This window comes from Paenibacillus sp. SER-28, assembly GCF_052906305.1.
The window spans coordinates 863682-979024 of record NZ_JBRECM010000001.1 but is presented as its reverse complement, the minus strand read 5'-3'; the positions used below and the strand labels follow the sequence as shown (position 1 = coordinate 979024).

At 44.8% G+C, this 115343-nt stretch carries 100 protein-coding genes, 1 pseudogene and 1 other annotated feature (1 of these 102 only partly in view); of the genes and pseudogenes, 38 read left to right on the top strand and 63 right to left on the bottom strand.

The window, feature by feature from the left end; genetic code table 11:
* Positions 1–1083, bottom strand: the 5' portion of a protein-coding gene (locus tag ACUYLD_RS04660; protein WP_061831344.1) for an APC family permease. Its footprint begins 735 nt before the window's first position; 1083 of the gene's 1818 nt are visible here — the first part of the coding sequence; its start codon is at positions 1081–1083; the stop codon falls past the left edge of the window.
* A gap of 199 nt (positions 1084–1282) precedes the next feature.
* On the bottom strand, positions 1283–2119 hold the full coding sequence (locus ACUYLD_RS04655) for an AraC family transcriptional regulator (protein ID WP_069291699.1): 837 nt from the start codon (positions 2117–2119) through the stop codon (positions 1283–1285).
* Between the two features lie 138 nt (positions 2120–2257).
* On the opposite strand from ACUYLD_RS04655, the gene ACUYLD_RS04650 reads away from it, so the two are divergent.
* The 3 genes from ACUYLD_RS04650 (at position 2258) to ACUYLD_RS04640 (ending at position 6426) form a co-directional block, all read left to right on the top strand.
* The gene (locus ACUYLD_RS04650) at positions 2258–4285 is read left to right on the top strand and encodes a beta-galactosidase (protein ID WP_446674519.1); all 2028 of its coding nucleotides are present in this window, start codon (positions 2258–2260) and stop codon (positions 4283–4285) included.
* A 68-nt stretch (positions 4286–4353) separates the two neighbouring features.
* The gene (locus tag ACUYLD_RS04645; RefSeq protein WP_446674518.1) at positions 4354–5580 is read left to right on the top strand and encodes an MFS transporter; all 1227 of its coding nucleotides are present in this window, start codon (positions 4354–4356) and stop codon (positions 5578–5580) included.
* Between the two features lie 210 nt (positions 5581–5790).
* On the top strand, positions 5791–6426 hold the full coding sequence (locus ACUYLD_RS04640; protein WP_446674517.1) for a BclA C-terminal domain-containing protein: 636 nt from the start codon (positions 5791–5793) through the stop codon (positions 6424–6426).
* Between the two features lie 73 nt (positions 6427–6499).
* Here the strand turns inward: ACUYLD_RS04640 and ACUYLD_RS04635 are convergent, their stop codons facing one another.
* Both ACUYLD_RS04635 and ACUYLD_RS04630 read right to left on the bottom strand, forming a co-directional pair.
* On the bottom strand, positions 6500–7330 hold the full coding sequence (locus ACUYLD_RS04635) for a DegV family protein (protein WP_025718529.1): 831 nt from the start codon (positions 7328–7330) through the stop codon (positions 6500–6502).
* Positions 7331–7351: 21 nt separating this feature from the next.
* Positions 7352–7789: a MarR family winged helix-turn-helix transcriptional regulator gene (locus tag ACUYLD_RS04630; RefSeq protein ID WP_446674516.1), complete on the bottom strand. Its 438-nt coding sequence runs from the start codon at positions 7787–7789 to the stop codon at positions 7352–7354.
* A gap of 249 nt (positions 7790–8038) precedes the next feature.
* Between ACUYLD_RS04630 and ACUYLD_RS04625 the strand changes: the two genes are divergently transcribed.
* The 3 genes from ACUYLD_RS04625 (at position 8039) to ACUYLD_RS04615 (ending at position 10000) form a co-directional block, all read left to right on the top strand.
* Entirely contained in the window at positions 8039–8353 is a 315-nt protein-coding gene (locus ACUYLD_RS04625; protein WP_322176530.1) for a helix-turn-helix domain-containing protein, read from the top strand.
* Complete coding sequence (locus ACUYLD_RS04620) at positions 8308–9192, top strand: IS3 family transposase (RefSeq protein WP_446674515.1); 885 nt, start codon at positions 8308–8310, stop codon at positions 9190–9192. Before ACUYLD_RS04625 ends, ACUYLD_RS04620 begins: the two co-directional genes overlap by 46 nt.
* 286 nt (positions 9193–9478) lie before the next feature.
* Positions 9479–10000 carry a peptidase M56 gene (locus tag ACUYLD_RS04615; RefSeq protein WP_446674514.1) on the top strand — a complete coding sequence of 174 codons (522 nt, stop codon included), beginning with the start codon at positions 9479–9481 and terminating at the stop codon, positions 9998–10000.
* An 89-nt stretch (positions 10001–10089) separates the two neighbouring features.
* Here the strand turns inward: ACUYLD_RS04615 and ACUYLD_RS04610 are convergent, their stop codons facing one another.
* From ACUYLD_RS04610 to ACUYLD_RS04600, 3 genes are all read right to left on the bottom strand, one after another.
* A complete protein-coding gene (locus ACUYLD_RS04610; protein ID WP_446674513.1) occupies positions 10090–10671 on the bottom strand; it encodes an NAD(P)H-dependent oxidoreductase in 582 nt (193 codons plus the stop codon).
* Positions 10672–10743: 72 nt separating this feature from the next.
* Positions 10744–11166 carry a MarR family winged helix-turn-helix transcriptional regulator gene (locus ACUYLD_RS04605; RefSeq protein ID WP_061831337.1) on the bottom strand — a complete coding sequence of 141 codons (423 nt, stop codon included), beginning with the start codon at positions 11164–11166 and terminating at the stop codon, positions 10744–10746.
* A gap of 262 nt (positions 11167–11428) precedes the next feature.
* The gene (locus ACUYLD_RS04600) at positions 11429–12550 is read right to left on the bottom strand and encodes an NADH:flavin oxidoreductase (RefSeq protein WP_061831336.1); all 1122 of its coding nucleotides are present in this window, start codon (positions 12548–12550) and stop codon (positions 11429–11431) included.
* A 246-nt stretch (positions 12551–12796) separates the two neighbouring features.
* Between ACUYLD_RS04600 and ACUYLD_RS04595 the strand changes: the two genes are divergently transcribed.
* The gene (locus ACUYLD_RS04595) at positions 12797–13393 is read left to right on the top strand and encodes a TetR/AcrR family transcriptional regulator C-terminal domain-containing protein (protein WP_061831335.1); all 597 of its coding nucleotides are present in this window, start codon (positions 12797–12799) and stop codon (positions 13391–13393) included.
* Positions 13394–13488: 95 nt separating this feature from the next.
* Here the strand turns inward: ACUYLD_RS04595 and ACUYLD_RS04590 are convergent, their stop codons facing one another.
* Positions 13489–14640 carry an iron-containing alcohol dehydrogenase gene (locus tag ACUYLD_RS04590; RefSeq protein ID WP_061831334.1) on the bottom strand — a complete coding sequence of 384 codons (1152 nt, stop codon included), beginning with the start codon at positions 14638–14640 and terminating at the stop codon, positions 13489–13491.
* Positions 14641–14890: 250 nt separating this feature from the next.
* Here ACUYLD_RS04590 and ACUYLD_RS04585 point away from each other — a divergent pair, with 250 nt between their 5' ends.
* From ACUYLD_RS04585 to ACUYLD_RS04555, 7 genes are all read left to right on the top strand, one after another.
* Positions 14891–15925, top strand: coding sequence for a C40 family peptidase (locus tag ACUYLD_RS04585; RefSeq protein ID WP_446674512.1), 1035 nt, complete (start codon positions 14891–14893; stop codon positions 15923–15925).
* A 234-nt stretch (positions 15926–16159) separates the two neighbouring features.
* Positions 16160–16690, top strand: coding sequence for a GNAT family N-acetyltransferase (locus ACUYLD_RS04580; RefSeq protein WP_250261739.1), 531 nt, complete (start codon positions 16160–16162; stop codon positions 16688–16690).
* A gap of 194 nt (positions 16691–16884) precedes the next feature.
* A complete protein-coding gene (locus ACUYLD_RS04575) occupies positions 16885–17256 on the top strand; it encodes an iron chaperone (protein ID WP_061831331.1) in 372 nt (123 codons plus the stop codon).
* Positions 17257–17427: 171 nt separating this feature from the next.
* Entirely contained in the window at positions 17428–18105 is a 678-nt protein-coding gene (locus tag ACUYLD_RS04570; RefSeq protein ID WP_446674511.1) for a tetratricopeptide repeat protein, read from the top strand.
* A 226-nt stretch (positions 18106–18331) separates the two neighbouring features.
* Positions 18332–19744 carry an efflux RND transporter periplasmic adaptor subunit gene (locus ACUYLD_RS04565; protein ID WP_416381842.1) on the top strand — a complete coding sequence of 471 codons (1413 nt, stop codon included), beginning with the start codon at positions 18332–18334 and terminating at the stop codon, positions 19742–19744.
* On the top strand, positions 19741–22821 hold the full coding sequence (locus ACUYLD_RS04560; protein WP_250268064.1) for an efflux RND transporter permease subunit: 3081 nt from the start codon (positions 19741–19743) through the stop codon (positions 22819–22821). The genes ACUYLD_RS04565 and ACUYLD_RS04560 overlap by 4 nt, the downstream gene beginning before the upstream one ends.
* Complete coding sequence (locus ACUYLD_RS04555) at positions 22818–23699, top strand: TetR/AcrR family transcriptional regulator (RefSeq protein ID WP_235308092.1); 882 nt, start codon at positions 22818–22820, stop codon at positions 23697–23699. The genes ACUYLD_RS04560 and ACUYLD_RS04555 overlap by 4 nt, the downstream gene beginning before the upstream one ends.
* Positions 23700–23803: 104 nt before the next feature.
* Here the strand turns inward: ACUYLD_RS04555 and ACUYLD_RS04550 are convergent, their stop codons facing one another.
* From ACUYLD_RS04550 to ACUYLD_RS04505, 10 genes are all read right to left on the bottom strand, one after another.
* Entirely contained in the window at positions 23804–24442 is a 639-nt protein-coding gene (locus tag ACUYLD_RS04550; RefSeq protein ID WP_250268063.1) for a GDSL-type esterase/lipase family protein, read from the bottom strand.
* Between the two features lie 71 nt (positions 24443–24513).
* Positions 24514–24936: a GNAT family N-acetyltransferase gene (locus tag ACUYLD_RS04545; RefSeq protein ID WP_446674510.1), complete on the bottom strand. Its 423-nt coding sequence runs from the start codon at positions 24934–24936 to the stop codon at positions 24514–24516.
* Between the two features lie 43 nt (positions 24937–24979).
* Complete coding sequence (locus tag ACUYLD_RS04540) at positions 24980–25534, bottom strand: nucleotidyltransferase family protein (RefSeq protein WP_446674509.1); 555 nt, start codon at positions 25532–25534, stop codon at positions 24980–24982.
* Between the two features lie 19 nt (positions 25535–25553).
* A complete protein-coding gene (locus tag ACUYLD_RS04535; RefSeq protein WP_446674508.1) occupies positions 25554–26804 on the bottom strand; it encodes an MDR family MFS transporter in 1251 nt (416 codons plus the stop codon).
* A 54-nt stretch (positions 26805–26858) separates the two neighbouring features.
* The gene (locus ACUYLD_RS04530) at positions 26859–28574 is read right to left on the bottom strand and encodes an ATP-binding protein (RefSeq protein WP_446674507.1); all 1716 of its coding nucleotides are present in this window, start codon (positions 28572–28574) and stop codon (positions 26859–26861) included.
* Positions 28575–28622: 48 nt separating this feature from the next.
* A complete protein-coding gene (locus tag ACUYLD_RS04525) occupies positions 28623–29687 on the bottom strand; it encodes a cobalamin B12-binding domain-containing protein (RefSeq protein WP_446674506.1) in 1065 nt (354 codons plus the stop codon).
* Between the two features lie 192 nt (positions 29688–29879).
* Complete coding sequence (locus tag ACUYLD_RS04520; protein ID WP_013309820.1) at positions 29880–30341, bottom strand: MarR family winged helix-turn-helix transcriptional regulator; 462 nt, start codon at positions 30339–30341, stop codon at positions 29880–29882.
* Positions 30342–30541: 200 nt separating this feature from the next.
* Entirely contained in the window at positions 30542–30991 is a 450-nt protein-coding gene (locus tag ACUYLD_RS04515) for a VanZ family protein (RefSeq protein WP_446674505.1), read from the bottom strand.
* Positions 30991–31659: a ribose-5-phosphate isomerase RpiA gene (gene rpiA / locus ACUYLD_RS04510; protein ID WP_061831319.1), complete on the bottom strand. Its 669-nt coding sequence runs from the start codon at positions 31657–31659 to the stop codon at positions 30991–30993. The genes ACUYLD_RS04515 and rpiA overlap by 1 nt, the downstream gene beginning before the upstream one ends.
* A gap of 60 nt (positions 31660–31719) precedes the next feature.
* Positions 31720–32190, bottom strand: coding sequence for a GNAT family N-acetyltransferase (locus ACUYLD_RS04505; protein WP_250261749.1), 471 nt, complete (start codon positions 32188–32190; stop codon positions 31720–31722).
* 467 nt (positions 32191–32657) lie between these two features.
* On the opposite strand from ACUYLD_RS04505, the gene ACUYLD_RS04500 reads away from it, so the two are divergent.
* The 3 genes from ACUYLD_RS04500 to ACUYLD_RS04490 all read left to right on the top strand — a co-directional run bounded on the left by ACUYLD_RS04500 (position 32658) and on the right by ACUYLD_RS04490 (position 39380).
* Entirely contained in the window at positions 32658–34427 is a 1770-nt protein-coding gene (locus ACUYLD_RS04500; RefSeq protein WP_061831317.1) for a methyl-accepting chemotaxis protein, read from the top strand.
* A gap of 139 nt (positions 34428–34566) precedes the next feature.
* The gene (locus tag ACUYLD_RS04495; RefSeq protein WP_446674504.1) at positions 34567–38262 is read left to right on the top strand and encodes a non-ribosomal peptide synthetase family protein; all 3696 of its coding nucleotides are present in this window, start codon (positions 34567–34569) and stop codon (positions 38260–38262) included.
* Positions 38263–38381: 119 nt separating this feature from the next.
* On the top strand, positions 38382–39380 hold the full coding sequence (locus tag ACUYLD_RS04490; protein ID WP_446674503.1) for a polysaccharide deacetylase family protein: 999 nt from the start codon (positions 38382–38384) through the stop codon (positions 39378–39380).
* A 91-nt stretch (positions 39381–39471) separates the two neighbouring features.
* On the opposite strand, the gene ACUYLD_RS04485 is transcribed toward ACUYLD_RS04490, so the two are convergent.
* Both ACUYLD_RS04485 and ACUYLD_RS04480 read right to left on the bottom strand, forming a co-directional pair.
* Positions 39472–40092, bottom strand: coding sequence for a TraX family protein (locus ACUYLD_RS04485; RefSeq protein WP_446674502.1), 621 nt, complete (start codon positions 40090–40092; stop codon positions 39472–39474).
* Between the two features lie 23 nt (positions 40093–40115).
* The gene (locus ACUYLD_RS04480) at positions 40116–40793 is read right to left on the bottom strand and encodes a CBS domain-containing protein (protein ID WP_446674584.1); all 678 of its coding nucleotides are present in this window, start codon (positions 40791–40793) and stop codon (positions 40116–40118) included.
* 218 nt (positions 40794–41011) lie between these two features.
* Between ACUYLD_RS04480 and fsa the strand changes: the two genes are divergently transcribed.
* The 3 genes from fsa (at position 41012) to ACUYLD_RS04465 (ending at position 43516) form a co-directional block, all read left to right on the top strand.
* Positions 41012–41659 carry a fructose-6-phosphate aldolase gene (gene fsa / locus ACUYLD_RS04475; protein ID WP_013309811.1) on the top strand — a complete coding sequence of 216 codons (648 nt, stop codon included), beginning with the start codon at positions 41012–41014 and terminating at the stop codon, positions 41657–41659.
* A gap of 200 nt (positions 41660–41859) precedes the next feature.
* Positions 41860–42315, top strand: a complete 456-nt coding sequence (locus tag ACUYLD_RS04470) for a MarR family winged helix-turn-helix transcriptional regulator (RefSeq protein ID WP_250268054.1) — start codon at positions 41860–41862, stop codon at positions 42313–42315.
* 1 nt (position 42316) lies between these two features.
* A complete protein-coding gene (locus tag ACUYLD_RS04465) occupies positions 42317–43516 on the top strand; it encodes an MFS transporter (RefSeq protein WP_061831311.1) in 1200 nt (399 codons plus the stop codon).
* Between the two features lie 90 nt (positions 43517–43606).
* On the opposite strand, the gene ACUYLD_RS04460 is transcribed toward ACUYLD_RS04465, so the two are convergent.
* Positions 43607–44917: an MFS transporter gene (locus ACUYLD_RS04460; RefSeq protein ID WP_446674501.1), complete on the bottom strand. Its 1311-nt coding sequence runs from the start codon at positions 44915–44917 to the stop codon at positions 43607–43609.
* Between the two features lie 90 nt (positions 44918–45007).
* Complete coding sequence (locus ACUYLD_RS04455; RefSeq protein ID WP_069291672.1) at positions 45008–46726, bottom strand: methyl-accepting chemotaxis protein; 1719 nt, start codon at positions 46724–46726, stop codon at positions 45008–45010.
* Between the two features lie 270 nt (positions 46727–46996).
* On the opposite strand from ACUYLD_RS04455, the gene ACUYLD_RS04450 reads away from it, so the two are divergent.
* Positions 46997–47950 carry a serine hydrolase domain-containing protein gene (locus ACUYLD_RS04450; protein WP_446674500.1) on the top strand — a complete coding sequence of 318 codons (954 nt, stop codon included), beginning with the start codon at positions 46997–46999 and terminating at the stop codon, positions 47948–47950.
* 159 nt (positions 47951–48109) lie between these two features.
* Here the strand turns inward: ACUYLD_RS04450 and yicI are convergent, their stop codons facing one another.
* On the bottom strand, positions 48110–50434 hold the full coding sequence (yicI, locus tag ACUYLD_RS04445; protein ID WP_446674499.1) for an alpha-xylosidase: 2325 nt from the start codon (positions 50432–50434) through the stop codon (positions 48110–48112).
* 180 nt (positions 50435–50614) lie between these two features.
* Between yicI and ACUYLD_RS04440 the strand changes: the two genes are divergently transcribed.
* Positions 50615–51535, top strand: a complete 921-nt coding sequence (locus ACUYLD_RS04440) for an AraC family transcriptional regulator (protein ID WP_446674498.1) — start codon at positions 50615–50617, stop codon at positions 51533–51535.
* Between the two features lie 16 nt (positions 51536–51551).
* On the opposite strand, the gene brnQ is transcribed toward ACUYLD_RS04440, so the two are convergent.
* Positions 51552–52910 (bottom strand): branched-chain amino acid transport system II carrier protein, encoded by a 1359-nt coding sequence (gene brnQ, locus ACUYLD_RS04435; protein WP_446674497.1) that lies wholly within the window; start codon positions 52908–52910, stop codon positions 51552–51554.
* A gap of 483 nt (positions 52911–53393) precedes the next feature.
* Between brnQ and ACUYLD_RS04430 the strand changes: the two genes are divergently transcribed.
* Entirely contained in the window at positions 53394–54668 is a 1275-nt protein-coding gene (locus ACUYLD_RS04430) for an oligosaccharide MFS transporter (protein ID WP_069291668.1), read from the top strand.
* Positions 54669–54762: 94 nt separating this feature from the next.
* On the opposite strand, the gene ACUYLD_RS04425 is transcribed toward ACUYLD_RS04430, so the two are convergent.
* On the bottom strand, positions 54763–56466 hold the full coding sequence (locus ACUYLD_RS04425) for a methyl-accepting chemotaxis protein (RefSeq protein ID WP_069291667.1): 1704 nt from the start codon (positions 56464–56466) through the stop codon (positions 54763–54765).
* Positions 56467–56499: 33 nt separating this feature from the next.
* Complete coding sequence (locus ACUYLD_RS04420; protein WP_069291666.1) at positions 56500–57774, bottom strand: ABC transporter substrate-binding protein; 1275 nt, start codon at positions 57772–57774, stop codon at positions 56500–56502.
* A gap of 244 nt (positions 57775–58018) precedes the next feature.
* Between ACUYLD_RS04420 and ACUYLD_RS04415 the strand changes: the two genes are divergently transcribed.
* A complete protein-coding gene (locus tag ACUYLD_RS04415; RefSeq protein WP_446674496.1) occupies positions 58019–58867 on the top strand; it encodes a copper amine oxidase N-terminal domain-containing protein in 849 nt (282 codons plus the stop codon).
* Between the two features lie 141 nt (positions 58868–59008).
* Here ACUYLD_RS04415 and ACUYLD_RS04410 read toward each other — a convergent pair whose 3' ends face one another.
* The 5 genes from ACUYLD_RS04410 to ACUYLD_RS04390 form a co-directional block, all read right to left on the bottom strand.
* Positions 59009–59350: a darcynin family protein gene (locus ACUYLD_RS04410; RefSeq protein ID WP_250261760.1), complete on the bottom strand. Its 342-nt coding sequence runs from the start codon at positions 59348–59350 to the stop codon at positions 59009–59011.
* 83 nt (positions 59351–59433) lie between these two features.
* Positions 59434–60015 (bottom strand): Crp/Fnr family transcriptional regulator, encoded by a 582-nt coding sequence (locus tag ACUYLD_RS04405; protein WP_446674495.1) that lies wholly within the window; start codon positions 60013–60015, stop codon positions 59434–59436.
* Between the two features lie 125 nt (positions 60016–60140).
* Positions 60141–61982, bottom strand: a complete 1842-nt coding sequence (locus ACUYLD_RS04400; RefSeq protein WP_446674494.1) for an adenine deaminase — start codon at positions 61980–61982, stop codon at positions 60141–60143.
* A gap of 153 nt (positions 61983–62135) precedes the next feature.
* A complete protein-coding gene (gene helD / locus ACUYLD_RS04395; RefSeq protein ID WP_446674493.1) occupies positions 62136–64514 on the bottom strand; it encodes an RNA polymerase recycling motor HelD in 2379 nt (792 codons plus the stop codon).
* Between the two features lie 355 nt (positions 64515–64869).
* The gene (locus ACUYLD_RS04390; protein WP_172828310.1) at positions 64870–65901 is read right to left on the bottom strand and encodes an FUSC family protein; all 1032 of its coding nucleotides are present in this window, start codon (positions 65899–65901) and stop codon (positions 64870–64872) included.
* Positions 65902–66088: 187 nt separating this feature from the next.
* Here ACUYLD_RS04390 and ACUYLD_RS04385 point away from each other — a divergent pair, with 187 nt between their 5' ends.
* Together ACUYLD_RS04385 and ACUYLD_RS04380 are read left to right on the top strand one after the other, a co-directional pair.
* Positions 66089–67411 (top strand): MFS transporter, encoded by a 1323-nt coding sequence (locus ACUYLD_RS04385; protein WP_446674492.1) that lies wholly within the window; start codon positions 66089–66091, stop codon positions 67409–67411.
* A gap of 93 nt (positions 67412–67504) precedes the next feature.
* A complete protein-coding gene (locus tag ACUYLD_RS04380) occupies positions 67505–68674 on the top strand; it encodes a glycosyltransferase family 4 protein (protein WP_446674491.1) in 1170 nt (389 codons plus the stop codon).
* A 57-nt stretch (positions 68675–68731) separates the two neighbouring features.
* Here the strand turns inward: ACUYLD_RS04380 and ACUYLD_RS04375 are convergent, their stop codons facing one another.
* The 6 genes and pseudogenes from ACUYLD_RS04375 to ACUYLD_RS04350 all read right to left on the bottom strand — a co-directional run bounded on the left by ACUYLD_RS04375 (position 68732) and on the right by ACUYLD_RS04350 (position 75035).
* Positions 68732–69364, bottom strand: a complete 633-nt coding sequence (locus ACUYLD_RS04375; protein ID WP_446674490.1) for a DUF2238 domain-containing protein — start codon at positions 69362–69364, stop codon at positions 68732–68734.
* Between the two features lie 24 nt (positions 69365–69388).
* A complete protein-coding gene (locus ACUYLD_RS04370; protein ID WP_254327879.1) occupies positions 69389–69592 on the bottom strand; it encodes a YwbE family protein in 204 nt (67 codons plus the stop codon).
* A gap of 64 nt (positions 69593–69656) precedes the next feature.
* Complete coding sequence (locus ACUYLD_RS04365) at positions 69657–70397, bottom strand: DUF1361 domain-containing protein (RefSeq protein WP_165175775.1); 741 nt, start codon at positions 70395–70397, stop codon at positions 69657–69659.
* A 312-nt stretch (positions 70398–70709) separates the two neighbouring features.
* A pseudogene (locus ACUYLD_RS04360) lies at positions 70710–71066 on the bottom strand (sugar phosphate isomerase/epimerase); the annotation flags it as partial.
* 143 nt (positions 71067–71209) lie between these two features.
* The gene (locus tag ACUYLD_RS04355) at positions 71210–73762 is read right to left on the bottom strand and encodes a beta-mannosidase (RefSeq protein ID WP_446674489.1); all 2553 of its coding nucleotides are present in this window, start codon (positions 73760–73762) and stop codon (positions 71210–71212) included.
* Positions 73763–73967: 205 nt separating this feature from the next.
* Positions 73968–75035, bottom strand: a complete 1068-nt coding sequence (locus tag ACUYLD_RS04350; RefSeq protein WP_254327877.1) for a LacI family DNA-binding transcriptional regulator — start codon at positions 75033–75035, stop codon at positions 73968–73970.
* 280 nt (positions 75036–75315) lie between these two features.
* Between ACUYLD_RS04350 and ACUYLD_RS04345 the strand changes: the two genes are divergently transcribed.
* On the top strand, positions 75316–77007 hold the full coding sequence (locus ACUYLD_RS04345) for an ABC transporter substrate-binding protein (protein ID WP_446674488.1): 1692 nt from the start codon (positions 75316–75318) through the stop codon (positions 77005–77007).
* 72 nt (positions 77008–77079) lie between these two features.
* Here the strand turns inward: ACUYLD_RS04345 and ACUYLD_RS04340 are convergent, their stop codons facing one another.
* The 3 genes from ACUYLD_RS04340 to ACUYLD_RS04330 are packed head-to-tail and all read right to left on the bottom strand — an operon-like array spanning position 77080 to position 79288.
* The gene (locus tag ACUYLD_RS04340; protein WP_069291659.1) at positions 77080–78303 is read right to left on the bottom strand and encodes an MFS transporter; all 1224 of its coding nucleotides are present in this window, start codon (positions 78301–78303) and stop codon (positions 77080–77082) included.
* Positions 78304–78305: 2 nt separating this feature from the next.
* The gene (locus tag ACUYLD_RS04335) at positions 78306–78866 is read right to left on the bottom strand and encodes a GNAT family N-acetyltransferase (protein WP_069291658.1); all 561 of its coding nucleotides are present in this window, start codon (positions 78864–78866) and stop codon (positions 78306–78308) included.
* Positions 78867–78925: 59 nt separating this feature from the next.
* Complete coding sequence (locus tag ACUYLD_RS04330; protein ID WP_446674487.1) at positions 78926–79288, bottom strand: DUF2500 domain-containing protein; 363 nt, start codon at positions 79286–79288, stop codon at positions 78926–78928.
* 405 nt (positions 79289–79693) lie between these two features.
* On the opposite strand from ACUYLD_RS04330, the gene nrdI reads away from it, so the two are divergent.
* From nrdI to nrdF, 3 genes are all read left to right on the top strand, one after another.
* Entirely contained in the window at positions 79694–80053 is a 360-nt protein-coding gene (nrdI, locus tag ACUYLD_RS04325; RefSeq protein ID WP_016819181.1) for a class Ib ribonucleoside-diphosphate reductase assembly flavoprotein NrdI, read from the top strand.
* Positions 80040–82124 (top strand): class 1b ribonucleoside-diphosphate reductase subunit alpha, encoded by a 2085-nt coding sequence (gene nrdE / locus ACUYLD_RS04320; protein WP_061828561.1) that lies wholly within the window; start codon positions 80040–80042, stop codon positions 82122–82124. Before nrdI ends, nrdE begins: the two co-directional genes overlap by 14 nt.
* A 209-nt stretch (positions 82125–82333) precedes the next feature.
* Positions 82334–83299 carry a class 1b ribonucleoside-diphosphate reductase subunit beta gene (nrdF, locus tag ACUYLD_RS04315; RefSeq protein ID WP_029516760.1) on the top strand — a complete coding sequence of 322 codons (966 nt, stop codon included), beginning with the start codon at positions 82334–82336 and terminating at the stop codon, positions 83297–83299.
* 175 nt (positions 83300–83474) lie between these two features.
* On the opposite strand, the gene ACUYLD_RS04310 is transcribed toward nrdF, so the two are convergent.
* The 10 genes from ACUYLD_RS04310 to ACUYLD_RS04265 all read right to left on the bottom strand — a co-directional run bounded on the left by ACUYLD_RS04310 (position 83475) and on the right by ACUYLD_RS04265 (position 94327).
* A complete protein-coding gene (locus ACUYLD_RS04310; RefSeq protein ID WP_446674486.1) occupies positions 83475–84710 on the bottom strand; it encodes an MFS transporter in 1236 nt (411 codons plus the stop codon).
* 154 nt (positions 84711–84864) lie between these two features.
* Positions 84865–85338, bottom strand: coding sequence for a MarR family transcriptional regulator (locus ACUYLD_RS04305; RefSeq protein WP_446674485.1), 474 nt, complete (start codon positions 85336–85338; stop codon positions 84865–84867).
* 229 nt (positions 85339–85567) lie between these two features.
* Positions 85568–85993: a VOC family protein gene (locus ACUYLD_RS04300; RefSeq protein ID WP_250268039.1), complete on the bottom strand. Its 426-nt coding sequence runs from the start codon at positions 85991–85993 to the stop codon at positions 85568–85570.
* Positions 85994–86084: 91 nt separating this feature from the next.
* Positions 86085–86738: a hypothetical protein gene (locus ACUYLD_RS04295; RefSeq protein ID WP_231109377.1), complete on the bottom strand. Its 654-nt coding sequence runs from the start codon at positions 86736–86738 to the stop codon at positions 86085–86087.
* Between the two features lie 22 nt (positions 86739–86760).
* Positions 86761–87300, bottom strand: coding sequence for a GrpB family protein (locus ACUYLD_RS04290; RefSeq protein ID WP_254325889.1), 540 nt, complete (start codon positions 87298–87300; stop codon positions 86761–86763).
* Between the two features lie 90 nt (positions 87301–87390).
* Positions 87391–89499 (bottom strand): class I SAM-dependent methyltransferase, encoded by a 2109-nt coding sequence (locus ACUYLD_RS04285; RefSeq protein ID WP_254325890.1) that lies wholly within the window; start codon positions 89497–89499, stop codon positions 87391–87393.
* A 465-nt stretch (positions 89500–89964) separates the two neighbouring features.
* Complete coding sequence (locus tag ACUYLD_RS04280) at positions 89965–90936, bottom strand: glycoside hydrolase family 43 protein (protein WP_446674484.1); 972 nt, start codon at positions 90934–90936, stop codon at positions 89965–89967.
* A gap of 228 nt (positions 90937–91164) precedes the next feature.
* Positions 91165–92034, bottom strand: coding sequence for a carbohydrate ABC transporter permease (locus ACUYLD_RS04275; RefSeq protein WP_446674583.1), 870 nt, complete (start codon positions 92032–92034; stop codon positions 91165–91167).
* 97 nt (positions 92035–92131) lie between these two features.
* A complete protein-coding gene (locus ACUYLD_RS04270) occupies positions 92132–93010 on the bottom strand; it encodes a carbohydrate ABC transporter permease (RefSeq protein ID WP_446674483.1) in 879 nt (292 codons plus the stop codon).
* Between the two features lie 75 nt (positions 93011–93085).
* Entirely contained in the window at positions 93086–94327 is a 1242-nt protein-coding gene (locus tag ACUYLD_RS04265; RefSeq protein WP_446674582.1) for an extracellular solute-binding protein, read from the bottom strand.
* Between the two features lie 613 nt (positions 94328–94940).
* Here ACUYLD_RS04265 and ACUYLD_RS04260 point away from each other — a divergent pair.
* Positions 94941–95870 (top strand): ArsR/SmtB family transcription factor, encoded by a 930-nt coding sequence (locus ACUYLD_RS04260; protein WP_446674482.1) that lies wholly within the window; start codon positions 94941–94943, stop codon positions 95868–95870.
* Between the two features lie 56 nt (positions 95871–95926).
* Here the strand turns inward: ACUYLD_RS04260 and ACUYLD_RS04255 are convergent, their stop codons facing one another.
* Together ACUYLD_RS04255 and ACUYLD_RS04250 are read right to left on the bottom strand one after the other, a co-directional pair.
* Positions 95927–96637, bottom strand: a complete 711-nt coding sequence (locus ACUYLD_RS04255) for a DUF1361 domain-containing protein (protein ID WP_446674481.1) — start codon at positions 96635–96637, stop codon at positions 95927–95929.
* 93 nt (positions 96638–96730) lie between these two features.
* The gene (locus ACUYLD_RS04250; protein WP_446674480.1) at positions 96731–97339 is read right to left on the bottom strand and encodes a DUF1349 domain-containing protein; all 609 of its coding nucleotides are present in this window, start codon (positions 97337–97339) and stop codon (positions 96731–96733) included.
* A 189-nt stretch (positions 97340–97528) separates the two neighbouring features.
* Positions 97529–97767 (top strand) — a binding site (T-box leader).
* 42 nt (positions 97768–97809) lie between these two features.
* On the opposite strand from ACUYLD_RS04250, the gene ACUYLD_RS04245 reads away from it, so the two are divergent.
* Positions 97810–98994 carry an aminotransferase class I/II-fold pyridoxal phosphate-dependent enzyme gene (locus ACUYLD_RS04245; protein WP_250261772.1) on the top strand — a complete coding sequence of 395 codons (1185 nt, stop codon included), beginning with the start codon at positions 97810–97812 and terminating at the stop codon, positions 98992–98994.
* A 175-nt stretch (positions 98995–99169) separates the two neighbouring features.
* On the opposite strand, the gene ACUYLD_RS04240 is transcribed toward ACUYLD_RS04245, so the two are convergent.
* From ACUYLD_RS04240 to ACUYLD_RS04225, 4 genes are all read right to left on the bottom strand, one after another.
* Positions 99170–99730, bottom strand: a complete 561-nt coding sequence (locus ACUYLD_RS04240; RefSeq protein WP_250261773.1) for a GrpB family protein — start codon at positions 99728–99730, stop codon at positions 99170–99172.
* A gap of 35 nt (positions 99731–99765) precedes the next feature.
* Positions 99766–100095, bottom strand: coding sequence for a macro domain-containing protein (locus tag ACUYLD_RS04235; RefSeq protein WP_446674479.1), 330 nt, complete (start codon positions 100093–100095; stop codon positions 99766–99768).
* 53 nt (positions 100096–100148) lie between these two features.
* Positions 100149–100880 (bottom strand): SDR family NAD(P)-dependent oxidoreductase, encoded by a 732-nt coding sequence (locus ACUYLD_RS04230; protein WP_069291647.1) that lies wholly within the window; start codon positions 100878–100880, stop codon positions 100149–100151.
* 80 nt (positions 100881–100960) lie between these two features.
* Complete coding sequence (locus tag ACUYLD_RS04225; RefSeq protein ID WP_069291646.1) at positions 100961–101542, bottom strand: TetR/AcrR family transcriptional regulator; 582 nt, start codon at positions 101540–101542, stop codon at positions 100961–100963.
* A 194-nt stretch (positions 101543–101736) separates the two neighbouring features.
* Here ACUYLD_RS04225 and ACUYLD_RS04220 point away from each other — a divergent pair, with 194 nt between their 5' ends.
* Positions 101737–102972: an MFS transporter gene (locus tag ACUYLD_RS04220; protein WP_446674478.1), complete on the top strand. Its 1236-nt coding sequence runs from the start codon at positions 101737–101739 to the stop codon at positions 102970–102972.
* Between the two features lie 84 nt (positions 102973–103056).
* On the opposite strand, the gene ACUYLD_RS04215 is transcribed toward ACUYLD_RS04220, so the two are convergent.
* The 4 genes from ACUYLD_RS04215 to fabF all read right to left on the bottom strand — a co-directional run bounded on the left by ACUYLD_RS04215 (position 103057) and on the right by fabF (position 106764).
* The gene (locus ACUYLD_RS04215) at positions 103057–103797 is read right to left on the bottom strand and encodes a zinc ribbon domain-containing protein (protein WP_446674477.1); all 741 of its coding nucleotides are present in this window, start codon (positions 103795–103797) and stop codon (positions 103057–103059) included.
* Positions 103798–103903: 106 nt separating this feature from the next.
* Positions 103904–104857 (bottom strand): helix-turn-helix transcriptional regulator, encoded by a 954-nt coding sequence (locus ACUYLD_RS04210; RefSeq protein WP_061828692.1) that lies wholly within the window; start codon positions 104855–104857, stop codon positions 103904–103906.
* Between the two features lie 20 nt (positions 104858–104877).
* Entirely contained in the window at positions 104878–105402 is a 525-nt protein-coding gene (locus ACUYLD_RS04205) for a GNAT family N-acetyltransferase (protein ID WP_446674476.1), read from the bottom strand.
* Positions 105403–105525: 123 nt separating this feature from the next.
* On the bottom strand, positions 105526–106764 hold the full coding sequence (gene fabF / locus ACUYLD_RS04200; protein WP_061828578.1) for a beta-ketoacyl-ACP synthase II: 1239 nt from the start codon (positions 106762–106764) through the stop codon (positions 105526–105528).
* A 163-nt stretch (positions 106765–106927) separates the two neighbouring features.
* On the opposite strand from fabF, the gene ACUYLD_RS04195 reads away from it, so the two are divergent.
* From ACUYLD_RS04195 to ACUYLD_RS04180, 4 genes are all read left to right on the top strand, one after another.
* A complete protein-coding gene (locus ACUYLD_RS04195) occupies positions 106928–107767 on the top strand; it encodes a helix-turn-helix transcriptional regulator (protein WP_103047982.1) in 840 nt (279 codons plus the stop codon).
* A 135-nt stretch (positions 107768–107902) separates the two neighbouring features.
* On the top strand, positions 107903–109717 hold the full coding sequence (locus tag ACUYLD_RS04190) for a DEAD/DEAH box helicase (RefSeq protein ID WP_069291644.1): 1815 nt from the start codon (positions 107903–107905) through the stop codon (positions 109715–109717).
* A gap of 1 nt (position 109718) precedes the next feature.
* Positions 109719–110669: a YqhG family protein gene (locus ACUYLD_RS04185; protein WP_061828581.1), complete on the top strand. Its 951-nt coding sequence runs from the start codon at positions 109719–109721 to the stop codon at positions 110667–110669.
* Between the two features lie 258 nt (positions 110670–110927).
* Complete coding sequence (locus ACUYLD_RS04180) at positions 110928–111983, top strand: hypothetical protein (RefSeq protein ID WP_446674475.1); 1056 nt, start codon at positions 110928–110930, stop codon at positions 111981–111983.
* Between the two features lie 102 nt (positions 111984–112085).
* Here ACUYLD_RS04180 and ACUYLD_RS04175 read toward each other — a convergent pair whose 3' ends face one another.
* A complete protein-coding gene (locus tag ACUYLD_RS04175; RefSeq protein ID WP_446674474.1) occupies positions 112086–112271 on the bottom strand; it encodes a YqzE family protein in 186 nt (61 codons plus the stop codon).
* Between the two features lie 290 nt (positions 112272–112561).
* Between ACUYLD_RS04175 and ACUYLD_RS04170 the strand changes: the two genes are divergently transcribed.
* Positions 112562–113323, top strand: a complete 762-nt coding sequence (locus ACUYLD_RS04170; protein WP_446674473.1) for an N-acetylmuramoyl-L-alanine amidase — start codon at positions 112562–112564, stop codon at positions 113321–113323.
* On the opposite strand, the gene ACUYLD_RS04165 is transcribed toward ACUYLD_RS04170, so the two are convergent.
* Together ACUYLD_RS04165 and msrA are read right to left on the bottom strand one after the other, a co-directional pair.
* Positions 113298–114233, bottom strand: a complete 936-nt coding sequence (locus tag ACUYLD_RS04165; protein WP_446674472.1) for a divergent polysaccharide deacetylase family protein — start codon at positions 114231–114233, stop codon at positions 113298–113300. The two genes, ACUYLD_RS04170 and ACUYLD_RS04165, sit on opposite strands and share 26 nt — an antisense overlap.
* 124 nt (positions 114234–114357) lie before the next feature.
* Positions 114358–114870: a peptide-methionine (S)-S-oxide reductase MsrA gene (gene msrA / locus ACUYLD_RS04160; protein ID WP_446674471.1), complete on the bottom strand. Its 513-nt coding sequence runs from the start codon at positions 114868–114870 to the stop codon at positions 114358–114360.
* Positions 114871–115343: the final 473 nt, after the last annotated feature.

Here is a 115343-nt window from a genome sequence, read left to right as displayed (position 1 = left end):
GACCAGCAATGCCGAGAAGATACTCAGAAACAAGATACCATTAGAGTATCCGAGCCGATCTCCACGAACCATGAACATGTGCGGCATGTATTTGTCCTTCGCGAGCATAAAAGCAAGCAACGGAAAGGCCGAATAGGCTGTATTTGCCGCCAAAAACAAGATGAGCGCCGTTACGCCCTGAATGATATAATACATCACACCGCGCCCGAAAGTGGCGTTCGCAATTTGCGAGATGACCGTTTCATGCGGATTAGGACGAACACCGTACCAATAAGCCAGCAAACTAATTCCGATAAACATACACCCGAGAATCAAACCCATCATCATTAGTGTAGTTGCTGCATTTTTGGCAGCAGGCTTGCGGAAGTTCGGAATGGCATTCGAGACAGCTTCTACCCCAGTTAGCGCCGAACAGCCCGAGCTAAATGCCTTTAGTAAGAGAAACAGGCTGACGTTGGATACCGTAGCTCCAAATTGCGGTGCTGCAGCATGAGCTCCCCCTGCCACGTAATGAATGATACCGCTAATAATCAAAACAAAAATGGCAACAACAAATAAATAAATCGGTACAGCCAGCACCGAGGCAGATTCTGTCACCCCGCGCAAGTTCATAATAGTTAAAAAGATAATCATAATCAGAGCAATGGCGATCCGATGATCATGTAACGATGGGAACGCCGATGTAATGGCATCTGTACCTGCTGATGAGCTAACTGCTACCGTTAGAATATAATCGACCAGCAGAGATCCGCCTGCAATCAGACTTGGACTTTTCCCCAAATTGTCCTGTGCAACAATGTACGCTCCTCCGCCACCAGGATAGGAAAATATGGTCTGTCTATAGGACAGGATCAGAATGATCAGCAATCCCAATACCGCAATGGATATAGGAATGGAATACCATAGGGCAGCGAAGCCGGCTGTAATTAAAACCAGCAGAATTTGCTCCGTTCCGTAAGCTACAGAGGACAAGGCATCTGAGGACAGAATGGCCAGTGCCTTGAGCTTATTCAGTTTCTCATCTTCAAGGGCCGTCGACTTTCGCGGACGACCGATTAATAATCTTTTGACTTTACTCAGCATTTCGTTGACTCCTTCTTTGGATGAGGGTTTTGCAAAAGAACTATGGATCTTATGTTTATTTTTATTATGTCACCTGAACATCAGATTGATGAAACAAATGAACTATTATTTTATACTCCCTCATCCTGAAAAAAACAATAAGGAATGCTCCCTAAAATGAGCATTCCCGAGTAAGAAAGAGTATTTCGATAAAATACCCTTATGTATACAGTAATTTGAACCTTTCAGGCGTAATTCCTTCAGCTCGGCGAAAAGTTGCCACAAAATGACTGGCATCTCGGAATCCTACTCGCTCCGAAATCTCCTTTACTGTTAATTGCGGATATTCCGTCATCATTTCCTTGGCCTTCCGCAGCCGAATTACAATCAGATAAGCATAAGAAGTCACACCAAACGCTTGCTTAAATAATGTATTTAAATGACGGGAGCTGACATTCATCATAACTGCCATATCACCTAGGCCCACATCGGGACTGGCATAATTTTGCTCCATAAAGGCTAGTACAGGGGTTAAACGTTCTACATTATGGGATAGGGAAGGCATCGAGCTATGTTGTCCATGTTTACGCAATAGAGTCAGAAAACGATACATATTGGCCGAAGCATCTAATCCAGACAAATCACGTTCACTAACCATGGAATGGAGCATAGTTTCCCCAAAGCTGTGTAGCTCGCTATCCGGGTCCCAATGATACCCACGCGTATGCTTCAATCCCAGTGCAGTCAATACAGCAGCGGCGATGGGGCCGTCAAATGTAATGTATAACGTTCGCCATACCTTGGTCGCCCGTCTGTATGCATGGGATTCCCCGGGCAGCAGCAGAACCCCGGACTGCTCTCCCAAACGGAAGCTCCCCCCTTTAAATGTAAACATCCCTTCACCAGACACCGTCTGAATCCAGTGAAAGCACGGATAACCCTCTGGACGGGACACATCTTCCTGCCTGCTGTTAAATCCGATACTTTCAATAAAAAGGGGTAAAGAATGCTCACGCGTAGTCAGGAAAAATCTTAAATGATGGGGAGTTAAAATCATAAAAAGCACCTCCGGCGTATGCGGGTATGTATTTCACATGTAGATCCATATTGTTATATACACGTTCATTTTATTATATTTAAAAGCAGTTATTTGTATTATAAGATAGGATTATTCTTATATACAGAGGTGATTGGCATGATAAGCAGTAAACTTCCTAAAGTATTTTACGGTGGAGATTATAATCCTGAGCAATGGGATGAGGCCACGCATCAGGAAGATTTGCGGATGTTCAGGCAGGCAGGGATTGATATCGCCACGGTCAACGTATTCTCATGGGCCAAAATTCAATCCGACGAAATCACATATTATTTTGAATGGCTGGATCAATTAATTGACAGTCTTTATGAAAGCGATATCTTCGTTTGTTTAGCTACTAGCACGGCAGCCCATCCAGCCTGGATGGCTACGCGTTATCCCGACATTCTGCGGGTCGATGCTGACGGGCGTAAGCGGAAATTCGGCGGACGCCACAACTCCTGTCCGAACAGTCCAACGTACCGAAAATATGCGGAGCAGATGGCTGACCGACTTGCAGAACGATACAAAAACCATCCTGCGATCCTCGTGTGGCACGTGTCCAATGAGTACGGCGGGGATTGCTATTGTGATAACTGTGCGGCCGCATTTCGGGTGTGGCTCAAGCAAAAATACGGATCACTGGAAGAACTAAACCGGGTGTGGAATACTTCCTTCTGGGGTCACACCTTCTATGATTGGGATGAAATTGTACCACCAAATAATCTGAGCGAGCATTGGGGAGAAAATCACTCGACCTTTCAGGGCATATCCCTCGATTATGCACGCTTTAATTCAGACAGTATGCTTGATTGTTATCTGCTGGAGTATAACGCGATTAAAAAACATATTCCCGATGCCGTGGTAACGACCAATCTGATGGGCTTTTTCAAACAACTGGACTATTTTAAATGGGCTAAGCACATGGATATTGTATCTTGGGATAGTTATCCTGCGGCCAATACCCCGCCGAGCTATACGGCCATGGCGCACGATCTGATGCGCGGCTTGAAGGATGGGCAACCCTTTATGCTGATGGAGCAAACACCGAGCCAGCAGAACTGGCAGGCGTATAATTCGCTTAAACGGCCTGGCGTTATGCGGTTATGGAGTTATCAGGCGGTCGCGCATGGCGCGGACACGGTCATGTTCTTCCAGCTTCGCCGCTCGATCGGCGCTTGTGAGAAATTCCACGGGGCCGTCATTGAGCATGCCGGGCATGGGAACACACGTGTATTTCGCGAGGTGGCACAGCTTGGCAGTGAGCTTGGCGCATTAGGCAACACGCTACTTGACGCGACCGTTAATGCCAAAGTAGCCATTTTATTCGATTGGGATAATTGGTGGGCTTTGGAAAAATCAAGCGGCCCTTCTGTCGCCTTGAAATATATGGATCAGGTACACAAGTATTATGCTCCCCTCTTCCGGCGGAATGTACAGGTAGACCTGATTTCTGTTGATGCAGATTTCCAGAAATATGATCTCATTATCGCGCCTGTACTCTACATGGTCAAGCCGGGTACCGCCGAGAAGCTGGAACAATTCACAGAGCATGGCGGCACCTTCGTAACGACCTTTTTCAGTGGCATTGTAAATGAAAATGATCTGGTCACAACCGGAGGATATCCTGGTAAACTGCGTAACTTACTTGGGATCTGGGTGGAAGAAATAGACGCGCTTCTGCCGGAATCACACAATCGCATTGTATTGAAAGAAAAGGTGGGCGTATTACAAGGTGAATATAAATGCGGTCTGCTCTGCGACTTGTTGCATAGCGAAGGCGCCGAGGTGCTGGCCGAATACGGCGATGATTTCTATCAGGGCATGCCAGTGCTGACACGTAATCGTTTCGGTCAAGGTGAGGCATGGTACGTTGCTTCAGATCCTGAAGAGACTTTCCTTGATGGCCTGCTGGGCTACATTTGTGAGCAAAAAGGGATTCCATCCCTACTGCGCGCTCCTGCGGGTGTAGAAGCCACTGTACGGACCAAAGATGGAAAATCGTATCTATTTGTTCTGAATCATAACGCCCAGACGCAGCAATATCATCTGGATGATCAGAAAGGGAACGAGCTGATCAGCGGTAAATACCTGGAAGGAGATATTTCTATTGAAGGTTACGGCTTTCAAGTACTGGAGCTATCATAATCACTCAGATTTGACTCATGCAGTCAGATTGCTGCATGAGTCAAATCTAGGTATCAAAGGAGTTCATCATGAAACGACTGCTATGGATCGGCAGCTTGTCTTATTTTTTAATCGGTCTGGCACACGTGGTTGTAGGCTCCCTACTGCCTGTGTTGTTAGAGCATTACGGTAAAAACTATACGGACGGCGGAAGCCTAATCTTCGCTCAATTTTCCGGTTTTCTGGCTGGAGTCCTGCTGTCGCCGTGGCTTGCCCGGCGTTTCGGCAAACGCCGAAGTCTAGTATTCGCCCTGCTCCTGCTGTGCGCGGCTGAAGTGCTGTACTCATTGCTGCCGCCTTGGGGTTGGCTATATGCCGTCGGGGCAGCAGCCGGGTTTGGCTTCGGCATGGTAGAAACACTCATTGGCACTATTATTATCAGCGGTATTACTCAAGGAACGGGCGCGGCGATGAGCCGTCTGGAAGTCTTTTTTGGGATCGGCGCTTTGGCTATGCCCGCTATCGCCAGCCAGCTCATTGCTCTCGGTTGGTGGCGATTGGCCTTTCCCATCATTTCCATGTTTGCAACCGTGACCGTCATAGCTTGGCTGCGTGGGTCTTTCGGCACGCTGGACGCTGTATTAGACCAACAGGAACACCGAGGTGACAACCATGCGCGTTCCACTAACTCACCCAAATCCCCCACGGTGGAGGCTTCTAAAGGTAGCCCTATAGGCAATTGGAAGCTACTTGCACTATTTATCGTCTTTTTCTTTATCTATGTAGGAACAGAGATGAGCCTGGCTAATTTCCTGCCCTCCATGTTCATCGAACGTTTGGGTCTCACACAAGCCGAAGCAGCACTGAGTGTCACCTGCTTCTGGTTAGCAATGGCTACCGGCCGGTTATTCACAGGCTACATTGCCGATCGATACGGCTACGGTGTCTTTGTCGCCCTGAGCTCGCTGGCAGCGACTTTGCTGCTATGCGTGTTCCCGCTGATCAAAGGCACTGCCGGCGCCTTTGTCCTTATTGTACTGCTGGGGCTGGGAATGTCCGGGATCTTCTCCATCGCACTTGTTTTTGCCAGCAAAATGATGCCAGGCACCGAAGAATCCACCACCAGCCTACTTATAGGCGCAGGTGGAGTTGGAGGAGCTCTGCTGCCTTTATGGCTCGGAAATAGCATGGATCGTGGTGGAGCAGTCTCATCGGCGTGGTTGCTGGCAGGCTTCGCCTGCATCCTGTGTCTGCTTGGAGGCATCTTGTACGCCCTATATGTGCGCAAAAAACGGCTTCAAACCGCTTCATCATGATACACGTCTCTACTGGCGCCTTTGTCTGTTCCTTGGTTGTCATCCAAGTGCACATTCAAAGGTGCTTTTTTACATACTAGACGAATGCACCTTGTACAGCAGCCTGTTTTTAGTCAAAATAGATCGTTTCCTATAGGTCACAGGACAGATATCCATGCCTCCTCTAGATGAATGGAGTAGTATACAACAAACCATATGGAGGTGTTTGTATTGGGTCATCCTGAATTAAAACGAAAAAAAGGCCGTAAAAAAAATGTTTTTGTCCGTGCCTGGTTTGATAAGTTAGAAAAAAAGTTTGAGGAAAAGCCCCCAAAGAGAAAAGGCCGCTCGAAACGGAAAGGGTTCGGGAAAGACATCATCGTCAAAAAGCAACTTGTAAGCGTGAATATTAATCATGGCGCTTTAGGGCCTGAAGGGGATTCTGGAACTATAGGTGATTTAGCGCAGTTCGGTTATATTTATAATGTGAAGCCCCAAGTTGTTCCGATTGAAGGGGATGTCATTTTGGATACAAACGGTATACTTACACCTGGAATTGCTCATGTTCCAGGAACTACACAGATTGCTGTATCCGATGCTGGAAAATATGAAGTTCACTTTTCGGTGTCCGGTGTGGAACCTAACCAATTCGCCCTCTTTATTAATGGCGCACTGTCTGAGGGAACTGTATACGGCTCAGGAGCCGGGACACAACAGAACACAGGGCAAGCCATCCTCGCTCTGGCATGCGGTGACGTCCTTACTTTGCGAAACCATAGCTCTACTACTGCTGTTACCCTGCAAACACAAGCCGGAGGAACTCAAGCCAGCATAAACGCTTCTGTCCTCATTAGAAAATTGAGATAGGCTTGAACTCCCGCAAAGTCTCAGTGTACTAAAAAGGGTTTATCCATACAGCGAGGATAAACCCTGAATATTTTTAAAAGGCCATAATGATCCCTTTGTCATTGGCGTACATTGAACTAATCCCTCTGGTGGACACAATATGAATATCTTTAAATTGATAGCGTTTCTTCAGCGCATTCATTAATTTTTCCGCCAGCCCAGGATTATTGCAGTGAGTAATGACGATGCTTTCTCCTTCGGTAGCCCGACCACTTTTTTCAATAGTATCTGCCAGCTTTTCGATAATTTGATTCTGACCGCGTGCTTGAGTAAAAAATGCGATATTCCCGTCACCATCCGAGCCTAAAATAGGCCTGATATGCAAGAGTGAAAGTATCTTTCCAGTGATTTTATTCATTCGTCCGTTCTTAACCAAATTATCCAGATTTTCTAAAACAAAGTAGGTTTTCATCTTGCTGATAAAGCTCTCCAAGGAAGAAATAATTTCGCTTTTATGATATCCCTCGTCAATTAACTTGCGTAGTTTTAGAGCTAACAAAAGCTGTCCAGCCGAAGCGCTTTTCGAATCAAATACATGAACATCCGCCCCTTCTTCTTCCGCCATATCTTTTCCTACCAATGCACTGGAATACGAACTGGACAGGTTGCTGGATAATGTAATGGCAAAAGAAGTATGCGCACCTTGAAAGGCTTCCTTATACAGCATAGGTGACGGTGATGCGGATCCAATTTTGGTTGTACAGGCTTTCATTTCTTCCATAAACTGAGGCAAGTCCAATGTGTCATCATCTACAAAGCATTTATCTCCCAGCGTCATATTCAACGGAATCGTAGTAACTTGCATCTCTTCTCTAAGCTCTCTCGTTAAATCACAGCAGCTATCCGCTATTATTTTATATCTCACCCGGTACACCCTCACATTATGTTATTTTTCAATAGAACGCGCATTCATAATACTCAAAGAAAGCTCAATTAACCGTATAAATTCCTTCACATTCTTCTGACCCAAACCTACTACAAGCGCTTCAAAATAACCTTCAATTCTCTCTTGCTTCTGTTTGATCAAGGATTCACCATCTACCGTGAGCCTTACACACATTCGTCGTCTGTCATGCTCAGACATTTCCATAGTCACATAGCCTTTTTTTCTTAATCCCGTAAGCGCTGCCGTAATTCTTGATCTGGATACATGCAGATGATCGCTGAGCAAGGAAGGATTAATTTCATCATCCCGATGCTGAACTAAATATTGAAGCACATGGTTTTCCCCCTGAACAAGCTCCGTCAGGCTACTGAATAATTCCATGCCATAAATCCGGTTAACGGATTCTCTCAATTCGTCCCTTAGTTCATAATCTTTCATAGTGAACCTCCGCAACACACATAATACATACAGTTAACTATTAATACTATGTACTATAATAAATTGCCCACGATAATAACAATGAAATATTTGTGAATTTTTACACTTCAACCCCCTTGAATGTCCAGTAACAGGAGGTTTTATACTGTGGACTGTGACACACCCAGAGGAGACTGAAGTGCACCCCTTAGAATAGACATTGGAATAAACCCCTGGTTTATCCGATGAATTTCTAGGGGGTGCATTTTTATGCCAGCGAAAAAAGGACAGAAGTTTAAAGAGTATACGTTTGAAACCAAAGTAGAGGCCATACGGCTTCATATCGAAGAAGGTTGGACATATCGTAAACTTATGGAGAAGTTCGGGATTGCAGATCGACATCGGTTGAAAGAATGGATGCGGAAGTACAAGGAACTCGGTGAATTCGGACTTATGGACCAACGAGGACGACGGAAGGAATATATGGACCAGGACAGGTACGTCCAAAATTTAAAACGGGAAAACGATATGCTAAAAAAGTGTTTGGAAATCTGGATGCAGGAGATGAGGCGCACAAGTATGTAACGATTGAGAAGGCTGCTAAAGAGTATCCAGTTAGCGAACTCTGTAAGCTATTTAAGGTCTCTAGAAGTGGATATTACGCTTTCTTAAAACGGAGAGAAGCAGATCGAGATCGGGACGCGAAAGCACTTGTGAAGAAAGTGTATGAGCAGTATAACGGAGTCTACGGCTATCGCCAAATTCAACTATTTTTGCAGCACGATCATGGAGTCTGGATGAACCATAAAAAGGTACTCCGGCTCATGCAGGTCTTGGGGAGCCGCTCACAAATTCGCCGGAAGCATCGCTGTAACTATGCTTCTTCTACAGAAGGTCGTGTGGCGAAAAATCTGCTAAATCAGGATTTCAAGGCGGACAAACCTAACCAAAAATGGGTCACAGATATCACGCAATATCGTGTAGGGGATTGCTGGCTATATCTGTCTGCGATTAAAGACTTGTTCAATAACGAAATTATCGCGTACCAGATGAGCCATAGAAATGATAACGAACTGGTTTTACAGACGTTTCGACAAGCCTGGAAACAGCAAAAAGACGTGACTGGCCTCATCGTTCACAGCGACCAGGGATTCCAGTACACGTCCCATGCGTACCACGACATGCTGCCAAAGGTTGGCGCCCGAATCAGCATGTCTCGCCGAGGCAATTGTTATGATAATGCCTCGATGGAGAGCTTCTTCTCGCATCTCAAAACGGAAGGGCTCTACCCCTATGATATCCGAAATATGGATGAGGCACAAAGGAGAATAGAAGAATATATTCGATTTTACAACCAATGTCGACCACAACGAAAGTTAAATAAGCTGCCTCCGAAAGAGTATCGGAAGCAGCTTATAGCCTAGGGCCTTTTTTTAGTGTCTATAAAATGGGGTCTTGACCAGACAACAAGGAGGGTTTTATTTGATGAGGTTTTTGGAAATGTGCTATATCATTATTAATACTTTCATGCTTGGCTGGTTTCTATTTGCTCCAAAAAATCATTTTAGCAAACTTCCCCAATGGAATGCACATGTTCACCTTCCTGTCTCATTAAGTTTGGCTCATTTTAATTTGAATCGTATATTCTAGTATGTGTGATAAAATAAATCATGCTAATACTTTCTTATTATGAAGGGGTTTTAATCATCTATGCCTAAGCTACTTTCCAAAAAAAGCATCATTATATTTATTATTATCATAATCGCTTTAATGGCATATTTCACAAAAGATCTATGGACGGATATGCTGGTAAAGTCAACAGACCTATCCCAATTGACCATAAACAATATTTCTCTAAACAAAAATATTGCGGACATTGATTTGACTGCTTTTACAAAGAATCCGGATTTTAACGATAAGCACACCAAAGATGCCGATTGCAGGTATTTTGAAAATTTCTTGATTGTCTATAGCTCTAGTGGAGAGATTATGAAACTGCAAACCTTGTCCAAGAGTGGATTTTCCAGTATCGCCAGCCACAAATTTCAGAATCTTGATGATGTGAAAAATAAATTAGGTAACCATTTCGCGAATCAAAGCTACGACTCCGCCCAAAACCTAAACGCCATAGTATATTATGACAAAATAAATCGTACAAAGGCTAGTTTTGTATATCCCAATAATAACAAGCAGGATCAGATCGTTGTTTGGACTATATTAGAGAAGTATTAGCATTTACAAGAAAAAGGCCAACCACTAAATACGGGTTAACCTCATTATTTAAAGAATGTCTTACGTTTCTAAACGAATATGAACTAACTTTACAGCACCGTTTTAACCGTATCTTGGACTTGCTTCAGCAGTCCTTTATAGCCATCTTCATCAAGGTAACCAATACTTCCAAGCAGTAAGTGACCGACGGATTCAATTCCAACGAAATCAAAAATTCCCGTATCTGATATGATCTTCAATCCTGCGGTCATACCGATTTCATCGTAGATCGCGTTGGGAGTGCCATGTGTATTTACGATAAAACCTTTTTTACCTCTAAGCAGCTTATTAATCCCTTCTGCACCAGCCGTATATGCAAAGCCGTATGCAAATACACGGTCAACGTAACCTTTCAGGATAGCCGGAAGACCTGTCCACCAGATGGGAGAAATAAAAGTAATCGTATCCGATTGTGAGATGTATTCCTGCTCGACTTTGATATCAGCCGGGGTTTGCCCTGCTCTCATAGCGGCAGTATCCTCAGGTTTTAATACAGGTTGAAAATCAAGGGCATATAGATCGCGTACAACGACTTCGTCACCTTTTTCTTTCAAGGTATTTACAACCGTTTCGAGTATCGCATGATTAAAGCTTTCTGCGTTAGAGTGAGCATAGATGATAAGATGTTTCATTTTAATAACCTCCCGATGTTTTATTGTTATTTTGATATTAATATAGATATCTATACATTTACTTAAAAAAATTTATAATCTGTTTTTGACATGCTCCAGCAAATATTCCAGCTGTTCTTTTTCTTCATCTTTAAGACCACCATAGATCGTTTCTTGTAATCTGTTGGAGATCATCTCAAATATAGGCTCTATCTCTCTTCCCTTATCGGTCAGAAATATCAGGGTAACTCGACTATCCTCCCTTTCTTTTTTTCTTTCGACATACCCCAACTTCACTAGCTTGTCGATCAAAACAGTAACAGTGGGTTGCTGACGAGAAATTTTTTGCGTCAATTCCTTAATGGAAAGCCCGTCCTTTTGATAAAGGAACATTAGAATTCCACCATGAGTAGGAACAATCCCTTCAATTCCATTCGCTTCAAGCTCAGACACAATCAATTTATTGATCGAGTCTCTAATGGTTCCTATCAGTGCAGCTGCATTATTTTTTAACATACAAGCATTATTACATAGACATCTATATATATCAAGTATTGATGTCAGTCTGATCTGGTTTTAGTTTATGAATGATTTCAAAGAACTAGGATTAAGTCTGTTATAATGAGTTCTAAATTAGATAGGAGCTTGATGGTTCATGATGGACTACTATCCAGACGCATAAAAAAACCAAAATACCAAAGTTCCTTACCTCACTTTGAGTATTTTGGCTTACAGTGTTTATTTATGAAATGAAGAGGTGTTCAAAGTATGATATGTTTTAGTTCAGCGTTTGAAGTAACTCAGGTGTAAAGGTTTGAAGATCATGAATTCGGCCTTCACGTATTTTCGTAGCCCAAGCAGGATCTCCCAGAAGCGCACGCCCAACAGCTACCAGATCAAATTCATTGTTGTCCAGCCGTTCCAGAAGTTCATTAATATCTTGGTGTCCTGCCCCTTTTCCTTCCGTATAACTTACAAAATCCTCATCCAGACCTACAGAGCCAACCGTAATCGTGGTTTTTCCAGTCAGCTTCTTCACCCATCCGGCAAAGCTCAAATCGGAGCCTTCAAATTCAGGTACCCAAAAGCGACGTGTCGAGCAATGGAAGATGTCCACGCCCGCTTGTACTAACACATTCAGGAGCTGCCCCAGTTTATCCGGTGTATCAAACGGCTTTGCGTTGTAATCATTCATTTTCCATTGGGATAGACGCATGGCAATAGGGTAGTCAGGGCCAACCTCAGCACGAATAGCTTCCACAAGCTCAATGGCGAATTGAGCACGTTTTATGATATCACCACCATAGCGATCCGTACGTTGGTTCGTTCTCTCCCAAAAGAATTGATCAACCAGATAGCCGTGTGCTCCGTGAATTTCAACGCCGTCAAAGCCCAGTCGTTTTGCATTCGCCGCTGCATCGACATAGGCGCCAATGACCTTGGCAATTTCTTCTTCTGTCATCGGCTCGGTCACTTTATTGCCTTCCAGATCCAGCCCCGATGGACCAATCGATAGCGCTTCGGGATTCGGCTGAGATCCCAAAGGACGAGCCATCCCCATATGCCAAAGCTGTGGGAAAATTTTACTACCAGCTTCATGAACCTGTCTGACCACTTCAGCCCAACCGTTTAAAGCCGCTTCCCCATAAAAATTAGGTATCCTCGGCTCACTTGTTCCAGCCGGATGGTCAATCACTGCACCTTCAGTAATAATAAGGCCTACATCATTCTCTGCACGACGGCGATAATAAGCGGCTACATCCGGTCCTGGCACACCATTTGGTGAAAAAGCGCGGCCCATTGCCGGCATTACAATACGAGTCTGTAAGGTCAGATTATGAATGGTATAAGGTTGAAATAAAGATTCTGTTGAATGGACATTTTGCGGTTGATTACTCAAGGATTGTACCTCCTCATTTTCTTTTATCGTTTTAAAGGATTATATATAAGTCTCGTGCATCATCAAACGGGGTGCAAGTAAAATGTTAGCAATGTTTAATTTATCATTCAACCGACAAAATGTTCATTCTGTTGCTTAACCAAAAGGGTTATGAAATTGTTGTATATCTAAATTCACTTATTGACAAAACAACACATGTTTATAATGGGGGAATCATTTGATTTACCTGAAAGGAGTGTCTTGAGGATGCCTGGTGTAACTTCACCCAACCCAAACGATCCGCGCGTCATTCGAACACGTAGATTAATTCTCGACGCATTCGTTGACCAATTAAATAAGAAAGACTTCTACACGATTACGATCAATGACATTACCCAAAAAGCCACCATTAACCGTGCCACGTTCTATGCACATTTTCAAGATAAATATGCACTGCTTGAAACCCTTTTGTCAGACGCATTTTTGGAGTATGTTATCAAGAGGATTGATGCTGAGGCACGTTTGTCGGAGGAGACCATTCAGAAACTTATTCTTTCGTTATGTGACTATCACGACTCAAGTAATCAATGCGTTCATAAATATAATTCAGTGGCACCGATCCTGGAAGAACATATTAAGAATCAATTAGAGCAATTCATACTTCAACTCATAACAAGAGAAGCCAATAATACAGACCAAAGAACGTTAGAACTTGCCGCGAACATATTAAGCTGGTCCATTTATGGTGTAACCTTTCGTTGGAATGCGGAAGGAAAAAAAGAGTCTCCTACAGCTTTAGCCGAGAGAGCTGTGCCATTAATCTTCAATGGGGCTGTCTTATCTCTAGTCTCACAAATCTCTTAGTAGAAAATGCAAATAAAAAGGGCCGTTCCCAGTATTCTTCGATCATTTCCTGGGACAGCCCTTATAGTATTTAGTAAAATAATTGTACCTTTTATTTAAAGAATTTTCTTAAACATCTCGATAACTTGTTCTTTGCTAGGTATGAACGGATTGCCCGGAGCGCAAGCATCCTTCATTGAGTTCTCGGCAAGCAGATCCAAATCCACTTCATTTACACCCAGTTCAGAAAGTTTGGAAGGAATCCCAACTTCCTTCGACAGGTCTTTGATTCTTTGGATTACATAGTCTGCGCATTCCTTATCCGTTTTCCCCTTATCTTCAAAACCGATGACCTTAGCGATGGCACGAAATTTCTCTGGTACATGCTTGGCGTTCTCCTCCTCCACAATCGGCAGCAGCATGGCATTGCAAACACCATGAGGCAAATCGTATACGCCGCCAAGCTGATGCGCCATCGCATGAACGTAACCCAATCCAGCATTATTAAATGCAAGTCCTCCCAAGAAAATAGCGTATACCATTTGCTCTCGTGCTTCTATATCATGACCGTTGCTCACCGTACGAGCCAAATGATTAAAAATAATCTCTACTGCTGCCAACGCAGTCGCATCCGTTACAGGATAGGAGCCTGGCGTAACCAAAGCCTCAATAGCGTGGGTCAAAGCATCTAGTCCTGTAGCTGCCGTTAATGCGGCGGGTTTATCTACCATCAGTTCAGGGTCGTTGACCGAAATTGTAGCAACACTATTCTTATCAACCATAACCATCTTGACCTTGCGCTCTTCGTCCGTAATGACATAATTAATCGTGATTTCAGCCGATGTTCCTGCTGTGGTATTAATAGCCACAATAGGAAGCGATTTATGCGTGGATTTATGAACGCCCTCATACTCGGTTATATGTCCCCCATTGGTAGCAATAATGCCGATTCCCTTAGCCGTATCCTGTGGTGATCCTCCGCCAATCGAAATTAAAAAGTCACATCCGTTTTCTTGCAGAAACTGAACACCATCATGTACATTTTTACAGGTCGGATTTGGTTTTACTTCATCGTATACCGCATAGTTCAATCCAATATCATTCAGCAAAGATGTAACCTTGCCTGCAATGCCACTCTTCATCAAAAATTTATCCGTAACGACTAGAGCTTTGTTTAAATTCAGTTCTTTTATATACGGCCCAACTTCATGCAAACATCCTGTTCCCATAAGATTGATAGATGGTACAAAAAATACATGTGCACTCATAAAAAATCGGCCTCCTAAGAATTCACTTCTTAATGCCTCGCTAAATACGGATCAATCTCTAAAGTGAAATATTTCACAAAAATAATTTTATCTTTACTTTGTTTTGATGTCAATAATAAAACACAGATATTTGTTGGTTTTATTTTTGTTTATTTTGTTTTATTAAATGAACCCAATATTTAGTACACAACTAATCGGATGCAGTCTCGTACAACTTAGATGAACATATTCACAATGAGGTGATAACAGCATGACAATCAACAAGAAAGCATTGCTAGCTCTGCTAGCGGTATCATTGCTCCAGGCAAACCCGTCGTATGCAAAGTCGGTACGGACGACTCCGGTGACAACCGTTTATGTAGATGACCGCCCGCTTCAGCTTGCCGTCCAGCCGCTGCTGCTAGACGGGACAACGCTAATCCCCATGCGACAGTTGTTTGAGGCGCAAGGAGCCAGGCTTTCCTGGGATGGATCCGGCAAAACCGTAACGGCAACCAAAAACGACACGGTGCTGACCTATCGCATCGGGGAATTCGCTGCCACCTTAAACGGCGATACGCTGTCCCTGAATGTTCCAGGACAGATTGTTGAGGGCAACACGATGATTCCACTGCGTTTTGTAAGCGAAGCACTTGGGAGCACAGTAAAGTGGGAGGCCTTGACCCGGACCATCCGAATTGCCTCCAGGGGCGATTTTTTCACAACGGTTCTTTTCGGGGTCAACCTGCGCAGCAAACCGGATTCATCGATAGCTTCCTCTTCCCTACGGCTTATTCCAGCCGACGAAAAGGTTCATGTCATTCGCGAGGTCAATGCTCTCTGGCTGGAAGTGCGCACTAAAGACGACCTGACCGGATACATATCGGCTAAACCAAAATACAGCGATTATACCAGCCCATCCTTGGTGGAACGACAAGGAGATGAACTGATCGCCTACGGAGAGAAATTCCTTGGTACTCCTTATGAATTCGGAGCAGCAAGCGGCCAGACATCGACCTTTGATTGTTCTTCTTTTGTGGAGGAAGTGTTCCGGCATACGCTCTCTTTCGACCTCCCTCGTGTCTCTTACGATCAGGCTAAAGAAGGCCGGAAAGTCGGGCTGAACGAGCTGCGCAAAGGCGATCTGCTGTTCTTCAGCGCACGCGGCCTGGAGATCGGCCATGTGGCGATCTATGCAGGGAACAACAAGTTGCTGCATACCTTCTCCAAAGAACGCGGCGTTCATTTTGACACGCTTGATGATAAATGGCAGAAACGTTTCGTAACAGCGCGCAGGCTGTTTTAGGACGAACCAGATAGCCAATAACAGGAGGATTCCAGTACCACACTCATTATCTTCTGATTGCCTTTTGCCGGACGCCTCCCTTGCGGTTTGCGTTCAGGCGGCAAAAGGTCTAGGTTCATTGTTAAATGGAGGTCTAACGTTTAAAGGCTACGAACGCATAAAAGATTGGATTGAGATGTTAATCGTTTTAAAATACTAAGTAGAGTCTGTTAATTATAGACAGGAGGAATCGTTATGCAATTTGAGACAAACCGGCTCATCATTCGTGATATTGTCAGATCTGATTGGGAAAGTATACATACGTACACGTCATTGCCTGAAGTTACTAGATATACAGCCTGGGGACCGAATACAGAAGAAGATACAAAGGCATATATAGAACAAGTTCTAGCTTCACAGCAGGAACAGCCACGACAAGACTATGAACTAGCCGTTTGTCTGAAAAATAATGGAACCCTGATCGGCGGTGTTGGTATTCATGTCAAAGATACTAATGCAGAAATGGGTTATGTTTTGAATCCAGATTATCAAGGGAAGGGTTATGCAGCAGAGGCAGCACGAGCGTTACTAGACTTTGGATTTAGCACACTTGCTGTCCACCGTATTTATGCAACATGTCGTCCAGAAAACAAGGCTTCTGAGAAGGTTATGCAACAGATCGGAATGCAACGTGAAGGTTTGATGCGTGAACACTGGTACTACAAAGGCGAGTTTCATGATTCATATTTGTACTCTATTCTTGCTGAGGAATATAACAGGACATAAAAACTCCTTAAGAAATATGTTGCTGCGATAAAATGATAGTTAAACCATTTTGACTATCTTGTTTGAAAATATATATAGTTGGAAATAGGTGTTGTTAAGAATCTGTCTGAGCCATTCTGTGAGGAGTTTTAACGATAAATAGGTTTGAGGAACTTTTCTGAACGATATAATTTTTAATTTAAGGAGGGAACAACATGGAAGCTTTTGCAGAATATTTAGCGCATATTGATAACCCCCAACATCGGGCTCGAACGCAAGAGGTTTTGGCTTGGGTAACCAAGAAGTTTCCAAATTTAATGGCAAAAATTGCGTGGAGTCAGCCTATGTTTACGGATCACGGCACATTTATTATTGGCTTTAGCGTAGCCAAACATCATTTGGCCGTTGCCCCTGAAAAGGCAGGGATTAATCATTTTTCTGAGTTAATTGTGCAGGCTGGCTATGATCACACCAAGCAGTTGGTACGTATCCAGTGGGATAGTCCCGTTGATTTCTCATTACTTGAGAAAATGATCGAGTTTAATATTTTGGATAAGGCAGACTGTTCAACCTTTTGGCGGGGATAAAAAAAGGTTCCTTTTCTCGTAAAACTATACATCGAGCATCACAAATAAGTATGTTTCTTCTCGCCCCTCTACCATCCTTCCAAATCTCATCATGCTAATGACCCTTAAAGTAACACTATGCTATAATGTGGAAAGTATGGATTGTTACATGCACAGGAGGATTGGAGCAAAATGATTGGGAAATTTTTAATTTTCTCTCTACTATGGAGTTTGCTCGGTAACCCGTTTTTGGCAATGCTCGTACTCCTAATCGTGATCTATATATTGGATCGCAGCTTTGTCGGTGTATTGCCCAGCATCAGCAGACCATGGAAAAGAAGACGCAATGCCGCTCGATTGAGCCAACAGATTACGCTAAACGCCAACGATGTGGCTGCCAAGTTCGATTTGGCTCGTATCTGGATCGAAAGCAAGAAATATCCTCAGGCTTTGGAGCTGTTATTGGAAATTCAATCCCGTTATGAAGAATCAGCAGACTATTGGAACGCACGGGGAACGGCTGAAGTACACACAAACCATCTGGAGGTTGGAGAACAGCATTTATTGAAAGCACTGGATATTAACCCGCGGGTGCAATACGGTGAGCCTTATTTGCATTTAGCCGCTGCTTTCAAGGAACGTGACGTCAATAAGTCGCTTCATTATCTGCAGCAGTTTCAGGAGATTCAGTCTTCTTCCAGTGAGGGCTATTATCTGACAGGCTTGATGTACCGTATGCTGGGACGCAAGGATGAGGCCATTGTAGCCTTTAACCAGTCCATTGCCGTCTATCGCTCTCTGCCCAAATACCGTAAACGAAGTGAGCGCAACTGGGCTGTACGTAGCTTATTCCGTAAATTAATCGGCTAAACAGCTATATTTATTTTCTTAACGACCTTTCTCTTCTTTTGAGAAAGGTCGTTTTTACGTTTGTCTACCATGTACTTCCACGGACCTGAATCGGCTCCCTTTCGCATCCTGAATTTGAGGCATTTTTTTGTAATCAGTCGTTGACATGCCACAAATCAGGTCATATAATCCGTTTATGAACTGATGAGTTTATATATAAACTTTAAAGTACAAAAAGACAGAAAGGATGATCATCTTGTTAAAACCCAGTCTCTACATATCTGCTATATTCATTCTTCTGTTCACCTCAGCTTGCTCATCTACAGGATCGAGTAATAATGAAGCAGCAGAACAACAAAAGCAAAAGGTGGAAGCGATGGTTGTTAAAAAAGAACCACTGTCTGCTTCTTTTGACCTTTCAGGCACACTACAGCCCTATGAGGATACCTCCGTATCTTTTGAGTTATCCGGACTGATTCGCGACACAGTAGTCAATGTGGGAGACTCCGTATCCCAGGGGCAGATCTTGACGATGCTTGATTCATCCAGCTACCAGCTACAACTGGAGCAGGCTAGTACAGCTATCCTTGAAGCACAGGCAGGTATCAAAAATGCTACAGCCGCCATTTCCAGCGCAGATGCCTCCATTCAATCCGCCGACGCGCAAAAAGCAGCAGCTCAAGCTGGAGTTAACAAAGTGAACAAGGGTGCTCGTGAGCAAGAAAGGACACAGGTCCGTACCAAAGTGCAAAGAGCACAGTCCGCTTTGACTAAAGCACAGGCTACCGCTGAACGCACTAAGCTTTTATATGACCAGGGAGCTGCGACCAAAAACGATTATGAAAATGCACAGCTCGCTTTAACCAACGCCTCCAAGGACCTGGAGGATACACAAGAAGCCCTCTCCTTAATCCAGGAGGGAGCCACATTAGAAGATCGGCAATCGGCAGAATCCAGCTTGCGGCAAGCCCAAGCCGGGAAAGAAGCTGCTATCGCTGCGAAGGAACAGGCAGAAGCCTCCCGAGATAACTCAACTGCGGCATATCAACAGGCGGTCATTGCCAAAAAGCAAGCCGAACTTTCCCTCTCCAAGACAGCTTTAAAAGCCCCCATTTCCGGCGTTATTCTGGAGAAAAAGGCAACGGTGGGACAATTAGCGAGCACTGGACAGCCGATATATCGTATCGGACAAATCGACAAGCTCAAGGTGCTGCTCCCTGTTCCCGATCATGAAATCACGAACTGGAAGCAAGGTCAGACAGTCCAACTTCAACTGTACGATGAGAACAGAGAAGGAACGGTCAGCAAAATTTATCCGGCCACCAACACCAATACGGGCAGTATCAACGTAGAAGTGATTGTTCCTAACCCCCAGCATGATTGGGCACCGGGACAAGTCATAAAGGCAGGCCGCCAACTGACTCAGAGTGAGCAAATTTTGCTCCCAGCCAAAGCTGTCATTAATAACGGTACAGATACTTTTGTCTATAAAGTGGTGAACAACAAAGCGGTCAAGACGGTCGTGAATGTCGGTCAGATGTCCAACAATAAGCTCGAAATTACCAAGGGACTGAATGTCGGGGATCGTATCGTTACCACCGGAGTAAACCTGATCTACGATGGGCTGCTCGTTCAGATCATGGGGGGAACGAGCAAATGATTGCATATTTTATCAAAAAGAAAAAACTGACCCTCTTTATTTTTATCATGGCGATTGTTGCCGGGCTATATAGTGTCTCTCAACTTCCCCGGCAGGAAACGCCGGATATTATCAAGAAAACCGCTGTGGTCACGACCCTCTACCCTGGAGCTACACCCCAAAAGGTAGAACAAACGGTCACGAAGCCTCTGGAACAAAAAATGAAAGAAATCAATCATATTAAAAAGATTTCTTCTACATCCGAAAATGGACTTTCGACGATTATCATTGAGACAGAAGGCAACGCCAATGCCGCAGAAGTCTGGGATACATTACGCAAAAAAATGAACGATGCCCAATCTTTTCTGCCCACAGATGCTCAAAAGCCTGTCGTTAACGATGATTTGAATAAAGTATTTATCCATTCCTACGCCATCACGGGGGACTCTGTGGAGCAATTGTATCAACTAAATGATATGGTGATATCATGGAAGGATCAATTAAAAACCATTCCCGGTGTATCGGAAGTAACAATCAAGGGATTACCGGATCAAGAGGTTCAGATTGAGATTGATGCTCAAAAGCTCCAGCAGTACCATATCAGTTGGGAACAGCTCATGAGTGCAGTGCAGAAGGAAAATGAGCAATATCCGATAGGCAATCTGGATTACAATGAACGTACCTATCGCTTGAATGTAAAGCAGTCCAAGGATGCTCAGGATTTGAGTAAAGTCATTATTTCCAGAACGGACAGCGGCGCTCCTGTGTATCTCAGTGATGTGGGCACCGTATTGCTTACACATAACACCAGCAGCTATATGGCCTTTTTTAACGGTAAACCAGCTATTACGCTGACGATTAACGGTAATACCGGCTCTGACGTAGACACGATTTATAGCAAAGTAAATAAAGAAATGCAGTTGTTAAAACCAGATCTGCCTAATACGTTTCAACTGAATACGTTATTTTCACAGACCGAGCGGATTGATCATATTTTTCATGGCTTGACCCGTGAATTGCTGTTTGCCATTGCGGCGGTTGTGATCGTATGTACATTGGGCTTGAATCTGATTACATCCTCTTTTGTGGCACTGGCTATTCCTATTTCAATCGCCATAGGTCTCATTATTCTCCCTATGCTCGGAATAACATTGAATCAGGTTACGGTCATTGGCTTAATTATTGTAATGGGGATTCTAGTCGATGATGCTGTGGTGGTTAATGATAATATTGAACGCAGAATGATGACCTTGGGCGAGAGTCCCAAGATAGCAGCATTAAATGGAACGAAAGAAGTTTCCATTTCCATTTTGACCGCAACCCTGGCAACTGTAGCCTCCTTTGCCCCGCTGTTCTTTTTATCAGGCGATGCAGGCTCCCTTATCAAACCATTACCGTTTGCTGTTATCTTTACGTTATTGGCTTCCATGCTCATGTCCTTTACCGTCATCCCAATCTTTAGAGAATGGTATGGACAACGAAATCAAAAAACGCCCAACTCCACCATGAAGCCGTCGGGACTGCTGGGAAAACAAATTGATGCTCTTCGTAACATATATACCAGCAAGCTGATTCCGAGAGTCATTAAGCAACCTGGATTATATGCTGCATTAGGATTATTGATCAGTACCACGCTGTACGGCATACTTGCTCTGATTCCGATCGACCTGTTCCCCAGAACCAACGATCCAGAATTAAGCATTAATGTGCGTATGCCTACAGGTACTTCTATAGAAGAAACCAAGCGGGTCACCGAGGATATTGCCAAATGGGTGAAGCAGCAACCTCATGTGGAAACGATCAGTTATGCGGCTGGCGGCGACGCTCCCCGGTTGTTTCAAGATATGACCGCTGACGCCAAAACAGGCACAACCGTGGGTCAAATTGCTATTATTGGGGAAGAAGGTGCATTTGATCCCGATGAAATGGCAGACAAATGGCCCTCCATCTTAAAGGATCGTTATCCGGGTCAATCTATTTCCTTGAAAATAGCCAAAGTAGGGGTGCCTCTCGGTAAGCCGATCTCCATTCGGATTTTAGGCAATGATGTAGATCAGTTGCGTTCGTTGTCACAGCAGTTAAAAGAAGGCATTATGGCTACCAGAGGAACACAGGACATACAAGATAATATGGAAAATGAAGGATATACGTTAGATTTCCAAATCAACAAACAAGCGATGGATCAATATCAGGTAAGCAATAATGATCTGACACGTACACTCTTGTTAATGGGTAATGGCGTGAGCTTTAGCCGATTTGATACGGGGAAAGATTTGATCAATATTAAGCTGAAGCTAAGCCAAACCGATCAAAATCCTGAAATTTTGTTTCAGCAATTGAATGTGACCAATGCCAATGGTATTCAAATCCCTTTATCTCAATTGGCTGAGTTGAAACCATCCTTTGCAACACAAAAAATTAACCATTATAATTTAAAACGTTCGATTACTGTTGAAGCTGAAGTTCACGGGCGTACAGCTTCCGAAGTCATGAAGGATGTCAAGCTTAAATTGCAGAACATTAAATTTCCTCCAGGCTACACTTGGGAAATTGGCGGCGAGATTTCAGGACAAGATGACATTTTATCAGAAATAGGATGGTTATATGTTGTCGTCATACTATTAATCTTCATGCTGATCTTTTTGCAATTTTATTCTTTCTCGACTCCACTCATCATATTGACTACCGTGTATATGGCAGCAGCAGGCGGATTTCTTGGCTTGTTCATTCTAAATACGCCGGTTAGTTTTATGGGCGTGTTGGGCTTAATGACCTTGGCAGGTATTGTCGTACGTAACGGCATTGTGCTGATTGAGTTTATTGAGGATGCAAGACGTGAAGGGATCGAACTGAAGGAGGCCGTTGTTGCAGCGACCAAAGCGCGTTTCCGCCCCATATTGCTTACTTCACTGACAGCCATTGTCGGTCTGATTCCGATTGCGCTTATTGGGGAACTTATGTTTAGACCTCTGGCGTATACCATTATGTTTGGATTGATGTACTCGACCATTCTTACGATGTTTGTGGTTCCGTCCCTGTATATGGTTATTGCCCGCTGGAAATTAAAGAGACAGAGCAAAAAATTGGGGGTACAATGAAAAAAATAACGAGTGAAGATATTATCTATGCCGCCCTTTCCCTGTTTTCTGAAAAAGGGTACGATGCCACCTCGGTGGATGAAATTGCCCGCGAAAGCGGGATGGTGAAGGCTTCCTTTTATAAATACTTTCAAAGTAAAGAAGAGTTGCTGCTGGGGACAATCGTCCTGATTGAAAAGCTTCTTGATGCAGATATTAAAGAACTTTATTTGAAGCACCAGCTACCTTCCCGTGAAAAGTTGAGACAACTGTATTTGATTGCGCTGGGCCGGATTTATAAGAATAAAGTTCATTTGCTGGTATACTCCGTCCCTTTAATCGGTTCTAAGGAAGAAAAAATCGCACAAGCCATTGATCGTGTTGAACTTTATTTGTCTAACGTGATGGTTGATTTCTTAATTGATGCTTATGGACAATCCATAAAAAACTATGCGTATGATATTGAGTTTGTCGTCAAAAGCATGATTGTCAATTCCCTCCGATTGAGCGATTCAGAGCTGTCCTGGACGGAGCAGCAAACACTGGCTGAATTTATGCTCAGCATTACGGATATGCTGGCACAAGGAATGCTGAGCCCTGATGTTCAACATCAAATCATGTGGGGCCGCGATTCCGTATTCCATGAAGATTCTGATCAAATCTGGACCAAGGGAAAACAAATCTCCTATGCACTGCAACGTATGGATACGGTTCTGAAACAAACTAAATTAAATGAAGCTCCCCGGAATGAATATGTGCAAATCCTAAGCAGATTAAAGGGTGAACTCTCGGAAGAAAACGTGGAAATAGCTCACGTGAAAGCCCTCCTTCTATTTTTGGGTCAGCTGCCCGAGTTACTGGAAGACTGCACCAAGCTGAAGGCTATATTGGAAGTTTAGCACGCCGAAATGCAGAAAAAGAGGTTCATGATGGTCAGTTGCTACTGCCATCATGAACCTCTTTCTTTAATATACTTTGTCCGATCCAAAGCATCCTCTCACGCTCACCGTAACGGCGCATAACCAAGCCGATTCAGCTCTTCCGCAATCACGCGATAACCACGACTGTTCGGATGCACCCGATCTAACGAAAGCAGTGCCCGTTCATAGCCCTCAAATGCGGGATAAATGTTCGCCACCCGGTAATTTGGTCCGCCCAATGTATAGAGAAACGAGTTATACTGGCGCACATATACTCCCGCCTCCCTCACCCCTGGAAAAGGATTATATAATCCCACCATTCGGATGATAAATGGCTCACGCTGACCGGACTTTATCTGATACAGGACATGTACAATTTGGCGCACATGTTCTTTTGTGTGATTCAACGCTTGCGGAATGGAAGAACCCGACAAGCCGGAACCTCCAGCAAGGGCGCTGATGTATGGGCGCAGATCATTTCCGCCGATCGTTACGGTTATAAGTTCAGCCCGGCTGAGCGCCGACCGAAAAAGCGGATTGTTGCGGACCATTGACAGCAACTCCTGCGATGTCAGCCCATTGATTCCCAGATTCTCGTAACTGACTGGCGTACGGAGATGTCTTTCTGTCATTCGCCGATAGATAGGTACAAATCCGCCGCTCAGCAACGTCCCTGCACCTGTTGTTAAAGAATCTCCAATCGCTGTGTAATGGTACGCCAATGAAACTCACCTCCCTCTTTCTACATAACATATCTTATGTAGAAAAAGGGACGCGGGACCCGGAGATTCGCTTATTCTTCGTCTATTTCATATACACAATGGAATTGCCCACCCTCTGGCAAATCCTCTGATCCATAGACGGCAAAGCCCACGTTGCGGAAGAAATCTGCCCCCTCCGCATCCGTGTCCACAGTAAGCCGTTTCGGATTACGCTCCTGAATGAGCGTAAGCAGCATACCTCTGGCATATCCTCTATGACGGTTTTCAGGCAACACGGCCAGATGACGAATTACGGTTGTCCCATCCTCCTGCTCCTCAAAGCCGACAATACCTACAATAAGTCCTTCATCTTCTACACCGAACAGCTTCCAGTCATCCGAGGCTTGATAGGTACGTAAAGCTGCTTCTCCTCGTTCAGGGTGATCCAGCACAGCGTAGGTTAACAGCTCCAGAACCTCCCCACGATCTGAATCTGTTTTTATATTTTTAAACATTGTTTGTCGTCTCTCCTTAATATCCTGAAATTAGGATTACACTCTAATTCTCCATAATAAGCAACGGCCAGTTATCAAGCCATTGCTTCTCAAATACACGCTGACGAAAAGCCGTTGTGTGACGAAACAAAGGGCTTTGCCGTACCCGCATATCCAGTAAATCTTCCAATCCATGCGAACAAATGACCTCTATTTGATCCTTGTCATTCAATCTAACCGCCACAGCCGTTGCCGTCTCTGGCCAGCGGCTCATCGCATCCTCTACTGAGGAATACGGAGCCTCCCCGTTGCGAATATGCATCCGAGCCTGATTTTTGACAGACCAGTTACGTCCGGCTTGCTTACGGTTCAAGGACAATTCTAGATACTCATCTCGTTCCTCTAGCGTATTTTTCGGGTCAAAATAAATAACATCAATATCGTTTAAAGGTGTAGCAGTTGTATAGCCATGGAGCTTGTCCCAAACCCGGTTACGTACATAGCCTGCGGCAATACATCCTTGTGGCAACTTCAGCTCTCGCACATAGCGCAAGTCTTGCAGTACCTGCGGATCATTCATATATTGTATGATTCGTAGCGCATTTTCTTCCGACTTCATCCTGCACTCAACTCCCTTTTTATGATGACAGTTGCTGCACCGATTCTCCTCCCTGAGCCGCGATCCGTGCTGTACGCTGCACCAGACGGCGGCGTGCGACCAGAAGGAATGGAATACCAATCACAACCGACAGGGCAACCGGAACAAAAACGGCAAGCGGCGCCGTTTGACCATAGATATCCAGCAACCAGCCACCAAATAAAGGAGCCAGCACGCTTCCCAAATTATTAAAGCCGATTGTACCGAAGTAGGTCCCTTTATATTGAGCATCTGCAATTTGGTCAATCAATACGTCCAGCATCGTGAACAATAACACTTCACCAACCGTAAACAGCACCATATCCAGTATAAACATCCAGCCTGAGTTTAGCATACCGCACAGCAACAGGCTGACCGCAATACATATATTCCCTGCAATCAAGGAATTCACCGGGGAAAATCGGCTTGCCAGTCGCACCAGCGGATATTGAAATGCCAATACACAAACCGCGTTGACCGTCAGCATGTATGTAAACCATCGGGTTCCTTCTGCGAAGGATAAGGACAAGAATTGAGGCATTGTGGAATTGGAATGCGCATAGCCCATCACACAAAATACCGTTCCCAGCAAAATTGGCATAAACACCGGATCACGGCTGGCTGTACGGAATGCCTCACCCATTCGCAGTGGAGCTCCCGCCGTTGTACCTATATGCAGATCCGATGCATACCGGGCAAATTGGATCAACAACAGTACCCCGTACAATGCGTACACACCAGCAGCTACCATAAACGGCGTACCCGTGGATGCAGATCCTAGCATTAAACCAAGCAACGGCCCTGCCACCACCCCAACATTAATGGCCGCATATCTCATATTGTAGATAAGCAGTCTTTTCTCCTTCGGGGTTACATCTGATAACAGCGCCCGTGAGGTTGGCTCGAACAGGGATCTGCACAGTCCATTCAGAGCATTAATGACAAAAAAGGCCCAGGCCGCTTCCGCCAACGCAAAAGCAACGAATACAAGCGCCCAGCTCGCAATGGACACCAGCATCACCTTACGCCGTCCAATTCGATCTGAAATATATCCACCGTAAAAGCTGGCAAAAATGCCGACCAACGAGCTGACCGATACGATCACCCCCGTATGAAAGGGGGACACCCCTAAACGGGTGGTAAGGTAAATAGACAAAAACGGGATACTCATGGATGTCGCCATCCGCCCAAAAATAGTACCGACAATAATCGTCCAGGCCAGCGGGTGAATAGAACGCAACTGTTCTCTCATATATGTCTCTTACGTCCTCCTTCCGTATGCAAGTCTAACAAGGGGGAAAACTGGCTAGCACTGGTGAATATAGCGTTCCAGTTCTAAACACGTTGCTTGATAGACAGATTGGAGCGCAGACAACTTCGCTTTCGCATTCTCGAGTCGGTTCTCCCGTGCAAGCTGTTCAATATCGGACAGCAACGAGGACAAACGTCCGACACCCAGACTCACGCTGCCTGATTTCAACTCATGAGCAGCCTCTACTACTTTTGTGGCTTCGCCCGCAGCAGCCAGTTCATTTAACTTATTGATTTTGGCAGGTGTATCACTTGTATACATTTCGACCAATGACTCCAGTAGTCCCGTGCTGCCATCCTCGTCCAGCAGCATAATTTCACGTATAACTTCCTCATCCAAAATCGGCTCGGTTTCCGGCTTTGGAAGCCATTTTACAAGCTTTTCAGAGAGCTTTTCAATCGTTACTGGCTTCATCAAGTAATCGTTCACTCCAACCTCCTGGCTCCGTGCCTGATCCTCCTCGGACACATTTCCGGTCAAAGAAATGATCGGTACAGGTGGTTGTTGGTTTTCTGCTTCCCACTGTCGGATCGCTTTCGCCGCATCATGACCATTCAGCAGAGGCATATGATGATCCATTAGAATACAAGCGTAGGATCGTTCGGAGGCCGCTCTTACAGCAGCTTGTCCATCCTCAGCAAAATCAATATGCTGGAATCCCAAGTGGTTAAGCTGTAATTGCACCACCTGCCGATTCACCCGATTATCCTCAGCCACCAAAATAGTTTGAGAATGACTATGCTCACGCAGCAACTCGCTAAATGCCTTCAAATCACCATTTTCATGCTTCTCCATTTCGTCTGCCTGCTCCGATCCTTTCATGAGGGGAATTTCAAACCAGAACGTGGAGCCTTGGCCTTCTTTACTGACGACCCCAATTTCTCCCTGCATGAGTTCCACAAATGAACTGCATATCCATAGCCCTAGACCCGTTCCTCCATATTGGGAGGCGCTGCCTTCACCGGCTTGTACATAAGGCTGAAACAGCTTATTCTGATCCTCCGGTGAAATACCAATACCCGAATCCTGCACCTCAAACCGAACACGTTGGGAATCTTTTGTTTCCTCCACCAATTTTGTTCGAATGATGAGCAATCCTTCACTGGTAAATTTATTCGCATTGTTCAACAGATTGAGCAAGATCTGCATGATCCTTGCAGAATCTCCCTCCAGATGCTCTGCCACACCAGAATCGGTCTCTATACTCAAACGGTTACCCATCTGATAGATTTGTGGCTCCAACAACTGAGCAACGTGGCTCATAATCGCCTGAACTCTGACGTTTCCGATCTCCAGTTCCATCTGTCCTGCTTCCACTTTAGATATATCGAGCAGATTATTAATCATGTTCAACAACAGAGAGGCTGACTCACGTATAACACTGATGGCCTGCCGTTGATCTGGGGAAAGTTTGGATGAACCTAACATTTCAATCATTCCAAGTATTCCATTCATTGGCGTTCTGAATTCATGACTAACCACAGCCAGAAAAGTGCTCTTTAGGTCATTAGCCCGTACCGCTTCTTCCTTCGTCCGTGTTAATTCCGCATTGCTTTTGGCAAGCTGACGCTGCAGATTGACCAGCTCGTTGTTCATTGATGAAAATTCATTCAGCAACTTTTCTTCCTCAGCCTTGCTTTTCACAATCTCATCCGTTAATTGTTCGACCGTTTTCCGCAGGACAGCCATTTCTGCTGTCGGTTCCTTCATATTAAAAGGCCCCCTTTACAAAATGACTACAGGTTCACATAACTAACCTTATTTCCTGAGCGAAAGTAAGTCCCCTGCAACCTCCAGCGCTTCCTCCGCACCTGGTGCGTATCCGTCCGCCCCTACTTCCTGCCACAAGTGGGAATCGAGATTAAAAGGCAAGCCTCCGACCATAATTTTCACATGGCTAGTCGTTGGGTCTTGCCGAATGAGAGCAATCAACTCTTTCACTAGATGGACATGGTAAGCCATGGTAGCTGAGATAGCCACCACATCCGCCTTGTAACTCACAATGGCCTGAAGCAGACTCCGGTTAGGTACATTGGCGCCTAAATAATACGTATCCCAACCATCCATTTCAAATAGATCAGCCAGCATACGCAGACCAATTTCATGCTGCTCGCTGCCTACACACGCCGCCACGAGGCAGCGTTCCTTATTTCCATTCCCCATCCATTGGGGGTACAGGCTGGAAATAATAAATTGAGTCACAGCAGTGCAAAAATGCTCTTGACCGACGGTGATTTTGCCTTCATGCCATAGACGACCTATTTCATATTGCGAAATTTGAAAAATATATTTATACGTATGTTGAATAGAGATACCCTCATCCAGCAAACGGACGATCCAATCCAAAGCCTGTCTGCGATTACCTGAGAGTAAATATTCCAAATATTGAGCCACGTCAGCAGCATAGGGATTATCATCTATAATAAAAGAGGCATACTCCTCTTTCTTCCCTATTTGCTGTATCCCCAAATCCAGATGCTCCAGCACCATAACTTTATCTGTATGATCGAAATGCTCTACCAACGTCTCCTGGATTAATCTGAAATTGATGCTCAAATCTTCTTGGGTTATGCCGAAACCCTCCAGAAGCTTTTTTAACCAAGAAACATACTGTGTAAATAAAATAGGGCTGTTCATGATTACACTTTCAGCTAAATAGTTCAAACTATATATAGAATCCTGTTTTGTCTTTATTTTACCGTTATCCCCAAAACGCTGCAAAAGATCGGGCTGTAATTCGTATTGCTTATGTGTAACTAATTCAGCCAAAGCTCCTGCTTGCATCAAGAGCGATTCACCTGCGGTATATTGCTGTATACTCATGTACAGCTCCTTCCCCGACAAGGTATTGTATTCGAAACAGATACTGGGGATTTGTTCCAGACGTGACTATTAGACAATTATACCTGATTTGCGTCTATACATTAACCCTACTCCCCAAAATACGACAAAAAAATAAAATACCGAGAAGTCGGTATTTTATCTAAAAGCAGTTTTAACCTGCACACGCACAATTTATGATCCGTTACTCTTCTGCCCCTCAGCCGTGAGTCCAAGCTTTTTTAACAGATGAATAGCCTGCTCTTTCTCTTCCACAGATAAGCCATCTACGGTCTCCATAATGACACGATGATGCTGCGGGAATATTTGCTCAAAGAAATGACGTCCATCATCAGTCAATTCTGCATAAATCACACGCCGATCATCTTGTGATGCACGACGGGTAAGCAAGTTTTTTTTCTGAAGTTTATCTACCACATACGTAATATTCCCACTAGAGATTAGTACCTTTTCTCCAATCTTCTGCAAAGGCTGTGGTCCCCGATAATACAGCAGATCAAGCACACCAAATTCTGTTGTATTTAATCCATGACTATGAATGTCCCGATTCGTACGGGATGTGACCGAATTATAAGCACGAGCCAGAACAACGAACAAATTAAGCGCTAAGTCCTGATCATCTGGTTTTACAGACATATTAACAGCCTCCGTTACTCATATCTTTATTCCAAGATATCTTAATTGTGCACTTTTGTCAAGTTTAAGCGTTCACTTCCCCTGTTCCTACGGCCTATAAATGGAGGACTTACCGTCTATTATGTGAAGGTTACAGTTCATTATGTAAAAAAAGCCCGCTCTCAGTCAGTCTTAATGCACTGATCCAGAGAGCAGGACGATTATGTTGTAATCCCTAACTTCTTACGTAAAAACACGTAGGCAGCACGGCCGCATAATACTCCCAGAACGTTCAATATGATGTCATCTACATCCATTGTACCTGCGCCCAGCAGCATTTGGGACACCTCAAGAATGACCAGTGCGATCACTATCGTTAACAACAGACTGCCTATACTTCGCATGGACACCCAAATGATAGGCACAAGAATACCGAAGGGAATGAATACGCCAATATTGCCGAGCAAATTAACACCCCATACCCGAAAAGGAAACGACTCCATTGCCCGCCAGTATTGCCTGATCGTATCAAACGGAACAATATTATACGAATACGGGGGTCCTGGCCGTAATGTACGACCAAAACCGAGAAACATCCAATATAATAGAAGTCCTGTATATAAAATCAATAACATCAACGCCACATGATGAAGCAGGCGGGTCCTAAACATTACTTGTTACGGACGTCGATCTGTCCATTGGCCCGTGCGATAATAACCTGGTCCGCCATATTAATGAACAGTCCGTTATCGACTACACCCGGAATTTGATTCAAGCGGATTTCCAACTCCTGCGGATTCTCAATCGTACCATAGCGACAATCAGCAATATAATTACCGTTATCCGTAAGGAAGCGCTCGCCGTCTTTCATACGCCACTCCGCCTTACAGCCTGTCTGCCGCAAAGCCTCCAACGTCCATTCACTGGCAAAGGGTACGACCTCAACGGGTAAAGGAAATGTACCCAGTACCTTCACATCCTTGGACTCATCGACAATAATAATTAATCGGTCGCTATTGCTTTCCACAATTTTCTCTCTCAGCAGGGCTCCGCCTCCACCTTTTACCAGCACCAGCTGCTCGTTCACCTCGTCTGCACCGTCGATGGTAACGTCAAGCCTTCCAATCTGATCAAACGGAATGATGGGAATTCCCAGCTCCCTGGCCTGATCCTCCGAAGCTTGGGATGTAGCTACAGCCTGTATATGTAATCCTTGCGCTACACGCTCACCAATTTTTTGAATAGCCCAAAAGGCTGTCGAGCCTGTACCAAGTCCTACTTTCATGCCGTCCTGAATCGCCTCAACTGCTTTTTCGGCCGCTTTTTGCTTCAAATTCATTATCATCTCTCCCGCTATATAGGCTAGTATTGATCATCATCCATTTTATAAGAGAACGCTTTATAATAACAGAGACAGCTTTTTACCATAACAAAGGCTGTTTTCATCGTGTTCATACTCCCCAAACCGTTCAATAGGTTCATATCCCCGCTTGGTATAGAGAGCAATCGCTTCAGGTTGAGCCGCTCCGGTCTCCAGTTTAATCCTTACAACTCCCCGTTTGCTGGCTTCCTCTTCCAAAAAAGATAATAGGCTCACCGCAATTCCTTGTCTGCGATAAGAGGAATCGACATAAAATCTTTTGAGCTCCATTTCTTCCGCATCTATAGGCCTAAGCCCTCCACAAGCCACCGGTTTTTCGTCCACATACACAACAGCGAAAACCATTTCTTTAACTTTCGGATTGGAAAAATCAACCAAGTAAATTTCGTTGGCAGGATACCTTTCCAGCAAGTCCTCATCCAGCCTTTGAATCAACTCATGCAGATCCTCGTGATGACTCTCAACCTTTAAAATCGTAAGCTTGGACATTCTTCTTATCCCTCTTCTCTTTGCATGGATATAAGGACTCATTTCGCAAACAATTCACAAAAACCGCGATAAATCAAGCATTTCCAACGTTAAATATGAAAAATGTCCCAAATTGATAAGTGCATTTGACTCTATTATAAAGTATGATGGTTTCTGTTGAATAGTTGCTTATGGACTGTAATAAATTCGAATTTCAAGTAGAAGTATAAATTGGAATATACTGAAACACAGATAGCGTTTACCTATTAAAAATTAATTTTTTATTGTGTAAGGTATTCATTTCAAGAGCTTTTCGTACGACATATATATAGGGATATCATACTTGTCTTTAGAAGGACTTAAGACCTATTACATAAAATTCAAGGGTCTATTATCTCGATTATTATGTTTGTAAGGGGGACTTGATTATCTCATTCGATAAGCGGTTCAACACCATATACAAAAATACAACCAGGGAGTGGAACATTTTGAAAAAGTGGAGTAGCTTATCATTCTTCACCAAAAACTTATTATTATCCTTCTTCAACATCGTATTGATTGGGCTAGTCCTTATTGTGTCCAGCTATTTGATCCAACGTACGATTTTGATAGACCAATTGCATGGACAAGTGGAAAAAATCACATTGAAGTGGGCTCAGGGCATTAATTCCGATGAAGTAACCCAAGCGGTTCAAGAGAAAAACTATGATGGACCCGTTCAAACCAAACTCCGCACGTACCTAGATAACATCATGGCGACCAATCCGAATATCTCTCATGCCTATATATTCGGGACGGAGCTCGAAAACGGCAATCTAACATCTATTGTGGCGATGCCAACGGATCTCAGAGAAGCATTTGAAAAAGATAAGCTGCTCGTTGGCTCTATGTACGAGCAACCCAATGTCGTGGCAGTCGGCGTAACCGGTATGCTGGACAGTGGCAAACCAACATTCACTAGCTTCTACGATGATTCTTTTGGTACATGGACGACTTTGATGACTCCGATTAAAGATTCAAGTGGCAAAATCTTTGCATATTTTGCAGTCGATGCAGATGCTGGCGCCGTACCTGCCGGCTTAACCAAGCTGCTCATTAGCGGCGCTACCATTTTAGTGATTTTCCTACTGATCTGCCTGGCGCTTCAATATTGGGTTGTGAAACGCACGCTGTCCCCGATTAAGCAACTGATGTACGGTATCAGCGAAGTAAGCAGAGGAAATCTGGATGTCCAAATTCATGCAGGTCATGATGATTTGGGGCTCGTAAATCAGAATTTCAACGATATGGTAAGTCATATTAACAGCATTATGACCAAAGTGAAGCAGACAACTGATGAAGTTAATGAATCTGCCAAGGAACTACTCGCAATCTGCGAACAAAACGGAATCAACTCCAACATCATCAATCAAAACATCAGTGAAATCACGGAGAATATCCGTTCGCAGGAAAAAGCAACAGGCGATAGTGCACGTGCCATGGCTGAAATGGCTTCGGTAATTCAAAATATTGCCACGAGTTCTTCCAATGTTGCGGAAGAAGCCAATTCGGTAGAGAAACGTTCTAACGAAGGCAATGAGATTGTAAGCAAGGTATCATCCCAAATGCACTTGATTACCGATACAGTCACCAATACTTCCCGTATCATCAAGTTGCTGGACAGTCGTTCGCAGGAAATTGGCAATATCATCAGTACCATTTCAGGCATCTCCAGTCAAACCAACCTGCTCGCTTTGAACGCTTCTATTGAAGCTGCGCGCGTTGGTGAAGAAGGTAAAGGCTTTGCCGTTGTTGCCAGTGAAGTACGTAAGCTGGCAGAACAATCTGCGGATGCAACCAAACAAATCACGTCCCTGATTGAAGAAATTCAAAGTGAAATCGGACAAGCTGTGAAGTCGATGGAGCAAGGAAACGTTGAAGTTCAAAACGGAATCGTCGTTGCCGGACAAGCAGGCGTGCTGTTCAATGATATTCTTCAAGCAACTAAAAATGTAGCATGGCAAATCCAAGAAGTTTCCAGCGCTACTGAGCAAATATCTGCGGGTACACAGGAAATGACCGCGACAGCAGACGATCTTTCTTCCACTGTAACCAAAACAGCCAATAACAGTGTTCACATTGTGCAAACGGTGGAGGAGCAAAAAGCTTCTTTGGATTCGATTATTGATTCATCCCATAAATTGACGTCCATGTCTGAAGAGCTTCAAGAAATTACATCTTATTTCAAAATTGCAGACACCAACCGTACCAAATCATAATAACCATTTATCAGATCCAACATTTATAAGTAAATCATTCGGTAATGCCTCCCTCCTGTTCATGCATTTGAAGGGATCGGAGGCATTTACTGAGTTTACCATTTATATTAAGACATCATACATTCAGGAGGTTAGCGTAATGGCTTCATTACTACAAAACAGCACACAGACAACCCCATCCCCATTCCTAGTTCCCTTGGATTGTGCACGTATACAACGCAAGCATACATCCTCTACTTATCAAGTAGAGTTAGAAGCGTCCATCTCGGAACAATTAAATCAGCAAAAAACTGCGGAAGACAAACAAACGTTGCTTTTATCAGCATATACTGCATGGGTATATCGCCTATCCGCAGAAGAAGAAGTTTCTTTTTCTACATTTGTGCCACAAACCGGTCTGCTTACAGCTTCGCTGACAGTCGAAAAGGAAACGACTTTTCATGAACTAGCAGACTTATTTCAGGAGATGCTCCGTGAGCCTAATGCATACCTAGCGGAACCACAAGCCGATACTTCATTTTCGGCAAATCTGCCTACGGACAGCGGAGCAGAATCCCGTATTATGGACTGGGCTGTTAGTGAACACAATGGCACTTATCAAATACAGATCCGATATGATCAATCACTCTTGCTGGAAACAACGGTTGTCCGATACGCAGAATACTTTGAAACTCTTTTGCGCGGCGCGCTAACCAACAGCCATGCACTTGTGAACTCCATTGATATATTATCAGATGCAGATCGAGCTGCTCACGAAGCTTTAAATAATACAGTCGTGAAATATCCTGAGCATCAAACTATTCATGGAATGTTTGAGGAAGCTGCTTCACAATACCCTGATCGTCCGGCTATTGCTTCCCACACTGGAGAGTACACGTACCGTGAGTTGAACGAACGTGCTAACCAAGTCGCACGTGTCTTGTTATCTAAAGGTCTTACCAAAGGTGAATTCGTGACTATCTTCATGGAACGAAGCTTGGAGACCGTTATTTCCCTTCTGGGTATCCTGAAAGCCGGGGGCGTGTATGTGCCTGTTGATCCCGCCCACCCCGCCGACCGGAGCAGCTACATTGTCGAAGACACGCGTTCTCCTTTTGTCTTAACAACTTCCGCACTCATGAAACAAGCGACTGAACTGTGCGGTTCCATTGAGACGGTAAAAGAAATTTTAGCAATTAACGGACCACTGGCAGGCTATGCTGCAAGCAATCCAAACGTTAATGTAAGTCCGGATGATCTAGCTTATGTCATCTATACATCCGGCTCTACAGGCAAACCGAAAGGTGCCCTGATCGCTCACCGCGGTGTCGTTAACCTAGGAGCTGTCGTGCAACGCGATTGCGACATTACACCTCAGGATGTATTGACCCAATTTGCAACCTACAGCTTCGATGCATCCGTTTGGGATACAATTGGAGCCTTGTTTTACGGTGCAAAATTGTACTTGCTGTCTGCCGAAGAACGTGTATCTGTTGAAGAATTCGCTGAAGCCATTGCACGTACAGGCACGACGATTATTACCATTTTGCCGACCGTATTCTTTAATCAGCTATCTACGTACTTGTCAGACGAAGGCTATCGCAAACTCGCTAAGGTACGGATCGTTACCGTGGCAGGCGAAGCGCTGTACGGCTCACAAGTTCGAGCGTTCCAAAGCAAATTCGGTACAGATACCGACATCGTAAACGTATACGGACCGACCGAATGCACCGTAGCGACGACGACCCATCGAGTCCGTGGTGCCGTGCCTGAGCATGTCGTCAATATTCCGATCGGCAAGCCGATTTACAATTACAAAGTGTATATCGTTAACGATGATAACAAGCTTTGCCCTGTCAATATTCCGGGTGAAGTATGCATTGCTACGCCTGCGTTGGCCCATGGCTATCTCCATCAGCCAGAACGTACAGCTCAATCGTTTGTGGACAACCCTTTTGTTCCGGGTGAAAAAATGTACCGCTCGGGTGATATCGCCAAGCTGCTGCCAGACGGTACGATTGAATACGTAAGTCGCAAGGATTCACAGCTCAAAATTCGGGGGAATCGGATTGAAATTGGAGAAATTGAAGACCATTTTTCCAAACATCCAGGTGTTCAGGACGTCGCTGTAGTAGCCGTCAAAGATCACACAGATCAGAACATGTTAGTTGGCTATTTTACCACTTCGGATGGACAATCCATTCCACAAGACGTTATTCAGTCTTATATTGGGGGCAAGCTGCCTTCTTATTTTGTACCAAGCCATGTCGTTCATCTGGAAGCCATGCCAATTTCACCAACTGGCAAGATCGATCGCAAAAAGCTGGCCCTGCGACCACTTCCCGAAGCGTCTGATCTTTCATTTGGCGGGGAACCTCTCCGAGAAGGAACCGAAACACTCATTGCCGAAGCATGGACTCAAGTGCTTGGTAAAAATAACATTGGCGCTACCGATGATTTCTTCCTGATCGGGGGCGATTCGCTTCGTGTCATTCATGTGCTGGCTATTCTAAAGCCGCGTTATGGCGCGCTGCGCATCGGAGATTTTTTCCGCTACAAAACCGTTCGCGAGCTTGCTGAATATGTGGAACAATTAGGTACGGAACAAACGCCGCAACGCAAGCCACTCGCGATTTCTCAAGAAAAAATGGACTTGAATGAGCATCCTATTGAGTTGTCTGGTGCTTCTGACTTAGCTGAAGTCCGCGACTTGCGCGTGATTTTGTTAACCGGTGCTACAGGCTATCTGGGCTCGCACATTCTGTATGACCTACTTCAACGGACAGAAGCCAAAGTATACGCGATGGTACGCCCTTCTCAGGACGGTCCATCCGGTATCGAGCGTATTCAGTCCGTATTGACGGGATATTTTGGACAAGATATCTCCAGCTTGATCGAAGGACGGGTAAAAGCTGTCTATGGGGATCTGGAGCAAGCTGATCTGGGTCTCTCTTCCGTCGACCGCCATATGCTGGAGCACCAAATCGACGGCATCATTCACAGCGCCGCTGACGTTCGCCATTTTGGTGATTCGGCAGCCTTCGATCGCACGAATGTAACCGGAACACTGGAACTGCTGAAAATCGCTCAAGCCAAGCCAGGAGTATCCTTCCATCATGTCTCTACTATGGGAATACCGGAGGATCTTGCTAACGAAGGAAAATGGGAGTCAGCATTGGAGCTTTCTGCCTTCCCAGAAGATCTGAACGTGGACAACCTGTACACGAACAGTAAACTCGCGGCGGAGAAGCTGTTGTTCCAAGCAGCTCAAGCGGGTACGCCTGTCTCGATCTATCGCGCAGGCAATTTGACAGCCCATTCGGCCAACGGACGCTTCCAGCGAAATATCGACAGCAATGCTTATTATCGTATGATGAAGGCGATGCTGCTGCTGGGCAAAGCGCCACAAGCCGATTGGCATACGGATTTCACACCGATTGATTACGCCAGCCGTGCTATCGTAGAGCTGTCCGTTCATCAAAAAAGCGCAAACCGCATTTTCCATATCTGCAATCCGAACCCACTGCCATATGATGAATTGATCGCTATGGTAAACCAACTCGGTTACGCAGTAGAAACTCTGCCTTTTGACGATTACAGCGCTTGGCTGCTGAATCCGTCTTCCGGCATTCAGGAGGATGCCCTTCACCTTGCTATGGGACAACTGGAAGGTGACGGAGCCAAGGATTCAGCTTACCGTTACGGATGCTCTGTAACCGCAGCTCTGCTGGAACAAGCTGGCGTTCAATGCCCGGCAACCGACCTGAACTTTATTCGGAACATGATCCAGCATGCCGTCGAGATCGGTTACTTCCCGACCTCTTCATCGGTATCTGTAAAAGCAACACAGAGGTAACAAAGTTGTGATATTTCCCCCGCATGTTTTCGGTATGATAGACTAGATTTTGCTAGTTTCATATTTAGTATAAACCTCTATACTTTCAGAATTTTCTTGCATGCGGGGGATGTCATTCAATGAAACACACTTTTTTTAAAAGAACGTTGCTAATCATAAGTTTGTTGGCTATTTTAGGGATTTTGGTGTATGAAGCACGTAGCATATACCACACACCTACAGTTAAAGGGACTCATCGTACACGTACAGCTCATGCAGATCGACTGGTACGCCATTTATTCTCACTGACGCCTACACCAGATAAAGTATATTACCAAAACAAAGTAATTGTCCTGATGTATCATGAGGTGACCAAGACTCCACCTGATCCCGGCGCTCTCAAGCTTAGTAATTTAACGAGGCAGTTGGACGAAATGAAAGCTAACGGCTTCCACTGGATCACGATGAAAGAGTATACGGACTTTATTTTACATAAAGCCAAGGTTCCTGATAATGCAGTACTTATGACATTCGACGACGGCTATGAGTCCTTTTATACGGACACTTTTCCTGTGTTGAAAAAGTACCAGGTACCGGCAACCAATTTTCTCATCACGTCCACGATCAGCAATCCCAAACATATTGGAATTCCTAAGCTGACATGGGATCAAATTCATCAGATGCATGCCGAGGGTATTGATTTTTACAACCATACCAATGACCAGCATGCTTACGGATACTCCAACACAGCGCGCACCCAACAAAAGCCACTTCTGATGGGTCCGGTATATTCGAAAAAGCTGGGGCGAATGGAAACCGAGAATGAGTTCAAACAGCGGGTTTATACCGACTTGGGCATGGCTGACAAGAAGCTATTCAAGCATCTACACAATGATCAGAATGTACTTGCCTTCCCTTATGGTGGGTATACCAAGGAGACGCTGGAAATTTGCCGTTCCTTGGGAATTGACGTTACATTCACGGTGAAACGGGGGATTAACTCGCCAGGGCAAACGAACGGCTATCGCGTCAATGCAGGTGGAATACACAATATTCCAGAAGTATTGGTGCAATACATGAAGGAAGGTGCTCCCCTTCGCCCACTTCCTTTTGCCCAAGGTCCCAACAAGGTATCCTAAACATTGGCTAGCTTAATAAAGAAAACAAAAGAACCTTTAAAACCATTTATGTCGTGGTTTTAAAGGTTCTTTTGCTGTATAAGATGTTAGATTAGGGCCAGATACGAATTGCAGCGATAACAGCCAGATGTACCGGGTAAAAGCTTCGCCACAACCAGCGCGGTACCCTATTATAAAATCCGTTTTCTCCAGTTGCAAAACATACGATCAGAATGCTGGACAGCAGACTAAAGTGTTGGAGATTCGCGTGATGCACCATATCATACACTACGTTCAAAATAAAATGGGCTGCAATCATCATATATGAACGGGTGTATCGATAAATGAGAACCAACAGCAGTCCATAGGCTCCGTAATCCATCTGGCTGAGCTCCATAACCAGAGCTGAAAGGACGTACAGAACCGTTACAGCCGTCCAGTGCTTCAAGCGGGATGCAGCAGCCAGCGCGAGCAACGAGGCCAATAGCGTCCAGATTACGTTCGGTCTAAGCACATCAAACGCTAGCATATAGGGAACTTGAGAAATCAGAGCCAGCCCGAGTAGACGGAGCATATAGCTCCGTATGTCTCGGGTATGAGTATATCCCAAATACAGCGCGTACGCGTAGATTGGAAAAGCAAGCCTGCCGGCAATTCTCCAAGCCGGATCCGTCGGAAAAAACACAAGTCCGACATGGTCAATCAGCATCGTCAGCATGGCCAACCAGTACATACAAGGCCCCCTTATTCAATGTTTTACGTTTTTTCTTCGGTCAAGCTCAGAATGGCGTTCATGATATCCGTTTTCGTAACCCGTCCTACCAACCCCCGAATTGGAGTTGAGGAGCTACATTGCTCGTCCAAAACTGGAAGACAATTGACCTGATGCCGAATCAGTCTCGATATCGCTTCCAGTAAAGTGTCTTCTGGAGCAAGCGTCGTCATTTGGGCCCGGCGCGTCATGGCCATGGTCACCGGGACGGTGTGAAGATCGGTATGCCCCAGCATGACCTTCAGCAAATCCTTGCGGGTAACAATCCCAATGAACTCCTGCTCCTCCCCTGTGACCATCAGCGTGCCTGTATTTTGCTGAAACAACATCAGCACCGCATCATAGGCGGTCGTGTCACCGGAAATCAAAATCGGATCGCTAAGTATATCTGCCACAGTCAGCTTTTTGAGCATGTTGCCGATATGACTATCATATTTGGGGTAACGTCCTGGCAGGTAGCCTACCTTCGGCTTGGCATCCACCAGCCCGAGCATAACGAGCAGAGCAAGGTCAGAACGGAGAGTCGGACGCGTCAGTCCCAGTGTTTCAGCAATTTTATCCCCCGTAACAGGTGCCAGACGCCGGACAATTTCAACAATTTCCCGCTGTCTTTCAGACAGTTGAATAGTGATTACCTCCTTATGGAGTGGGGTAGTATACATTATAGACGAGCATGGATCGGTAAATTTCAGCTTCTTCCGACAATTCATCAAATTTTAATCATACACAGCTTGTTTTCGAATTTAAAATGTGTCACAATTAAGAATGTAATACATACTAATTATAAGTTTAACGTGTGCAATATGCTACATTTAAATGAACTATTGTACATCGCATGTGATATGTATTATGTATTATATAAACCTGAGGAGGAAATCAAATGAAATTTTTCTTGGATACTGGTAACATTGAAGAAATCAAACGTATTGAACGTTTGGGTCTGGTTGATGGTGTAACAACGAACCCTTCACTGATCGCTAAAGAAGGTCGAGTGTTCAAGGAAGTCATTCAGGAGATTTGCAGTATCGTTGAAGGTCCCGTAAGTGCTGAGGTTATTGGTCTGAAGGCTGAAGATATGCTCAAAGAAGCTTATGATATCGCCAAGTGGGCACCCAACGTGGTTATCAAGCTTCCTATGACCGAAGACGGCTTGTACGCTTGTAACGAGCTGACCAAGAACGGAATCAAAACGAATGTAACACTGATTTTCTCCGCGGCTCAAGGTTTGATGGCAGCCAAAGCTGGCGCTACTTTTATCAGTCCATTCGTAGGACGTCTGGATGATATTGCTGTTGATGGTATGAAGCTGATTCGTGAACTGAGACAAATTTTGGACATTCATGGTCTGAAATCCGAAATCATCGCTGCATCCATCCGTAATATTAAGCATGTAGAAGATGCTGCTCTGTCTGGTGCACATATTGCCACCATTCCAGGTTCCTTGCTCCCTTCTCTGTGGAAACACCCGCTGACAGACAGCGGTATCGAACGCTTCCTGAAGGACTGGGAAACTGTACCTAAAGCTTAATTCGCCAGTCATGGCAAACGATATTATATCAACCCAAACAGCCCGTATTTTACGGGCTGTTTTTTGTTTTGCTTTAGTGATGGCAGAACCCAAAACACTGAACAATTTTTTTTGACAAAATAACTTGTTGTTCATATAATTGTTATAACAACTAATTAATTTCGAAGTAATTTATGTACGGGAAACAGAAAGGAGTACCTATGAATAACTTGCCTCCCGATTGTTCCATTGGGATGTTGCTCGGGATTACTCACCGCAAAATGAGTCAGCAGCTCTTGCAGCGCCTCAAACCTTATGATATTTCCCCAGAGCAATGGTCGGTTCTGTACCAAATCTATCAGGCTGAGGGTTTAAATCAGAAAGAAATTGCAGCTAAGGCCGTGAAGGACCAGCCTACCACGACTCGAATTATTGATTTGTTGGACAAGAAGGGCTGGGTACGGCGTGTCAGTAGCCCACAGGATCGTCGGGCCTATCTGCTTCATTTGACTGAAGCAGGCCGACAGCTTGTGGAGGAGACTCTTCCTGTCGAACGTGATGCCAATCACGATTTTGTAAAAGGAATTTCCTCGGCCGATCTGAAGCAATTCCGCCGGACTCTTTTACAAATTCACGCCAACATGACTGAATCAGAAAAACAAGGAGAGAACGATTAATATGCAACAAGGCAAGCAACCTCTTTGGACCAAGGAATTTATCGTTCTTACGGTTTCCAATCTATTTTTATTTCTGGAATTACAAATGATCGTTTCTTCTATCCCTTCCTATGTGAAAAATGCATTCCACGCCAGTTCCGTTCAGGTCAGTCTCGTTACAACCTTATTCGCTTTAAGTGCGATTGCAGCACGACTCTTTTCAGCCCGTATGCTGGAAAAAGGACATCGCAGCACCCTGATCTTCATCGGACTGCTGTTTGCATTAGCAGGAACACTGGGATACAGCGTTTCACCGACGATTACAGTGCTCCTGCTCATGCGGATGTTGTTTGGAATCGGCTTCGGTATGAGTAGTACGGCCTTTCCAACGATGGCCTCTGATGTCATCCCGCCCAAACGTCTCGGTGAAGGAATGGGTTTTTTTGGTCTTTCCACCAGTTTAGCAATGTCAATTGGGCCAACCATCGGCATTTCGATGCTGCAATACGGGAGTTTCAACCTGCTTGCCTATACGACAGCAGCTGTAATTGTTGTGATATTCCCGTTGGCTTACTGGCTGATTCGTACACTACCTAAGGGGCACATCGAACCACCTATGGTTCCTTTGGAAGAAGGGCGAAAACCGGCATTTAACCGTAAATTGTGGATTCCCGCCTTGTTGAACATGCTGATGTCTATCACATATGGTGGGTTACTCGGCTTTATGGCGCTTTACGGGGATGAAGCAAATCTGGCGCATCCTGCCTACTTTTTCCTGTTTAATGCGGTATCCGTGCTGATCGTGCGTCCCTTCTCGGGCCGTATTTATGACAAAAAGGGGGCAAAAGCACTGCTCATCCCCGGCTCCCTGTTTTTAATTGGCGGTCTGATCCTGCTTTCCTATGCGCACAGTGATGTCTTCATGTATATGTCTGCTCTTTGCTACGGTATCGGGTTTGGTGTTATGCAGCCGACCCTGCAAACCTGGATGATTCAGGTCGTGTCTCCTAAACAGAGGGGTATGGCAAACGGAATGTTTCTCAATTCCCTCGATTTTGGGGTTGCAGCCGGAGCGCTTATACTTGGCATTATCGCCAAAGCAAGTGATTATGCGTGGATGTACCGTCTCTCCTCGCTGTTTATTGTACTGTTCTTACTGATCTATGTCATACAAATCGTCGCAAGCCGTAAGCCTAAGACACATGTCCCTCTAGAAGGGTAAGTCTATGATTTACAAATGAATATTAGTTTATACTTGCTCAGTTTTCAAAAACACCCGTTGCCATGATTTCATGACAACGGGTGTTTTTTCTTATTTCACAGGAGCTTTGCGTCTTAGCTTGGGAGAAATAGGCTTTTCTCGGGACACATCTGTTAGCCCCTTATCCACATTCATAGGGACAGTGGATTTGTCATCTGTGGGTTCATCCTGCTTGGGTCTGACCGCAAATAGCATCAGCATAGCTGCAATGCCTCCCACTGCGGCCATCACGCCAAAAAGCAGACCATGTCCACTGCGACCCAGCAGCAATGAAACAACCGGAGGGCCTAACGATACCCCGACAAAGCGCATGCTGCTATACAACGAAGTAATGGTTCCGCGCTCCTCTTTTTCAATTCCCTTCGTAATGAGGGAATCCAAACAAGGCAGTGCGAGCCCAATCCCGCCGCCCCCTAACGTAAACAATCCGATCACCGCATAAATATTTTGGAAAAATCCGAGAATGGCAAAGCTGATCGTCAATACGGCCAAACCACTGAAACCGATCCACTTCATGCGCTTTTTGTGCTTGCCGATGATCTTGCCTCCTACATAAGAGCACAGACAGAGGGAAATCAGCGGAATGGCTAACACAAAACCTTTCCACACTCCATGGAGGTTGTAACGACTTTCCAGTATGTCAGATAAGTAAAACAGGACGCCAAAAATGACAAACATACAAATACCGCCCATTGCAAAAATAGCATAGAGCCAGCGTCCTTTTTCGGCAAGCACTTGCTTCACATTTCCCACAAATTCTCGAAACATAATCGGTTGGTTCTTACGCTTGGGCACATGAATCAGCCAAAGCACTAAAATGAGCGAAATCAGACAGAGGCCCGGAATCACCGCCAATGGCAAAAACCATAGAACAGCTCCCAACGCAGCACCGAGTATCGGACTTAGCACTTTACCAAATGTGTTGTAGGTCTCAACTACCCCTAGGTTTTTGCTGGCCTCATCCTCATTTTCGTACAGATCGCCCACAAGCGGAATGACTATAGGAAAAGCCCCTGCCGCTCCCGCACCCTGGAGTAGACGGCCTGCAATAATGGTCCAGTAAGCTGCCAAATCGTGAAGCAGCCATGCCCCCACCGCAGAAATCCCCCCTCCAATCACAGTCAGAATCAGACAGGGAACAATCACCGCCTTACGGCCAAATCGGTCGGAAAGATAGCCCGCAATCGGTATCAGTAAAATGGCCACCACCGCATATACTGTAATCAACATACTAATCCGAAAAGAGCTTACATGTAGCTTACGTCCGATTTCCGGTAAAACTGGAATCAGCATGGAATTACCCAGCGTCATCATCAGCGGGATGGAACCTAACGCAAGCAGATTCCCTTTATTTTGTTGCATCCCGTTACCACCTTTGCAAAAGTAATAACACAGCTGTTCTGATTCGTTCAACAGATGTTATTGTGTTTACATTGGTGGGAATTTATGCGGCTACACTTTAAATCCACCGACTCTTGCATTCAGAAGTTGCGACATATCCGCCAGTGTATGAATGGAAGACGCAATTTCCTCCATGGAAGCCAGTTGCTCTTCAGCCGCCGCACTGACACTCTGGGTTCCCCCTGCCGACTGCTCTGCTACTTCACGAATACGTTCTACTGCTTCCACCATTCGCTCGGATCCACCGGACATTTGTTCTACGGACCGATTTACACTGTGAATCTGTTCGCTGACCTGTTGAATGGAACTCCCAATCTGACGAAATGCGGTTTCTGCGGATTGCATGACCTTTACGCCAGACTGCACTTCAACCGTGCCTGTCTGCATACTGGAAGCGACATTTCCAACATGCTCCTGAATATTTTGCACAAATTGTGTAATTTCTGCTGCTGAAACGGATACCTGCTCGGCCAATCTTCTTACCTCAGAGGCTACAACAGCAAATCCTTTCCCCTGCTCTCCGGCTCTTGCCGCTTCAATCGACGCGTTGAGCGCTAGCATTCCTGTCTGTTTGGCTATTCCGGTAATAACAGCTCCAATCATGCCAATCTGTTCGGCCTGTTCACTAAGTGAACGCACAGCACGTGCAGAGCTGTCTACACTTTCGCTTACCTTTTCCATCTGACGCATAGCCTGACCTATAGATTGTTCTCCTGCTTCTGCATCTTTAGCGGCTGTATCAGATAACTCGTACACCTGCTGGCTCGTAGCTGCAATATGCTCCAGTTCGTGGGCTAGCTCTTTCACGGTATCTGTAGTTTGTGTAATATCATCGACCTGATGCTCCATACCAGCCGCTAGCTCTTCCATTACACCGGAAGTATGACGATTGGCCTGATTCATTTCCTCCGTACTTACGCTAACCCGCTCTGCGGTCACGGTTAATGTACGCGCCGTATCCTGCGCATCCACTATAATACTGCGGAATCCCTCAATAAGCTTGTTGTAGGAGCTTGCAATCATACCGATTTCGTCTTTGGACGTAATATCAAGTCGGCTACGCAAATCTCCCCCACCTTCAGACATTTCCAACAGCTGCTCATTCATATGGTGTAATGGACGAATGGAACGAATCAGCACGATGGATTGAAAAATACTGTAAATGATAACTAGAAGTCCTACAACACTCGTAATCAAGGATGTATTCGTCATCGTTTGGTGCGCTTGCTGTACTTTCACCGTCACCATATCTTCTTGAGCTTTGACAAAGGCTACTACCTTGGTATCCAGTTGCTTGCGCAACACCCGTTCGTTTTCAAAATCATCGAGCAAATCAGAAAATGGCGGGAAAGCATCATCTCTTGTACTCTGATACCCCGCTGTAGTCAGTAAACGATGAACTTGATTCATATAGGTATTAATTCCCGTCTTGAGATCAGTCATCTTTTTCTTAGAATCCTCATTACCTGCACTAAGCAGAGCTTCTGTCTCCTGTAGCAACTTTGCAACTTCACTCTGCTTGTTTCCGATCTCTCGCCCGTACTGTTCGTCACGAGTTAGCAAATATGCCCGCTCATCATTAGATATGCCGTTTAACAAAAATTGAAGAGACTTCGAGTTATACGCAATAGCCTCTTCACGATTCATAATATCCTTGTACTCATTCTCACTATGTACGCTTAAAATGTAATTGGTTAGCAGCATGGCTGCAATCACACTCGGGATCAGTATCGCGCTAAGAATCATTTTGGCCTTAATGGTTAAATTCATGAATCGGTCCCCCAGTTATTTCTGAATAAAATGTCCAACTTACTATATATCGTTTTATTCGACAGTTTTTTTGAATGAAACAGAAAAAGTGTATAGATTTTTAAATATATTTGTGTCTATTCAGTGAACATATATATCTTTTTTAATATCAAAAAACAAAAAAATTCTAAATTAGGTAAATGAACTGTTTTCCGTTTGTAGCCTTCGAATTATAGACTATTAAAATGATATACTATGTATTGGTATGCCATAAGCTCAAGGAGGAACTGCATGAAAAGTCTGGAACTCAAACCACTTATTCACGTGCTTAACGAGTTGGAAACCCGCAGCTGCCTTATTGAGCAGCAGGGTAACATGATCATGAATTATTATCGTGAACCTCAAATTGCTAACGAACTCTATAAAATAAATTCCTGTACCAAAAGCGTGATTTCTGCATTAGTTAGTATCGCTATGGACCAGCAACGAGGACCGAAACCGGAGACGCCAATCCTCGAATTCTTTCCCCAATTGGCCACAGATAGTGATTTTCGAAAGCGTGATATTACGATTGAACATCTGCTGACGATGTCCGCAGGCTTTAACTGGACGGAATTTGGCGGGCAAAATTCTTTTCCTACCATGAGCAAAACGTCAGACTGGGTGCAATTTGTGTTTTCACAGCCATTATCGGATGTGCCAGGGACGCGAATGGAATACAGTTCTGGCTGTTCTCAACTTTTGGCCACCATACTACGTAATGTTTCTGGACAAACAGTTGCTGAATTTGCCGAGCAGCAATTATTCCAACCGCTCGGTATCGAAAGCTACCATTGGGAGACCGATCCTCAGGGCACGCATACGGGTGGATTCGGACTGCATCTCAGGCCGATGGACATGCTCAAATTCGGGCGGCTTTATCTGAACGAAGGAGGCTGGGAAGGAAGGCAGATCATCCAAACAGAGATAGTCCGATATTCAACCCGTCCGTTTCTTCCTGCTACCAAACCACAAAAAGCATTTTACGGCTGGCACTGGTGGACTTCTTCCTTTTCAGATAAAACAGAGACAGGAACTGAAAGGGACTATTTTTACGCTCTCGGCTTCGGTGGGCAATACATTGTTGTCGTCCCGTCGTATGACATGGTTGTTGTCGTTACCGCTGATAAATTCAAAAAGAAACGGGCTCCTATGGATATTTTCCGGCAGTATATTGTACCGCTGCTACTCCAGCAGAATGGATAGGAATAGATACCGAAACTAAAAGTTGCAACTGGTCTCTATTCAAATTGGTCTCTATCAAAAATCTGCATCAAAAAGGGCTTGCCTGTTGGATCAGGCAAGCCCTTTTTTGCATATAATCGCTACATTATGACATACTTCATCCACTTTCTAGCGCCTTACCTAGCACAACTGAATCGTAAGCTCTTGCTGTCCGCTGGAAGCTGGTGTAATGATTACACCCTGTTCTCCCGGCTGGCTGCTGCCTTCCTCCACTTGAACAGTCTCATGGATACCGCGCAGGACTATCGACCAAGGTTTAACAGCACCTTCAGCCTTCACCGTAATGACAGAATTCTTGCGGCTGGCAGTAACCGTTAGCTCTTCTTCACCTGACGTATTCACGATTACCGTTCGAGCTTGTTGCCCCTCTCCAAGCTCAAACAAATGAAGCGCCACTTGATCTGCATAATCATAGTCCGGACGACTGTCCTCATGACCAATTGCCAACAGTGTGTTCGGCTTCACGAGCACAGGCAAGGTTGTAAAATCATGATACTCGTTGACCCAACGACCACCAGACATGCTCTTGTTTGTTAACAAATTCGTCCACTGACCCTCTGGTACATAATACTGTACACTGCCTTCTTTATTAAAGATCGGGGCTACCAAAATGGAATCTCCTAGCATGTATTGTCGATCGAGCGTTGCACAGGTTGGGTCCTGCGGGAATTCCAACACCATAGCCCGCATCATCGGCAGTCCCTTCACCGAGGATTCCACAGCAGAAGCATACAGGTGTGGCATCAGCGAGCATTTGAGTTTGGTAAAGCTGCGTACCACGTCGACTGACTCTTCGTCAAACAGCCAAGGAACACGGTACGACACGTTTCCGTGTAGTCGGCTATGGGAGGATAAAAGTCCAAACTGCACCCACCGTTTGTATAAGTCCGGCGCAGCCGTTAGTTCAAAGCCGCTAATATCATGGCTCCAAAAGCCAAACCCACTCAAGCCAAGTGATAATCCGCCCCGCAATGATTCTGCCATCGACTCATACGTCGACGAGCAGTCTCCGCCCCAGTGAACCGGGAACTGTTGCCCCCCAGCCGTAGCAGAACGTGCAAATAACGCTGCTTCATTTTTACCCAGCTTTTCCTCCAGCACTTCAAACACTGCCTTGTTATACAAATGCGTATAATAATTATGCATTTTCATTGGGTTAGAGCCATCATGATAAACTACATGTGTTGGAATACGCTCACCAAAGTCGGTTTTGAAACAGTCCACGCCCTGATCGATCAGCACCTTCAGCTTATCCTGGTACCATGCGACAGCAGCCGGATTCGTGAAGTCAACCAGCCCCATTCCTGCCTGCCACAGGTCCCATTGCCAAACGCTGCCATCAGCTGTTTTGACCAGGTAGCCATTCTCCATGCCTTCATCGAACAAAATAGACTTTTCTGCAATATACGGGTTGATCCATGCGCAGATTTTGAGACCCTTAGCCTTCAATCTCCGCAGCATGCCTTCTGGATCTGGGAACATATCTTGATCCCACTGGAAATCACACCATTGGTATTCCTTCATCCAGAAGCAGTCAAAATGGAATACCGAGAGTGGCAGATCCCGCTCAGCCATCCCGTCCACAAAATGATTCACGGTCGCTTCATCATAATCAGTTGTGAATGAAGTGGTCAGCCACAAACCAAAGGTCCAGGCTGGTGGTAATGCAGGCTTACCCGTCAGCTTGGTGTAATTGTCCAGTACCTCTTTAGGGTTAGCTCCACCAATAATAAAATACTCTAACGATTCGCCGGAGACGCTAAACTGAACCTTTGATACATTTTCCGATGCAATCTCATAGGATACCTTTTCCGGATGGTTGACGAACACACCATACCCTTTATTCGATAGATAAAATGGAATGTTTTTATAGGCCTGCTCACTGCTAGTCCCGCCATCTTCATTCCAGATATCGACCACTTGGCCATTTTTTACGAACGGGGTGAAGCGCTCTCCGAGTCCGTATACGTACTCACCGATGCCCAGCTCCAGCTGTTCTCGGAAAAAAGGCTGATCCTGCGGGTCTGTAATATAGCCTGGTCCCCGATGTCCGCTGCCTGTGACTTTACGATCCTCGACATAAAAGCCTACGTCCCAGCTCTTCCCACGACCGACTCGCACACTCAGATCGCCGCTTTTCAGTACCGCTGCGTCCTCATCCACTGTAATATCTACGTCTGTTGGCAAGGTGTGAATTTCAAAATTCGGCCCCTGATGCACCCGTCCCTTATGGTGGTTCAGACGCACCTGAATGACATTCGGCATAGGCGAGCTGTAGGTCGCTTTCAGCAACGCTCCGTTCAGTGTATCTCCTTTGTGCTCGATCCGGTGGGTCGCTGCATATACCGTCATGGAAGCATCGTCCGTCACAATATCACGGATATCAGCAGGATTTTGTATTTCATAGCCCTTGCGAACCATCCAATAGCCATCAGTAAATTTCATCTGTTACTTCCTCCGCTCCAATCTTTATTTCTTGATCCCAAATTGCTTGTTGGATTTTTTCGAAATCCTTACTATAATAATATTGATTTATGTAAGGGTTTACTTCGTTTATTTTGACGTATTGTATCAATATTTTGATGTTTTCTATATAAATCAGTTTGCAGAAGAGGAGTCGTTGAAATGCAAAGGGAAATGTTGCGGGAAAACCGCATTCACGGCAACCCCATGTACCCAGTCAGCGTATATCCGAGCGTAGAGCAGTTGAACGGAAATAGTATACTGGAGTCTCATTGGCATGAAGAGATGGAGTTTATCGTAGTGGAGCAGGGAAGCGCCATTTTTCAGACGGATATGGTCTATACGGAGGTTAACGAAGGTGAAGCCCTTTTTGTCAACAGCGGCGAGCTTCACGCCGGTTATTTACAAAAAAGCCCTCGCTGCATATTTTCTGCGGTGGTGTTTCATCCAGACATGCTGCACAGCCGCACGCAGGATACGGTGCAGACGCAGTTTATTGACCCATTTATCAGTAAAAAGCTTGTCCCTCCCCCTCACATTCGAGGCGTGCAGCCCTGGGAGCAAGAGGTGCTGGTTGCGTTGCGACACATTATCACCAGCCATGAGCAGAATGCGCCTGCCCATGAATTGGCGACCAAGGCGCAGCTCTATAGCATGATTGCCTGCCTGTTTCCACACATGACCCCTGCTAACGGAGAGGATGTGATTATGGCGGGTCAACGCAACAAAGTTGAACGGATCAAAAAAGCGCTGGCGTATATCAACAGTCATGCTCATGAACCTATACGTTTACGGGAGATCGCAGATGAGATTGGAATGAGTGAGGGGCATTTTTGCCGTTTTTTTAAGCAGATGGTTCAGAAAAGCCCGGTAGAATATATCAACTATCATCGGATTCAGAAGGCTTGCAGGTTGCTGGAGCAAAGTGATCGCAAAGTGGTTGATATTGCGCTGGATGTTGGTTTTGACAATTTAAGCTATTTTATTGCGACCTTTAAAAAATGGAACGGCCTGACCCCTTCGCAGTACCGTAAGCAGCACGAAGCAGATCAGGCGCTTGCTGTCCCTTATATAACAGACTAATATGCCATAGGATAAATCATTTATTTTTTTTGGGCTTCATAAGTACTAAAATTATTTTTCTTCCTCTTAACTTAGTAAATATGTAGCCAGCTACACCTCCTAAAACAGAGGGAATTAACCACCCTAACCCTACATTATATAATGGAAGAAGATGAGTGAAAAAGTCATTAATTACATTAATTTTTATTCCAGCAGCATTCAAGCCATCAAATAAACTAACGATAAAGGTTAATATCAAACTGCCTTGATATACTTCTGACTTTCCTTTAAATACGGGATGTAAAAAAGTTAAAAATATAAGAGAAATAGCAATAGGATATATTGCCATTAATACTGGCGTTGAAACCTTAATAAGCTGTGTTAAACCTATGTTGGCTACAAGAGCACTAAATATAGATAACATGAGAGCAACTCTTTTGTATGAGACTTTCGGAAATAATCCATGAAAAAAAGAAGAGCAGGAAGTAATAAGCCCCACACTTGTCGTTAAACACGCTACTGTAATCATTAAGCCTAATAGAATAGAACCATAAGATCCAAAATAATAGGAGGAAACCTTAGCTAGCACCTCAGCGCCATTTCCCAAAACACCCAATTTTTCAACGCTAGAAGCTCCCATGTATGAAAGAGACGTATAGATAAAAGCTAAGAGTATAACCGCAATTGCTATCGCTTTGGCACAAATGATCATCAACTCTTTTTTTGTAGTGACTCCTCTATCCTTAATTGCATTCACAATGATAATTCCAAAAATAAAGGCTACAAGAGCGTCCAATGTTAAATAACCCTCTTGAAAGCCTTTGAAAAAGACATTCGATGTATAACCTTCCGCAGGTTCTTGGAATTTTCCTATTGGGTGAATAATAGCTACAATCACAAGTAATCCAATGAATGTCAATTTAATGGGTGTTAAGAACTTTCCGATAACATCAATAATTTTTGTAGGATTAAGTGATAACAAGCATGCAACTCCAAAAAAAAGAATAGTAAATACAACAAGTGCGACAGGATGATCTGCATTGTTAGAAAAAAAAGGTTTTACTCCAATTTCAAATGACACACTACCGGTTCTAGGAATTGCATATAAAGGCCCGATGGCCAGATAAAGAATTGTTGTAAAGACTAGACCGAATACAGGATGTACACGACTCGCTAAAGTTTGCAAATTGCTTTTGCCTGAAAAAACAAAGGCTGTGACGGCTAGTAATGGTAAGCCAACTCCGGTAACCAAGAAACCCGCATTGGCTACCCATACATTCTTTCCAGCCATTTGCCCAAGCATAGGTGGAAAGATTAGATTCCCTGCACCAAAAAATAAGGCAAATAGCATTGAGCCTATAATGATAATAAAGGACGAAGAAACACTTTTCGACATAATAAATCCTCCAACTACGAACTCACAACATTTTGTTTTTATTCGTTTTCTTTTTAATTTGTATAATATATGTTAATAGAGCCTAGTGATAACCCGCGCCTTTAGGATGAGTGGGTTTCGTCTTAACTCATCGTTACACAATACTCTATATACGATCAGTATTTCAAGTAACTTTGTACTTGCAGAATGAACTTAGTGAGCTTAATGAACTATAAGAGAATTTTACACTTAGGACTTATTTCTCACAAGATGTAGATATAGAACTATTCCTCTTCAACATATTTAAAATAGTTTGAGCCCCCATTTAATCCATATCAGGATCTGCTGTTTTATTCAAATCCTCAACTGATTGAAATAAGCACAGGAAATCTTGGGAAAATGCCCTATGGAAGCAAATGAAAAATGCTTACAATTAATAGTACACACAATACATATTGACGTTGGCAACACATTGAGCAGCTACATTTTAAAGGGAGGCTTAACATGATGAATTTGGCAAAACGCAACTATTGGTCTCTGAGTATTTTTAACTTCGCTTATCTGTTTACATGGTCTGCCGCCATGTCTTTTTTTGTCATTTGGCTGGGACAAAGCCTGGGAATTTCAGAAACCTACACGGGATTTCTATATGCGGCTAACTCAATCGTGGCCTTGATCATGCAGCCCCTGTTCGGTTACTTATCCGATAAGCTGGGTCTGAGAAAACATCTGCTGTACATACTCTTTACGATTCTTTTGCTCGTCGGACCCTTTTTTATTTATGTGTACGGTCCATTACTACAAACGCAGTTCGTCATTGGTGCCATTGTTGGTGCGCTATTTATCGGCCTGGTATTTAATGCAGGTAACGGTGTCGTCGATTCGTATATGGACAAAGTTTCGCGTAAATACGGCTTTGAATACGGACGGGTTCGTATGTGGGGTTCACTTGGGTGGGCGGCGGCTACTTTTGTTGCAGGACGGGTCATCAATATCAATGTAAACCTGACCTTCTGGATTGCCTCGGTATCTGCCGTTGTTGCCATGATCTGCATCTTTCTGACCAAAGTCGAAATTTCCGGACAGGAGCAGCAGAAAACAGAATCGTTGAAGCTAATCGATGTGCTGCATCTCGTGCGTACCAAAAAGTTCTGGTTTCTTATGCTATTCATGGTTGGCGTGACCCAAATCTATGAGGTATATGACCAGCAGTTTGCCACATACTTCGTATCGCAGTTCAGTTCCAAAGCGGAAGGAAATCAATTCCTCGGTGATTTAAGCGCTGTGCAGGTTTTTCTGGAATTTGTGTTCCTTTTCGTTACCCCTTGGTTTGTGAACAAAACGACCGCCAAATGGGCATTAATTATTGCCGGGTCGATTATGTCTCTGCGTATTATCGGCTCTTCATTGCCGTTCGGTTCCATATGGGTAGCTGCAATGAAGATGATTCACTCCCTGGAGAAACCGCTTATTCTGGTAGCCATCTTCAAATACATTACCGTTAACTTTGACCAGCGCTTGTCCTCCACCATGTACCTGCTGTATTTGTTTATGGGCTCCCTGGTGGTTTCCATTTTCTCACCCATTGTGGGACATATGTATGAAGTATTGAATTTCCCGATAACTTATGTAATTCTGGGTTCCATTGCAGGCCTGTTCACCATCATATCCTGCTTTACACTGACAGCAGACAAGAAGAATGGGGAGCGGTATCTGGAGGAACGTCGTAAACAGGATCTGAAAAGAGCAGCCAAAAAAGCAGAAGCCGTTCATTCGTAATCTAATGGTTTGAGCTTAACAAAACAGCGGCAGTCTAGGACTTTTTTCTCGTCCAAGGCTGCCGCTCTTAACTCCAGTTGGTTTGAAGCTTATTTTAAATCTTGAATACCGACACCGTTTGATTCATCTCTTCCGCTCTCTTGGCAAGCATGTTAGCACCTGCAGACACTTCCTGCATGGATGCGGTAGTTTCCTCGACTACGCTTGCGACTGTTTGAGTAGAATCTGCTGCACGTTCGGAGATTTCAGCAATTTTCTTCATCGATTCCACCATAGAAACGGTTCCTTCATTTACGGATCTTGCTTCTAAAGCCGCCGTGTCCACCTCACCGCTCACTTCTTCAACGGCACCTACAATCTCAGAAAAAACGTTACCCACACCTTCGACAAGCATCATGCCTTCATTCAGAGATTGAACACCTTCATTCATTGAAATCACAACTTCATCTGTTCTTAAGGTAATTTCGTTGACAAGCGAAGAGATCTTGCCTGTTGCTTCACTTGCTTGTGCCGACAGATTGCGTACTTCATAAGCGACAACCGCAAACCCTTTTCCCTGCTCTCCCGCTCTTGCAGCTTCTATACTCGCATTTAGTGAAAGCAAGTTGGTTCGGGCTGCTATATCACTGATCATAGCTGTGATCTGTTTAATCTCCGCAGACTTTTCTCCTAGAATATTTACCACTTCCGCGGATTGAGTTACCTTGGTATGCACATCTCTTATTTGGAAGACAGTCGAAGACATTTGGGTTTTCCCGTTGTTTGCTTTTTCTTGTGCTTGGGTTGTGAGATTAGCCACATGAACAAAGCGATTGGTTATGTTGTCTACACTTTTAGAAACGTCCACCGTGTAATTCAGCGTTTCAGCTATATCTGCAAGCTGTGTCTGAGATCCCTCTGCGACTTGAGTGGCACTTATAGCTATCTGCTCGGTAGCGATGCTTGTCTGTTCCGCACTGGCCGTTAACTGTTCAGCCGTAGAGGCAACCAGTAAGGAATTATCCACAACTTCCTTTAAAAGGTTGCGAAGTGAATCGCACATTTCATTAAAATCGGACGCCAGTTCCCCGACCTCATCTTTTGATCTGACCCTGAGGGGTTCCACTTGCAGATTCCCCCTGGTTACCAGCTTCATCTGTTCCGCTATCTTTAATATGGGCTTAGTGAACGATTGAGCCAGTAAAAAAGAACCGATAATGCCAAGGATCGTACATATGATAGTCAGAGAAATCATCAAAATTCTACCTGAATGGTAAGATTGACTCGATTGATTAGCGGCATCCGTTGCGTATTGCTCATTAAGTAGCTTCAGTTTATTTACATCTTCTAATGCTGCCTTATAAATAGAAGAATTTCCATGAATGATCATGTAGGCCATCACTTTGTCGTTTTCTTCCATGGCAGCGGAAACCACTTTTAGATGGCGAAGATACATTGCCCACTGACCATAAAAGTTGGTGAACAGTTCTTTTTCCTCTGCCGTAGAGGCTAAACTTTGATATTCATTTACACTCTTATCCATTGAAGCTGTAGCTTTGGTTAGTTCTTCTTGATAAGTACTGCGAACAGCCGCATCCTCTTCAAGTATCAATCGAACGGTGAGTCTATCAATTTCTGTAATCTGCTTATCCATACCTTGAAGAAGAATAACCGCGGGTAAAGACCTGTTATTTACCTTGTTAGAAGCCTCACCCATTTCCGACATCTTAATGACGCCTATAACACTTGAAAGGGACAGTACGATAACCAGTATGAGCGCTGCACTAATTATTTTTTTCTTTAACGTTAATTTAAACATCTTTATCTTCCTCCCGTAACTGGTCTCGTATCATCACTGCTGAGCTTTCCAGTATATGCGTATTTGGCGCAACAGCTCAGTCTTATCTATCTTTCCACTGATATAGCTTTGGATAGATGCTCCTGTGATACCCCCATGATCAGGTGGAAGGGTTGCCATAAACGGCAGTGTCTTTCCGGTCGAGATATACGACTTGATTGATCGTCCCAAAGGATCGGCAGGCTCTAAATCAATATTTTTGAACGCAGGTACCATATTAGCCTTGTTTACCAGAAAATCTTGTCCGGACTTGTCGTATACCATCCAGTTCAGAAATTTCTTTGCTTCCTCTTGCTCCTGAGGTGTGGTAGCTGTGGAGTCAATGAAAATATACTTTGTTACACCGACTGTAATCTTAGCATTGTTAGGGTCATCCGTATTATCGCTTAACGGAAGGGGCAAAAAACCGTATTCCTCATTTGCTGTATCATTGCTCTTAATCCCAGCCCAAGCCCAGTTGCCCATAAACCAAAGCCCCACTTTTCCCTCTCCTAATGCTTTGACTCCATCGTCATACGTGCTGTCCAAAGGTGAATTCTTATTGATGCTGTTATTCTTGAGCAGATCTAAAGTTTGTACCCATCCAGACATTACATTATTTTGGGACATGTCTATGGAGTTATCCTGCATACCTTTAACAAACTCTGGAAAACCCACAGGTTGAACAGAATAAGACAGAGCTAAAAGATGAGAGCCGAGAGACCAGTCCATTGGTGAAAGCATGACCGGTGCTACTCCCGTCTTCTGAATCTTAGCCATTAATGAGTTCAGGTTGCTTCTACTTTTCACCGAAGAAGGATCAAAAGAACCCCCTGTTGCCTTGTCCAATACTTTCTTGTTATAGATTAATCCGTAGCCTTCTACTGCAAATGGGAATCCCAGCACAGCATCGTTTTTCTTAACTGCATCAAGTCCATTTTCTATCGTATCGGCTACCCACTTCTCTTTACTTAAATCAACGGCTTTATCCAGGAATGTCTGCGTGTCGCCCGGGTCAAGCATCGACATAGTTGCTGGACTTCCTGAGCCGTACATCGACATCAGTTTTTGATATGCTGACGTTCCCTCTGGAGCGGTTATAATCTCCAAAGATACTTCAGGGTGCTCTTGATTGTATTGTTTTGCTACTTCTTCTAATTGGGTTTTTATTTCAGATTTGGAATTCAAAAGTGTAATCTTGGTCGTCTGCTGTGATACTGGTGAAGCTGAACAACCTATAAACATCATTAAACATACTAGAGAAATCGCAACTTTTAGCTGTTTTCTCATTAACTTTCCCCCTAAGGATTTACTTTGATAAATTTTATGAATAATATTCAATGTTATCGACATAATTCTCCAGGAAGATTAGCAATTTTTAGTTGGTAAATATCGGAAGGTAATTAAATAGTACCAACTGGTTGTTACGTTAAGTTAACGGACAGGACAGCGCAACGTTTTTTTATCCAGTTGCGTCTTAATATGGGGGAAAGTTACTGCGCAACAAATTTAACCGAAAAAGGAGCAATCATTTATGAAAAAAGCATTCTTTGCGGCTTTTCTTGCAATTTTTTTATTTATTTCATCGTCCACTACTTATGCAGCACAAAATCAGATCAAAGTTGACGGTGTGGCTATTACATCCGATGTGAAACCCGAAATGAAGAATAAACGCGCTATGGTACCTCTACGTGTTATAAGCGAAAGTTTGGGGGCTAGTGTCGAATGGTCCAATTCTGAGGTTATTCTCGCTAAAAGCAAAATGAAAGTGAAATTAGCAATAAACAGAAGCACAGCGGAGAAAAATGGTGAACAGATACTGCTCGATGTAAAACCATACACGAAAAATAATCGCATATATGTTCCACTTCGTTTTATTGCAGAGGCGTTTGGCTGCAATGTCAATTACAGCAACTTTGCAGTGACTGTTGATACTAAACCATTGTTCATAAACGGTGTACAAGTAAAAGCACTTCAACAGGAATACCATATGTTTATGGGCGGCGTAGTTCAGCAAGTTCATGGCAATGCATATAATGAAACCATTTATAATATTTTCGCAAAAAACATAGGTAAAAAGGTTGAAGCACCTGCAAACTACTCTTGGAGCTTCACTATTGACACACCTGGATCTTATTATAAAAATGCACAATATGATTTTTTAGGCCAAAAAGGGAAAAGCTTAGCTCGTTTTGATATTTATTCTTTAATTAGTCCTGTTCCATCTGAACTTTCAACAGAATATCCAGAGATTTTGATTCATGACGTATCGAAAAATGAGTGGTATTTGTTTAACGATACCGCAAGAAAATTCATAAATCAGTTAATGGATACCGCTGGGAAGAACGGTTTTTTGATGATTATAAGTAACACAGTTGTATAATGTGATTTTTTCTTATTACACTTTTTCGTCTCCAAAAGATAAAAGGCGAATTCCCAGCTGAACATAAGCAGCACAGGAATTCGCCTTTTTTAACCGTATATAAGATGAACTCTTCATTTTACATAGAAAGCGGAATGACGGTTATTTTTCCATCTGTAGCATTTCTGACTCATAGGACTGAAAAGCATTTTCCATACCCATCACTACATCTTTAATCTTCATGTATCCTTTGGTATACGGCTCCGAATCGCGAATTTCTTCCCACATATAGTGATATTGCTTCATGTCCTCCGTTTCGCATACGATGAAATCAGTATAGTCCTTTCCAGGCAGTGCTTCTGCATCAAAAAAACGAACCTGAACATGTTCGCTATATTTTTGAATGGTAGCCTGCAAGGCCCCCGCATGTTTTCGACGTTCCTCCCGAGGTAGAGCCAACCAGGAAGGGTAGAACTCCAATAATACAATCATCATATAACGCATATGCCTTATCTCCTTTTTTGGTGAAGCTTGAATGATTTATCGTTATTGTACGCTGCTTGTCTACAACGTCGCATTAACATAGGTTAATGCGGATCACTACGCAGCAAACGACTAAGTGATACAGGAGAAACGCCTATATACGAAGCTATATGATATTGGGCAACTCGTTTGTCCAATCCCGGGTATTTGAGAAGAAAAGCATGATAACGCTCCTTAGCGGAAAGATACAATAATTCGCGCTCCCGTTCCTCTTTTCGAATATAAAGTCTTTCTACACTTTTACGGACGAATCTTTCCCACATATGGCTTGTATCCATACGCTCCTTCAATACGTGATATGGAATCTCAATGACAACCGAATCTTCCATGGCCTCAATCGAAAAAGTGGATAGTTCTCCTTGGATCATAGCCCCATAAGAGGTTACGTAATCATCTTCTGGCGAAAAACCAACATTATATTCTCTGCCATCTGCTAATGTATAAAATAAACGAAATAATCCCTCTGAACAAAAATAGGCATGTTTCACAGGCTCACCCGTTTCAATGAGAACCGTTCCCTGCTGAATATGCTTCACACAGGTTTGCTCTACAAACCTGTTCCAATCCTGCTCTATAATCGAGGCATGATGAGCCATTTTTTCTAATGAACGATAATAGGGATGCATCTGCTCACCGCTCCTTGACTTTTATAAAGGAATCGAAGATATTTTTTTGACTTCGTGTATGAAAAACAGGGGTTATCCCTCAGGTCTGGGCAGACCTGTAGGACAACCCCCAGCGACGTGTTCTATCAGACTTCCGCAGCATCCTCTTCCACAAAAAGAGATACCTTGCGGATGCCATCCGCTCCGATCACGACAAGCCCCTGATCCGACAGACGGATTTCAGGGATAACGACCAGTGCGAGCAGTGACAGTGTCATCAGCGCGTTGTTCAGCATGCAGCCGGACTGCTGAAGTGCCCGGCTGATACTTTCGGACTGCGCGGCTACCTCTGCAAACGGAGCTGGGGACATCAGCCCGGCGATAGGCAGCGGGAAGCGCGTCTGACCCGAGGCGGATACGACCACCACGCCACCACGCAGGGCAACAGCCTGCTTCGCCGCCTGGGTCATGAGCTCGTCATCATTACCTATGACGAGTAGGTTGTGGCTATCATGCGCGACGGTCATGGCAATCGCAGCCGGCTCGGTGAAGCCGACACCTGTCACAAGTGCAACCGCGTGACTGCCACTGGCATGATGGCGCTCGAAAACGGCTATTTTGCACAAATCCTGTGCAGGATCTGCCGTGATTTCTCCATTACGGACCGGAACGATCATTCGCACTTCCTTCGTGTCCACGTGGTTTTCCGTAACACGAATCACCCGTACAGGTACATTCCCCTCTCGTACTGGAGCCGCAATGCGAAAATCTGCAGCACTCAGCTCTCGTCCCAGGTGGACCGTGTCCATCACTTCCGCAGGATAAACGAAGCCGTCCCAATCGGCGACCATTTGACCGTGCTCGGCCACCAGCTGGCCCGCTGCGATGGTAGCCGTCACATTCACTTCGGCCAATCGGCCATCAAGCAAAATAATGTCGGCAATCGCACCCGGAATGATCGATCCGATGTCCCGTGCCACGCCGAAGCGCTCTGCCGTATTCAGCGTGGCCATCTGAAACGCGGTTACGGGCTTGACGCCCTGTGCAATCGCATGACGCACGACGAAGTCCATCTGCCCTTCATGGAGCAAGGATTCCGCGCTGCGGTCATCCGTTACCAGCATCATGCGGCGCGTGTCGAGACCCATTTCCGTGCTGGCTCGGATCGTCTCGGCCACATCATGCCATGCGGAGCCTTGCCGCATCTTGGCATACATGCCGAGCCGGATACGCTCGGCTACATCCTCGGGCGTGACACACTCGTGGTCGCCCGTAATTCCCGCGGCTGCATAGACCGGCAGCCGCCAATCATCGGAGGCCCATGTAAAATGGCCATCCGCCACCTTGCCCGCGCGCAGCGTGGCCTGAATTTCACCGATCATCACATCGTCTCCATAGACGACACCAGGGAAATTCATGACTTCGCCCAGCCCGATCATATCCGGGCCCCAGCTTAACGCCTCTGCGACTTCGGCCGGGCCGAAGGAGGCACCCGTCGTTTCCAGCTCCGGACCTGTGGATGGGACGCAAGAAGCCACCTGCATGTAAGCAGCCAGCGGTGTCGTACGTGCTTCGTCCAGCATCAGACGAAGCCCTTTTAGACCCAGTACATTGGAAATTTCATGCGGGTCAAAAAAACCACCCGTCACTCCCAGTGGCAGTACAGCCTTAGCGAACTCCGTTACGGTCAGCTGCGTGCTTTCGATGTGACAATGTCCGTCCAGTAACCCCGGTGCCATATAGCGGCCTTCCGCTTCAATGATTATGGTGTCTTCTCCAATCGTATGACTGACGTCCCTACCGACGTAAGCGATACGAGCACCTTGCACAGCAATAGACATGCCCGGCAGCAACTCGCCCGATACCACATTGACCAGTGTTCCTCCGCGGATCACCAGCGATGCCTTGCGCTCTCCTCTAGCTGTAGCTACCAACTCGGGTACACAGTCCGCTAGCGGCGGGCGTTGAAATACACTCTTCATGTCCATTACGTTTGTAACCTCCGTTTATGCTTCTTACCTGTTTTGCTTATTTGCTTATGTTACTGGAATACGCTCCATAATGCCAGCCAACTCTACATCTATTCAGGCATCGCAAGGGTTTCTAAGGCATTTGTCCCCGGCTGATTGCCAATGTCCTCTCTATAGAACACGATCACTTTCTTCCACTTTGAGGGTATACGTATCCGAATCCCGTAAACTCACGAATGGCGTAATCTCCCCTATGCTATAAATATGCAGCAGATGCATCGCTCGCGTACAGGCGGTGTAGAACAGCTTACGCTCACTCTCACGCTGGTATTGTTTCGCTGATCCGTCATAAATCAGAACCGCATCGAATTCCACGCCTTTTGCCAGGTAGGCCGGAATGATATGAATCCCCTTTTCAAAAGCAGGAGTTGTTTTCTTAATTAGTTTTGGCTTCACTGACAGCTGTCCTTCCAGCGCTTCGTAGGCTGCCGCGCTTTCGTCAGCATTTTTACAGATCACCGCGATGGATTCATAGCCTTCTGCCAACAATTCTGTGACATTCCCAACCATCAATTGATGCAACTTTTCAAGCGAACGCACCTCAGTAACAAGAGGCTTCTCACCCTTACGGTTAAACGGTACAATGTGCTCTCCCCCAGCGACCATCCCCCGGGTAAATTCCACAATCTCCTGTGTTGAGCGATAGCTGCGTGTCAGGGAAATCATCTCGGTCTGATCTGCACCATACAAGTCATACAATGGCTCTGCATCCTGAAGCACCGAGGCATGGGCATAGATGGCCTGATTAAAATCACCCAGTGCCGTCATTTTAGCCTGTGGAAATAAACGCTTGAAGAACGCCAGCTGGAATGGGGAATAGTCCTGTGCCTCATCAATAAACACGTGACGGATGTTGCTATTGGAACGAAAGCCCAGCATCAGCTCACGCAAATATAAAAAGGGTGTTACATCCTCATACGCTAACTCTCCAGCCCGAATTCGTTCCAGAGTTTGTCGACTAATTTCACCCCAGCTGACGGGCAGCTCTGCATGATTCGCCAGTTGGCTCAACAATGCCTCATTCATAAACAGCTCGCTGTAGAGTCGGGTCGTATCTACGAAGCGAAGCGCCTTAATCCATTTGCGCAGGGGCTTTAAGCGGCCACTGACCACCATACGCGCCAATATTTCTCTTTCACGCGTAAAATCGTCGAAGGTATCGCCCTTATTCTTGGATTTACGGCGCATACGGTTATAGGCACGCTGATAATCCTCCGGCTCCATCAGATCCATCTGTTGATCCACCCATGGGGCGGAGCATTCTTCCTTACCAAAACGGGCCAGCTCTTTGAGCATCCAATCCCGTAGCAGTTCCAATCGATTCGCCAGCCGCACCGTAGAGTCGAATTCATAAAACTTGCGTGCCATTTGCTCTACTGAAACCACCTCACGTCCCTGAAAACGGATGGGTTTAAAACGCATTCCCTCCTGTTCCAAATACGTCTTGTAGCTTGTAATCACATGTAAGAACGTCTTGGACGACTTAAAGCGGATACCCTCCATCCTAGCTTCATACCCAGGCTGTAACGATGCTGAAAGCACATATTCCAGCTGTTCAAATGGATCTTCTAACTGAAACTCCCGGCCCAAACGCCGCTCCAAATATTCCTGAAACGTGGCCTGAAGCATATTTTCCTCACCTAATTCAGGCAATACTGTCGATACATAACTGTTAAACATCGGGTTAGGCGAAAATAGCACGACCTGATCCGCTCGTAAGCGATCCCGGTACTTATACAGCAAATACGCTACTCTCTGAAGCGCAGCAGAGGTTTTGCCACTTCCTGCCGCCCCCTGAACAATGAGCATCCGGCTTCGATCATCACGGATGATGCGATTCTGCTCCCTTTGGATGGTAGCGACAATACTTTTCATTTGAGCATCCGAGCTGCGGCTCAATACTGCTTGAAGAAGTTCGTCTCCAATCGTCACCCCTGTATCGAACATAAAACGGATCTGTCCATCACGGATCGAGAATTGGCGCTTAAGCGTGAGTTCCCCTTCCATCTCCCCGGCCGGGGTCTTATATGAGGCAGGCCCCGGCATGTTATCGTAATAAAGATTGGAAATAGGCGCGCGCCAGTCGTAGATCAGAAATTCCTCATCTTGATTATCCAGTAGGGAGGCAATCCCCAGATAAACACGTTCCGCAGTCTGTCCTTCCTCAGCAAAATCAATTCGTGCAAAATACGGTGAATCAAGCAACTTTTTCAAACGACCTAACGCCTCTGTGGAATGCTTGTGTCTTCGTTCCCGCTCAGACAAAATCTCAGACTGCTGACGCAAACTGGTGGACGTCTCGCCCACATCATCCGCCTCACTGAAATTGATCGTTACCTCATCCCAGAAGTCTTTACGCATATCGACGACATCTCCGCGCACAGAACCAACCTCTGTCTCTAGCTTCCGAATACGCCCGCTAATCACTGCGGTCACATCTTCTACTCTTCGTTGTTCTTCATTCCATTGCTGTTCAGTAGTCACTGGCATCGCTCCTGTTCCGTTTCCTCCTGCTCCATGCAGGGCTCCCTTGCGTACAAACTATGCTCTATTATGGACCCGGGCATACTCGCGGCATCCCCCTGATCCGGGAAAATTGACTAATCCTTTGAAGCATGCTATAATGTAACAAGAAGTGTAGTTCACAACTTACGCTTATGGTTTCACCATAAAACAGAGCATTCTCTATTGTAGCAAGTTCAGTCCCTGTTCGCAACCAGCGGGCTTTTTTTGTGCGTTCTGGCAACCATCTATTAACCTGTTCTTACATACTTGAATTCATTACATAAAAAAGCGACCGTCCATCTGATTGATGAATGCGGTCGCTTTTCTTTAGGAAATTCGCCTATCTGCTCTCTTCTACAGGATGAATATGATCGGCCAGTCTGCTCAACCTCTCCAGCTGATGACCATAGTCGTACATCGCCGCAGCCACAATGGACAGCCGCAGCATTCCTTCCTGACAATGGTCAAAACGTGTAATCGCATGCTTCATAAATTCGCCGTTGGCTTGCTGAAACAATTCACTTTCGTCCTCATTCGGTTTTAGCTTATCTTCGAATTTCAGTAGAGCATGCTCGTGAAAACGAATCAGCAGCTCCAGATGACTGTCAAAAAAAGCATCCGTTCCTTTTGGCCGTAAAGACTGGAAGTAGTGTCTTTCCACTGCATCCAGTACCTCATATCCTTTGTGTAAACTTCCGAGCATTTGTTTGTATACTACCATTTGTCTCGTTTGACTAAACTTGGAGCGCTTGAGCTTCTTCTGCTCTTCCTCGAACAAATGATATTTGTCCGACAGCGATTTAATGGCTCCCTCCAGATTTCCTTTTTCCTCTTTAAAGACAGACTCCTTAATCTCATCGGAAATGGCAGTACGCAGCAGCAAGGACATGCTGTTAAATACATTTTGAATCTGATTAATAAACTGCCTTTTCGGTTTCGGGGGAAAAACACTAACATTGATGACAAAAGCAGACACAATCCCAATCAAAGTGAGCGCAAAGCGGGTCACCGCAAATTTCCAGTCCCCTGAGGCTTCCATTACAGAAACAACGGTCACGAGTGTCAATCCAACCGTATCAGCCATATTTATTTTCAGACATATCATAAGTACCAATACACATACCAGTCCAACTGCAATCGGTTCATTCGAAAATACCATTCCGCCCAGCAACGCCATGATTGCACCGAGTGTGCTTGTTTGGAGTTGATCCAGAAAATAACGCCACGACCTATATATCGACGGTTGCATGGCAAAAATAGCGGCTATCGCTGCCCCCACAGGCGAATGGGTGTTCAAAAGCGTGCTCAGAAAAAGGGCGAGCGTCACTGCGATTCCCGTTTTTAACACCCGTGCTCCAAAAGCCAAAGCCATCCCTCCTGCTTACCTTTCAAATTTATTCATACCGAATTACTATAATGAAAATTCAATGTAAAGTCCATGCTTTATTATTACCCAAAACAATCGGAGATCAGGAATATTTATGAAATGTACAGTTCCTGCTAGAATACATATCAACAGTATTAACTTATTTGCAACAACGTCACAGGAGGAACTCATCGTGTCATGGATTAGCAAAATGTTAGAAGAGCCCCGAAAGTGGCCGCGTAATATCCGATTGTTTTTTATGGCCAATCTGCTGTACCAGATGGGTACAGGAATGTTTTCTGTACTATATAACCTGTATATCCAAGGGCTTGGCTTTGACGATGATATGAACGGCCAAGTGGTCAGCATGCAGGCGCTAGCGACGGCGTTGTTGTTCATTCCGGTCGGATTTTTGGGGGATCGGACGAGCCGCAAAAATATGCTGGTCATCGGCGCGTTATTCAGCGGCCTGGCCTTTCTCGCCCGTACCTTTACAGATACCAGCGGAAGCATGTTGGTATTTGCCGTAATCTCAGGTGTATTCGCCGCCTTTATTCAGGTGCTGGCTGTGCCTTTTTTAGCGGAAAGCATTAGTAAATCCCAGCGCTTAAAAATATTCAGCTATTACTCTGCTCTTGTACTGGCAGCTCAAGTTCTGGGTAGCTTCGGGGGTGGCGTACTCGCAGATGGGCTGCAGACGTGGGGAAGCACACCGCTATCCAGTCTACGGGTTGCTCTGTTCCTTGGAGGAATGGCAACATTGACTGCTTTTATTCCTCTATTGTTCATCACAAAAACTACGGCAACCGTAGAAGCACCAGCTCCTGCCGAATCTTCACCTCAAACAGAACAAGTACATACACCGCACAGTACACCCGATATCCCTGCCTCAGAGACGCCTGCTGTTTCTTCTGATCGCCGGGTTATTGGACAATTTGTTCTTGCCCAGTTTTTTCTTGGGTTAGGTTCAGGTCTGGTCATCCCGTATCTTAATTTGTATTTTACGAACCGCTTCTCCGTATCGCTCAGCGCAATGAGTTTACTGATTGCACTCGGCCAGCTCATGACCATCCTCTCCATGTTGATCGGGCCTACCCTCGGCAGCCGGATTGGACTGGTCAGAGCTGTAGTTGGCTTCCAACTGCTTTCGCTACCCTTCCTTCTCATTACAGGCTTTACGAACGTGCTATGGATCGCTTCCATCAGCTTTCTATTCAGGCAAGCGCTAATGAATGCAGCCAATCCGCTGCAAACCGCCATTCTCGTCGAACGTGTGTCAGATAAAAATCGCGGCATTGCCAACTCCATTCTCCAGACGACCTGGATGCTAGGCACCGCAGGTATGGGACCTGTACAAGCCTATTTGGTTACAACATATGGCAACTACTGGGGCTATGCCATCACATTTAGCATGACAGGTGTTTTCTATATTTTGTCCTCCCTCGTCTATTACAGAATGTTCCGAGAAAAGCGCCCGTCCGCAGGCCAGCTTTTACAAAACCCGGCAAGCCCGTAAACAAAATCATGACACAATAAAAGCCGGAGCCTCCAAGCGGACTCCCCTGGAACGTCATAGGATAAATGAGAATGGCGGAGGAGGAATGAAGGCATGCTTCGAGTTGCATTATTTACGGACACGTATACGCCTGACGTGAATGGCGCTGCTCTGACCCTGGAACGATGGATTGGCTATCTGGAGACACATGGAGTATCTACGCTCGTCTTCGCACCGGAGGCAGACCATCATCTGCCCTCTGGGCCGGGTGTAGAGCGATTTCGGAGTATTCCCTTTTTATTGTACCGGGAATGCAGACTTGCGATCCCCAACGCCAAACAGATCAACGAGCGTCTGTCAGCCTTTTCCCCGCATTTGATTCATGTCGCTACTCCATTTAACCTTGGCCTGTATGGAACAAGCTACGCAGCCAAACACCATATTCCACTCGTCGCCTCATATCACACCCATTTTGATAAATACCTCGAATATTACAAGCTTCGCTGGCTTGAACCTGCGTTATGGAAATACATGCTCTGGTTTCACAGACATTGCGAAAGGGTATATGTCCCTTCTCAATCAACCTTGGAATTGTTGCGCAATAAAGGAATGGGACAGCTCGAAATCTGGAGTAGAGGCATTGATACTGACCGATTCCAACCAAAGGTGGACCGTAATGCAGTTTGGAAGAAATGGGGCGTTCATGCAGATGCATTTGTTATTTTGTATGTAGGCAGGCTTGCACCGGAAAAGGGGATAGACACATTACTGGATTCCTATCTCCAGTTACCCGATGACGTCCGCGCAGCCTCTGTGCTGGTCATTGCAGGAGATGGTCCATTGTATAAGATCAAAACTGCAGCGGATCTAGGGGTGCCGGAGCATGCAGTCCACTGGCTTGGTTTTGTGAAAGGGCCGGAATTAGCTGAACTCTACGCCGCAGCCGACGTATTTCTCTTCCCTTCCACCACTGAAACCTTCGGTAATGTTGTACTGGAGGCTATGGCGAGCGGTACACCTGTGGTCGGTGCCAATGAAGGCGGGGTAAAAGATAATCTAATCCATGGAAATTCAGGGCTATTGTGTCCTGCTGGGGACGCCGCTGCCTTTGCCAAAGCTGTACACCTGTTGTACGAGGATGCCTCACTTCGTGATGCTATGTCCAGAGCTGGTAGAGCCTACAGCCTGGAGCAGACATGGGACCGTATTTTTGAACGGCTACTGGACAGCTACATGGACGCAGCAACCCTACACCTCGACAGCCGTCCCATGACGCGAATGTAGCCTTCAAAAACAGTGAAATTTCAGATAGCATGATAATGGCGGGATAAATGAATTCTGCTAATACTTTAATTGCTTCAGCAGCTTGTTATGTACCCCACTCAACAAAATCACTGCGGTCAAGGCGCCGATGAACGCAAGAAGCATATCCCATTGAGTATCCCATACATCTCCCTGTGTGCCTAAAAAGGCTTCTGCTGCCGTTCCGGTTGCCTTGGCTACAGCAAACTCAATCAGCTCATACACAGCGCTGATCGCAAGACACACACTAACCGTGAGGAAAGTAAGCCAGCTCCCGCTCCCCAAGGCCGTTTTACGCAACAGCACTTCTCTGACAATGAGTGCAGGTACAAAACCTTGTACAAAATGCCCAAGTCGATCATAATAATTGCGCTCCAGTCCGAACGTATCCCGAATCCAGTTGAACAGTGGCATTTCGGCATAGGTATAATGTCCACCGACAATCAGGATCAATGCGTGCAGCCAGATTAGGGTGTATACCAGATTGGTAAACCGAAATCTACGGTACAAAGTCGCCAGCAGCACAGCTCCCAAAACTGCCGGGAGAACTTCCAGTACCCATGTAAAGTAATCCGCCGGGCGAATTAAAGACCAAATGAGGGCAAGCACCAGCAATACAAGTAAAACAAGCGGGTAGCGATCATTTTTAGACCATGCCGTTGCCTGATTCATCTTCATTCCTCCTCAGCCAAAGCTCTATCCTTCGTTCGTTACGATATGTTTGACACGCCCAACCTGTCCGTCTGTCAAACGCACTTTGATTCCATGCGGATGACGCGGGGAATTGGTCAAAATATCTTTCACCGTTCCTCGCGTCAACTTACCAGTAGACTGATCCTTTTTAAGCACAATATCCACCTGAAGACCAGCGCGGATATCGGATCGATTCTGTCCGTTCATTGTAGCTATTCCTCCTTTGATTTTACATTTTTTGATGATATTCAGCCACTCAGCTGCAATCAAATCACCAGCGACGCCATTCGTCCTGGCGGTTGTTCCCCATCCAGACTACGCACATCGTGGATACATAGCTGACGAGCAAAATGACGAATAGCATCCCACTAAACTCCACAAAATGAGTACGTTGCAAGGAGTCTGCCCATATGGAAGATACCTGTGCATACAGTTGAGAGGGCGCAGAAACAATATCCCATGTGTTCCCTCGAAAGAAACGGCCAATGTAAATACCCAGGCTGCTCAACAAGAGTACCGCCAGCATAAACAGCCAACTAACAAGCCCACCACGTGCACGTTGTACCAACTGTCGTACGGATTCGAGCGATACAAAACCCATTGTCAGGCCAAGTACGGCTACCAGCAGCATTCCCAGTACATGATTCCAAAAGTACGGATTGCCCCAGAAACGTTGCTCCCCGAGAAATGGATATCTGGCGAATACATGCAGCAAATCTGTGATCAAGTAGGGTGTATTGGGATAAAAGAAAAGCCATGCCGCCCCCATAACCCAGAGTAAAAATGTCCTCGTTCCCCGCCTCCACGAGCTGTACATTACATCAAGCAGTAACGTCAACAGCATAGGAATCCAGGCCAACATCATATTCCACCAAATAAAAAGATAAGGGCGGCCCCCTGAGGGCAGTCGCACGTTAATGATCCACAATGTACTGATTACGGAGCATAAGGCCAGTGCTAAGAAAACATAGAGTTTTAGTGGATAATTTAACGATCTTAAACGGGCATACATATGTGTCTTTCCCTCCTTGTAACCGTCCTGCCTTCCTGACGTTCCAATTTACACCTGTTCTGGACAGTGTACACCACAATGGCTTCAAGCTCAATGGAAGCGCTCTACCTCTGCATCAATGAACACAAAAAAGCATCTGTTCTCCGGGAATGTACTTCATCCCCGAAAAATAGATGCTTACTGTGTTTTAGACTTCAATCACAGGTAAAGGCGTAGCTCCGGTAGTTTTAATATTCGGGCAGCATGAATTAGCGTAATATCGCTAACGGCTTATAAATTTCGTCACTAACCCCGTCCATTCGCCATCCGGCGTCCGGAATGCACAATTACCGCTTTTGCTCCATAATGATGCGCATATTCCACAGATTGCACCAGCAGCTCTATCACACGTTGTCGCTTGCTTTCATCGTCAAACCCGAGCAGAACGGAATTCGTGCCGTAATCCGGATCTGGTGTATGAGGAAATGTATTGTGCACACTCGATATGCCATTGTTCCCCGCTCAATCATAGGTTCAAACGTCGTTAGCATTTCCCGGGTAATGTTATAGTTCAGCTCCACCCTGTAAAGCCCAACTGACGGATTTCCTCTTCAAGTTCTCGGCCGACCGTATGCTTTTTTTTATATTCCAACAGTTAGAGGCTAAATAGATAGATTTCTTACAAATGATCTGTTATCACTTAACTACCAAGTTCTCTTTTGTTATGTATATTAACATTATGAAGACGCTCTACATATCATAAAACAAATTTATATTATAAGAAAAAAGCTTATCCATCATCTACTTAAAGACGGATAAGCTTTTACTGTTGTCTAACCTTGTATCCAATTGACCAACGAATGTACTGTCAATGTACCCGGCACAGCTGTCACAAATGCTGATGAACCGTTACGCATGGCCAAGAATTCCACTGTCTTCGGAATACCAGGAGCCAGATCCAGATGGTTGTCGCTGAAAATACCTTCCTGCTCTGCCGATAGCCACACGTGCCTAGCAAGTACATCCGAACACAGCATGAATCTGCTGCCCCCGCTTCCCTGAATCTCTGTCACTTCAATTTTTGTCTGCGATAAATCCATCTCTTTCGTGTCTGCAAAATAAATTTCACCAGAGGCCACCTGTTCACCATTCTGCGTTAGACGCGCGACCAGCATATGCTCCGCACGGTTCAGGCCGCTCAGCCATTTGTCGATAGGCAGTATATGTACAATTCCTGCACCGCCTGCTGATTGCTTTACCTTAACGTTCTCTTCATGAATTGCCTGGCTGCTACGGATATGCAAAAGAGTCAGCCGCAGCGTACCTGATATCGGCTCTAGTGTATCGTTGACTAGATGCAGGGCCTTATTCCCCTGTTCTGTATCGGTTGCACTCAACAGCACATCAGCAAAGCTGCGCTTAGCCGTATATTGGAGCGCCTTCCAACGACCAAAATAGTCCATACTCGACCAGGAGGCAACGGGCCAGCAGTCATTCATTTGCCAGTATAATGTTCCCATGCAATAGGGCTTGTGACGACGATGCGCCTCTATAGCTGCTTTCATTGCTTCTGCCTGTAAAATTTGGCTCATGTGAAGAAAACATGTAAAATCCTTTGGCTCTCGCATGTATCGCTCCATATATTCTTTAATCAGACGATTGCCCGCATCGTTCTTCTGATGTGCCAGCATCACCTCAGATTCCAGCTCCAAATCCTTCTCTTCCGCATAAGTACGAACAGACTTGTATTCAGGAAAGGACTGAAAACCATATTCACTCATAAAACGACCCACATGTACATGATAATTCTCAAACGGCTCAGACGCGTGCCATACACCCCAATAGTGAATATCACCTGCAGTTGAAGACCGATGGGCATGCTGGTTCCGATCTCTGGTCAGGTCAATCAGCGGGGAGGAGGGCCAATAGGCTGTCTGCGCAGACCAGGTGTGTACCGCCTCCGGTAGAATCCGATGAAAGAGTGTTTCATAATCATTCCATAGGCGTTCCCGTTGCTCAGGTGTATAGTCCTTTTTCCAGCCCCAGCCTCCATTCTCTTCATAATGCGCCCATGCAGAATCGATCTCATTGTTGCCGCACCATAAGGCAATGCAGGGATGATGACGCAGCCGCTTAATATTGTCCTCGGCTTCCTGTACCACATTGTCCATAAAATCCTCATCCCCCGGGTACATACTGCAGGCGAACATAAAATCTTGCCACACGAGCAAACCGTATTCATCACAAAGCTCATAAAATATGTCTTGTTCATAAATACCGCCACCCCACACCCGCAGCATATTCATATTCGAGGCAGCTGCACTGGCAATTTCATACCGATATCGTTCCATCGTAACTTCAGTGACAAAGCTGTCATTCGGAATATGGTTAGCCCCTTTTGCAAATACAGGAATTCCGTTCAGCTCAAAATAAAAGCTCTCTCCTGCTGCATCCCGTTCACGTACAAGACGGATGGAACGCAGTCCCGTTTTTACTGATTTTTCCGCGATTACAGCTCCTTGTTCTTGCTCCACCAATTCGGCCACAAACGTATATAAATGCGGCTCCCCCAGCCCACGGCACCACCACAGCTTCGGCTTCTTCATCTCCAGCTCCAGCTCGACCGTCTGCTTCCCCTTCAGCAGCCGTACCGGCTTGGACCACACCTTCCCGTCAGCGGAAATACGCAACTCGGCATCTCTAATCTCATCTGCATTTTCGATCTCTACCACTGCCATGAGTTTAGCTCCTACCGAATTCACCTCGTCCTGTCGAATAAACAAGTCTCTCACGATTAGACCGGACCACGCCTCGATCCGGACCTCTCTCCAGATACCGCTCGTCACCAGCCTCGGTCCCCAGTCCCAACCATAGTGGTAGGGAGCCTTACGCGCGAAAACGCTTACTTTTTTGTCGGACAAACCACCGATCTCGGACTGATCATTGGGGGCAGGGAGTCCATAACCTAAGCTTTCCAGCTTGGGTACATCTTCAGCAATCGGAGAACGAAAACTGATTTCCAGCCGATTTTCCCCTTGCTGAACAATTGCCTTCACATCCTGTCTCCATACCCGAAACATATTATTGGCTGACAAGACATATTGGCCATTCACTTTTACATTCGCGTATGTGTCCAGACCTTCCAACACCAACTCTACACATTGACATTGAAGCTGATCTGCATTTATCTCAAAATGGGCTTCATATATCCAATCCTGCTTATCAATCCACTGTACCTCCATCTCGTTCATACCGATAAACGGATCAGGAATTTTGCCATGCCGTAAAAGATCAGTATGCACACAACCCGGCACTTTCGCGCTGAGCCACTCATCACTTTGTGCTTCCCTAAACCTCCAGCCATCCAACCCTATCACATTAACCATCGTCACAAGCCTCCTATAAGCATGATTGGGAACATCTGGATTCGTCAGTAACATAACAAAAATAACATTAAGCTAACAAAATAGTCAATTGTTTTTTAGAACAAATGGCAAAATACAAAATAAAAGTCGCCCTCTGCCCCTAAACAGGCTAAAAGCGACCTCCTTCGTCTTCACGGTGTATGGTGTCATAACACGTATCTGGACATTAACTATATGTGATTGTGCTGATGGGACGCTCACGGTCATCATTTTCCCGACGGATCCGGGGTGCATGAACTTCCCGTACGAATAGCTCAGCATGTAGCAACTTTTTCTCGACAGGCGAGTTCGGGTTCGTTATGCGCCATAACAACTGGTCCACTGCACGCATTCCCAGCAATTCCTTATCCACTCTAACCGTGGCATAAATCGGCATTTGTTCATTCGTATCGTCAAACCCGGTCACTCCGCAACGCCTCGGAACGTCAATCCCCTTTTCTTTCAGCACATCCACGACTTGCGCAGCAGTCACATCATTAGCACATACAAAAACCTCAGGCAGTTCGTCCTCGGACAACTTTTCCATTTCCTCAGCAAGCGCTTGCGCTCCCCTGTGAAGAAGAGCTTTAATCTGCCGCAATTCTACTCCGCTCATTTCCAGTGTGGAACGATATGCTTCCCAGCGTTCGTAGAAACTGTGAGCGTCATCAATATGACCTACAAACTGAAAGCGGGTATAGCCCCTGCACAGCAAGTCCTTCATTAATTCACTCATGCATGTGCGATTATCTGTAAACACCGTATCACTTAAAAACGCAGAATCCCAATGATCTACCATGACGACCGGAATACCCATCCGATAAATGTTCAGCAACAATGAAGTTGAAATCGTCCCTACCGTGATAATCCCTTTAATCGATTCTGGATTCAGTAAAGAAAACATGTCTTCAGTCGAGGGCTCCGTTAACGTGATCATATCCATACCCTTACGGTTCAGACGCTCGGAAATCCCTTCAAATACAGGCCCCCAGTATCTGGATTCCCTGTTCTGGTACCTAATATTCGGAAATAACACTAGCACGGTACCCGACCATTCTCTGGTATCTGTGTCCCGAGGCTCTACCCCTGTCATTTTGGGATGACTGCGAAAATAGCCCATCTGGGCGGCAAGCTTGACCAGAACCGCCCTTGTCTCTTCACTTACACCGGGTTTGCCTGACAGTGCACGCGAAACAGCGAACTTTGAAACGCCCGCCGCATCCGCAATTTCTTGCAACGTTACTTTTCCACGCATCTTCTCACCCAACCCTATTCGGAATCTTTTTCTACCTCAATCTTTCTAATACACGGGTGTACCTATAAACTGGTACCATCGTAGCATACTTTGTTTTAGATCATCAAATGATTGATTTGTACAAATCCACACCCTGCACCAAAATATGTTTGCTTAATAAAAAAACAAACCGCATAACAAGCAATTATAAATTACTTGACGTGAGGTTCTTTATTTCCTACAATTTACTATTGAAAGCACTTACATTATGTAAATCATACTTATTAAGGGGGATTTGCAAATGTTCATGAACAGGTCGGTACGACAGAGCTCCATTCTACTCCTGTCTTTGCTGCTGCTCGTTACAACGGGCTGCGCGAATGGAACAGGCGGTAAGGCAGAAAAGGAAGATCCTAATGACACCAGTCCCATTACATTTACTTTCTTTGGCGGTGATTCCAGCTCTAACTGGAACAACATGAAGGATGCTGTCGGGCAGGAAATTATCAAGAAAACGGGTGTTACGCTAAATGCCGAACATGCTGTCAATGGCCGAGGCGAGGAAAAGTTTGCTTTAATGGCAGCGAGCGGAGAGTATCCAGATCTCGTGTACCCCAAATCAGACATTGGCAAGTTGGTCGATGCCGGAGCACTCATTGACTTAACAGATCTCATTGATAAATACGGCCCTAACATTAAGAAAGTGTATGGAGACTATTTTAATCGTATTAAATATAGTAGTGAAGATCCAGCCATTTACACGATCCCGACCAATTTGGGTGTGGATCACATCGCGTTTGATGCACAAGCCGGCTTCGAAATTCAGCATCAGGCACTTAAGAAGCTCGGATACCCTAAAATCCGCACCGTTCAAGATTTTGAAAAAGCACTTAAAGATTATGTCGCCAAATACCCTACCACCAATGGCCAGCGAACCATCCCCCTATCACTTGATGCCGAAGACTGGAAAATTCAAATTACAGTGACAAACCCGGCTGTTACTGCTACAGGTGGACCCGACGATGGCGAATATTATATTGATCCTAAAACACATAAAGCCATTCTTCACTACAAGCGCCCAGAAGAACGCGAATATTTCCGTTGGTTGAACCATATGTACAATGAAGGACTGTTGGATAAGGATACTTTTGTGCAAAAAAGTGATCAGTACAAGTCCAAAATCGCCGCAGGCCGTGTCATCGGACTCATTGATCAGGAATGGAACTACCAAGATGCCGAAAATGCGCTCAAGGCAGCAGGTAAGGATGAATTCACTTACGCCCATTTTCCAGTCACTTTAAATGAAAAATACGAGGACCATTCCCTCCAGCCCATTGGCTTCGATACTGCATCCGGGATCGGAATTACAACCTCATGCGAAAATCCGGTGCGAGCTATCAAGTTTCTGGATTTTCTGGCCTCCGACGAAGGACAAATTTTACGCAATTGGGGAATTGAAGGCCAGCATTACAACGTAGAGAACGGCAAACGAGTCATTCCGGCGGATGTGCAACAACGTAAAAACACCGATAACGCTTCTTTTAGCAGAGAGTCAGGAATCGGTTTGTACTGGATATGGGGGCCACATTATGGCGATAGCGTGAAGGACCCTTCTGGCAACTATTACACAACCAATTATCCAGAGATGATTACCGAAAATTATAGTCAAGCCGAAAAAGAGTCCCTTCAGGCATACAAAGCCCAGACGTGGAAAGACCTGTTTCCGAACGAAAAGGATTTTCCGGTAAAAGAGTGGGGTGCTGCCTACAACATGCCTGTTCCGACCGATACGAATTACAATGTTATTTATCAAAAGTCGCAGGACATTGTACGCAAACGGATTCCTGAGGCTGTACTCGCCAAGCCAGATCAGTTCGACGCTGTGTATGACCGCATGCTCCAAGAGCTGGATCAGGCAGGTGTGCCAAAGGCTGAAGAAATCTATACTGGCCTAATCCAAGATCGGCTGAAACTGTGGTACGGTGAAAAATAAGGTTTGCTTTTTAATGAAATATTATAGGGCTGACAGACCATGCTGTTCAGCCCTTCTACATTAACTTTTACATTAAATATTCTGTTTGGTTTCTTTTTCTTTCCAAGAATTACTTTTCCCTGAAACACGATGGACGTAAAACAATAAAATGATTGGAATCAACGCAATCCCGCCACACATCACCCAAGATATTTGAATAGGTGTTTGATCGGAAGACAAATCCGTAAAATTACGACTGATGATCCCTGTCACGATTAAACCTACGCACATGCCTAATTGTGAAATCGCAGAATCCAGAGATAGTAGTGTAGAACGATACTCATTAGAGATTCTTTTGTTCAGAAAAATTTGTTTGGCAACCGGGTACATGCCGCGTCCAATTTCATAGATCAAAAAGGTAAGCAATACAGGATAAAATGTGTTGAACGCACCAGCTAAAATGAGCCATATCCCAATCATCCCGCAAGCATACATGAGTATATGTACATCACTGTATCGGGCGCCTAGCTTTCGAACTAGATAACTTCCCAAAGTCATACATAGTGAATAGCCTGCCTTGATAAACCCCATAATCCAAATTCCTTGTTCGGAAAGGCCAACCAGACGTGGCTGTTGAAATGTATTCCCCGCCGAGTTCGAAAAGCTGATAAATAAACCAATCATAAACACAATCCAGATGGACTTATTTTCAAAACCGATACGGACGCTTTCTCCGATAATCGTTTTAATGCGAGTAGTAGACGTCTTTCGATGAGCAACATTCTCCTCATCCATATAAAAGGAACATAGAAAAATGCATACAATAATAGATAAAATACTGACTGCCCATGGAAGTGAATAGTTATAGGTTGCGAGAAAGGCCCCCAACAGACCACAAATAAATCCCGAAATGTACTGTATACTGTTAGAGGTTGTAAAAAGAACTTCCATGGGCTTATCACTGTTTTCCACAACCCAGGATTCTAACGAACCTGATTGTAAACATATAGCCAGACCCCCAAAAACTTGCGCGAACACAAGCACCCCGATATGATCTGTCCAAACGAACAATACACTGTAGACTAAAAAACAGCAAAGTCCCAAAATAACAGAAATTTTTCTGCCATACTTGTCTGCAATCGCCCCTGTGGGTATCTCAAACAAAAAAATACTTACAAAAAATACAACCAGTAAGAAGTTCGCACTTTGCAGAGAAAGTCCTTTAGCTAATAGAAATAGGATGAGCGTAGTCCCCGTGATTTCACTCATAAAAAATTGAAGAAAGCTGACGGAGTAAAATAGCTTATGAGGTTGCACTCTCAGGACTCCGTCGCTTGCTCTGCAGCCTTATATTCACTTCGCAAAATCCCCATCTGAATAATGTCATAGTATTGCCCTTCCCTGAATAGCTTTTCCCGCAGCCGACCTTCTTCCTTGAAGCCGCAGGCCAGATAGCAACGGTGTGCACGTTCATTGAACGCATAGACCTCCAACTCCAGCCGATGCAGATTCAGCGTATGAAATGCGAATTTTTGTAACAACCGGATCGCTTCCCGTCCGTAACCTTTGCCCAGATCGCCGTCACGCCCGATCACAACACCAAGGGTGGCGTGCCGATTCACCCAGTTGATTTTGAATAAATCCAGTTGTCCGATATAGTCCAGTGTGTCTTTATGCGCAATGACAAAACCTTTGATCTCGGGGTTGCCGTCAATCATCATCTGCACAAAGGATTCGCTATTCACCTGTGAATGCGGGTAGATAAACACGTCGCTTAAACCACGTGTGATTTCCGGGTCATTGACCCATTTTCGGATAGCTGGTATATCTTCTTGACGGTATTCTCTCAATACTATTCGTTTTCCAATGATATGCGGCATCGTAATCTTCCCTCCAATTATGTATTTGTTTTGGCAATACTAACTCGCCGCCAACACCTTTACGCTTCCATTACTCTCACAAACTCCAGAAAACGTGTACCTTTATAATGAAGCTCCCCACGATCCCCGATCACAATCATACCAAAGTCTGTATCCTTCACCTCCAGCTCCATACGCTCACCCCCGTCAAACTCAAAGGTGATATAAAAATATGTCGAAGCTGAAAAATCGCCTGATCCCCCACGCACTCTCGTCCGTTTATCCACAACCTTACATGAACGTTGTACCCGTTCAGCTGCTTGATTGGACAGGCCCGCTCCTATCGTTTTGACAATTCCCATAATCATTACAAAAGCAATGAGTCCAAATACGATAAAAAAGATCATATTAAACGATTGAAATTCCATAAAATCACTTCCCATTCGCTTCATCCTTTCTACAGTAAAATGTAAATTTTCCATTCTATTGCCCATTGACAAATCGTACATCTTCACCCTCAAAAACTCCAATACTTTTTTAACATACTTACGAAAAAAAAGTTCTTTCGCTCTTTTCCGCACCCCGCTTGGACTTATACCCGATCTGGGTCCTCTGATCCCCTCTAGACCGATTGACAAAACTATATATAGATATAAAATAGAGAATGTACTCTAAATATAGTGTAAAAAACGTATTTATGCCCGATATCTTGAAGATACAGGTATGAAAATACATGTAAATATAGAGTCAAAATCTTAAATGGCGCAGCCAGCAAGGGATTCCATCTATAATAGATCCCAGGCAATGCGTTTTCTTTTTTCGTTAATTGTTTAAGGAGGTTGCATACCATGCTGATTGCATATGATTCGAAGACCGGCAATGTAAAAAGATTTATAAACAAGCTCAAGCTTCCAGCGGTTCAGATCGAGGAGCAAATGACTATAGAAGAACCTTACGTACTTATTACATATACAACCGGGTTTGGGCAGATACCTGAGAGGGTATCTTCCTTTTTGAAAAAGAATGCTCAAAACCTTGTTGGTGTAGCTGCAAGCGGCAACCGTAACTGGGGTGAGAAATTTGCCAAAAGTGCGGATTTGATTGCCGATCATTATAATGTCCCCGTGATTAGTAAATTTGAATTATCTGGAACGTTCGGAGATGTAGAGCGTTTTAAACAGGAGGTGAGCCGAGTTGCGGCATATTGAATTGAACAACATGTTGATGAAACGCGATACAGACGGCTTTTTCCAATTGGAAAAAGACCAAGAGGCTGTAGCAGAGTTTATGAAGGAAGTTCAGGAACGGAGTTTGAAGTTTGCTGACACAGCCGCTCAAGTGCTGTATATGATTGAGAATGATTATTACGAAAATTTCTATAACAGCTACACGGCTGACGAAATTAATGATATTTTCCATATCACTCATAGCTATAATTTTAAATTTCCTTCCTATATGGCAGCATCCAAGTTTTACACCGACTATGCAATGAAGAGTAACGACCGGAAAGTCTATCTGGAACATTACCCTGACCGGGTTGCTGCTGTCGCGCTGCATTTAGGACGCGGTAACGCCGATACGGCACGCCTGTTGTCCCGCTCGATGATGGAGCAACGCCTCCAGCCAGCAACACCAACCTTCCTGAATGCAGGCAAAAGCCGCCGTGGGGAATTGGTATCCTGCTTCCTGCTCGAAATGGACGACTCCCTGAACTCAATCAACTATGTGCTGAACACCTGCATGCAGTTGTCCAAAATCGGGGGCGGTGTTGCGGTCAACCTGTCGAAACTGCGGGCACGCGGCGAAGCGATTAAAGGCGTAGAAGGCGCAGCAAAAGGCATTATGCCTGTGCTGAAGCTGATGGAAGACGGTTTCTCCTATGCGGATCAAATGGGGCAACGTAAAGGCTCTGGGGCAGCCTATTACAACATTTTCGGATGGGACGTGCTTGAGTTCCTGGATAGCAAAAAGATCAATGCTGACGAAAGAGTACGTCTCAAGACACTTTCTATTGGATTGCTGGTGCCAAACCGCTTTTACAAGCTGGCTCAAGATAATGAACCGCTGCATGTATTTGCTCCTTACAGTGTGTTCAAAGCCTATGGAACGCATCTGGACGACATGGATTTGGATGAAATGTACGATACGTTGCTCGCTGACGATCGGGTGAAGAAAAAAATAGCGATGAGCGCACGTGACATGCTGACGAAAATTGCCATGATTCAGTTGGAGTCTGGTTATCCATATATCATGAACAAAAGTAACGCGAACCAGGCACATGCTCTTAAAAACGTGGGTCAAGTCAAGATGTCGAACCTATGCACGGAAATCTTCCAGTTGCAGGAAACTTCCGAAATTACAGATTACGGCCAACAGGATACCATCCGCCGGGACGTGAGCTGTAATCTAGCTTCTCTGAACATTGTAAATGTGATGGAACATGGCAAAATCCGCGAATCCGTTCACGAGGGTATGATTGCTCTCACCTCGGTCAGCGATATGACCCAAGTAGCTAATGCACCGGGTGTTGCGAAAGCAAACCGTGAAATGCACTCCGTTGGACTGGGTGTTATGAATCTGCACGGCTATCTTGCCAAGAACAAAATTGCGTATGAAAGCAATGAAGCGAAGGACTTTGTCCGTACCTTCTTCATGACGATGAACTATCATTCCATTGAAAAAAGTATGGAAATCGCTAAAGCAGCTGGACAAAGCTTTTATGGATTTGAGGAATCGGATTATGCGACAGGCGTATATTTTGACCGATACCTGAACACAGATTATCGTCCAACAACTGCACGTGTACAAGAGTTGTTCAAAGACATCTATGTTCCGACTTCAGCGGACTGGGACAAATTAAAAGCAGATGTGATGAAAAATGGTCTGTACCACGCCTATCGTATGGCGATTGCGCCGACTGCTAGCATTTCGTACATTCAAAATGCAACATCCAGCGTCATGCCGATTGTTGAGCAGATTGAAACCCGTACCTATGCCAATTCGACGACCTACTATCCAATGCCTTATTTACAAAAGGATAACGTGTTCTTCTATAAATCTGCTTATCAAATGGACCAGTTCAAAGTGCTTGATCTGATTGCAGAAATCCAGCCACACGTGGACCAAGGAATTTCGACCGTGCTTCATGTGAACAGTGACGTGACAACGCGTCAGTTAGCACGTTGCTATCTGTACGCTGCACACAAAGGACTTAAATCATTATACTACACACGCACCAAAAAGCTGTCTGTGGAAGAGTGCCTCACCTGCTCCATCTAAAGCATAAAGGGTAACAAGCTGTAGTATAAAAATTAGATTTTGAATAGATATAGATGCTTTGCATTAGAAGCTGTATCCAGCGTGTGGTTCAGACCTTTACGGGACTGGACAGACCCTCACGGATACAGCTTCCGTATGTCAAGCATACGATGATTCGCCTGCACTATTGTTTCCAGGGAATCTCGCAAGCTGAAGGGAGAATGCTAACAATGACAGGTATACAAGCTGTAAACTGGAATCGCTCGGACGATGATTTCACACTGATGTTCTGGAACCAGAACATTATGCAATTTTGGACGGATGATGAAATCCCGTTGTCTGACGATAAAATGTCCTGGGTAACCCTCAGTGATATCGAAAAAGAAGCCTACATGAAGGTGCTGGGCGGATTGACGCTACTGGATACCATTCAAGGCGGCGTGGGTATGCCGCAAATTATGGAGCATGTGGACGGACTGCAACGCAAAGCCGTACTAAGCTTTATGGCGATGATGGAACAAATTCATGCCAAGTCGTACAGTAGCATCTTTACAACGCTAGCTTCCACGGAAGAAATTGACGGTGTATTCCGCTGGGTGGAAGAAAATCCACATCTCCAAACCAAGGCAGAAACCATTCGTCAGTATTATATGAATATCCACACACCGAAAGACCTGTATCTCGCGATGGCAGCGTCGGTGCTGTTAGAAAGCTATTTATTTTATAGCGGCTTCTTCTACCCTCTTTATCTGGCGGGCCAGGGCAAGTTGACATGCAGTGGAGAAATTATCGATTTGATCCTACGGGACGAAAGTATTCACGGTGTGTACGTAGGTGTACTGGCACAGGAGATTTATGCAGAATTGGATGAGGAAGAACAACGTGATCTTTATCAGACACTGGTAGGCTTGTTGCGCTACTTGCACAATAACGAGGAACAATACACCGAGCAAATTTACACTCCTATTGGACTCGTAGACGATGTGAAAGTCTTTTTGCGCTACAACGCCAACAAGGCCATGATGAACTTGGGCTTTGATCCACTGTTTGAAGAAGAGGAAGTTAATCCCATTGTATTCAACGGCATCAGCACTCACACTAAGCAGCATGATTTCTTTTCTAAAAAAGGAAACGGCTATGTGCGGGCGATGAATGTAGAGCCGCTGACAGATGATGATTTTAATTTTGGCGTATAAGTACAAATACGTGAAATTAATTTAGCAAGGTGATACTATGAAGAGCCGTCCGCATGCGGATGGCTCAGACTGTAAAATAATAGGGTTTCAGAACTTGTTCCTAAGTTCTGAAACCCTATTATTTTCTTAAAACTACCTGCTATGCAGGTGGTTCCGGAAAGCTTCGAGCAGTAGTTTACATATTCACATGCGTTCTCTTATATAAAACTGGTATGGCCACTGCTATAAGAATCATACCCATAAAAGCGGGTGCGGCATGACCAAGTGATACATAGATTTGACCTCCAATGATAGGCCCCATCATTCTTGCTAAAGCCTGAATAGATTGACTACCTCCTTGAATCCTTCCTTGTTCACTAGAATTGACAGACTTGGAGAGCATCCCATTAAATGAAGGCCCAAAGATCGAATCACCAAAACCAAATATAAACATTCCAGCGATAATAAGAGGATAGAATGAGAACAAAGCAGATAGCGCAATAAGACTATAGCCTATAATCTCCGAAACCATTCCAAGAATGGCTATCTGTTTATCACTAAGTTTTCTCAAAAGCTTTGGCATGATGAAACCTTGTGAGATAATGTCTTGGACACCCATAATTGAGAACATAAGTCCGATTAGTGCAGGCTTCCAACTAAAAGTATCCATTGTAAATTGTGAAAAAACGGCCTGTAAAGATCCGTTGGGTATCCAAAGTAAGAACGCCGAGATAAGTAGCCTGTTTAAGTTTTTCATGGAAAGCAGGTTTGCAAGCTGTATGAATGGATTAAGTCTTACAAAAGTAATTTCTTTCAGTCTATGTTTCTTGTCAAGGCTCTCAGGCATAAAAAAGAATCCATATATAACATTCACTAAAGTTATAATTGCTCCAAAATACATGGGTACAGAATAACCAAACTTGGCAAGTAACCCGCCTACAGTTGGGCCAATGACGGTACCTACACCTACAACCGCACTCACCCATCCAAAGTATTTAGTTCTCTGTTCTGTAGGAATGATGTCTGCAAAATAGGCGAAGATCGTGCTTATGCTCCCACCTGTTATACCCTCTATTATGCGTCCCGCAAATAGTACCCATAGAGCTCCTCCTATGCCAAAAACCAAGTACCCGATTGCGGAACCCAAAAGGCATACTAAGAGCAATGGACGACGGCCATATTTGTCACTCAGAGCTCCAAGCACGGGGGCCGCAAAAAACACGCAGAAGGCATAAACAGAAGTCAGCAGCGTGACAACGATAGCTTGTTCTCCCGGATTGCTTATATAAGGCTGTACTAAGAAAGGGACGACAGGTGCTATGATACTGAAGCCTATTCCGCAAAGAAACACAGAGATAAGACCGAATATTAAAGCGTGTTTATCTACGGTTTGTTCTGTGTTCTGTTCATTGTGTGATCTAAATTTGAACATTAAATTCTCCCCTCAAAGGCTATGTTTTTATTTCCTCGGAAGCAAAAACATCGTATCACAATTTTGCTTCCTCGGCAACAAAATAATAGCAAAAAAAGGCAGCCTGTTCTCAATAGAGCCCGGCTGCCTGTGATTTGATTTTCATTATTCAGATTTATTCCGACTTAATATCTATACCCTGTTTCTTTATTTCCGCATCCAAATGCCTATTATACTTTTCCACGAAGCTAAGCATACTATCAAATTGTTCCTCGGTTACCTGTTCAAACACGGCTTTATCTCGCTCTTGAAACTCTTTATGCAAGTCCTCATGGATTTTATAGATTACTTTCCCTTGCTCCGTAAGCCGAAAATAGATTTCTTTCTTGTTATCCGGCTTCTGGTAGCTTTCGATAATGCCTTTTTTTATGAGCTTCTTAGTTATTTTACTTATGGCACCGCTAGTCATATAAAGGGACTCCGCAAGTTTTGTCACGTTGGAATCTACATTTCTTTCAATGTATTCGATGCAATGAACTTCAGAAGACTTATAACCCTTAAGACTGTCTTCCATCTTATCCTTATTAAGCCAAACCATCTTGTTATATAAGTCCCTGAAACCCATTATGACTTGTTCTTCTTTGTTCATGGCCTGTCCTCCCACCCGTTGGTGCATTAACAACATAATATAATATATTTTTGTTTCTATTTCAACAAGCGTCTAAGCATTCAGTAATTAAAGCTAATCTACTAACGGCAAGCAGGGTAAAAAAGATATCACTCCCCATGCTGTATGTATATTTATTCTTCAGACGAGGACATACACGCAAAAAACGGCCAGATCGCTAAAGTAGCGGAATCGAGCCGTTTTCCATTTCTTAAGACCGAGCCTCTGTGAATATTTGAAAGGTGACACCAAACTTGTCTGTTACATTCCCATAAGCTAGACTAAAATGGGTTTCCTGTAAAGGCATTCCCACCTGTCCTCCTTGCTGTAGAGCATCAAACATTTTTTGAGCTTGCTCCACACTATCGGTTGTAATACAGATGCTCACCTGATTCCCACTGCTAAACGGTGATCCGGGAAAGGTATCAGAAAACATGAGCTCTGTCTCACCCACTTTAAGGGTAGCATGTCCCACACGTTCCTTGACCTCTGCGGGAATGGGAAAATCGGGGTTTTCCGGCATTTCCCCAAAGGTTTGAATAAAAAGCAGTTGAGCATCCAATGCCTCTTTATAAAATTCGATTGCTTCTTTTGCATTTCCATCCATCGTGATGTAAGGAATCAAACGTTTCGACATCTTCAACACAGCTCCTTTAATTCGAGGTGATTAACCCAGCATTTCTCCTGTATTATATACAAAACTTGTCAAGAAAAACAAATCTGTATGCTTAGCTTTCATGCACCTGAACGCCAAGCTGCTTTAGCTCCTTTATCGCTTCCGTAACGTTACGCTGTGGATGAAGCGCAGAGATCATCTGTGCAGTGATCGGAACGCCGTTGAAAATCTGGCTTACCACTCCTAGAGAAATCGGCAACTCATAGTAACTTTCAGCCCAATCCTGATATTCCTCCGGTGTAACTATAATTTTCCCCAGCAAAAAGGATGAGCCATCGTCATATCCCTCAGGAAAGTTCGTGTTGCCCTTACTCCACTCCTTATCTCCCGCTTCCCTCCACATACAAAAGGTAACGTCCTCCTTCTCCAGTGCTTCATCTTCCAAAAGCTCCATCATATCATCAGGCACACCGTCATACATGCCCGGCCAGACCTCATATTCGTCTCTCGCATGAGGACTTACAGGGGATTCGTGGTCAAAACCCTTCAACAGCACACCTCCACACGTCCATAGCATATGAATCGTATCTCCAGCGCCGTTGTTCACCTCACCTAGGCACACATCACCAGACCATTCAGACTGCATACGATACGTGCGTAACCAATCTTCTGGAGACAATATAATGTCCAGCGCTGACAGCAGCAGCATTCTGTCTTTTAAGCCATTCGGCGTTACCTGTGCATCAAGCATCATATTCTTCATCATACCTCCACCTTGTCCATGCGTACTAAAATTCCATTTGTCTCTGCTTTTGTCTTTCAAGCTTTGCTTGCTCAACTATCTGCCGAATGAAAGGTCCCTTGGCTTCGGTATACGCTGCACGGTCATGTTTGAATTGATGCGCCAAATCTTTTTTTAAAGTCTCATACGCTCGCAGGCTCTCAGGATGCGCTTTCAAGTAATCTCTGAACAATAAATGGTTTTCCCAATGTTCTCCTTTATACTTGTAAATATGCAAATGATGGGTCCCAGCCCCCCATTCTCCACGGCGAAAGAAAGCTCGCTCTGAAAAATCAGGCTTATGTACATATTCATATTTAATACCTAGTAAACGCTGTCGCTGTTCGGATTGAATAATAGCCAAATCTTCTACTCCAACCATAATGTCGATAATAGCCTTGGCTCCCAGACCAGGAACGGATGTACTGCCAATATGCTCTACGCCGACACATACGTCTCCGAGAGCCTCTACAATTTTCCTTTTCTCTCGCATATACTCTTCAGCCCACTGCGGGTCATACCCGGATATTTCCACCTGCGAGGACATACATGAACACACCTCCACTAGCTTTCTAAAAAATGCCTTCTAATCGTGCTTGGCACACCTCAGAAGGCATTCTCTTGTTCAAATTAAAAATCATTTAGTTGCTTCATCCCTATGATTTGGCTTCTCAATCACGATCAGACAGGTACTGTCTGGCAAAGGAACCGGCTGTCCCTGCTCATCCATGAACTCAACACGACTGGACAGCGCCTCGGCATAGCCCTCCTGCAAATAGTGGCGACTCACCCGGATAATCGCTTGTGAACCAAGTGTGTTACGAATACATTCTTCATACTGTGACGGAGTAAAATAACCAAACTGCTCCTGCACTTCATGCACATAGGCTTCCGCTCCCCATGTATAGGTATATAGGAATTCCATTGCATCATTTACCGGCAAAACAGCCTCATGCTCACCTATACGCTCTATTTCTATGGGACGACCCGCAAAATCCTGCGCATACCGCATCAGCCATTCCATTCCGTCCGGCTCCAAGAATCGAATTCGTCTGCGCTGTTCTACTGGTTCGGTCATAATACCGTCTCGAATGATAATGCGTCCGCCGGGTGCAAGTACACGATAAGCGCTTTGCAAAGCAGCTTCCACTGTTTGTGAGTTGAACCTTTTTCCATCTCGTTCGATGTAGGAATACAGCTCGTGAAGAATCGAAGAGAAGATAACCGTGTCCATACTCCCCGTTTCCACATATTCCTCCAACCGAAGCGCATCTCCTTTGATGACATCCCAACGATGGCGCTCCAATTGCTTTTTACGTTTAAGTGCCTCAATGACATTCACAGAAATATCAAGACCTAATGGCTTCGCATCTGGTCTTTCCTGTTCGATCAGATCCAGCAGCACGCCCCCGCCGGGTCCAATATCCAGTATGCGGGTTCCAGTCACATAATCCAAAATGACCCTTTTGTAATCTACGGTCTGGTTCATATCTGTAAGATACGTTTCCTCATTGTGAAAGCGATCATAAGCATCGCGCCGTAAGCCGAACAGATCAAACAGCAGCAAAACTGCTTTGTCATACAGAGGCGTCTTTTCTGCCTCAATACAAAAGTCGATCAGTTTTTCAGCAGCTGATGAAAATACAAAATTGAAAAATACGGTACTTGGCAGCTCCTCTTTATGCTCTACAGTTACACTCAAATGAGGATTATGCTTCCGTTTTCCCTTTGAAATGTCCTGCCAGGACAGTGAGCTTAAGTATTTTTCTATCATTCGTTTTTTGTATACGTTAATTTTCTTAACACCACGATAGTCATAATACATCGTATTCATAAGCGATTCAAAACTGATATGCCGTACCGTTGCCGGCTGTTCCTGTCCTGTACCATCCCTCAGTGTGAGTAAGAATACCTTGACCAGTTCTTGAAGTGAAAAATCCTGCAAAGCGGATTCTACATACCAAAGTGTCCGATTCTCTAGCGGAGCCAGCGCCTTCTCTACATTCAGCTCCCGCTCCAGCTCGGCGTAAGCCTGCTCAAACGGCTCCCCTGCATGTATCGAAACCGACCGCAATCTCTTCAATCGTTCCTTTACACTCCAGACTACAGGTGCGTTGTCCCATGCAATCCAACCGATTAGCTCCTCCACTTCCCCGCGTACTTGGTCCCATAATGCAGGTTCTACCCCGGCGATAATACATTCGTTCAGAGCCCGTAAAACAAGCTCCAGTTCCTCAGGGCTCAGCCAGCCCTTACGAGTAATTTCAAGCAGCAGTCGATTTTCCGCAAAAGGAATTTCTCCCCGTATATATTGCCCAATCAATCCATGCGTCTCAATCAGAATTCGGGTCATGCTATTGCGCGGGTAAGCAGGGGACTCCGCTTGGGCCTGTCTAACATACAGTTGAGAGGAGCCGATATTATGTACAAATAAATTAATGCCCTCATGCTGCCAGCGTAGCCGTTCGCGGACTGTGCCTCCTTTGGCTGTCTCAGACCATACCAAAACATCCTCCAGTAGCTCTTTAACCCAGAATGACAATGGAAGTCCGTCCAAAATAAGCAACGTACGCTCCACGTAATCCAGTACAGGATTGGCATCCTTTAACTCACCTATGGATCGAATGCGTTCCAAATTTACAATACGCTCCTCAGCCGAAACAAGCAGCTTTAGCCAAGTCGGTGTATCCCAGGCCAGATCATTTTCTTTCCTGTAATTAGCAATGGCTTTTAACGATTGCAGCATTTTTCTCACCTCGTGTAATTCGGATTCGGTATGCACAGGAGACTTTGGATAGGATATTTGGATAAAACCTTGTATATATTACACTTTACCATACATTTGTAGCTTCCATCTCGTGGAAAATATTAAACATTTGTATCAATCAACCGCTTGACATACTTTCCAAACGCATACATAACCCCCAAATGTACTTTGGCCTGTGTATATTTATAAATAAACCAAGGCAGTGATGGCACATAATCATGAATGGCTACCACGCAAATATTAGTACCGGGAATTTGCAGGAACTTAAGCCTGCCGTGATGGTCTTCCCTTACAGTACCAAAAGCAAAAAGATATCCTCCAGCCTGAAGGCTCAGAAGATATCTTATTACTCTTGTTATACGCATCCGAATCATAATTACCTATGATTTCTAGAAAGTTACAGTGCCGCTGTGCAACACGTCAACCATCTATAATAGATTTCGCTTATTTATCAACAGGAACGCCATCGGGTACTGGAATACCAAAATCAGGTGTTCCATCTTCCTTCCAGTTGAACGGCTGAACACGTGTATGACGATTCTGGTCATACAGCGGGTCGCCTGTAATTTCCTTGTAATTCCGGGCGTGATATACGATTACATCGCTACCGTCAGCAGCAACCGTAAAACTGTTATGACCTGGCCCGAATTGTCCTGTTTCCTCATTGGTGCAGAATACCGGCTCAGGTGATTTCGTCCATGATTTCGGATCAAGTAAATCCGCATTCTCGTCTGCTGTCAACAGGCCCATGCAATAATTGTGGTCTGTGGCGCTAGCTGAATAACTGATAAAGATCCGTCCGTTCCGTTTCAGAACCGCTGCTCCTTCATTCACCTTAAAACCGATGACTTCCCAGTCATATTCTGGTGTAGAGATCATAACCTGCTCACCGCGCAGCGTCCACGGATTGCTCATTTCTGAAATATACAGATTGGAGTTGCCTACGATGTCCGGGTCTTTCTGAGCCCACACATAATACAAAACCCCATTATGCTGGAAGGTTGTCGCATCGAGAGCGAACGTCTCCCAACGGGTTTTGATCTGTCCTTTTTCCACCCATTCCCCTTCCAAAGGATTAGCTGATTGATTTTCCAGCACGAACATTCGGTGGTCGAACAGGCCTTCCTTCGTTTCCGTTGTACGAGCTGCTGCAAAATAAATGTACCATTTGTCGTTAATATAATGAATTTCCGGTGCCCAAATGTTCGCACTTAACGGGCCCGTTTCATATTTGTGCCACACTGCGACAGGCTCTGCTGTACTCAAGCCTTGAATAGTACTTGCTCGTCGAACCTCAATTCGGTCATACTCTGGCACAGATCCGGTGAAATAATAGTATCCGTCACTATGCTTGTAAATCCAAGGGTCTGCCCGTTGCTCAATGACCGGATTATTAATGGGTACAGATTGATTCATGGTTATTCTCTCCTCTATGTGTAAAGTTCATTTCCCATTGAGGATGGCTAGTCGCCGTTTTGCTTACCTCAAATAGATTTATCATATTAACCCAAACGATAAAAACAATGTTTTATATAGATGCCCTCCCAACGCGGGCAGGGTCCGTTTCAAAAGATGGCCAAATGTAATCAAGTCTTCCTCATAGCAACAGTAGACGACTTGTAATTAAAAAGAGTACCGCTTTGTTTAACCCTTAATACCTGAGTTCAGGTTAATGGACTGTACAAAATACTTTTGGGAAAACAAGAACAGCAACATTGTCGGAATAATTGCAAGAATTGCCGAACCCATCAATTGTCCAATCATTCGATAGTTTCCATAAATGTCCTGCAACAGCAGCAATCCTGCGGTAATCGGCATTTTTTCGACATCTGTGTACACAATAACCGGCCAGAGAAAATCATTCCACGATCCGGTAAAGGAAAACAGAGCACAAACAATCAGGACAGGCTTAATCAGCGGCAAGATGACCGACCAGTATATTCTGAAGTGACTTGCACCATCGACATGAGCCGACTCATCCAGTTCTTTTGGAATTCCGCTCATAAACTGTCTTACAAGAAAAATATTCCCCATTCCAGCCAAACCAGGAATAATCATTGCCAGAGGGGTATTTACCCAGCCCAAGGCATCAATAATTTTATAAGAAGGGATCAAATTTACTACGCCCGGAAAAAAAGAAATGCCCAACAGAGTGAAAAATAAAGTATCTCTGCCTTTAAACTTCATACGGGAATAACCGTATCCAGTAATTGAAATAACGATAACAACCAAAATCGTGTGCGAAGTTGCTATAATCAAAGAATTCATTAACCAACGCAAAATGGGGGCTGTTGACGTGTTATCCAAAATGGCGGCATAGTTTTCAAAAATCCATTCTTCGGGGAATAATCTAAAACCAGAAGAAACTACTTCCGTTTGCGAGCGAAATGAGGTAGTAATACCGAATATTACAGGTATAACCCATATAATACATAGAATTATTAAAAAGAGATACGCTACGTATTTCGAGACACTACCAGTACGTAATTTCTTTGCTGTGCTTTGTTTATTCATAGTTAGCTTATTATTTACTTTATCTGTCACCTGACCTGACATTTTTAACACCTACCCTTTTCCGTTTCCCTTGTTCATGAATTAACTCATTTGAATTTTAGGAAGCATTTCGGTTCATGACATAAAATTGAAATGCCGAAATGATCAAAATAATCAATCCAAGCAGCACTGCCATAGCGGAAGCCATTCCTGCGATTGATTCGCCATTACCGAAGGCTAATTGGCGAATATACATCATCAACACATTTGTACTCTGGTGAGGACCGCCTTTGGTCATCATTAGTGGTTGTCCGAATACGTTAAAAGCTCCAGCAGTTGTCATCACAAATGTGTAAACCATTGGAAAACGAATGGATGGCAAAGTAATACTTACAAATTTGCGAGTTGGACCCGCGCCGTCAAGTTCGGCTGATTCATATAAATCTTGTGATACACCACTAATTGAAGCACGATAAATGATCATGTTTCCGCCGACTCCTCCCCAAATCGTGATCACAATGATAATAAGCCAAGCATAAGGCTGATTTGCTGGCCAAGCTATATCCGAACCAAACACATTGCCAGTGATCCCTAACTGTTTATTAAAAATTAACAGCCAGATCAAAGCTGCCGCAGAGATCGAGATTAGCCCGGGAATGTAGAGAATGGATTGAATAAGTGTTTTCATTTTTACTTTTTTATGCTCAAGAGCTACTGCAATGAGCAAAGGAAGAATGATCATTATTGGTACACTTAAAAACACGAAGAGCAGCGTATTTTTTAGACCATTCAAAAATTGGGTATGAAAAGTGGAGCCACTGTCAAAGAGAATCGTCTTGTAATTTTCCAAACCAACCCATATAGGATCACTCATTAAATTCCATTTTGTGAAAGAAGCATAAATCCCATAAATTGTTGGCACCAAAATGAAGAGCGCAAATAAAATGACATGCGGTCCCACAAAGAAAGCAGGCATCCAATTCAATTTTTTTTTCATCGGCAATCATTTCTCCTTTTGCATAGGGTAATGCATTTTCTTACAATACCCCATGCAATCTATTCTGGATTCAGCTTATTTGGCTCCGACGTTGCTTTCAGCAACTTTGTCCTCTACAAATTTTTGCATTTTCTGCAAGTATTCATCGATATTTGCTTTGCCGCGCACCATATCTGGAGCATAAGTATCTACCGCTTCCGCAACATATGGATAGTATTCATATGTGTAAATATAAAGTGATTTCGTCTCTTTCTCATTTGAAGTGAAGTAGGATTGTAAAAAGTTTTTGTATTCTGGACTTTCGTTAACTTTTTTACTTGCTACAATCTGTCCAGCCTTAGCCCACTCAATCGAATTCACACGTACAAATTCCAGGAATTCACCAATAGCAGCTTCCTTTTCGTCGCTTCTCTTATCATTGTTCAGCATAGCAAACAAATGTGAAGAAGAACGGTTCGTAAATTTAGCGGGAGTAGGAGAATATACATTAGTAACTCCGAAATTCAAGCCTTTAACCTTGGCATGCGTTGTGGAACTCCATGTGCCGTCTGTGGAGAACAGTACTTTTCCCGACTGGAACATTAGATAGCCATCTTCACCGAACGGAGTCATCAGACCAGCATCATTAATTTTTTTCACGTTCTCAAACACTTGTTTCATAATAGGAGTATTAATTGTTGGTTTCCCGTCTTTTTGGATATCTCCACCCATATTTTGAACTTGGCCTAAGATTACCCAACCAAGCAAGGCGTCATTGACAACATATTCATCTTTGGCCAATTTTCCTTTCAAAGAGAGCATCTCATCAATCGTGATCACGTTATCATCAAGGAAGGATTCCGCATTATATTTTTTCAACAAATCTTTATTGTAGTACATAACACCACTATGAATATCAAGGGGAACTGTATACTGTGTTTCATTTATTTTTCCTGTGGACCATGCTTGTGACAGGTAGTTTTCTTTTCTGATTTCAGGCTGATTTTTTATTGCCGAAGTTATCGACTCCAACACACCTCTCTTGACAAAACCCGGAACACGATCCGCATGTATAATGGCTAAATCGGGAATACCTTTTTTGGAATTTATAACTGTAGACAACTTCGTATACATATCTGAAGTAATGATATGCTTAACCTTTATCTTCGGATTTGTGGCATTATAATCTTTCACCAACTTATCCATGTAGGCGCCATCATCGCCTGTCAGTGGTGTCCAGAACGTAATAGTATTTTTGTCATCGTTACCACATGCTACCAAGACTACTGTTGTCAGCAAAACTAAAATCAATGAAAAGATAAGTTTTTTCTTCAAGATCGTTTCCCCCTAATTAAGTTTTTTTACATGTTTTACACTAATTTCGATTGTATCAGCTTCACTGTGAAACCATCACTACACCAGTGTTTATTTTTACTATATTTTTTCTTGCTCCCTCTCTCACAAATGAAACCGCATACATTAATTGTTAAATTAAATTCATACCACTCGGCCTAATCTTTAACTGTGCGGTACACAACCCGTTGTTGATTGCCGCTGTGATTATCATCCCTCTCATGTACCGTATAATTAACATTTTTCTTTATCAATAATGAATTCGTTTACAAACAAAATATAGCATGCCTTTCCTCGGTTCGTCAATGTATTTTTCAATCTTTTTAAATAGTTATAAAACATAGGTTAGAGTAACATGGAAAGCAAAATTGAATCGTATTTAAGTTTATTCACATCAAAAAAACTAGAAATAAATCTTAAATACGATTTATTTATGGAGTAATCCCTAATTTGGAGTTCAATTCGCTCCTCTCTTGGTTTAGTAAAAAAAATTTACAAAAAAGCAGTTTACTTCTTTTTGATTTTATTTTAACATAAATCAAAGTAAATATATAAGCGCTTACATTACAATTTTTATAGATAAGGATGGTCTATAGCTATGATTTATATTAAGAACTTAATGTCAGGGTTAGATATTTTTAAAGCACTGGGTTCAGAAATCCGCATTCAAATTCTCGAGTTCCTTGCTTACCAGGGACAAAGTATGAATGACATTGCCAACAAACTTAATTTGAGTAACGGTACAATTACAATGCATATTCGAAAATTGGAAGAATGCGGTCTTGTGGAGATCAATACGGTGAGCGGCAAGCACGGTACCCGAAAAATGTGTTATTTGAACAAGGATAAGCTGATGGTAGATTTGCGCAGCAGAGAACAAAAAAATGTGTATGAGGTTGAGATTCGCGTAGGTCATTATAGTAACTATCAAGCGTCCCCCACTTGTGGATTGGTGACCCGAGACAGCATTATCGGCGATTTTGATGATCCACGCTATTTTGCAGATCCCGGGCGGCTGGAGTCGGAAATGATCTGGATGGCCGAAGGCTTTTTGGAATACCGCATCCCCAACTATCTGAAAGCGAATCAATCCTTTAAAGAAATTCAATTCTCCGCAGAACTAGGCTCAGAAGCACCCTGCTATTGTGAGGAATATCCCTCCGACATTTGTTTTCACATTAACGGTATCCCTATTGGGCACTGGACCAGCGCCGGAGATTTTGGAGAAGTGCCGGGGGTTCTCAATCCAGATTGGTGGCCACCGCATTTAAATCAATATGGTATGCTCAAATTAATTCGCATCAATCAGCAAGGCAGCTTCATTGACGGGTGCCGCATTTCCGAAGTCACAATAGACGATATTAACCTTAACTATAAAAGCGACATTACACTCCGCTTATCCGTAACCGATCAATCAAAAAACAAAGGTGGGCTTACTATTTTCGGCAAAAGATTTGGGAATTTCAGTCAGGATCTGCTTGTGCGTGTGCTTTATGATGTGCACGGGGAGGACAACGCCAACTCCTGACACGCCACATGTAAAAATAGGCCGAAGCCTGTATTCATTGAATACATGTCCTCGGCCTAAATATCCTGATCCTCACTTAAAGAGATATAGATCAATAAATAAAAAATGACTGCTATCCCAAACACCAACCAGCAAAAGGACAGTAAATGGAGCCTTGGTACTGCATGTACTCCCCATCTCCAAATATCCGTAAGGGGCACCAGTGGCTGCAACAACACATCCCAGCTATTCCAGCGAGCAAATCTGCCTATATATACGCCTATACTGTCCAGCCACAACAACACAAAAACTACAGCCCATGCGAGCCCACCTGAACAAATCCTCCTCAGCATATGGTGGATCACCAATACACAAAGGGATGTAAGAAAAAGGCCAAGCCCTGCTGCTGAAAAAGACGTAAATAAGATTAACCAAAATTGTGTGTTCAACCAAAAACGTGTATCAGGATTCACATCGTAAAAACGAAAAGCATGAAGTAGCTCAGTCACCAAATAAAGAGCATTCGGCAGAAAAAACAACCATACAATTGAGCAGAAAAATAAAAGAATACTTCTCACTTTTGTACTTCGCAGTCGGGATAAAGCCATCATTCCCAGAGTGATAAAGACCGGAACCCAGGCCAGGAATATATCCCAATACAGAAATTGATACATCCTCGTTCCACTTGTGGACTGTAAATACATAATGAGTCCGAAACAGCCCAACGTAGCTACAAGCAGCACTCCCAACAAACTGGGCAGCTTGTAACCCTTCCTTCTTAACAGCAAGTTTCCATCTACCTCCTGCCTGATCATGCGTATATACGTCTTTTTAAGCCCTATTTTATAGCGCTTTCATATTTAGAGAGGGCCTTTGTCTATTTACTCCACCTTTCGTATGTCCTCGGATACATGGGTTGTTATCGTCAAGGCATCAAAGGTAACAGCACAGCCCTCCCCCACCGGAGATTGAGCAACAACTCCGACTTTGAGCTGGTTAGGAACATTCATACCAAAATATCTCACCAGCCTCCAATGCTGACCGTCTGATGAATAATGAAATGCAAAGCAATTTCCAGCTCGTGCCACTCGTAAATACGGATTGGACACGTCCATCGCCCCAGAGACACAATCATCGGATGTATCCCGAGTGACCACACTAAGAATAGATGGAGTGCTTTCAAAATATTCAAAACACAGCTTAGCCCAGTGGGTATCATCCGCCATCATCATCAAGCATCCTGAATCATAAGGCTGCTTCATATCAACACGAACCCTCGTCCATATTGTAAAATCACCTTGAAGCGTTGTATGCAAAAAGGGTGCGGACGATTTTACCGCTGCACCGGACGGATCTCTAAAGAAATCCGCCTGCGAAGGTGCAGAAATTTGCAAAGACTTGGAATCATCGAATCTCCATTCAGCCGGCTCATTGATCCAACTCCAATCCGCCGGCAAAACTTTACCGCTAAAGCGTTCAAATACGTTCATATGGATACCATTCCTCTCTGGCAATATAGTCATATAACACATTGAAATCTGGGGCACAATCCCCTTGATACCACTATATACGTTATTTTCCAGTCGTCAATAATGATGATCTGTCTTTAAGGTTTATAAAAAAAAGACTTGCCATCCTGAAATGTTGTGCTTATAATTACACCTAACTTGATACGGTAACAAATTTCAATGACGAGAACGAGTAAGCTATACAGCGGATTTGCAGAGAGTTGGGGCAGGTGAAAGCCAACATTCCGAGGGTAGCCGAACGCCATCTCTGAGAAGCGGGCTGAACCTGAAGTAAGCTCTGCCGCCTTTCCAGCGTTAACCGGAACACGTATTGATGGATACGTGAACAGAGTGTCATTTCGTATGGAATGAAACTAGGGTGGTAACACGGGTATAAACTCGTCCCTTTACAGGGGCGGGTTTTTTTGTTTTTCAAAAAGGAGGAAATCATCATGACAAATGTATCGACAGCAGTATCTATAACCGATTTTTTGACTCCAGCTGTACGGGAAATGCCACCTTCAGGCATCCGTAAGTTTTTCGAATATAGTACAGGCAGAAAAGATATTGTATCGCTTGGTGTTGGTGAACCTGACTTTGTAACCCCTCAACATGTCAGAAAGGCCTGTATCACAGCACTGGAAAATGGTAAAACATCATACACACCGAATGCTGGACTTCCCGAGCTTCGTGAGGAGATTGCCGGGTATCTGGAGAGCAGCTTTAGTACATCCTACAACCCGACAGATGAAATCATGGTTACCATTGGAAGCAGTGAAGCACTGGATTTGGCACTACGCGCTTTGATCACCGCACACGATGAAATACTCATTCCGGCTCCATGTTATATTTCGTATTCGCCCATTACGTTTCTAAACGGAGGGCATACCGTAACCGTTGAAACCTCTGCGGATCAGCAGTTCAAGCTAACAGCTGAGGCACTCCAAGCCAAGCTGACTCCACGATCCAAAGTGCTTATTCTCTGTTATCCGAATAATCCGACGGGTGGGGTGATGACCTATGAGGATTGGTTGCCGATTGCCCGCCTGGTTGAAGAGCACAATCTTGTCGTCATATCAGACGAAATTTATGCTGAACTGACCTATGGACAGAAGCATGTAAGCTTCGCTGCTCTGCCGGGAATGAAAGAGCGCACCCTGCTCATCAGCGGCTTTTCCAAAGCATTTGCGATGACAGGCTGGAGGGTCGGCTATGTGTGTGGCCCAAGAGAGTTGATTTCAGCTATGCTGAAGATTCATCAATATACCGCTATGTGCGCTCCTATTATCGGGCAAATTGCCGCTATTGAATCCCTGCGTAACGGGCTGGAGGAAAAAGATCGTATGATGGAATCTTACAATCTGCGTAGAAAATGGTTCGTTGAAAGCCTATGTCAGACAGGACTGCCATGTCACGAACCAAACGGTGCCTTCTATGCTTTTCCCTCCATTATGCACACAGGGTTAAGCTCAGAGCAGTTTGCCAAGCGGTTGCTGGAAGAAGAAGGAGTCATTACAGTACCCGGTTCCGCATTTGGACCAGGCGGCGAGGGCTTTATCCGCTGCTCATATGCGTCATCGCGAGAACAGTTGGAAATGGCTTTGGAACGCATTAGCGCATTCTTGAAACGTCTATAAATGCGATTTTCCCTATCATGAAATGAAATGAACACTGGATGAACACTACCGTAGCAGCTTCTGAATAAGCTTTTTCTGGTGTGCTGGCAAGCCTTCTGGCCATTCCCCTACACGGCAATAACAAATGTTGGAGATTTCGGCGCTTGGTCGGAAAGCACCCGGGAGTCCGGACATTCTAATCTTTAGGATGTCCGGTATTCAGAACGTTTTGCACAAAATCAGTCTTAGCCTCCGTGTACGCTTCACGATCATGCTGATTTTCCATCGCCAGCCGCCTTTTTAATACATCATATTGCTGAATCAGCTCAGGCTGTTCACGAAGTCGGTTCCGAAACAATAGCTGCCGATCCCAATGCTCATCAGATTTCAGTATGAGATGCAGATGTCCCTTTCTTTGATCCTGTTCCACTTTAACCAAAAATCTTCTCCATTCCCGACCGTCCAATTCAGGCGGAACATAGCTCCAGCCTGCTGGTTGTAAAGCAGACACGATCTGTTCCAGTTGATCCCAAGATTCTAATTTTGCCATTATGTCAATAATGGGCTTAGCGGAAAGATTGGGAATTGCCGTGCTTCCTATATGTTCGATTTCCGTCACCTTAAACGGCAGTAATAACTCCCGCAACTGGTAAATGATCTTTAAGCCCTGCTCTGACCAGGCAGGATCAGGATTCACTATTTTTACAGGCTCCGTAGCCCACACCGGCCAATGTTCCTGGTTTTGCTCCTCATGCATTCATGATCCCCCCTAATTTCTACTCATGTATTCTCTCATTCAACTGTATCTTTTTTAATATCCTTAACACCATCTTGTAACTTACGGGTGTATAACTGAGCGTTTTCCGCATCAAAACAAACAAAAATAATTTCATTCAAACCGGCATGTTCCTGTACAAAACGTGTCACTTCCTGTATAGCAATATCCGCCGCCTTTTCTTTCGGGAAACGGTAGATGCCTGTGCTGATATTCGGAAAGGCAATGCTTCGCGCATTCAATTTTAAAGCTAATTGGAGTGCATTATGGTAGCATTTCGCCAATAGCTCCTCTTCTTGATGGTCGCCACCATTCCACACAGGACCAACGGTATGAACAACATTCACGTTTATCTAAGTTCAATTTGGGTATTCATTAATCCTCCTCCTCTCGTAAAAAATCATCTTAGATAACACCCATTATTAATATCAAAGGTCGCTCCCGTATAATGCCTGGATCTTTTCGATAGCAGAAACAGGACAGTATAAGCAACATCTTCTGCTTTTAAAGGCTCAGGAATTAGCTGATGATTTGTATATTCCTCCTTTCTCCAATCAGGAATATGATCCATCATTGGAGTACTTACCATCGTTGGTGCCACAGCATTAACTCTTATATAAGGTGAAAAATTCATGGCACAGCTTTTAGTAAAGCCCAATATTGCAGCTTTTGATAATCCATAGATCGCATCTGAGCTTCCTTCCATTCCAGAAACAGAAGACATATTTACGATAATTCCCTGATGCTTCTTCTCAATCATGAACTTTCCAAAAAATTGCGAGAAATATACACATCCCTTAATATTTATGTCCAGCACCTTCTCTATTTCTTCCATACCATAGTCGAGTATATTCTTTCCTCTATAAACACCTGCATTATTGACTAAAGCTGTTATGTCCGGGTGTTCTCCCTTAATGTATGTAAAAAAATCAGTTACTTCCGTATAGTTACTTATATCTATCAGATAGGTGTACAAACTTGGTGAATTCAGTTCAGCCTCAAGTTCGTTTAAAGAACGTTTATTCATATCACACGCAATAACACTTGCGCCTTCCCTTAGACATTGCTGAGTAATTTCCTTTCCAATGCCGGAAGCAGCTCCTGTTATAATAACTTTCATTTTATTAAGCAATGAAGAAACCCCTCTCTCGTTCGGTATATAGTTTTACTCAAAATACCTCTCTCAAGTACTATCAGCTATGTGAAAGAAACTTACTTCAGTAACATAAGTGCAGTCGCAACCGAATGATCCACAAAAGAACGCTCTGGGCGCGACTTCATCATCACGGTAATCCCAATTAACAAAGAGACCATCGTATGGGCCAGAGCTCGTGCGTCCATGCTAGCCTCCAGCTCTCCTGATCTTATACCACGCTCGAGGGTTTCCTGAAAGACGGCAGAAAGATACATCTGATGTTCTCTGGTTAAAATCTCAAATTTCTCATCATGAGGGGCTAATTCTACCATCGTATTAATACAAAAGCATCCTCTATTAGGCCCATCCTCGTACTCTTCTGCCACGACTCCTCCAAAAAAATTGTAAAACGCTTCTTTTACAGAAGAATTGCTTTGTAGTCTAGAGCGTACATAAGCAGCGTGGGATTGCGTATATTTGCGCAGCGCGGCTTCGAATAATTGCTTCTTGTCTCCAAAGGCAGCGTAAATGCTAGGGCGCTGAATTCCCATTTTGGAGGTTAAATCACTTAAAGATGTAGCCTCGAATCCCTTTTCCCAAAAAATTCGCATCGCTGCATCCAACGCTTGATCTTCATCAAATTCCCGTGGTCGAACCATAAGCAGCTCCTTCTTTTCATATCGTTCAGTATATTAAGATTGTATAATCACGATAAGGAACTGTCAAATATGTACATGATGAACTCTTGACATTTCATATGTACACAAGTTATATTGACCTAAATTCATTACATACCAATCAGTATATTATACTCAACGGTATGTAAATACAGAAAGCGACGTGGTATGTGAAAATGAAGACGTCAGAAGAAAAAGCGGTACTCCTCCCTCATCAAACGGTAGCAAATGCTGCCGAAACAGCCCCCATTCCCTCCCTGTCCCGATCTGTGGCACTCTTGTTTGCCATAGCCTGCGGGCTGGCTGTCGCTAACATTTACTATGCACAGCCATTGCTGGATGCGCTGGCAAACGAATTTGGCATTACGCACTCATCGGTAGGCATGGTCATTACTATCACGCAAATTTGTTATGCGTTGGGATTATTGCTGCTCGTCCCGCTTGGCGATCTTTTGAATCGACGGCGACTGATTACAGGGCAAATGCTGCTATCCGTGCTGGCACTAATCGTGGTTAGCTTTGCTCCTACCCGTACAATACTGCTTATGGGAATGGCAATGGTTGGTCTGCTGGCTGTAGTCACTCAAACACTCGTGGCTTTCGCCTCTACCTTGGCTAATCCGACTGAACGTGGGCGTATCGTAGGTCTGGTGACCAGTGGAGTCGTTATCGGCATTCTGCTGGCACGAACCGTGGCCGGTGTATTAACTGATCTGGCAGGCTGGCGTTCAGTTTACCTTATTTCTGCCATACTTACGCTGTTTATGGCTGGAGCTCTGTTGCGGGTGTTGCCAAAGAACGAACCCACAAATGCGACACTTTCCTATGCGCAGCTGCTCCGATCGGTTATCGTACTATTTTTGCAAGAACGAATTCTGCGCATTCGTGCTGTCCTTGCATTGCTTATTTTTACGGCGTTCAGCATATTGTGGACTTCGCTTGTGTTACCTCTCAGTGCACCCCCATTGTCTCTTTCACATACTGCTATCGGGGCCTTTGGTCTGGCTGGAGTCGCCGGGGCATTAGCAGCAGCACGAGCAGGGCGTCTTGCCGATCAGGGCTTGGGACAACGGACGACGGGTATCGCACTAGTTGTGTTGCTGCTGTCCTGGTTACCTATCCGCTACACCGAGCATTCTCTGTTCGCTTTAGTTCTTGGCGTCATTCTTTTGGACTTGGCGGTACAGGCTGTACATGTCACCAACCAAAGCTTGATTTTCAATGTGCGCCCTGAGGCACGGAGCCGACTTACTGCAGGCTACATGATATTTTATTCCATTGGTAGCGCCACCGGGGCCATCGCTTCCACTCATATGTACATCTATGCCGGATGGAACGGGGTGTGTCTATTAGGAGCTGGTGTCAGTGCTCTGGCTCTCATCTTTTGGGCTTTAACTCGACGTTCAACTTGAAGGGGAGACTGCTATTGATTGAATCAGAAAAACCGCCGGGTTCACGACAATGACCGGCGGTTCTCTTCTGTCACAACAAAATCATCACTTGATTGCAATATAAATCAAAACAGGTTCATCAGGACTGCCATACACTTCAAAATCACCTGTGTATGTCCGCTCCCCTTGTCCCGTGGCAGCCCACTCCCAGATCGTCTGCCATACACGGAAGACAGAAGAGAGTTCCTGAGTTGCCTGAAAAATGGCGTAGCGTGCAGCCGGAATGACAAGTTCTTCAAGGTCATCAGGAGTTTGGAAATCTACAGCCGCTTCCTTCCCGATAAAAAACGTATACTCGCCTAAAGCTCCATTTTCATAGTCAGTATAGCAACCATAGACAGAAGCATGTCCTGCTTTTTCCTTTATCCGACCAGTCACGTCCTCACTCCAAAAACGTTCCCACATGTTTGGAATGATCCCGTGAGATGTTTGTTCATTCTGATTACTTGTACGTGCTTTCAACCCATTCAAACGGATCTCACCTCGATATTCTTCCCGAATGGGTCCATCCAGTGTAAGCCCCGTATCCTCTGAGGACCGCCATCGTTTCAAAAACGGCAGGTAATTGCGCAGCATCGAAGTCGCTTCTTCTTCCTGCATCCCCTCCTCTACCAGGAAAGGCACAGACTGCTGAATCATTCCCTCCATCGTCAATTCAGGCTGTACAAATTCGCCTTCCTTGTAACAATACTTGCAATACTCATCCGTTTTATGATGTTGTGCATCCGTTCCATATTGGTCCTCATGCTCTAGCGGCATCCCGCAACTTTGACAAGCTTTATCCATCCTCGTAAATCCCCTTTCGCTAACTGATATCAGGTATGCCACAAGTATAACGAAACAAACCTGACAACTATGGGTCAGGTTTGTTTTACTTTAACTAAGATTTCCTTTATGATTCCTGAACTTCTTCATAATTAGACGCAATACGCAGCGCCATCTTATGAATCTTGTCACGCAAATGGGCTGGTTCTTTGACAACCACATCCGGTCCCAGGCTTAAAATAAATCCGTACGCCCATGCATCCTCAGGAAACGGGACCGAAACCGTATAGATCCCTTCCTCCTGCTCGGTCAATGCTTCTACGCCAAACCAGTCCTCCGCCAGATGCCTTGAGTCACGGTTAAATTGTAGCGTAAATGGTTGTACGGCTCTGGATACCTCCATCCGCCCCTCATTCCACGGCAACACTTCATAAGAAAGATCCCTGCGAGCAAAAACTGTCTCTGTAACCACAGGGTCACTCATGCGCGAGAGTTTGAATAGACGAAACTGCTCCCTATCGGGACAATATGCATATACAAACCATTGTTGTCCTTTCAGAACGAGCGTATGCGGTTCAACATTCCGTTCCGTTATGGCTCCCCCCGCATTTCGATAGGTAAAGGCGACAGTGCGCGCTTGGCTCATTGCTTCTTTTACCTTTATCAATTTGCCTTCCTGCGCAGCCCGATTTCCCCATCCCGAATGATCGACGATAAACTGTGTGGTATGGACACTAAATTGCTCTTTCCCAGATTCCGGTATAATACTTTCAAATTTATGAAGTAACCGCGACACATTCGGGCCGCCCAACGACGAGGACAAACTCTGCAAACCCATCACGATATCCTTTATATCATGATCCGTCAGCATACTGCGATCCAGGCGGTATCCTTCCATAAGACCGATTCCCCCGTTGGCTCCCTGATAAGTGACCACCGGAATACCTGCCATACTAATCGCTTCAATATCTCTATAGATCGTCCGGATCGAAACCTCATATAAATCAGCCAGTTCCTTCGCTTGTATTCTATTTTTCTTTAGCAGCAAAATGACGATAGAAAGCAATCGGTCAATTTTCATTTTTTCAAAACCTTTCGTCATTAATAAAAATAAGCCATGAACTCCTCATCGTATCCCTGACCGTGATATTCCAAAGCATTCTTTTCTATACCATAGGTTTCAAATCCCAATTTCCTATACAGCTCAACAGCAGCTTGATTGGTAGTCACCACACTCAGGTTGATTTGCTTCAAACCTTCCACTTTTCTACCTTGGCTGATAACTTCCAATAAAAGTTTTTTAGCGATCCCCTGGCCTCGATAGGTCGATGGTACATAAACTCCCCAAATTGCTCCCTTATGCTGCGTCTTTATTTTCTGTTCTCTTCTAAACCCGGTCATGCCAACCAGCTGGTGATCCTTTGTAAATGCACCAAGTATGTAATGATCTCGTTTATTTTGTATCTGCTTCACCACATCAGATAGCGGAACTAGTGCGGCTTCCTCATAGGAGGTTCCAAAAGCTTCGGGGTTCATTTGTAGGGCTTCCAGTCTCAAATTCCAATAAGCCTCAGCGTCTGCTAGTTGTATGTTTCTGATTAAAACCATGGCTTCCCGTCCCTCCAAATGTTTTCCTTCATCTTACTCTATCTCTTATCTAAAATGAATCTGTTATTCTTCGATTAAAATAACCTCAGGTGCTCTATCCAGCCGGATAGAATGCCTGAGGTTTCAATAACTCCTTACAAATTATGACTCGTAGCGCTTCAGCACAATGACCGCATTATGACCACCGAAACCGAAAGAGTTAGATAGCCCAATATTTAGTGGAGCCTTGCGCGCTTCGTGAGGCACATAATCCAAATCGCAAACCGGGTCTGGATTGTCCAGATGCATCGTTGGTGGAATGATGCCTTCCCGTAGGCTTTGCACAAGCGCAATCGCTTCGACCCCGCCCGCAGCTCCCAGCATATGACCCAGCATGGACTTATTCGCAGTAACCGGAATCTGATAGGCATAATCACCAAACAGCTTATGGATTGCAAGGGTCTCAGCGGCATCCCCGACAGACGTACTCGTTGCGTGGGCGCTAATCACGTCCACTTCTTCAGGGGAGATGCGGGCCGAATGAAGGGCTGCTTTCATAGCCAAGTAAGCTCCGGTTCCTTCGGGATGCGGTGCAACCATGTGATAAGCATCCGAACTGGCTCCATAACCGATGACCTCACCATAGATTTCCGCACCACGGCGGATAGCGTGCTCCAGTGACTCCAGTACCAGAATACCTGCACCTTCGCTCATGACAAAGCCGTCTCGATCCTGATCAAAAGGTCGACTTGCTATAGAAGGCTCCTCGTTACGTGTGGACAAGGCAGTCGCATTAGCGAAGCTTGCCAAGGCCAATCTAGTCACCGCCGCTTCAGTTCCACCAGCAAAAATGACATCCGCATCTCCTGTGCGAATCGTCCGAAACGCCTCTCCAATTGCTGTATTTCCAATAGAGCAAGCCGTCACGGGTGAAAGCGTAGGTCCCATCGCTCCAAACGCGATACTAATTTGAGCAGCTGCCATATTCGAGATCATCATGGGTACCAGCGTCGGGCTAACTCTACCCGGTCCACGATGTAGCAGAACATCTACATTGTTCACCAACGTATCCAAACCGCCGACTCCCGATCCCACATAGACACCTACACGCTCCAAATCGGTGTGATCCAGTTCCAGACCGGAATCCTTAAGCGCTTGTTCTGCCGCATATAATGCAAACTGAGTAAACCGATCCATTCGTCTAGCATCTTTACGTCCCCATTGCTTTTCTGCATCAAAATCCTGTACCAGTCCAGCAATTTGTGCTTTCAAATCGGACACATCGAATGTATCAATTTTACGTATACCTGAATTGCCTTCCAGCAAATTCTTCCACAACGTGTCCACTTCATTACCTATTGGGGAAACGACACCCATACCTGTTATCACTACTCTTTGCATAAGCTATTCATTCCTCCTGCTCGGTGACTTACTTATAATCCTCATTTTACCCTTGTCTTATCCTATTACAAGTGTTTGTTTATCCTGGTATAATGAACACTACTATAGTAAACGCCTTATTTGCTCACTTCGGATATACCCATTGAATGGAGAGAAAATACCTATGAAAACGGAAGCACGTCTGGAAGCACTATCTGTTTTTCTAAAAACAAAAAGGGCCCGCCTACACCCACATATGGTCGGTCTCCCCCAAGGATCACGTCGCAGAACACCAGGCTTGCGTAGAGAAGAAGTCGCTCAGCTGGCAGGTGTCAGTACGACCTGGTATACCTGGCTGGAGCAAGGACGAGATATTAAGGTGTCCGCCTCTGTGTTGGATGCTATTGCTGCCGCATTGCAGTTGAACACAGACGAGCGCAAATATTTGTATGATTTGGCGATCGAGGCCGGGTCTCACAGCCTTCCTGTTCCTGCAGAGCAGGCCGTCATTTCCCCCTCTCTGCAAAAGATCGTACAAGAGCTACACTACTGCCCTGCTATTATTTCAGATCGGCGTTGTCATATTGTCGGCTGGAACGCCGCTGCTGCTCATGTTTTTATGGATTTTGCCGAGCTACCACATGAGCAACGCAATATGATTGAACTGCTATTCACCAAAAAGGAGTTTAAAAGTCTAGCCGTGAATTGGGAACACTTTGTAAAGGGGTTCCTTGCAATTTTCCGCGCTTATTACGGACAATACGTAACAGACCCCTGGTATGCACAATTTATACAAAATATGAGTCAGACCTACCCAGAGTTTAACGAGCTTTGGAATCAGAGTGAAGTAAGCTCCGCGCCGGAGGTGCTCATTGAATTTCGTCATGCCAAGGCTGGCAAAATGCTATTTGACCTGACTTCTCTTCAGGTACAGGGCAGTGTTGATCTCCGTTGCAGCATCTACACCCCTAATGCGCAGACCTCTACGGAAAGTAAACTCCAAAAGTTAATGGAAGGCAGCTAAAGGATTTCATCCCTCCTGTTATGAAGATATCTTTTTCCGTCCATACTACATCTACGATCTGTGCTAAATAGATGCCACATATGTGACAGAACCAAGAGCTTCAACTGTGCTACTACCAGGAGGGAGGGAATCATCATGAAAGCCAAATCGACAAGTTCCCCGCACATACCTAATCAAGCGCCACTGCCTGTTCCGGTGCAATTTGATCGAAGCTGGCAGGATGAGCTGGACCAGCGGCTGCGCAAAGGTGGCCCTTGGGGAGATTGGAATCTGTATCAGCTGGCCATTGAGGCTGAAAAAGTCAAACTGGTGCCGAGCTTTGATGAGCTTCAATGTCTACAGCATTTGCAAGACCTCACTCCACTACCCCATCAGCTGGATACCGCTCGAAAGGTATTGTTTCAAATGTCCGGACGTGCCATTCTTGCCGATGAAGTCGGCCTAGGCAAAACAATCGAAGCTGGAATGATCCTAAAGGAATATCTGGTTCGCGGGCTGGCTTCCAAAGTGCTTATTCTTGTACCCGCATCTCTGGTCCTACAATGGGTGCGTGAGCTGAACAGCAAATTCGGTATTCCCGCTGTCGCCCAGAAAAAAGCGTATTCTTGGTCTTCCGAGGTCGTCGTGGCCTCTATGGATACCGCCAAGCGGGAGCCCCATAGTAACATCCTACTAGATACCGATTATGACCTGCTCATTATAGACGAGGCTCATAAGCTGAAAAATAAAAAGACATCCAACTACCAGTTCATTATGAAGCTGCGTAAAAAATATTGTTTGCTCCTGACAGCAACACCTGTACAAAACGATCTGTCTGAGCTGTTTAACCTGATTACACTGCTCAAGCCTGGTCAATTGGGAAGACATGGCGATTTTTCAGCCAACTTTGTTGTAGATAAACGTCTGCCCAAAAATGAAGATCAGCTCAAGGATGAGCTATCTAAAGTCATGATCCGCAATCGTCGCGGAGAAGGCCCGGTTCAATTCACCAAACGAAATGTTTCCAACATTCACTTAGAACTTTCGCCGGAAGAGCAAGCGCTGTACGATGGGGTGACCTCTTTTGTCAAAGAGCAATACCAGGCGAATGGCGGAAATTTAAGTAGCATGCTGTCTCTCGTCACCCTTCAACGGGAAGTGTGCAGCAGCCGGGACGCTGTGTTCGTGACGCTGGTCAATTTGTCTAAAAAAATGGCCCCAGACTCTCCCCTACGCGATCGTGTCTGGGATTTGGTTGCACATATTAAAGCGATCAAGGCTAATTCCAAAGCAGAAAAAGCGCTCGAGCTTATCCGTCAGATGAACGAAAAAGTGATCATTTTTACAGAATACCGGGCCACACAGGAGTATTTGCTGAATTATTTCCGTGACCGTGGCCTTTCTGCTGTTCCTTACCGAGGCGGTATGAACCGTGGACGCAAGGATTGGATGATGGATCTGTTCCGTGGGCGCATTCAGGTCATGATTGCCACCGAAGCGGGTGGTGAAGGCATTAACCTGCAATTTTGTCACCATATGATTAACTTCGATTTACCGTGGAATCCCATGCGCGTGGAGCAGCGGATCGGACGGGTGCATCGGCTTGGACAGACGCATGATGTTAATATTTTCAACTTGTCCACAACCGGAACGATTGAGGAGCATATCCTGCATCTGCTGCATGAAAAGATAAATATGTTTGAGATGGTCATTGGCGGATTGGACGTTATTCTTGAGAAATTTGAGAAAAAAGAATCTATTGAAAAAAGTCTGTATAAGATCATGCTTGAATCCAGTAGCGATGATGAAATTCGCAAAAAAATGCAAAAGCTGGGCCACTCGCTGGATTCCATCAAACAGGAAATGGAACAACTGCGCACAGACCAGCCAAACACCGAGGATTTATTAGGCCTAGCAGGCAATACGGTTCCTCCGGGCAAAGCTCGACGCAGTGTGAAGGGAGGTCGCTAGTTTGACCATGAATGCACAGCAAGTCCAGCGTTTTGTACACACCTATCTGGAAGCTACCGGATGCAGTGTCATTGAGAGGTCGCCTCATCATGTAACCGTCAAGCTTTCTCCAGAAGCGGATAAAGCCTTAACAAACCGCCCCTACTATTGGGGATACGTAGAGCGTACTGGCGTTCCAGCGCAGACGATGTCTTTCACTTTCATCTTTGATGGGGAAGCCTATCGCACAGAACAGGAACGTTTAGCGGATCATACGCCACCAACTCCAGCATCAGGCAACGCAGCACAAGATCAGGTCATGGGGCGTTACTTCGGTCATGTGCCGACATTACCACAATTGGGACCTGGACGTATTTTGCAGGAGGAGCTTCGATATGGAAGCCGTCGGCTGCATCAAATTTTTGAAGCCGCACGAGATGGAGGGAAATATGTTTATTTGTTTGAGCAGCCTGATGCCCGTCAGCTGTCTGCCCGCTCTCCCGTAGTCTATGAAGCTTGGCTCAGCATCTGCTATAAGATTGAATTCGCCTGCGATTTGAAGCGTGAGGAACTTCAGTGGCTAGGTATTTCGCTTAAAAGCGGCACCATTGTAACCGATTTTGGCGCCATGCTCGAAACCCGGCAGCTCAGCCCGCTGCTGGCGGGCAATATGCATGTGCAACCTGCCGAGCTATCTGTTCCTGAAGCTTCTAGCTCGCTTGAAAGCTATCTCACCGAACAGCTCCGTCAGCAAGATTATGATTGGGCTGAGCAGGCGAAGGAACGATTGCGCGAGGAATTGGAGGTTATTGACCACTACTACGATGATCTAATCAAGGAGCAGAAAGAGGAAGAGGATAAAAAAGAAGCCATATCAGAGCAGCATCAAGCCCGCCGTAAAGAAATGGTATGGCAGTATGAGCCCAAGGTACTCGTATCCGCCATTAACTGCGGGATATTTCATCTGCGGTAACCGATATCTCTTGCTCCTTCGCAGGAGAGTTGCAGAAGTATCGTCAGCTTGTAACATCTTGCTTCAGCCTACATCAGTTTCCGCTGCTGTAACCACAAGTTTGGTTAAACATGTCTCCTATGTATCGACAGCAAAAAGCGAACCTGGATACGACATTTGCGCCGACAAGGTGCAGCAGTCTTTTTATCGGACAGGCTGTATGCTGTATAAAAAGAATGCCTCCGTCGGGCAATCAAGCCGACAGAAAGGTGGATTTCATTGAAGAAGAATCATTCCGGGCACTATAGCATAGGTATGATCGCAGCTGTTCTGATCGGCCTGTCCGCAGTCTGTCCGTTCGCTTCCATTCATGCGGCTCCCTCAGTCGCACAAGGCAACAATTTAAACTTGGTGTCTCTCTACAACGAAAGCTCGCGGGTTCCTCCATTGAACTCCACGAGTCCTGCTACTCCTTCCCCGGGTGACGTTTCAGCAAGTTTTCCTACTGAGGAGCAAGGCGTGCCCGCAGACGTAAAACAGACTGCAGACAACATGGTACAATCCCTATCGTCGCAGCCCCCTTTTGCCTCGTGGAAAGATGCTGAGCTTAGCTATCATCCGCTCGGACCTGGAACCCATAGTTGGCTTGTTCAAGTAAACCGTGCGGGAGAATACATCGGCTACCTGATTATCGGATCAGACTCAAATGGCGTATATCAACTCAACGAATATGGGAATGGTCCGGGTGGACCTTATAGTATGGATATACTTCGCCAATCTCTGGTGTCGCTCACAGAAACCGATTTTTCATCTATCGACAAGCTGCAAATCACACCTATGTATGAGGGACCGCTACTAGCCTATTGGCTGGTGCGTTCCTCTACAGGCAGCAAAATATGTATTGATGCTGTAACTGGCGATCCGTTACCTGAAGAAGTGGCAGATGGGAGTTGGAAACATAAGCTCCAAAACAACGTGTTCTCTTCATCTGTACCCTTTTTGAAAACACAGGCGCAAGCAGTTACGGTCTCGTCTGCTCCTTTCGATCCCTATGACGATCTGGGTTGGCTTCAACCCAAGCAAAAACTTTTTGTCCGTAACACAGCCCAATTTATGGATACACTGAGTATTTCACCGCGTATTATATTTTCTGCCACAGGTATCAATTTTGCCTTTGGAGGTCCCTTATCCATTAGTGGGTATCAGTCTTGGATATCCCCAGATCATCCGTCCCAACCCAATTTATATGCGTTAACCTACCATCATGGACTTTCCCGATTTGTACCGCTAAAACAGTTATTGTCAGCTGGCGAATTTTATCGTTTGGACTCCTAATTATTAAGAAACACGAAAAGATCGGAATGATCTCTACAACATAAAAAGAGACCTCAAATGGCATAACCTATGCCTCTTGTGGTCTCTTTGGCGAGTTTAATGTCACTCCCTTCGCCCTCTGCGTGTGGATTTCATCCACATTTTCAGAGCGAGAGGCAACATGCCAAACCATTTGCTCCCCCACGGCTCTCTGGCTTGTTTTTGACTGCGCCGAACATCACGCGGCGTTTCCATATAGCGAACAATCCGCTGCGTAATATACGTCACCAGTTCGTCACTCTTCGCCATCCTCCATGACCTCCTCCAATCTGCGCCTATTGTTTCCACTTACGTTGCTTGGAAATATCGGATTCACACGTTAGGTGCAGATAAAACTAGCTTACTCATTTTCCAAAAGGTCTAACCCCTGTGGGAATAACTATGCATGGTTTACCTTAAATGGAACATACTATCTTCAACATAACAGTTACCCCAAGGCTAATTGTCATATTTGAAGGTAGCTACGCTGCTTTAGGTTTGATGCCTGTTATGCATGGTTTTTCAGTAAATAATCAATTCGTCCACTGGAGGAATAGAATGTGAGAAAAAAAAGGTTAAATAAAATATGGCTGACATGCTTGGGGTTCAGTCTATGCATCCTTTGCAGTGCTGTATTCGCCCCATTTACCTATATAGTTGCTCAGCCCGACGAGAAAAGTAACGAACCAAACAAGTATATAGATAGTCCATCCAACGTACATTCGTCCTATCACGCTTTTGCTAAGCCCGTTGTCCTGATTGATGTAGGCCATGGCGGTGTGGATGGTGGAACAAGTCACAAAGGAATTTTGGAAAAAGATATCAATCTCGCCATTGCTCAAAAGCTGTACTTGATTTTACGCTCTCAGGGATATCCTGCTGTCCTGAATCGGGACAAGGACTACGCACTGAGTGACGACAACCGTTGGCTGCAGTCCAAATCCCGGCACCTTAAAGACCTCGCACAACGGAAAAGCCTAACAGAACAACTGCCCACCGCTTTGGTTGTAAGCCTGCATGTCAATTGGAGCAAACGTGCCGAAAAACGGGGACCCATTGTACTGTATCAGGATGAAGGCAGCAGCTATCTGTTAGCTGAACGGATTCAGCATTCATTAAACCGCTTATTTTGCATGAATAGAAAAACAGTGTACGGAAAACCCTTTTATCTTTTGAATAAAATCCAGCAACCCGCTGTAATTGTGGAAACCGGGTTTATCAGTAACGAACAGGACAGAGCTATGCTTTCCGAGGATCGTGGTCAAAAAAGCATTGCCGAAGCTATTGCCGCAGGCATTATTGCGCATCTGACGGCATGGTAGTGTTGGTGGCTGGGTCTCCCGTCCATCCCCATACAGCTCGTACCAAATCGCTAATACCCACAAATTTGGCGTGCTCTTTTAGCTTGGGAACCGACGAATGAAGAGCGGAGGATGTGTACATACCAGACACGCCGACGTGCCCAATCGTTACGCAGGTGTTGTGCTCATCCAGCCATTCAACCACTTTTGTAAGTTGCCGATTCACATGGGCGAGGTTATGGACATCATCCAGAAAAATATCATTTCGTACTGGTGGCATTCCCTTTTTAGCGGCAAGCTCAGGGACCACTGACCGATAATTAGTACGGCTATCGACAAAAAATAGTCCATGCTCCTTACAAACATCAAGAACAATGGACATAATGCGCTTATCCGAAGTGACCTTGGAACCCATGTGGTTGTTCATCCCTATCGCATAAGGAACATCCTGAATGGCTGCTGTCACCTTCGCACGTACTTCTTCATCCGTCATATTAGCCTTAATTGCTCCAGGCCCAAGCCATTCGGGCTTCCCTTGCTTTGGCTCCATTGGAAGATGGACGATGACATCATGACCGCGCTTATGCGCTTCCATAGCGTCCTGCTTGGTTGTAGGCAGGAAGGGCATCACAGCAACGGTAATCTTAACGGGTAAATTTAAAATTCGCTCAGTTCCTTTCATATGGTTTCCCAGATCGTCAATAATGACAGCAACCATCTTTTGCGGATCGTCCTGTTTGTCTATTGCTTCTGCAACACCAGTACTACAGACCATGAATAACATGCATACCGAAATACAGAGTACTACGGTTTTTCGCATTTTGGAGCTTGAATGGAATACAGGTACATAAGCTGGCTCTTTCCGAGCGCGAGATTCCTTTAAAGCCTTTTTTATTATATTTCTCATGTGCAGCTTCCGTCGTGTACTCATTGCGGGTCAGCCTCCTTCTCTGTCCCTTCATTGTGTGAGTAACGTCGTCTAAATATGTATAAGGCAGATCCATGGAATAATCCTGATCTGCCTTATCGTGCGTAGAAACGTATGTTAAAACCGCTTACCAGTTCTTATCAATAAATTCATCACGACCTGATTGGGCCCGATCTTCCTTATAGTGCTTCACGTTTTTCTTGTGGTAATCCTGATGATAATCCTCTGCAGGATAAAAAATCGAAACAGGAAGAATCTCCGTTACAATTGGCTTATCAAAGCGTCCACTTTGTGCCAACTGCTCCTTGGACTGTTGTGCAAGCTCACGTTGCTGCTCTGTATGATAAAAAATTGCGGGTTTATACTGTGTACCCCGGTCCTGAAATTGACCTTCCCCGTCGGTAGGATCTGTTTGCGGCCAATATAATTCGAGCAGCTTTTCATAAGGAAACAGCTCAGGTTCAAAAGTAATCTGCACCACCTCGTAGTGACCTGTAGTTCCTGTTTTAACCTGCTCGTAGGTCGGATCGGCAATCGTTCCTCCAGTGTATCCTGACACAATGCCATGAATGCCCGGCTGCTCTTCAAACGGAGTTACCATACACCAGAAGCATCCACCTGCAAAAGTCGCTTTCTCCATCTTACATCCAACCTTTCAATAACTTCATCATAAAGTGCGTTATTTTCTATCATATCTTAAAAGATAACCTTATAAAAGAATTGTTTATGAACTTGAGGAATTCGCAAAAATTCCACCTAAAAGAAATCAAGTAATTTGTCAGAATCCTTTATGGAAATCCATAGTTTGCGGGAAGACAAGAAACGTGTTCAGCTTAAACTATGAGCAAATCCCCGGAAATATAAGAAAAAGGCCTCTAAAACTGCTACGAGAGCAATTTTATAGACCTTTTCTAATAGATGCGGTCGAGAGGACTCGAACCTCCACGGGGGGTTAGCCCACACGGACCTGAATCTTGTATCCGATTCGGAACCAAGCGGAATCTAAGTCAATGGAACGGAATTGAGAAACCGTCAAAACCCTTGTGAAATCAGGGTTTTTGACTGTTTTTTCGTTCAAATCCAAGCGCCGAAAGGGGCTCCCGGCAATGCCGT

What these genes read in the sequence shown, in the direction of transcription:
- ACUYLD_RS04655 (WP_069291699.1), bottom strand. Translation starts at nt 2,119, where the DNA reads ATGATTTTAACTCCCCATCATTTAAGATTTTTCCTGACTACGCGTGAG.
- ACUYLD_RS04650 (WP_446674519.1), top strand. Translation starts at nt 2,258, where the DNA reads ATGATAAGCAGTAAACTTCCTAAAGTATTTTACGGTGGAGATTATAAT.
- ACUYLD_RS04645 (WP_446674518.1), top strand. Translation starts at nt 4,354, where the DNA reads ATGAAACGACTGCTATGGATCGGCAGCTTGTCTTATTTTTTAATCGGT.
- ACUYLD_RS04630 (WP_446674516.1), bottom strand. Translation starts at nt 7,789, where the DNA reads ATGAAAGATTATGAACTAAGGGACGAATTGAGAGAATCCGTTAACCGG.
- ACUYLD_RS04625 (WP_322176530.1), top strand. Translation starts at nt 8,039, where the DNA reads ATGCCAGCGAAAAAAGGACAGAAGTTTAAAGAGTATACGTTTGAAACC.
- ACUYLD_RS04615 (WP_446674514.1), top strand. Translation starts at nt 9,479, where the DNA reads ATGCCTAAGCTACTTTCCAAAAAAAGCATCATTATATTTATTATTATC.
- ACUYLD_RS04610 (WP_446674513.1), bottom strand. Translation starts at nt 10,671, where the DNA reads ATGAAACATCTTATCATCTATGCTCACTCTAACGCAGAAAGCTTTAAT.
- ACUYLD_RS04605 (WP_061831337.1), bottom strand. Translation starts at nt 11,166, where the DNA reads ATGTTAAAAAATAATGCAGCTGCACTGATAGGAACCATTAGAGACTCG.
- ACUYLD_RS04595 (WP_061831335.1), top strand. Translation starts at nt 12,797, where the DNA reads ATGCCTGGTGTAACTTCACCCAACCCAAACGATCCGCGCGTCATTCGA.
- ACUYLD_RS04590 (WP_061831334.1), bottom strand. Translation starts at nt 14,640, where the DNA reads ATGAGTGCACATGTATTTTTTGTACCATCTATCAATCTTATGGGAACA.
- ACUYLD_RS04585 (WP_446674512.1), top strand. Translation starts at nt 14,891, where the DNA reads ATGACAATCAACAAGAAAGCATTGCTAGCTCTGCTAGCGGTATCATTG.
- ACUYLD_RS04580 (WP_250261739.1), top strand. Translation starts at nt 16,160, where the DNA reads ATGCAATTTGAGACAAACCGGCTCATCATTCGTGATATTGTCAGATCT.
- ACUYLD_RS04575 (WP_061831331.1), top strand. Translation starts at nt 16,885, where the DNA reads ATGGAAGCTTTTGCAGAATATTTAGCGCATATTGATAACCCCCAACAT.
- ACUYLD_RS04570 (WP_446674511.1), top strand. Translation starts at nt 17,428, where the DNA reads ATGATTGGGAAATTTTTAATTTTCTCTCTACTATGGAGTTTGCTCGGT.
- ACUYLD_RS04565 (WP_416381842.1), top strand. Translation starts at nt 18,332, where the DNA reads ATGATCATCTTGTTAAAACCCAGTCTCTACATATCTGCTATATTCATT.
- ACUYLD_RS04560 (WP_250268064.1), top strand. Translation starts at nt 19,741, where the DNA reads ATGATTGCATATTTTATCAAAAAGAAAAAACTGACCCTCTTTATTTTT.
- ACUYLD_RS04555 (WP_235308092.1), top strand. Translation starts at nt 22,818, where the DNA reads ATGAAAAAAATAACGAGTGAAGATATTATCTATGCCGCCCTTTCCCTG.
- ACUYLD_RS04545 (WP_446674510.1), bottom strand. Translation starts at nt 24,936, where the DNA reads ATGTTTAAAAATATAAAAACAGATTCAGATCGTGGGGAGGTTCTGGAG.
- ACUYLD_RS04540 (WP_446674509.1), bottom strand. Translation starts at nt 25,534, where the DNA reads ATGAAGTCGGAAGAAAATGCGCTACGAATCATACAATATATGAATGAT.
- ACUYLD_RS04535 (WP_446674508.1), bottom strand. Translation starts at nt 26,804, where the DNA reads ATGAGAGAACAGTTGCGTTCTATTCACCCGCTGGCCTGGACGATTATT.
- ACUYLD_RS04530 (WP_446674507.1), bottom strand. Translation starts at nt 28,574, where the DNA reads ATGAAGGAACCGACAGCAGAAATGGCTGTCCTGCGGAAAACGGTCGAA.
- ACUYLD_RS04525 (WP_446674506.1), bottom strand. Translation starts at nt 29,687, where the DNA reads ATGAGTATACAGCAATATACCGCAGGTGAATCGCTCTTGATGCAAGCA.
- ACUYLD_RS04520 (WP_013309820.1), bottom strand. Translation starts at nt 30,341, where the DNA reads ATGTCTGTAAAACCAGATGATCAGGACTTAGCGCTTAATTTGTTCGTT.
- ACUYLD_RS04515 (WP_446674505.1), bottom strand. Translation starts at nt 30,991, where the DNA reads ATGTTTAGGACCCGCCTGCTTCATCATGTGGCGTTGATGTTATTGATT.
- rpiA (WP_061831319.1), bottom strand. Translation starts at nt 31,659, where the DNA reads ATGAATTTGAAGCAAAAAGCGGCCGAAAAAGCAGTTGAGGCGATTCAG.
- ACUYLD_RS04505 (WP_250261749.1), bottom strand. Translation starts at nt 32,190, where the DNA reads ATGTCCAAGCTTACGATTTTAAAGGTTGAGAGTCATCACGAGGATCTG.
- ACUYLD_RS04495 (WP_446674504.1), top strand. Translation starts at nt 34,567, where the DNA reads ATGGCTTCATTACTACAAAACAGCACACAGACAACCCCATCCCCATTC.
- ACUYLD_RS04490 (WP_446674503.1), top strand. Translation starts at nt 38,382, where the DNA reads ATGAAACACACTTTTTTTAAAAGAACGTTGCTAATCATAAGTTTGTTG.
- ACUYLD_RS04485 (WP_446674502.1), bottom strand. Translation starts at nt 40,092, where the DNA reads ATGTACTGGTTGGCCATGCTGACGATGCTGATTGACCATGTCGGACTT.
- ACUYLD_RS04480 (WP_446674584.1), bottom strand. Translation starts at nt 40,793, where the DNA reads ATGTATACTACCCCACTCCATAAGGAGGTAATCACTATTCAACTGTCT.
- fsa (WP_013309811.1), top strand. Translation starts at nt 41,012, where the DNA reads ATGAAATTTTTCTTGGATACTGGTAACATTGAAGAAATCAAACGTATT.
- ACUYLD_RS04470 (WP_250268054.1), top strand. Translation starts at nt 41,860, where the DNA reads ATGAATAACTTGCCTCCCGATTGTTCCATTGGGATGTTGCTCGGGATT.
- ACUYLD_RS04465 (WP_061831311.1), top strand. Translation starts at nt 42,317, where the DNA reads ATGCAACAAGGCAAGCAACCTCTTTGGACCAAGGAATTTATCGTTCTT.
- ACUYLD_RS04460 (WP_446674501.1), bottom strand. Translation starts at nt 44,917, where the DNA reads ATGCAACAAAATAAAGGGAATCTGCTTGCGTTAGGTTCCATCCCGCTG.
- ACUYLD_RS04455 (WP_069291672.1), bottom strand. Translation starts at nt 46,726, where the DNA reads ATGAATTTAACCATTAAGGCCAAAATGATTCTTAGCGCGATACTGATC.
- ACUYLD_RS04450 (WP_446674500.1), top strand. Translation starts at nt 46,997, where the DNA reads ATGAAAAGTCTGGAACTCAAACCACTTATTCACGTGCTTAACGAGTTG.
- yicI (WP_446674499.1), bottom strand. Translation starts at nt 50,434, where the DNA reads ATGAAATTTACTGATGGCTATTGGATGGTTCGCAAGGGCTATGAAATA.
- ACUYLD_RS04440 (WP_446674498.1), top strand. Translation starts at nt 50,615, where the DNA reads ATGCAAAGGGAAATGTTGCGGGAAAACCGCATTCACGGCAACCCCATG.
- brnQ (WP_446674497.1), bottom strand. Translation starts at nt 52,910, where the DNA reads ATGTCGAAAAGTGTTTCTTCGTCCTTTATTATCATTATAGGCTCAATG.
- ACUYLD_RS04430 (WP_069291668.1), top strand. Translation starts at nt 53,394, where the DNA reads ATGATGAATTTGGCAAAACGCAACTATTGGTCTCTGAGTATTTTTAAC.
- ACUYLD_RS04425 (WP_069291667.1), bottom strand. Translation starts at nt 56,466, where the DNA reads ATGTTTAAATTAACGTTAAAGAAAAAAATAATTAGTGCAGCGCTCATA.
- ACUYLD_RS04420 (WP_069291666.1), bottom strand. Translation starts at nt 57,774, where the DNA reads ATGAGAAAACAGCTAAAAGTTGCGATTTCTCTAGTATGTTTAATGATG.
- ACUYLD_RS04415 (WP_446674496.1), top strand. Translation starts at nt 58,019, where the DNA reads ATGAAAAAAGCATTCTTTGCGGCTTTTCTTGCAATTTTTTTATTTATT.
- ACUYLD_RS04410 (WP_250261760.1), bottom strand. Translation starts at nt 59,350, where the DNA reads ATGCGTTATATGATGATTGTATTATTGGAGTTCTACCCTTCCTGGTTG.
- ACUYLD_RS04405 (WP_446674495.1), bottom strand. Translation starts at nt 60,015, where the DNA reads ATGCATCCCTATTATCGTTCATTAGAAAAAATGGCTCATCATGCCTCG.
- ACUYLD_RS04400 (WP_446674494.1), bottom strand. Translation starts at nt 61,982, where the DNA reads ATGGACATGAAGAGTGTATTTCAACGCCCGCCGCTAGCGGACTGTGTA.
- helD (WP_446674493.1), bottom strand. Translation starts at nt 64,514, where the DNA reads ATGCCAGTGACTACTGAACAGCAATGGAATGAAGAACAACGAAGAGTA.
- ACUYLD_RS04390 (WP_172828310.1), bottom strand. Translation starts at nt 65,901, where the DNA reads ATGGCTTTGGCTTTTGGAGCACGGGTGTTAAAAACGGGAATCGCAGTG.
- ACUYLD_RS04380 (WP_446674491.1), top strand. Translation starts at nt 67,505, where the DNA reads ATGCTTCGAGTTGCATTATTTACGGACACGTATACGCCTGACGTGAAT.
- ACUYLD_RS04375 (WP_446674490.1), bottom strand. Translation starts at nt 69,364, where the DNA reads ATGAATCAGGCAACGGCATGGTCTAAAAATGATCGCTACCCGCTTGTT.
- ACUYLD_RS04370 (WP_254327879.1), bottom strand. Translation starts at nt 69,592, where the DNA reads ATGAACGGACAGAATCGATCCGATATCCGCGCTGGTCTTCAGGTGGAT.
- ACUYLD_RS04365 (WP_165175775.1), bottom strand. Translation starts at nt 70,397, where the DNA reads ATGTATGCCCGTTTAAGATCGTTAAATTATCCACTAAAACTCTATGTT.
- ACUYLD_RS04355 (WP_446674489.1), bottom strand. Translation starts at nt 73,762, where the DNA reads ATGGTTAATGTGATAGGGTTGGATGGCTGGAGGTTTAGGGAAGCACAA.
- ACUYLD_RS04350 (WP_254327877.1), bottom strand. Translation starts at nt 75,035, where the DNA reads ATGCGTGGAAAAGTAACGTTGCAAGAAATTGCGGATGCGGCGGGCGTT.
- ACUYLD_RS04345 (WP_446674488.1), top strand. Translation starts at nt 75,316, where the DNA reads ATGTTCATGAACAGGTCGGTACGACAGAGCTCCATTCTACTCCTGTCT.
- ACUYLD_RS04335 (WP_069291658.1), bottom strand. Translation starts at nt 78,866, where the DNA reads ATGCCGCATATCATTGGAAAACGAATAGTATTGAGAGAATACCGTCAA.
- ACUYLD_RS04330 (WP_446674487.1), bottom strand. Translation starts at nt 79,288, where the DNA reads ATGGGAAGTGATTTTATGGAATTTCAATCGTTTAATATGATCTTTTTT.
- nrdI (WP_016819181.1), top strand. Translation starts at nt 79,694, where the DNA reads ATGCTGATTGCATATGATTCGAAGACCGGCAATGTAAAAAGATTTATA.
- nrdF (WP_029516760.1), top strand. Translation starts at nt 82,334, where the DNA reads ATGACAGGTATACAAGCTGTAAACTGGAATCGCTCGGACGATGATTTC.
- ACUYLD_RS04310 (WP_446674486.1), bottom strand. Translation starts at nt 84,710, where the DNA reads ATGTTCAAATTTAGATCACACAATGAACAGAACACAGAACAAACCGTA.
- ACUYLD_RS04305 (WP_446674485.1), bottom strand. Translation starts at nt 85,338, where the DNA reads ATGAACAAAGAAGAACAAGTCATAATGGGTTTCAGGGACTTATATAAC.
- ACUYLD_RS04300 (WP_250268039.1), bottom strand. Translation starts at nt 85,993, where the DNA reads ATGTCGAAACGTTTGATTCCTTACATCACGATGGATGGAAATGCAAAA.
- ACUYLD_RS04295 (WP_231109377.1), bottom strand. Translation starts at nt 86,738, where the DNA reads ATGATGAAGAATATGATGCTTGATGCACAGGTAACGCCGAATGGCTTA.
- ACUYLD_RS04290 (WP_254325889.1), bottom strand. Translation starts at nt 87,300, where the DNA reads ATGTCCTCGCAGGTGGAAATATCCGGGTATGACCCGCAGTGGGCTGAA.
- ACUYLD_RS04285 (WP_254325890.1), bottom strand. Translation starts at nt 89,499, where the DNA reads ATGCTGCAATCGTTAAAAGCCATTGCTAATTACAGGAAAGAAAATGAT.
- ACUYLD_RS04280 (WP_446674484.1), bottom strand. Translation starts at nt 90,936, where the DNA reads ATGAATCAATCTGTACCCATTAATAATCCGGTCATTGAGCAACGGGCA.
- ACUYLD_RS04275 (WP_446674583.1), bottom strand. Translation starts at nt 92,034, where the DNA reads ATGAATAAACAAAGCACAGCAAAGAAATTACGTACTGGTAGTGTCTCG.
- ACUYLD_RS04270 (WP_446674483.1), bottom strand. Translation starts at nt 93,010, where the DNA reads ATGAAAAAAAAATTGAATTGGATGCCTGCTTTCTTTGTGGGACCGCAT.
- ACUYLD_RS04260 (WP_446674482.1), top strand. Translation starts at nt 94,941, where the DNA reads ATGATTTATATTAAGAACTTAATGTCAGGGTTAGATATTTTTAAAGCA.
- ACUYLD_RS04250 (WP_446674480.1), bottom strand. Translation starts at nt 97,339, where the DNA reads ATGAACGTATTTGAACGCTTTAGCGGTAAAGTTTTGCCGGCGGATTGG.
- ACUYLD_RS04245 (WP_250261772.1), top strand. Translation starts at nt 97,810, where the DNA reads ATGACAAATGTATCGACAGCAGTATCTATAACCGATTTTTTGACTCCA.
- ACUYLD_RS04240 (WP_250261773.1), bottom strand. Translation starts at nt 99,730, where the DNA reads ATGCATGAGGAGCAAAACCAGGAACATTGGCCGGTGTGGGCTACGGAG.
- ACUYLD_RS04225 (WP_069291646.1), bottom strand. Translation starts at nt 101,542, where the DNA reads ATGGTTCGACCACGGGAATTTGATGAAGATCAAGCGTTGGATGCAGCG.
- ACUYLD_RS04220 (WP_446674478.1), top strand. Translation starts at nt 101,737, where the DNA reads ATGAAGACGTCAGAAGAAAAAGCGGTACTCCTCCCTCATCAAACGGTA.
- ACUYLD_RS04215 (WP_446674477.1), bottom strand. Translation starts at nt 103,797, where the DNA reads ATGGATAAAGCTTGTCAAAGTTGCGGGATGCCGCTAGAGCATGAGGAC.
- ACUYLD_RS04210 (WP_061828692.1), bottom strand. Translation starts at nt 104,857, where the DNA reads ATGAAAATTGACCGATTGCTTTCTATCGTCATTTTGCTGCTAAAGAAA.
- fabF (WP_061828578.1), bottom strand. Translation starts at nt 106,764, where the DNA reads ATGCAAAGAGTAGTGATAACAGGTATGGGTGTCGTTTCCCCAATAGGT.
- ACUYLD_RS04195 (WP_103047982.1), top strand. Translation starts at nt 106,928, where the DNA reads ATGAAAACGGAAGCACGTCTGGAAGCACTATCTGTTTTTCTAAAAACA.
- ACUYLD_RS04190 (WP_069291644.1), top strand. Translation starts at nt 107,903, where the DNA reads ATGAAAGCCAAATCGACAAGTTCCCCGCACATACCTAATCAAGCGCCA.
- ACUYLD_RS04175 (WP_446674474.1), bottom strand. Translation starts at nt 112,271, where the DNA reads ATGGCGAAGAGTGACGAACTGGTGACGTATATTACGCAGCGGATTGTT.
- ACUYLD_RS04165 (WP_446674472.1), bottom strand. Translation starts at nt 114,233, where the DNA reads ATGAGTACACGACGGAAGCTGCACATGAGAAATATAATAAAAAAGGCT.
- msrA (WP_446674471.1), bottom strand. Translation starts at nt 114,870, where the DNA reads ATGGAGAAAGCGACTTTTGCAGGTGGATGCTTCTGGTGTATGGTAACT.